General features: G+C 71.5%; 90 protein-coding genes, 1 tRNA gene, 1 pseudogene and 1 riboswitch (1 of these 93 cut by a window edge). Of the genes and pseudogenes, 42 read left to right on the top strand and 50 right to left on the bottom strand.

Annotated elements, in window-relative coordinates; genetic code table 11:
- Positions 1–243: 243 nt before the first annotated feature.
- The 5 genes from thpR to ABZU46_RS03495 all read right to left on the bottom strand — a co-directional run bounded on the left by thpR (position 244) and on the right by ABZU46_RS03495 (position 4,887).
- Entirely contained in the window at positions 244–825 is a 582-nt protein-coding gene (gene thpR / locus ABZU46_RS03515) for an RNA 2',3'-cyclic phosphodiesterase (protein WP_354854806.1), read from the bottom strand.
- A gap of 13 nt (positions 826–838) precedes the next feature.
- Positions 839–1,348 (bottom strand): hypothetical protein, encoded by a 510-nt coding sequence (locus tag ABZU46_RS03510; protein ID WP_354854804.1) that lies wholly within the window; start codon positions 1,346–1,348, stop codon positions 839–841.
- 137 nt (positions 1,349–1,485) lie between these two features.
- Complete coding sequence (locus tag ABZU46_RS03505; RefSeq protein WP_354854802.1) at positions 1,486–2,769, bottom strand: MFS transporter; 1,284 nt, start codon at positions 2,767–2,769, stop codon at positions 1,486–1,488.
- A gap of 73 nt (positions 2,770–2,842) precedes the next feature.
- Positions 2,843–3,292 (bottom strand): MarR family transcriptional regulator, encoded by a 450-nt coding sequence (locus ABZU46_RS03500; protein WP_354854801.1) that lies wholly within the window; start codon positions 3,290–3,292, stop codon positions 2,843–2,845.
- A 116-nt stretch (positions 3,293–3,408) separates the two neighbouring features.
- Positions 3,409–4,887: an NCS2 family permease gene (locus ABZU46_RS03495; RefSeq protein ID WP_354854799.1), complete on the bottom strand. Its 1,479-nt coding sequence runs from the start codon at positions 4,885–4,887 to the stop codon at positions 3,409–3,411.
- An 89-nt stretch (positions 4,888–4,976) separates the two neighbouring features.
- Here ABZU46_RS03495 and ABZU46_RS03490 point away from each other — a divergent pair, with 89 nt between their 5' ends.
- Positions 4,977–5,222 carry a DUF2530 domain-containing protein gene (locus ABZU46_RS03490; RefSeq protein ID WP_354854797.1) on the top strand — a complete coding sequence of 82 codons (246 nt, stop codon included), beginning with the start codon at positions 4,977–4,979 and terminating at the stop codon, positions 5,220–5,222.
- A gap of 28 nt (positions 5,223–5,250) precedes the next feature.
- On the opposite strand, the gene ABZU46_RS03485 is transcribed toward ABZU46_RS03490, so the two are convergent.
- Positions 5,251–6,180 carry a DUF3027 domain-containing protein gene (locus tag ABZU46_RS03485; protein WP_354854796.1) on the bottom strand — a complete coding sequence of 310 codons (930 nt, stop codon included), beginning with the start codon at positions 6,178–6,180 and terminating at the stop codon, positions 5,251–5,253.
- Here ABZU46_RS03485 and ABZU46_RS03480 point away from each other — a divergent pair.
- Positions 6,179–7,792: an MFS transporter gene (locus ABZU46_RS03480; protein WP_354854794.1), complete on the top strand. Its 1,614-nt coding sequence runs from the start codon at positions 6,179–6,181 to the stop codon at positions 7,790–7,792. The two genes, ABZU46_RS03485 and ABZU46_RS03480, sit on opposite strands and share 2 nt — an antisense overlap.
- The gene (locus ABZU46_RS03475; protein ID WP_354854792.1) at positions 7,789–8,442 is read left to right on the top strand and encodes a futalosine hydrolase; all 654 of its coding nucleotides are present in this window, start codon (positions 7,789–7,791) and stop codon (positions 8,440–8,442) included. Before ABZU46_RS03480 ends, ABZU46_RS03475 begins: the two co-directional genes overlap by 4 nt.
- Before the next feature lie 13 nt (positions 8,443–8,455).
- Here the strand turns inward: ABZU46_RS03475 and ABZU46_RS03470 are convergent, their stop codons facing one another.
- Positions 8,456–9,283, bottom strand: a complete 828-nt coding sequence (locus ABZU46_RS03470) for a GNAT family N-acetyltransferase (protein ID WP_354854790.1) — start codon at positions 9,281–9,283, stop codon at positions 8,456–8,458.
- A gap of 469 nt (positions 9,284–9,752) precedes the next feature.
- Between ABZU46_RS03470 and ABZU46_RS03465 the strand changes: the two genes are divergently transcribed.
- Positions 9,753–10,583, top strand: coding sequence for a 1,4-dihydroxy-6-naphthoate synthase (locus ABZU46_RS03465; protein WP_354854789.1), 831 nt, complete (start codon positions 9,753–9,755; stop codon positions 10,581–10,583).
- Here ABZU46_RS03465 and ABZU46_RS03460 read toward each other — a convergent pair.
- Positions 10,544–10,930, bottom strand: a complete 387-nt coding sequence (locus tag ABZU46_RS03460) for a cold shock domain-containing protein (protein WP_088986676.1) — start codon at positions 10,928–10,930, stop codon at positions 10,544–10,546. The two genes, ABZU46_RS03465 and ABZU46_RS03460, sit on opposite strands and share 40 nt — an antisense overlap.
- A 27-nt stretch (positions 10,931–10,957) precedes the next feature.
- Positions 10,958–11,581 (bottom strand): HAD family hydrolase, encoded by a 624-nt coding sequence (locus ABZU46_RS03455; protein WP_354854787.1) that lies wholly within the window; start codon positions 11,579–11,581, stop codon positions 10,958–10,960.
- 84 nt (positions 11,582–11,665) lie between these two features.
- Here ABZU46_RS03455 and ABZU46_RS03450 point away from each other — a divergent pair, with 84 nt between their 5' ends.
- Positions 11,666–14,149: a helicase-associated domain-containing protein gene (locus ABZU46_RS03450; protein ID WP_354854785.1), complete on the top strand. Its 2,484-nt coding sequence runs from the start codon at positions 11,666–11,668 to the stop codon at positions 14,147–14,149.
- Between the two features lie 24 nt (positions 14,150–14,173).
- Here ABZU46_RS03450 and ABZU46_RS03445 read toward each other — a convergent pair whose 3' ends face one another.
- Both ABZU46_RS03445 and ABZU46_RS03440 read right to left on the bottom strand, forming a co-directional pair.
- Positions 14,174–14,410 carry a hypothetical protein gene (locus ABZU46_RS03445; protein ID WP_354854783.1) on the bottom strand — a complete coding sequence of 79 codons (237 nt, stop codon included), beginning with the start codon at positions 14,408–14,410 and terminating at the stop codon, positions 14,174–14,176.
- A gap of 95 nt (positions 14,411–14,505) precedes the next feature.
- Complete coding sequence (locus ABZU46_RS03440; RefSeq protein WP_354854781.1) at positions 14,506–15,366, bottom strand: L,D-transpeptidase family protein; 861 nt, start codon at positions 15,364–15,366, stop codon at positions 14,506–14,508.
- 173 nt (positions 15,367–15,539) lie between these two features.
- Here ABZU46_RS03440 and ABZU46_RS03435 point away from each other — a divergent pair, with 173 nt between their 5' ends.
- A complete protein-coding gene (locus tag ABZU46_RS03435; protein WP_354854779.1) occupies positions 15,540–17,219 on the top strand; it encodes a DNA repair helicase XPB in 1,680 nt (559 codons plus the stop codon).
- 212 nt (positions 17,220–17,431) lie between these two features.
- On the opposite strand, the gene ABZU46_RS03430 is transcribed toward ABZU46_RS03435, so the two are convergent.
- Positions 17,432–18,004: a TetR/AcrR family transcriptional regulator gene (locus tag ABZU46_RS03430; protein WP_354854777.1), complete on the bottom strand. Its 573-nt coding sequence runs from the start codon at positions 18,002–18,004 to the stop codon at positions 17,432–17,434.
- 87 nt (positions 18,005–18,091) lie between these two features.
- On the opposite strand from ABZU46_RS03430, the gene ABZU46_RS03425 reads away from it, so the two are divergent.
- The gene (locus ABZU46_RS03425) at positions 18,092–18,463 is read left to right on the top strand and encodes a DUF4267 domain-containing protein (RefSeq protein ID WP_354854775.1); all 372 of its coding nucleotides are present in this window, start codon (positions 18,092–18,094) and stop codon (positions 18,461–18,463) included.
- An 87-nt stretch (positions 18,464–18,550) separates the two neighbouring features.
- Here ABZU46_RS03425 and ABZU46_RS03420 read toward each other — a convergent pair whose 3' ends face one another.
- From ABZU46_RS03420 to ABZU46_RS03405, 4 genes are all read right to left on the bottom strand, one after another.
- A complete protein-coding gene (locus tag ABZU46_RS03420; RefSeq protein ID WP_354854774.1) occupies positions 18,551–19,243 on the bottom strand; it encodes a hypothetical protein in 693 nt (230 codons plus the stop codon).
- Between the two features lie 194 nt (positions 19,244–19,437).
- On the bottom strand, positions 19,438–23,409 hold the full coding sequence (locus ABZU46_RS03415) for a carbohydrate-binding protein (RefSeq protein ID WP_354854772.1): 3,972 nt from the start codon (positions 23,407–23,409) through the stop codon (positions 19,438–19,440).
- Between the two features lie 136 nt (positions 23,410–23,545).
- Entirely contained in the window at positions 23,546–23,647 is a 102-nt protein-coding gene (locus ABZU46_RS03410; RefSeq protein ID WP_354854813.1) for a toxin-antitoxin system HicB family antitoxin, read from the bottom strand.
- 12 nt (positions 23,648–23,659) lie between these two features.
- On the bottom strand, positions 23,660–23,890 hold the full coding sequence (locus tag ABZU46_RS03405; protein WP_354854771.1) for a hypothetical protein: 231 nt from the start codon (positions 23,888–23,890) through the stop codon (positions 23,660–23,662).
- Positions 23,891–24,295: 405 nt separating this feature from the next.
- On the opposite strand from ABZU46_RS03405, the pseudogene ABZU46_RS03400 reads away from it, so the two are divergent.
- Positions 24,296–24,648 (top strand): annotated as a pseudogene (locus ABZU46_RS03400) (IS5/IS1182 family transposase); the annotation flags it as partial.
- Between the two features lie 304 nt (positions 24,649–24,952).
- The gene (locus ABZU46_RS03395; protein WP_354854769.1) at positions 24,953–25,531 is read left to right on the top strand and encodes a hypothetical protein; all 579 of its coding nucleotides are present in this window, start codon (positions 24,953–24,955) and stop codon (positions 25,529–25,531) included.
- A 750-nt stretch (positions 25,532–26,281) separates the two neighbouring features.
- On the opposite strand, the gene ABZU46_RS03390 is transcribed toward ABZU46_RS03395, so the two are convergent.
- Together ABZU46_RS03390 and ABZU46_RS03385 are read right to left on the bottom strand one after the other, a co-directional pair.
- Complete coding sequence (locus ABZU46_RS03390) at positions 26,282–26,704, bottom strand: hypothetical protein (protein ID WP_354854767.1); 423 nt, start codon at positions 26,702–26,704, stop codon at positions 26,282–26,284.
- A 2,063-nt stretch (positions 26,705–28,767) separates the two neighbouring features.
- Positions 28,768–28,995 carry a winged helix-turn-helix domain-containing protein gene (locus ABZU46_RS03385; protein WP_354854765.1) on the bottom strand — a complete coding sequence of 76 codons (228 nt, stop codon included), beginning with the start codon at positions 28,993–28,995 and terminating at the stop codon, positions 28,768–28,770.
- A 369-nt stretch (positions 28,996–29,364) separates the two neighbouring features.
- Here ABZU46_RS03385 and ABZU46_RS03380 point away from each other — a divergent pair, with 369 nt between their 5' ends.
- Positions 29,365–29,634 (top strand): hypothetical protein, encoded by a 270-nt coding sequence (locus ABZU46_RS03380; protein WP_354854763.1) that lies wholly within the window; start codon positions 29,365–29,367, stop codon positions 29,632–29,634.
- Between the two features lie 72 nt (positions 29,635–29,706).
- Here the strand turns inward: ABZU46_RS03380 and ABZU46_RS03375 are convergent, their stop codons facing one another.
- Positions 29,707–30,621, bottom strand: coding sequence for an RNA polymerase sigma-70 factor (locus ABZU46_RS03375; RefSeq protein ID WP_354854761.1), 915 nt, complete (start codon positions 30,619–30,621; stop codon positions 29,707–29,709).
- A 169-nt stretch (positions 30,622–30,790) separates the two neighbouring features.
- Between ABZU46_RS03375 and ABZU46_RS03370 the strand changes: the two genes are divergently transcribed.
- On the top strand, positions 30,791–31,276 hold the full coding sequence (locus ABZU46_RS03370) for a carboxymuconolactone decarboxylase family protein (RefSeq protein ID WP_354854759.1): 486 nt from the start codon (positions 30,791–30,793) through the stop codon (positions 31,274–31,276).
- Between the two features lie 122 nt (positions 31,277–31,398).
- On the opposite strand, the gene ABZU46_RS03365 is transcribed toward ABZU46_RS03370, so the two are convergent.
- A complete protein-coding gene (locus ABZU46_RS03365) occupies positions 31,399–32,361 on the bottom strand; it encodes a zinc metalloprotease (protein WP_354854757.1) in 963 nt (320 codons plus the stop codon).
- A gap of 342 nt (positions 32,362–32,703) precedes the next feature.
- Here ABZU46_RS03365 and ABZU46_RS03360 point away from each other — a divergent pair, with 342 nt between their 5' ends.
- Positions 32,704–33,366 (top strand): tetratricopeptide repeat protein, encoded by a 663-nt coding sequence (locus tag ABZU46_RS03360; protein WP_354854755.1) that lies wholly within the window; start codon positions 32,704–32,706, stop codon positions 33,364–33,366.
- Positions 33,367–33,371: 5 nt separating this feature from the next.
- Here ABZU46_RS03360 and ABZU46_RS03355 read toward each other — a convergent pair whose 3' ends face one another.
- Positions 33,372–34,124, bottom strand: a complete 753-nt coding sequence (locus ABZU46_RS03355) for a TIGR03089 family protein (protein WP_354854753.1) — start codon at positions 34,122–34,124, stop codon at positions 33,372–33,374.
- Positions 34,125–34,267: 143 nt separating this feature from the next.
- Here ABZU46_RS03355 and ABZU46_RS03350 point away from each other — a divergent pair, with 143 nt between their 5' ends.
- On the top strand, positions 34,268–35,299 hold the full coding sequence (locus tag ABZU46_RS03350; protein ID WP_354854751.1) for a hypothetical protein: 1,032 nt from the start codon (positions 34,268–34,270) through the stop codon (positions 35,297–35,299).
- Positions 35,300–35,410: 111 nt separating this feature from the next.
- Here ABZU46_RS03350 and ABZU46_RS03345 read toward each other — a convergent pair whose 3' ends face one another.
- Positions 35,411–35,779 carry a MerR family transcriptional regulator gene (locus tag ABZU46_RS03345; protein WP_354854749.1) on the bottom strand — a complete coding sequence of 123 codons (369 nt, stop codon included), beginning with the start codon at positions 35,777–35,779 and terminating at the stop codon, positions 35,411–35,413.
- Between the two features lie 58 nt (positions 35,780–35,837).
- Here ABZU46_RS03345 and ABZU46_RS03340 point away from each other — a divergent pair, with 58 nt between their 5' ends.
- Entirely contained in the window at positions 35,838–36,746 is a 909-nt protein-coding gene (locus ABZU46_RS03340; protein WP_354854747.1) for an NAD(P)-binding domain-containing protein, read from the top strand.
- A 77-nt stretch (positions 36,747–36,823) separates the two neighbouring features.
- Positions 36,824–37,564: a hypothetical protein gene (locus ABZU46_RS03335; protein WP_354854745.1), complete on the top strand. Its 741-nt coding sequence runs from the start codon at positions 36,824–36,826 to the stop codon at positions 37,562–37,564.
- Between the two features lie 6 nt (positions 37,565–37,570).
- On the opposite strand, the gene ABZU46_RS03330 is transcribed toward ABZU46_RS03335, so the two are convergent.
- The 3 genes from ABZU46_RS03330 to ligD (ABZU46_RS03320) form a co-directional block, all read right to left on the bottom strand.
- Positions 37,571–38,638 carry a hypothetical protein gene (locus ABZU46_RS03330; protein WP_354854743.1) on the bottom strand — a complete coding sequence of 356 codons (1,068 nt, stop codon included), beginning with the start codon at positions 38,636–38,638 and terminating at the stop codon, positions 37,571–37,573.
- A gap of 209 nt (positions 38,639–38,847) precedes the next feature.
- Positions 38,848–39,765 carry a non-homologous end-joining DNA ligase gene (gene ligD, locus ABZU46_RS03325; protein ID WP_354854741.1) on the bottom strand — a complete coding sequence of 306 codons (918 nt, stop codon included), beginning with the start codon at positions 39,763–39,765 and terminating at the stop codon, positions 38,848–38,850.
- Positions 39,755–40,696 carry a non-homologous end-joining DNA ligase gene (gene ligD, locus ABZU46_RS03320; RefSeq protein ID WP_354854739.1) on the bottom strand — a complete coding sequence of 314 codons (942 nt, stop codon included), beginning with the start codon at positions 40,694–40,696 and terminating at the stop codon, positions 39,755–39,757. The genes ligD (ABZU46_RS03325) and ligD (ABZU46_RS03320) overlap by 11 nt, the downstream gene beginning before the upstream one ends.
- A gap of 85 nt (positions 40,697–40,781) precedes the next feature.
- Between ligD (ABZU46_RS03320) and ABZU46_RS03315 the strand changes: the two genes are divergently transcribed.
- From ABZU46_RS03315 to ABZU46_RS03290, 6 genes are all read left to right on the top strand, one after another.
- Positions 40,782–41,804, top strand: coding sequence for a Ku protein (locus ABZU46_RS03315; protein ID WP_354854738.1), 1,023 nt, complete (start codon positions 40,782–40,784; stop codon positions 41,802–41,804).
- A 75-nt stretch (positions 41,805–41,879) separates the two neighbouring features.
- Positions 41,880–42,518, top strand: coding sequence for a DUF4241 domain-containing protein (locus ABZU46_RS03310; RefSeq protein WP_354854737.1), 639 nt, complete (start codon positions 41,880–41,882; stop codon positions 42,516–42,518).
- Positions 42,519–42,618: 100 nt separating this feature from the next.
- Positions 42,619–43,335: an FKBP-type peptidyl-prolyl cis-trans isomerase gene (locus ABZU46_RS03305; RefSeq protein ID WP_354854735.1), complete on the top strand. Its 717-nt coding sequence runs from the start codon at positions 42,619–42,621 to the stop codon at positions 43,333–43,335.
- 189 nt (positions 43,336–43,524) lie between these two features.
- Entirely contained in the window at positions 43,525–44,349 is an 825-nt protein-coding gene (locus ABZU46_RS03300; RefSeq protein ID WP_354854811.1) for a hypothetical protein, read from the top strand.
- A 32-nt stretch (positions 44,350–44,381) separates the two neighbouring features.
- A complete protein-coding gene (locus tag ABZU46_RS03295) occupies positions 44,382–45,035 on the top strand; it encodes an HAD family phosphatase (protein WP_354854733.1) in 654 nt (217 codons plus the stop codon).
- Between the two features lie 28 nt (positions 45,036–45,063).
- On the top strand, positions 45,064–46,074 hold the full coding sequence (locus ABZU46_RS03290) for an NADPH:quinone reductase (RefSeq protein ID WP_354854731.1): 1,011 nt from the start codon (positions 45,064–45,066) through the stop codon (positions 46,072–46,074).
- A gap of 187 nt (positions 46,075–46,261) precedes the next feature.
- On the opposite strand, the gene ABZU46_RS03285 is transcribed toward ABZU46_RS03290, so the two are convergent.
- Complete coding sequence (locus tag ABZU46_RS03285) at positions 46,262–47,911, bottom strand: fatty acid--CoA ligase (RefSeq protein WP_354854729.1); 1,650 nt, start codon at positions 47,909–47,911, stop codon at positions 46,262–46,264.
- Between the two features lie 56 nt (positions 47,912–47,967).
- On the opposite strand from ABZU46_RS03285, the gene ABZU46_RS03280 reads away from it, so the two are divergent.
- Positions 47,968–48,459 carry an NUDIX domain-containing protein gene (locus ABZU46_RS03280; protein ID WP_354854727.1) on the top strand — a complete coding sequence of 164 codons (492 nt, stop codon included), beginning with the start codon at positions 47,968–47,970 and terminating at the stop codon, positions 48,457–48,459.
- 169 nt (positions 48,460–48,628) lie between these two features.
- Here the strand turns inward: ABZU46_RS03280 and ABZU46_RS03275 are convergent, their stop codons facing one another.
- Positions 48,629–50,305, bottom strand: a complete 1,677-nt coding sequence (locus tag ABZU46_RS03275; RefSeq protein WP_354854725.1) for an MDR family MFS transporter — start codon at positions 50,303–50,305, stop codon at positions 48,629–48,631.
- Positions 50,306–50,482: 177 nt separating this feature from the next.
- Entirely contained in the window at positions 50,483–51,025 is a 543-nt protein-coding gene (locus ABZU46_RS03270; RefSeq protein WP_354854723.1) for a type 1 glutamine amidotransferase domain-containing protein, read from the bottom strand.
- 180 nt (positions 51,026–51,205) lie between these two features.
- On the opposite strand from ABZU46_RS03270, the gene rfaE2 reads away from it, so the two are divergent.
- Both rfaE2 and ABZU46_RS03260 read left to right on the top strand, forming a co-directional pair.
- A complete protein-coding gene (rfaE2, locus tag ABZU46_RS03265) occupies positions 51,206–53,002 on the top strand; it encodes a D-glycero-beta-D-manno-heptose 1-phosphate adenylyltransferase (RefSeq protein WP_354854721.1) in 1,797 nt (598 codons plus the stop codon).
- Positions 52,999–53,877: a glycosyltransferase gene (locus ABZU46_RS03260; RefSeq protein WP_354854720.1), complete on the top strand. Its 879-nt coding sequence runs from the start codon at positions 52,999–53,001 to the stop codon at positions 53,875–53,877. The genes rfaE2 and ABZU46_RS03260 overlap by 4 nt, the downstream gene beginning before the upstream one ends.
- A gap of 6 nt (positions 53,878–53,883) precedes the next feature.
- On the opposite strand, the gene ABZU46_RS03255 is transcribed toward ABZU46_RS03260, so the two are convergent.
- Genes ABZU46_RS03255 through ABZU46_RS03245 form a run of 3 tightly spaced genes read right to left on the bottom strand, consistent with a single transcriptional unit; the run spans position 53,884 to position 56,053 of the window.
- Positions 53,884–54,990 carry a glycosyltransferase family 9 protein gene (locus tag ABZU46_RS03255; protein WP_354854718.1) on the bottom strand — a complete coding sequence of 369 codons (1,107 nt, stop codon included), beginning with the start codon at positions 54,988–54,990 and terminating at the stop codon, positions 53,884–53,886.
- Positions 54,991–54,998: 8 nt separating this feature from the next.
- Positions 54,999–55,550: an Hsp20/alpha crystallin family protein gene (locus tag ABZU46_RS03250; RefSeq protein ID WP_354854716.1), complete on the bottom strand. Its 552-nt coding sequence runs from the start codon at positions 55,548–55,550 to the stop codon at positions 54,999–55,001.
- On the bottom strand, positions 55,547–56,053 hold the full coding sequence (locus ABZU46_RS03245; RefSeq protein WP_354854714.1) for a DUF2231 domain-containing protein: 507 nt from the start codon (positions 56,051–56,053) through the stop codon (positions 55,547–55,549). The genes ABZU46_RS03250 and ABZU46_RS03245 overlap by 4 nt, the downstream gene beginning before the upstream one ends.
- Positions 56,054–56,217: 164 nt before the next feature.
- Here ABZU46_RS03245 and ABZU46_RS03240 point away from each other — a divergent pair, with 164 nt between their 5' ends.
- On the top strand, positions 56,218–56,835 hold the full coding sequence (locus ABZU46_RS03240; protein WP_354854712.1) for a pyridoxamine 5'-phosphate oxidase family protein: 618 nt from the start codon (positions 56,218–56,220) through the stop codon (positions 56,833–56,835).
- Between the two features lie 10 nt (positions 56,836–56,845).
- Here ABZU46_RS03240 and ABZU46_RS03235 read toward each other — a convergent pair whose 3' ends face one another.
- Together ABZU46_RS03235 and ABZU46_RS03230 are read right to left on the bottom strand one after the other, a co-directional pair.
- Positions 56,846–57,004, bottom strand: coding sequence for a hypothetical protein (locus tag ABZU46_RS03235; RefSeq protein WP_354854710.1), 159 nt, complete (start codon positions 57,002–57,004; stop codon positions 56,846–56,848).
- Positions 57,001–57,405, bottom strand: coding sequence for a VOC family protein (locus ABZU46_RS03230; RefSeq protein ID WP_354854708.1), 405 nt, complete (start codon positions 57,403–57,405; stop codon positions 57,001–57,003). Before ABZU46_RS03230 ends, ABZU46_RS03235 begins: the two co-directional genes overlap by 4 nt.
- Positions 57,406–57,552: 147 nt before the next feature.
- Here ABZU46_RS03230 and ABZU46_RS03225 point away from each other — a divergent pair, with 147 nt between their 5' ends.
- The 8 genes from ABZU46_RS03225 to ABZU46_RS03190 all read left to right on the top strand — a co-directional run bounded on the left by ABZU46_RS03225 (position 57,553) and on the right by ABZU46_RS03190 (position 65,721).
- Positions 57,553–57,807, top strand: coding sequence for a hypothetical protein (locus tag ABZU46_RS03225; protein ID WP_354854706.1), 255 nt, complete (start codon positions 57,553–57,555; stop codon positions 57,805–57,807).
- On the top strand, positions 57,804–58,415 hold the full coding sequence (locus ABZU46_RS03220; protein ID WP_354854704.1) for an EsaB/YukD family protein: 612 nt from the start codon (positions 57,804–57,806) through the stop codon (positions 58,413–58,415). Before ABZU46_RS03225 ends, ABZU46_RS03220 begins: the two co-directional genes overlap by 4 nt.
- A gap of 20 nt (positions 58,416–58,435) precedes the next feature.
- Positions 58,436–59,131 (top strand): hypothetical protein, encoded by a 696-nt coding sequence (locus ABZU46_RS03215; protein ID WP_354854703.1) that lies wholly within the window; start codon positions 58,436–58,438, stop codon positions 59,129–59,131.
- Between the two features lie 13 nt (positions 59,132–59,144).
- Positions 59,145–60,083, top strand: a complete 939-nt coding sequence (locus tag ABZU46_RS03210) for a hypothetical protein (protein WP_354854701.1) — start codon at positions 59,145–59,147, stop codon at positions 60,081–60,083.
- A 15-nt stretch (positions 60,084–60,098) separates the two neighbouring features.
- Positions 60,099–61,325 carry a hypothetical protein gene (locus ABZU46_RS03205; protein ID WP_354854699.1) on the top strand — a complete coding sequence of 409 codons (1,227 nt, stop codon included), beginning with the start codon at positions 60,099–60,101 and terminating at the stop codon, positions 61,323–61,325.
- Between the two features lie 902 nt (positions 61,326–62,227).
- Positions 62,228–63,352 (top strand): FAD-dependent oxidoreductase, encoded by a 1,125-nt coding sequence (locus ABZU46_RS03200; RefSeq protein WP_354854697.1) that lies wholly within the window; start codon positions 62,228–62,230, stop codon positions 63,350–63,352.
- A gap of 18 nt (positions 63,353–63,370) precedes the next feature.
- Positions 63,371–64,723 (top strand): amidohydrolase family protein, encoded by a 1,353-nt coding sequence (locus tag ABZU46_RS03195; RefSeq protein ID WP_354854695.1) that lies wholly within the window; start codon positions 63,371–63,373, stop codon positions 64,721–64,723.
- Positions 64,720–65,721 carry a LacI family DNA-binding transcriptional regulator gene (locus ABZU46_RS03190; RefSeq protein WP_354854693.1) on the top strand — a complete coding sequence of 334 codons (1,002 nt, stop codon included), beginning with the start codon at positions 64,720–64,722 and terminating at the stop codon, positions 65,719–65,721. The genes ABZU46_RS03195 and ABZU46_RS03190 overlap by 4 nt, the downstream gene beginning before the upstream one ends.
- 177 nt (positions 65,722–65,898) lie before the next feature.
- On the opposite strand, the gene ABZU46_RS03185 is transcribed toward ABZU46_RS03190, so the two are convergent.
- Positions 65,899–65,972: transfer RNA gene (locus ABZU46_RS03185), tRNA-Thr, on the bottom strand.
- A 143-nt stretch (positions 65,973–66,115) separates the two neighbouring features.
- Here ABZU46_RS03185 and ABZU46_RS03180 point away from each other — a divergent pair.
- Positions 66,116–67,852, top strand: a complete 1,737-nt coding sequence (locus ABZU46_RS03180) for a metallophosphoesterase (RefSeq protein WP_354854691.1) — start codon at positions 66,116–66,118, stop codon at positions 67,850–67,852.
- Positions 67,853–67,991: 139 nt separating this feature from the next.
- On the opposite strand, the gene ricT is transcribed toward ABZU46_RS03180, so the two are convergent.
- From ricT to ABZU46_RS03155, 5 genes are all read right to left on the bottom strand, one after another.
- Positions 67,992–68,828, bottom strand: a complete 837-nt coding sequence (gene ricT, locus ABZU46_RS03175; RefSeq protein ID WP_354854689.1) for a regulatory iron-sulfur-containing complex subunit RicT — start codon at positions 68,826–68,828, stop codon at positions 67,992–67,994.
- A gap of 285 nt (positions 68,829–69,113) precedes the next feature.
- Positions 69,114–69,794 (bottom strand): hypothetical protein, encoded by a 681-nt coding sequence (locus ABZU46_RS03170; protein ID WP_354854688.1) that lies wholly within the window; start codon positions 69,792–69,794, stop codon positions 69,114–69,116.
- Positions 69,794–70,099, bottom strand: a complete 306-nt coding sequence (locus ABZU46_RS03165) for a hypothetical protein (protein WP_354854687.1) — start codon at positions 70,097–70,099, stop codon at positions 69,794–69,796. Before ABZU46_RS03165 ends, ABZU46_RS03170 begins: the two co-directional genes overlap by 1 nt.
- A 1-nt stretch (position 70,100) precedes the next feature.
- Positions 70,101–70,430 (bottom strand): YbaB/EbfC family nucleoid-associated protein, encoded by a 330-nt coding sequence (locus tag ABZU46_RS03160; RefSeq protein ID WP_007454690.1) that lies wholly within the window; start codon positions 70,428–70,430, stop codon positions 70,101–70,103.
- A gap of 122 nt (positions 70,431–70,552) precedes the next feature.
- Positions 70,553–71,746 (bottom strand): DNA polymerase III subunit delta', encoded by a 1,194-nt coding sequence (locus ABZU46_RS03155; RefSeq protein ID WP_354854809.1) that lies wholly within the window; start codon positions 71,744–71,746, stop codon positions 70,553–70,555.
- Between ABZU46_RS03155 and ABZU46_RS03150 the strand changes: the two genes are divergently transcribed.
- A complete protein-coding gene (locus ABZU46_RS03150) occupies positions 71,679–71,879 on the top strand; it encodes a thioredoxin reductase (RefSeq protein ID WP_354854685.1) in 201 nt (66 codons plus the stop codon). The genes ABZU46_RS03155 and ABZU46_RS03150 overlap by 68 nt on opposite strands.
- Positions 71,876–72,637: a pirin family protein gene (locus tag ABZU46_RS03145; RefSeq protein ID WP_354854683.1), complete on the top strand. Its 762-nt coding sequence runs from the start codon at positions 71,876–71,878 to the stop codon at positions 72,635–72,637. The genes ABZU46_RS03150 and ABZU46_RS03145 overlap by 4 nt, the downstream gene beginning before the upstream one ends.
- A 135-nt stretch (positions 72,638–72,772) precedes the next feature.
- On the opposite strand, the gene gndA is transcribed toward ABZU46_RS03145, so the two are convergent.
- The gene (gndA, locus tag ABZU46_RS03140; RefSeq protein ID WP_354854681.1) at positions 72,773–74,215 is read right to left on the bottom strand and encodes an NADP-dependent phosphogluconate dehydrogenase; all 1,443 of its coding nucleotides are present in this window, start codon (positions 74,213–74,215) and stop codon (positions 72,773–72,775) included.
- A gap of 145 nt (positions 74,216–74,360) precedes the next feature.
- On the bottom strand, positions 74,361–74,657 hold the full coding sequence (locus ABZU46_RS03135) for an MTH1187 family thiamine-binding protein (RefSeq protein ID WP_354854679.1): 297 nt from the start codon (positions 74,655–74,657) through the stop codon (positions 74,361–74,363).
- Positions 74,658–74,956: 299 nt separating this feature from the next.
- Here ABZU46_RS03135 and ABZU46_RS03130 point away from each other — a divergent pair, with 299 nt between their 5' ends.
- On the top strand, positions 74,957–75,352 hold the full coding sequence (locus tag ABZU46_RS03130) for a hypothetical protein (RefSeq protein WP_354854677.1): 396 nt from the start codon (positions 74,957–74,959) through the stop codon (positions 75,350–75,352).
- Positions 75,353–75,470: 118 nt separating this feature from the next.
- On the opposite strand, the gene ABZU46_RS03125 is transcribed toward ABZU46_RS03130, so the two are convergent.
- The 3 genes from ABZU46_RS03125 to ABZU46_RS03115 all read right to left on the bottom strand — a co-directional run bounded on the left by ABZU46_RS03125 (position 75,471) and on the right by ABZU46_RS03115 (position 78,413).
- Complete coding sequence (locus ABZU46_RS03125) at positions 75,471–76,271, bottom strand: energy-coupling factor transporter transmembrane component T (protein ID WP_354854676.1); 801 nt, start codon at positions 76,269–76,271, stop codon at positions 75,471–75,473.
- Complete coding sequence (locus ABZU46_RS03120) at positions 76,268–77,698, bottom strand: ABC transporter ATP-binding protein (protein ID WP_354854675.1); 1,431 nt, start codon at positions 77,696–77,698, stop codon at positions 76,268–76,270. The genes ABZU46_RS03125 and ABZU46_RS03120 overlap by 4 nt, the downstream gene beginning before the upstream one ends.
- A 127-nt stretch (positions 77,699–77,825) precedes the next feature.
- Positions 77,826–78,413, bottom strand: a complete 588-nt coding sequence (locus tag ABZU46_RS03115; RefSeq protein WP_354854673.1) for an ECF transporter S component — start codon at positions 78,411–78,413, stop codon at positions 77,826–77,828.
- Between the two features lie 77 nt (positions 78,414–78,490).
- Positions 78,491–78,595, bottom strand: a riboswitch (TPP riboswitch).
- 107 nt (positions 78,596–78,702) lie between these two features.
- Between ABZU46_RS03115 and ABZU46_RS03110 the strand changes: the two genes are divergently transcribed.
- From ABZU46_RS03110 to ABZU46_RS03090, 5 genes are all read left to right on the top strand, one after another.
- Positions 78,703–79,533, top strand: coding sequence for an alpha/beta fold hydrolase (locus ABZU46_RS03110; protein WP_354854672.1), 831 nt, complete (start codon positions 78,703–78,705; stop codon positions 79,531–79,533).
- A gap of 55 nt (positions 79,534–79,588) precedes the next feature.
- Positions 79,589–79,858: an AAC(3) family N-acetyltransferase gene (locus ABZU46_RS03105; RefSeq protein ID WP_354854670.1), complete on the top strand. Its 270-nt coding sequence runs from the start codon at positions 79,589–79,591 to the stop codon at positions 79,856–79,858.
- Complete coding sequence (locus ABZU46_RS03100; protein ID WP_354854668.1) at positions 79,855–80,604, top strand: SIS domain-containing protein; 750 nt, start codon at positions 79,855–79,857, stop codon at positions 80,602–80,604. Before ABZU46_RS03105 ends, ABZU46_RS03100 begins: the two co-directional genes overlap by 4 nt.
- Before the next feature lie 252 nt (positions 80,605–80,856).
- Positions 80,857–81,360 (top strand): DUF6328 family protein, encoded by a 504-nt coding sequence (locus tag ABZU46_RS03095; RefSeq protein ID WP_354854666.1) that lies wholly within the window; start codon positions 80,857–80,859, stop codon positions 81,358–81,360.
- Positions 81,361–81,481: 121 nt separating this feature from the next.
- Complete coding sequence (locus ABZU46_RS03090; protein ID WP_354854665.1) at positions 81,482–83,488, top strand: acyl-CoA dehydrogenase family protein; 2,007 nt, start codon at positions 81,482–81,484, stop codon at positions 83,486–83,488.
- A gap of 173 nt (positions 83,489–83,661) precedes the next feature.
- On the opposite strand, the gene ABZU46_RS03085 is transcribed toward ABZU46_RS03090, so the two are convergent.
- The 6 genes from ABZU46_RS03085 to ABZU46_RS03060 all read right to left on the bottom strand — a co-directional run.
- Positions 83,662–83,829 (bottom strand): hypothetical protein, encoded by a 168-nt coding sequence (locus ABZU46_RS03085; RefSeq protein ID WP_234587259.1) that lies wholly within the window; start codon positions 83,827–83,829, stop codon positions 83,662–83,664.
- Positions 83,830–83,988: 159 nt separating this feature from the next.
- On the bottom strand, positions 83,989–84,597 hold the full coding sequence (locus tag ABZU46_RS03080; RefSeq protein WP_354854662.1) for a hypothetical protein: 609 nt from the start codon (positions 84,595–84,597) through the stop codon (positions 83,989–83,991).
- 204 nt (positions 84,598–84,801) lie between these two features.
- On the bottom strand, positions 84,802–85,200 hold the full coding sequence (locus ABZU46_RS03075; protein WP_203150761.1) for a Fur family transcriptional regulator: 399 nt from the start codon (positions 85,198–85,200) through the stop codon (positions 84,802–84,804).
- Complete coding sequence (locus tag ABZU46_RS03070; RefSeq protein ID WP_354854660.1) at positions 85,197–85,496, bottom strand: metalloregulator ArsR/SmtB family transcription factor; 300 nt, start codon at positions 85,494–85,496, stop codon at positions 85,197–85,199. The genes ABZU46_RS03075 and ABZU46_RS03070 overlap by 4 nt, the downstream gene beginning before the upstream one ends.
- Before the next feature lie 42 nt (positions 85,497–85,538).
- Positions 85,539–86,405 (bottom strand): metal ABC transporter permease, encoded by an 867-nt coding sequence (locus tag ABZU46_RS03065; protein ID WP_354854658.1) that lies wholly within the window; start codon positions 86,403–86,405, stop codon positions 85,539–85,541.
- 2 nt (positions 86,406–86,407) lie between these two features.
- Positions 86,408–86,676, bottom strand: partial view of a metal ABC transporter ATP-binding protein gene (locus tag ABZU46_RS03060; protein ID WP_354854657.1) — the 3' end only. 493 nt of this gene lie beyond the right edge of the window; the window shows 269 of its 762 coding nt (coding positions 494–762); its start codon lies beyond the right edge, outside the window; it ends in the stop codon at positions 86,408–86,410.

The raw sequence follows: 86,676 nt of genomic DNA, 5'->3' as shown, positions 1-86,676 counted from the left end.
AGTCGGGCGCTCCTATGGCCCCGCGTTTTCTTTGTGCGGGTTGGCGGTATACCTCAGAGGTATGAATATGACTCTGAGGTATACCGCTCACCACCGCATCCGCCCCCATGGAGGTGACCGAGGGTCACCGCCGGCAGCCGGCTGCGCCCACCGCCCCAGCGAGGTTAGGCATTACTCGTCTAGCCAGGGCAAGCTCAGGCGCACGACGTTGCCGGCCGATGCCGTTCAAGCCGGCTCGACGAATCAGAGCGGCCAGGCGGCGAGCCGCTCGTAACGCGGTCGTGCCGACCCGAGGTGGCTCCGCATCAGCAGCAACCCCGTCGCCGGCCACTCCGGGCCCGCGTAGTCGTCCAGGGTCACCCTGTCGGCCTCGACGGCAGCCAACTCCACCCGGTCACCGGGCCGGGCGACGGTCAGGTGCGGCCGAAACGGCTTCTCGTCGTACGGCAACCCGGCCACGCGTAGCCGCTCCCGGACGAGCTGGGCCAGCTCGTGCAGCGCCTCGACATCGCCCCGGGCGTCCACCCAGAGCACCGTGCGGCGACCGTCGCCGAACACGCCACCGCCACCCAAAAGCAGCCGGGGCGGGGCGTCCCGGGCATCGCGGAACCGGTCGGCGGCGAGCCCGAGCGCACTCACCACGTCGACCAGCCGGGCGGCCTCGACGTCACCGAGGAACGCCAGGGTGATGTGCAGGTCCGCCGGGTCGGCAAGCCGCACCCGGACACCGGCGGCCGCCGCCGCGCCGACCCGCAGCCGCGCGATCTGCGCGCCGAGATGGCTGACCGCCCCGACGGGCGGATAGACCGCGACGAAGAGCCGCAAACTGTCGGACCGTTCAGCGGTGCCGTTGCCGGTGCCCGGCCCGGGCCGCCGGCAGGGTCAGACCGGCGGCGTGCAGGACGCCCTCCACCCGTACCCGTTCGATCTCCTGGTCGACGCCGGTCAACTCGGTGAGGTGTTCGGTGATCCCGAGGGCGCGGCAGGCCAGCCGGAGCCGGTCGTCGTACGCCTGGACCACCGCGCCGTGCCAGACCATCGACCGGCCGGTGCCGCCGAGCCGCTGACCGCCGAGGCGACGCAGGTCGGCGGCGAGCTGTTCCAATGGGCGACGGTCGGTGCGGTCGAACTCGCTGAGGTCGATGTCGCGGGTCAGCGCGTCGGCTTCGATGGCCCGGTCGAGGCGGGCGATGGTGCGTCGCTCCCGCCGGCGCTCTCGCCACTCGGACCAGGCGCAGACCACCCGGTCGATGATCTCGTCGGCGCAGAAGAGCAGGGCGAACGCCGCCGGGAGGCTGGCCACGGCGAGGAACGCCAGGGCAAGCATCAGCGCGCGTTCGACTCCCACATATCGACGCTAAGCCCCGTCGTGCCACCTCGCCAGCGATTTGGCCGCATCCGCGCTATCCGCCGATCGGGACTTCGCCGTGTTCTCCGAGCGTGCACGAAGGGCCCGTTCCGACCGGAAAGGGCCCTTCGCGTAGCTCAGCAGTCGGTGGAGGTGACGTAGAAGCGGGGCATGGGCAGCACCCGGAAGCGCAGTCGCGCACCAGAGCGGCGCAGTTGCCAGGTGAGCGCGATCAGCGCGGTGGCCAGCGAGATCAGCCCGCCCATCCAGATGCTCGCGCCGGCGCCGAAGTGCTCGGCGACCCAGCCGATCAGCGGTGCGCCGACCGGGTTGGTGCCCAGGAACACCAGCACCCACAGGGCCATCACCCGGCCCCGGAAGGCGGCGTCCACCCCGAGCTGGACGCGCTGGTTGGCGGCCTGGGCGAAGAAGACCATGAAGAAGCCGGTGGGCACGAGCAGCGCCACGACCAGCCAGTACGTCGACGCGAAGCCGACCAGGGTGCCGAAGCTGGCGCAGCCGATCGCGGCGCCGAGCACCAGCCAGACCGACGGGCGGCTGCGCCGGCCGGTGCCGCTGAGCGCCCCGCCCAGCGCGCCGACGGCCAGCGCGGTGCTGAACAGGCCGAAGGAGGCCGCGCCGGTGTGGAAGACCGTCTTGGCCAGCGCGGCGAGGGTGAGCTGGAAGTTGAACAGCGACATGCCGATCACCGACATGACCGCCATCGGCAACAGCAGGTCCGGCCGGCGCCACACGTACCGCAGCCCGTCGACGACCTTCGCGGACGCCCGCTCGTCGCGCGGCAGCAGGGCGTCGCGGTGCAGGTCGGCCGTCCGCATGCGGACCACGTTGACCAGCGGCGCGATGGAGCTGAGGGCGGTGAAGAGGAAGACCGGGCCCACGTCGAAGGCGGCGATGGCCAGACCGGCGACCGCCGGGCCGATGATCCGGGCGGAGTTGAACACGGCGGCGTTCAGCGACAGGGCGTTGGGCAGCAGCGGCGTGCCGACCAGTTCGGAGACGAACGCCTGGCGGACCGGGGTCTCCACGGCGTTGGCCGTGCCGAGCAGCGCGGCGAACGCGAAGACGTGCCAGAGCTGCACCAGATCGGTCAGCACCAGCAGGGACATCCCGAGCGCCAGCACCGTCCAGAAGGCGTTGGCGGCGAAGAGCAGCACCCGCTTGTCGTACCGGTCGGCGAGCCGGCCGGAGAGCAGGGTGAGCAGCAGCACCGGGGTGAACTGGAGCGCGGTGACCACGCCGAGGGCGGTGGCCGAGTTGTCGGAGAGCTCGAGGACGAGCCAGTCCTGGGCGATGAACATCATCCAGACGCCGATCAGCTTGATCAGCTGCCCGGATGCGAAGAGCCGGTAGTTGCGAACCTGTAGGGACTGGAACATCGTGCTCAGCTTGGCCTGCACTCTCGGTGCGCCTCCTCAAGGACGTACGCGTCATCGACAGGTGACGGCACGGCCGGAAGTGGCGCGCGCGGGCTCAGGCGCGAGCGAGCTGCTGGAGAATCTCGGCGGCCCTGTGCAGGGTCTCCCGTTGGTCCTCGTCGAGCGCGGCCAGCCGGTGGGCCAGCCATTCGTCGCGGGCCCGCTCGAACTGGTCGAGCACGGCCTGCCCTCCTTCGGTCGCCGCGAGGATGACCTGGCGACCGTCGGTCGGATGGGGGGTCCGCTGCACGAGGCCGCGGTCCTCCAACTTCGCGACGATCTTGGTCATCGTCGGTGGCTGCACCCGTTCGACATCGGCCAGTTCCCGGGGCGTCATCGCGCCCGCCAGCCGCAGGCTGGTGAGCGCGGAGACCTGGGTGACCGTGAGGTCGCCGACCGGCCGGGCCCGTCGGACCCGCCGGTTGAGTCGGGTGATCGCATCTCGCAACTGGGGAGCCAGCTGCGCCGGTGGCACGCGTTCCGCCGTCACCGTCCGCTCCGTCACGTTAGTTAGCTTAACTAATGAGCCTGGCTAACGACATCCGTTATGACCAGGCTCACGAGGATGTTCGTGCTGTTCCGGGCGGGGAATCACCCTCGACTCCCCGCCCGGACGACGCGTCAGAGGACCAACGACTCGATGGGCCCGCGCAGGAAGTACAGCACGAAGAGCGCGGCCACCCCGTACAGCAGCGGGTGGATCTCCCGGGCCTTACCCTTCGCCAGCTTGACGACCACGAAGGTGATCAGACCGGCGCCGATCCCGTTGGAGATCGAGTAGGTGAACGGCATCAGCACGATGGTGAGGAACGCCGGGATGGCGATCTCGTAGTCGGACCAGTCGATCGTCCGTACCGCGGTCATCATCAGGAAGCCGACCACCACCAGGGCCGTCGACGCCGCCTCGAACGGCACGATCACCACCAGCGGCGCCAGGAACATCGCCAGCAGGAAGAGGACGCCGGTGACCAGGCTGGCCACGCCGGTCCGGGCGCCCTCCCCGACACCGGCGGCACTCTCGATGTACGACGTGTTGCTGGAGGTGCTGGCCGCACCACCGGCCGCCGCCGCGATCGAGTCGACCAGCAGGATCTCCTTGGCCTTCGGCGGGGTGCCCCGCTCGTCGAGCAGGCCACCCTCCTGACCGACCGCCACCATCGTGCCCATGGTGTCGAAGAAGTCCGTGATCAACAGGGTGAAGACGAACATCAGCACGACCACCCAGCCGGCCCGGCCCCACGAGTCGAGCACGTTGAACTTGCCGAGCAGCGACAGGTCCGGCACGTCCACCACCGTCTTGGGCAGCTCCGGCACGTTCAGTGCCCAGCCCTTCGGGTTGGGCTTCCCGTCGACGAACGACGGGCCGATGTTGGCGACCGCCTCGACGATGACCGCCAGCACGGTGGAGGTCAGGATCCCGATCAGGATCGCGCCCTTCACCCGGCGCACCACGAGCACCAACGTGAGCAGCAGGCCCACCACGAAGACCAGCAGCGGCCAGCTCACCAGCTTGCCGCCGATGCCCAGGCCGACCGGCACGGTGGTGTTCGCGACGTCCGGGATCCGCCGGACGAAGCCGGCGTCCACCAGGCCGATGATGGTCAGGAAGAGGCCGATGCCGACGCCGATGGCCGTCTTCATCTGCGTGGGCACCGCGCGGAACACCGCGGTACGCAGGCCGGTGAGCACCAGCACGGCGATGAGCACACCCTCGATCACCACCAGGCCCATCGCGTCGGCCCAGGTCATCTCGGGGGCGATCTCGTACGCCACCAGGGCGTTGACGCCCAGACCGGCGGCGAGCGCCAGCGGGAACCGGCCGACCACACCCATCAGGATGGTCATCAGGCCGGCGACCAGCGCGGTCGCCGCGGCCAGCGCCGGAATCGGGAGGGACTTGCCGTCACCGTCGACGGCACCGCCCAGGATCAACGGATTGAGCACCACGATGTACGCCATCGTGAAGAAGGTCGCCAGGCCACCGCGTACCTCACGGCTCAACGTCGAGCCGCGGGCGGAGATCTCGAAGAACCGGTCGAAGCCGTTACGCGGGTGAGCGGGGTCGGGAGGTGTGCCGTTCTCGGGCGGCGCTACTGCCATCAGGGTCCTCGCAGGTGATCTTCCAGTTGTCGCGCGCATCGTCCCAGATCACCGACGGGCAGGGGAAGCGGATCGCGTACGCTTGCCCGATGCCGAACGACCAGCCACCGCGTCCCGCGCCGCTGGACCCACCGATGGTGCCGTTCGCCGTCGCCGGGCTGATCGCATGGGCGGTCGTCGGGCTGGTATTGCTGGTCTTCTTCCGGGGCTGGCTGACCGAGCACGACCACGAGAACTGGCTCTGGACCTGCCTGGCCGGTTTCCTGTGGGGGTTCCCCGGCCTCGCCGTGATGATGCGTCACGACGCCAACCGACGCCGCCGCCGCGCGAGCTGACGGCACCCGGCCGCGCCGGAGCGAACGCTCAGGGGTGCCCGTACGGCTCCGCCGGCTCGGCTGCCTCCACCGAACCCGGGGCACGGCTGACCGACATGGCCTCCACCGCGCTGTCGTCGTACACCGTCGGAAGATCCTCCACCGCGGTCTCGGCGGCCTCGATCAGCGTCTCGGAGTGGGCGCCGCAACCATGGTCGGCGCTGACCACCCGGCCGTCGTCCGGGGCGTAGAAGTTGCCGCACGCGCCGAAGGCCTGCCGCATCGCACCGGCCAGCGGCAGGTAGAAGCCGCAGGTGCCGCAGCGGGCGGCGGCCGGGGCGGCGACGGAGATGGCCGCCGTGGGGCCGTGGTCGCCGTCGTACCAGCGCTGCGCCGCGTCGGCGCGACCCTCCCGGGAGAGCACCCGGGCCCGACCGAGACCAAGCTCCCAGGCCGTCTCCTCGACCGCCGGGTCGTCGGAGAGCAGATAACCGGGGGCCAGCCGCTCGTCCTCCGGGGAGGTCGGCAGCAGGTCACCCGGGCCGAGGTCACCCGGCTTGAGCCGCTCCTGCCAGGGCAGCCAGCCGGGCGCGAGCAGCGCGTCCGGGCCGGGCAGCAGCACGGTCTCGCAGATGGTCACCGTGCGGCTGCGCGGAACGCGGGTGACGGTGACCGCCCACCGCCAGCCGCGGTAGCCGGCGAGGCGGCATTCGAAGTAGTGGGTGACCAGCCGTTCACCCTCGGCCACGACCTGCAGGTGGTCGCCGACATCGTCGGCGTCCACCTCGGTGATGCCAGCGCGGGCCACCTCGACGGCGGCGGCGCAGACCTGGTCGAGACGGGCGGCACGGGTGGAGGCGGGCCTGGTCACCCGACCATTGTTCCCCATGCTCCCCGCAGAGGTGACAGGGACTCCCGGGGAACCTTTCACCGCAGTGGTGCGGCGTACCTGGATCAGATGGGCGAGGATGGTGCACATGCCGCCGTACTCCCGCTCCGGGCGATCCGTCCTCGGGCGGACCGTCGGCACCGGCATTCGGGCCGTCCGCCTGCTCCTGCGTGGTTCGGTGGGCAGCGGCCGCTGGGTGACCCGCCGGGCCGGTCGGGCCCGGACGCGGGGCGCCGGCGGCGAGGTCGGCATGGTCCGCCTGTTCGATCTGCACGCCGTCTCCTGCGCGGGCGACACACTGATCGCCATCGGCCTGGCCGGGACGATCTTCTTCAACGTGCCGCTCGGCGAGGCCCGCAGCAAGGTCGCGCTCTACCTGCTGGTGACCATGGTGCCGTTCGCGATGCTCGCCCCCGTGGTGGGCCCGCTGCTGGACCACTTCCGGCACGGCCGGCGGTACGCGCTGGCCGCGACCATGCTCGGCCGGGCGTTCCTGGCCTGGCTGATCTCCGACTACATCCACGGCTTCGGGCTCTATCCGGCCGCGTTCGGTGTGCTCGCGCTGTCGCGTGCCTACGGCGTGGCACGGTCCGCGGCGGTGCCCCGGCTGCTGCCGGAAGGGCTGGGCCTCTCCCAGGTGGGCGCACGGGCCAGCGTCTACGGCACGGTGGCGGGGGCGCTCGTGGCCCCGATCGGGTTGGCGGCCTTCTGGTTCGGGCCGCAGTGGCCGCTGCGCGTCGCGTCGGTGATCTTCCTGATCGGCATGGTGATCTCCCTGCGGCTGCCACCGAAGGCGGACTCGGAGCCACCGGAGCGGGTCCCCCGCGCGCTGCGCGCGCTGGGCCGCCGCGAAGACCGGCCGCTGGGCCGGGGCCGACCCGCCGGGCGGCTGGTGATCGCCACCCTGATCGGCGCCGCGACGCTACGCGCGGTGTACGGCTTCCTGCTGCTGTTCCTCGCCTTCGCCATCAAGAAGGGCGACCTGACCACCGGCGTGTTCGGCCGCGACCTGGGCGCGGAGTGGGCGCTGGGGCTGATCGGCGGCGCGCTGGCCGTCGGCAGCTTCCTGGCGACCGCCGTCGGCACCCGGTTGCGCATCCACCGACCGACCGCCATCCAGTCCAGCAGCATGATCATCGTGGCGGGAGTGGCGGTGCTCGCCGTCATCCAGTTCTCGCTGTCGATGGTGGCCCTGCTCTGTCTGGTCACCGCGCTGGTCAGTGGGGTGGCCAAACTCGCCGTGGACGCCTCGATCCAGGAGCGCATCCCGGAGCGGCTGCGGGCCAGTTCCTTCGCGCACTCCGAGACGGTGCTGATGCTCGCCTTCGTCGTCGGTGGTGGGCTCGGGCTGGTCCCGTTCGACGGCCGTACCGGCATCGCGGTCGCCGCCGGCGTGGGCATCCTGGCCGCCGTCCGGGGGGTGGTGGTCGCCGCCCGGCTGCGCGCCGAGAAGCTCGCCGGCCGGCCGCTGGGTGACGACGAACTGACTGAGGACGAGCCGGCCGAGGACGAGCCGGTTGCCCAGCCCGCGGACGTCGCCCCCACCTCGCCGGCTCCAAACCAGGCCAACTCTCCGCAGCACGACGAGCCGGGGCTGGCACCGCCGGGCTACCACATCTACCGTCCCTCCTCAGCGGTCGGCGGCCCGGGCGGCGGAGCGGACGACGAGACCCGCCGGGAATCCCCCGGCTCGCTCTCGTGACCGGCGGCCTGCTGGTGGTGACGGCGGTGCCGGCCGAGGCGGACGCCGTACGGGCCGGGCTGACCGACGCCAGCGTCACCGTCGCCCCGATCGGGGTGGGCCCGGCGGTCGCGGGTGCCGCCACCGCACGGCTGCTGGCCCTGGCCGAGGCGGCCGGTCGCCCGTACCGCGCGGTGGTCAGCGCCGGCGTGGCCGGCGGCTTCACCGGGCGGGCCGCGGTCGGCGACACGGTGCTCGGCACCGCCAGCATCGCCGCCGACCTGGGCGCCGAGTCACCCGACGGCTTCATCGGAGTCGACGAGCTGGGCATGCCGCCCGCGTTGCTCGGCGGCGGCAGCGTGGTGCCCGCGGACCCGGGTCTGCTCGCGGCACTCCGGGCGGCCCTGCCGTCGGCGACGACCGGCCCGGTGCTCACCGTCAGCACGGTCACCGGCACCGCTGCCAGCACCGATGAGCTGCGTCGCAGGCATCCGGAGGCGGTCGCCGAGGCCATGGAGGGGTACGGGGTCGCGGTCGCCGCCGCGCAGGCCGGGGTGCCCTTCGTCGAGCTGCGCACCATCTCCAACCCCATCGGCCCCCGTGACCGGGACGCCTGGCGGCTGCGCGAGGCCCTCACCGCGCTGACCGCGGCAGCTCCGGCGCTGCGCTGACCACGGGCGCTCGTCACACCTCGAGCATCAGCGCCGACGGCCTGCTCGCCTGCAGCTCGAACCCACAGGCGAGAAGGAACTCGACGTTGCCGAACTCGGCGACCGCGTGGGCGGCGCGAATGCCGGCACGTGTCATCTCCTCCGCCAACAGCTCGACAAGCCGCCGCCCGACGCCAAGCGCCCGCAGGCCCGGAGCGACGACCACACCTTCCAGCACCAACTCACGCCGGTCGTCCAGATCCTCGCCGAGGAGCAGATCGACGCTCCGCTCATGAGCCCGCAGCTCACCGACCGGCCCACCGCCGGGCACCTCGGCGAGGAACCGCCAGGACGTGGCCGGCAGCCCGTCGGATACCCGCCGGAAGATCATCTGCGCACGCGCCTCCGACCGCCACCGCCGTCTGTCCCGCCGCGCCCGATCCAGGTCGTAGGTCAACTCCGGAACCTTCACCGGCCACAACTTCTCCGGGAGCGTGTACGAGTGCACCCACCAGGCGCCCGGCCAGTCCTTGAGGGTTCGGACCCGGCGGACGTCGAGGTGGGCGGGGTACCGGCGGTCAGCCTCGTCCCGTGGCTCGTCGGCCGGCATGCCCAGCAGTCCGCCGCCCGCGGAACCGTCGCCGTCCCCGGGTAAGCGGAGCGCGAGCTCGCCGCCCGCGGCCGCGACCAGCCGCGCCACCGTTCGAAAGGCGGGCCCGCCACCCTGGCCGGCCTCGATGCGTGCCAGCGTGCTCTTCGGGACCCCGGACCGCTCGGCCAACTCCCGCTGGCTCAGATCGGCACGTCGACGAAGATCACGCAGCGCCGCGCCCACATCGATCGCATCCCCTCCGGCTGCCACCCGCTCATGGTTTTCTGCTCGGCGAGCGTCGTCAACAGGCCCCCCTCCGCCTGTGGATAACCATGTGGACAACGTCGCCGCCGCTGTGGGTATCCCCTCGGTCGGGCCCTGTCGAGCTGCCCCATGGGTGGGGCGGCTGCATGGGGCGGGACACCGCCACCAGGATCGCCACTCGGTGCCCACTCACGGCCACGCCACCGCCGCCACCGCTCGCCGGGGGCGCTGACCTCGCCCCATATCTGGGGCAGCTCGACAGGGCGCGACGTGACCTCACCCACCCCGGACCGAAGCCCGACCGGCCACCCCGCCTGAGCTGAACGGAAGCACCCCGCCGAGCCCGACGGCGATACCGCCGCAGCCCGCCGGGAGGCCGGGAGGCCGGCGCCGGGCGGGCCGGCCAGCCCGTCGTGGATCACAGTGGGCGGGGTGTGCGCGAGCTGTTGGCCGGGGGCGGGGCTAACGTGAGGGCGTGGCGCTCTCCCTGGCGATCTCGCCCTGCCCCAACGACACGTTCGTCTTCGACGCCCTGGTGCACGGGCGGGTGCCCGGTGCGCCGCCGGTCGAGGTGACGTACGCCGACGTGGACGTCACCAACACGGCGGCCGAGCGGGGTGCGTTCGACCTGGTGAAGGTGAGCTACGCGGCGCTGCCCTGGCTGCTCGACGACTACCACCTGCTGCCCTGCGGGGGCGCGCTCGGCCGCGGGTGCGGGCCGCTGGTTCTCACCAGGGGCGACCGCGCCGACCTGACCGGCGCCACGGTGGCGGTGCCCGGTGATCGGACGACCGCGTACCTGCTGTTCCGGCTCTGGTCGGCCGGGCAGTCGCCGGCCCGGATCGAGGTGGTGCCGTTCCACGAGATCATGCCGGGCGTCGCGGCTGGTCGCTACGACGCTGGGTTGGTCATCCACGAGGCCCGGTTCACCTACCACCGGCACGGGCTGACCGCGCTCGTCGACCTCGGCGAGTGGTGGGAAGCCGACACCGGGCTGCCCATCCCGCTCGGCGCGATCCTGGCCCGGCGCGGCGCGGTGGACCCGGTGGCAGCGGCCGGATGGATTCGCGAATCCGTCCGGCAGGCCTGGGCGGATCCGACGGCCAGCCGGGAGTACGTGCTCGCGCACGCCCAGGAGATGGAACTCGACGTGGTGGACCGGCACATCGGCCTCTACGTCAACGAGTTCACCGCCGACCTGGGCGAGGCCGGCTTCGCTGCGGTGACGGCGCTCCTCGACCGCGCCGCCACCGCCGGCCTGGTGCCTCAGACCTCCAGCTCGCGCGCCACCGCGTGGACCAGCTGAGCGATCTTCTGCGCGGTCTTTTTGTCCGGGTACCGGCCCCGGCGCAGGTCCGGCTGGACCTTCGCCTCCAGCACCTTGATCATGTCCTCGACGAGGCCGTGCAGCTCCTCGGCCGGCCGACGTCGCAGCTCCGCCATCGACGGCGGCGCGTCCAGCAGCTTGACGCCCATGGCCTGCGCGCCCCGGCGGCTGTCCACCACGCTGAAGTCGACCCGCTGACCACCCTTGAGGTCGGTGACGCCCGCCGGCAGAGCACCCTTGGGCAGAAACACGTCGCCGCCCTCATCACTGGTGACGAAGCCGTATCCCTTGGCCGTGTCGTACCACTTCACTCGACCCGTAGGCACCTGAAAACCCCTGCTTCACTTGAGCCGCTACTGCTCCCAGGCTAGCTGGATCATGCCGTCGAGCGCCGCTGGGAATCCGGTGAGATCGTCCAGCACCACGCTCGCCCCCGCCGCACGCAGCTCATCCGGGGAGCACGGCCCGGTCGCGACAGCGATTCCCGGCACCCCTGCCACGCCCGCCGCCACCATGTCCGCCACGTGGTCACCGACGTAGTGGGTCGCGCCGTGCTCCCGCAGCGCGGTCGCCTTCTGCTCGGCGAACAGGTCACCCGCCAGCTCGTCCACCACGAGGCCGAGGTGATCCAGGTGCAACCGGGCCAGTCGGCCAATCTTGGACGTGACGACGAGCACCCTTCCGCCCCGGGCACGGATCGCGTCGATCGCCTCCCGCGCGCCGGGCAGCGGCACCGTCGGTGTGATGGCGTACGCCGGATACAGCTCCCGGTACGCCTGCACGGCCGACTCGACCTGCTCCGGCGGGAACCAGTGCGCGATCTCGGTGCGCAGCGGCGGGCCGAGCCGGGACACGGCCAGGTCGGCGTCCACCGGTACGCCCGTCCTGGCGGTCAGCGCCCGGTAGGCCGCGGCGATGCCGGGGCGGGAGTCAACCAGGGTCATGTCGAGATCGAATCCGACGGTCAGCGCGGGCATGTCGAGAAACGTACCCGGCGACCTTTGACCGCCCGGACGTCCGAGGGGCGCGACTGCCCCACCCCGGGCTAGCGTGGAAAGACGATGACCACCTCACTCGCCGACCACCTGCGGTCGCTGCCCGACGAGGCGCTGGCCGCGCTCCTCCAGCTCCGGCCGGACCTCGTCGTGCCCGTGCCGGCAGACGTCTCCGCCCTGGCCATCCGCGCCCAGTCCCGGGTCTCGGTGGCCCGCGCCCTGGACGGGCTGGACCAGTTCACCCTCCAGATCCTCGACGCCGCCCGGCTCACCCGGCATCCGGACGAGGGCACCACGGCCACCGACGCCGTGCTCGCCATGGCGACCACCGGGCCGCACCCGCCGGCACCGACGGCCGTCCGGGCCGCCCTCGGCCGGCTGAGGGCGCTCTTCCTGCTGTACGGCCCCGAGCACGCCCTGCACGTGGTGCCCGCCGTCGACGAGGTCTCCCCGTACCCCGCTGGGCTCGGCCGACCCGCCGCGGAGCTGGACCCGCGCACGGCCGCGCTCTGCGCGGACCCGGCGAAACTGCGCCGGACGCTGCTCGCCGCGCCCCCGTCGGCCCGGGCGATCCTGGACCGGTTGGCGGCCGGACCACCCGTGGGCAGCGTGCCCCCGGGCGCGTTGCAGGCACCGCCGATCGGCACGCAGGACGCCGTCCTCGCCGACCCGACCAACGGTGGCGCGCCGACCGGCTCGCCGGTGCGTTGGCTGGTCGACAACCGGCTGCTGGTCGCCGTCTCGGCCGGCTCGTCGACGGCAAGCGGAACGGTCGAGCTGCCCCGCGAGGTGGGGCTGCTGCTGCGCCGCGACAGTGGGCCGCTCGGGCCGTTGCGCACCAGCCCGCCGCCGGTGGCCACCGCTCCGCGCGAGCCCAAGGCGGTCGACTCGGCCGGCGCCGGGCAGACCATGGAGGTGGTCCGGCACACCGAAGGACTGTTGGAGCAGCTTGCCGCCGAACCCGCGCCGGTGCTGCGCTCCGGCGGCATCGGCGTCCGGGACCTGCGCCGGCTGGCGCGTACCGCCGGCCTGGACGAGCCGACCACCGCCCTGCTGCTGGAGGTGGCGTACGCGGCGGGGCTCGCCGGTGAGCTGGAGATGCCCGGTTCGACCACGGGCCGGTACGGCGCGGACCAGCAGGTGCTGCCGACCGGCGGGTACGAGGTGTGGCGGGCCGCCTCACTGGCCCAGCGGTGGGAGCACCTGGCCCGCGCCTGGTTGACGATGACCCGGCAGGTCGGCCTGGTCGGTCGGCGGGACGACCGGGACCGGCCGATCACCGCGCTGTCCGCCGAGGCCGAGCGGGCCGGCGCACCGGCCACCCGGCGGGCGGTGCTCGGGGTGCTCGCCGACCTGGAGCCGGCGACCGCGCCCACCCCGAAGGAGGTGCAGGCCCTGCTGGACTGGCGGGCGCCGCGACGCAGCCGGGGTCGGGAGGCCGCCCACCGGGAGGTGCTGGCCGAGGCGGCGCAGCTCGGCGTGACCGGCCTGGGGGCGCTCACCTCGTACGGGCGGTTGCTGCTGGGCGAGCTGACGTCGGCCGACGAGCCGGGCGGCGACCCCCTGGGGTTGCACGCGGACGCGGAGAGCGGCGATCCGTCCAGTGCCGCGCGGGCGTTGGACGCGCTGCTGCCCGCCCCGGTCGACCACTTCCTGGTGCAGGCCGACCTGACCGTGGTGGTGCCCGGGCCGCCCGAGCCGGCGCTGGCCGCCGAGTTGGAAGCGACGACCGAACCCGAGTCGGCCGGCGGGGCGAGTGTGCACCGGGTCACCACGGCGAGCGTACGGAGAGCGCTGGACGCCGGTTACACGGCCGACGACCTGCACGAGCTGTTCCGGCGACGGTCGCGTACCCCGGTGCCGCAGGGACTCAGCTACCTGGTGGACGACGTGGCCCGTAAGCACGGTGGGCTGCGGGTCGGGTCGGCCGGGGCGTACCTGCGCAGTGACGACGAGGCGCTGCTCACCGAGGTGCTGGCCGACCGGCGGCTGGAGTCGTTGACGCTGCGCCGGCTGGCGCCGACGGTGCTGAGCACCCCGTACCAGGTCAGCCGGCTGTTGGGCGCGCTGCGGGACGCCGGGTACGCGCCGGTGCAGGAGGACGGCACGGGCGGCACGATGCTGTCCCGTCCCCGGATCAGGCGTGCTCCGGCGCGGGTCGCGGTGACCACCAGGACGCTCGATCCGCTGGCCGCCCCGAAGCTGCCGATGCCCCGGCTGCTCGGGGTGGTGGAGCACATCCGCCGGGGTGACGCGGCGGCGCGGGCGGCCCGCCGGGCGCCGGCCGTCGTCCGGGGCGGGGCGGCAGGGCTGGGCGGAGGCCCGGTGCCCGCGCACACGCACAGCGAGGCCCTTGCCGTGCTCCAGCAGGCGGTCCGCGACAAGGCGCTGGTCTGGGTCGGGTATGTCGACGCGCACGGGGCGACCGCGTCCCGGCTGGTCAAGCCGGTCTCGATCGGTGCCGGCTACCTGCGAGCCGAGGACGAGCGGACCGAGATGCTGCACACCTTCGCACTGCACCGGATCACGGCGGCGGTGCTGGCGGACTGACGGGGCGACGCCGCCGCTGCTCGGTCAGCGGCGGCTGCGCCGAAAGGTGCCGACCACCGAGACGACAAGCAACAGTGCGAAGCCGGCGCCGGCGGACTCACCGACCGAGTCGACGAAGCCCTGCCGCAGCACCAGCCAGCCGAAGAGGAACCACCCGACGAGGAGCGCCGCGGCGAGGGCGTACGCGACCACGGTCACGCGGGACACCTCGTCGGGTGGCGCCTGTTCATGCTCTGCGATCACGTCACGGTCGACCGTCATGCCCAGCCTCCCCGCCCGGTGCGGCCCTGGACTCCCAAGAGTGTCACTCCCGGGACGGGTGTGACAGGGGATAAACCCCGAGTCGGGCGGGATGGTCAGGTGCCGGGGCGGCGGCCGATCAGCACCACCCGGGTGCCGACCTTGCCCAACTCCCACATCCGGACGGCGTCGGCGTGCAGCAGGTTGACGCAGCCGTGCGAGCCGATCGACTTGTCGTGCAGGTAGGTCGTGGTCTCGTGGAACCCCATGCCCTGGGTGAAGTGCTGCCAGTACGGCAGCCACACCTCGTACGGGTTGGACCACTCCTTCGGATTGCGGTAGTTGACCGTGTAGGTGCCGGACGGGGTCCGGTAGCCGGACATGCCGGTGCGCGTCACCGTCGGCGCCATGATCACCTTGCCGCCCCGGACCGCCCACACGGTCTGCCGGGTCAGGTCCACGCAGAAGGTGGTGCCGGTGCCGGCCTTGCAGCGGGTCGTGTCGGTGGTGGCGAGTCGCTGGGCCACGTCCAAGGTCGTCGGTCCGGCGCGTCCCTCGACGGGGCGAATGCCGTACCTCTTCTGGAACTTCTTGATGGCGGCGCAGTCGGCGGCGGACTGCCGCCCGTCGACCGTGACCGGCCCGAACCCGCCCAGCCGGGCGAGGTAGGTCTCCACGGCTCGCTGGTGCTGGCCCTGCGGGCAGCCGGCGACGGTCGCGGGTGTGGTGCGCGTCGGCGTCGACGCGGTCGGTCTCGACTGTGGCGCGGCCGACGTCGGCGCGGCCGGCGTGGGCCGGCCGCGCTGGCCCGGCCCGGACGTGCCGCTCGCCCCCGTTGCCTGTTCCGCCGCACCGACCGGGGCGGCTCCCCCGCCACCACTCCCGCCGGACTGCGGATCGAACGTGCACGCGCCGGCCCCGACCAGCACGACCACCGCCAGGGCAACCAACCGGGAAGTGCTCCGGACACGCCTCATGGCACCTCCCCTGGACGGTCGTCCCTTTGCTAGACGTTCGTGAGTGCCGTCCTGGTTGCACCCGGTGCGCATCTTTCTTTCCACGTTCTCCGCCGTGCAACACTGGATGGTCGGCCAGCGGCGGGTCTGCGACCCGCTCCGGCTGGACGGCCAACCGAGGAGAGGACGCTGGCGTGAGTGGTGGACCCCTGATCGTGCAGTCGGACAAGACCCTGCTGCTGGAGATCGACCACCCCGACGCGCGGGCCTGCCGGATGGCGATCGCCCCCTTCGCCGAGCTGGAGCGCTCCCCGGAGCACGTGCACACGTACCGGCTGACCCCGCTCGGGCTGTGGAACGCCCGTGCGGCGGGGCACGATGCCGAGGGCGTGGTCGACACGCTGATCAAGTACTCGCGGTACCCGGTGCCGCACGCGCTGCTGGTGGACGTGGCCGAGACGATGGACCGCTACGGCCGGCTCCAGCTCGCGAACGACCCGGCGCACGGGTTGGTGCTGCGCGCGCTCGACCGGCTGGTGCTGATCGAGGTGGCCAAGAGCAAGAAGCTCGCCGGGATGCTCGGCGACAAGATCGACGACGACACGATCCGGGTCCACCCGTCCGAGCGGGGCCGGCTCAAGCAGGCGCTGCTCAAGCTGGGTTGGCCGGCGGAGGACCTGGCCGGTTACGTCGACGGTGAGGCGCACCCGATCGAGCTGGCCGAGGCCGGCAAGGACGGGCGCAAGCCGTGGACCCTGCGGTCGTACCAGCGGGAGGCCGTCGAGGCGTTCTGGGCCGGCGGGTCGGGCGTGGTGGTGCTGCCCTGCGGCGCCGGCAAGACCCTGGTGGGCGCGGCGGCGATGGCCGAGGCGAAGGCGACCACACTGATCCTGGTCACCAACACCGTCGCCGGCCGGCAGTGGAAGCGGGAGTTGATCGCCCGCACGTCGCTGACCGAGGAGGAGATCGGCGAGTACTCCGGCGAGCGCAAGGAGATCCGCCCGGTCACCATCGCCACGTACCAGGTGCTCACCTCGCGGCGCGGCGGCGCGTTCACCCACCTGGACCTGTTCGGCGCCCGCGACTGGGGCCTGGTCGTCTACGACGAGGTGCACCTGCTGCCCGCGCCGATCTTCCGGTTCACCGCGGACCTCCAGGCCCGCCGTCGGCTGGGCCTCACTGCCACTCTGGTACGCGAGGACGGCCGCGAGGGTGACGTGTTCAGCCTGATCGGGCCGAAGCGGTACGACGCGCCGTGGAAGGACATCGAGTCGCAGGGCTGGATCGCCCCGGCCGAGTGCGTCGAGGTCCGCGTGACCCTGACCGACGCGGAGCGGATGTCGTACGCGACGGCGGAGGCCGAGGAGCGCTACCGGATGGCGGCGACCGCCCGCACCAAGCTGCCGGTGGTCAAGGCGCTTGTCGACCGGCACCCGGACGACCAGGTGCTGGTGATCGGCGCGTACATCGACCAGTTGCACCAGATCGGCGAGTACCTCGACGCGCCGATCGTGCAGGGCTCGACCACGAACAAGGAGCGGGAGCGCCTGTTCGACGCGTTCCGCTCCGGTTCGCTGCGGACGTTGGTGATCTCGAAGGTCGGGAACTTCTCGATCGACCTGCCCGAGGCGGCGGTGGCGATCCAGGTGTCGGGGACGTTCGGGTCGCGGCAGGAGGAGGCGCAGCGGCTGGGTCGGGTGTTGCGGCCGAAGGCCGACGGGCGGCAGGCGCACTTCTACACGGTGGTCTCCCGGGACACGATCGACACCGAGTACGCGGCGCACCGGCAGCGGTTCCTCGCCGAGCAGGGGTACGCGTACACGATCGTCGACGCCGACGACGTCCTCGGCCCGTCCCTGCCGTCCTTCGACTGACGCGACGCTCGGCCTTGACGCCTTGACGCCTTGGCGCCTTGATCGACTCCACATCGCCGACGTGGCGGTATCCCAGCAGGTTGATGCCCCCACATCGGCGATACGGAGTCGATCAAAGGGTGACCGGCCACTGCCCGACGGCGCGGTTCGCTCTGCGGGTGTACCACCTCGCGCCGCGCGCGAGACGGCTGCGTCAGCCGTGATGGCGACCCTCAGCGAGAGAAGCGGTCCACCAGGACCGCGAGCCGGCGGTCGTGGTCGGCGCGGCGAAGCCGGCCGCTGCGCATCAGCGTGACCAGCCCGTGCAGGCCGCTCCAGAACGTCTCGGTGACCGCCTCCAGGTCGTCGTTCCCGGCGATCGGACGCACCGCGTCGGCCAGCTCGGCGAAACCCCGGGCCAGGTCGGTCGGGACGTCCTGGCTGGCGAACGGCAGGTCCACGGCGAGGGTGAACATCGCGTCGTAGAGGGCGGGCCGCTGTTCGGCGAAGGTGGTGTACGCCGTGGCGACGTCGGCGACCGCTTGCCGGGGGTTGGCGGCCGAGGCCCGCGCCGACGCCAGGGCGGTGGCCAGCTCGGCGAAGCCCTCGACGGCGACTGCCGCCATGATGGCGTCCTTGCCCTTGAAGTGGCTGTAGAGGACGGGCTGGCTGTATTCGATCTCGGCGGCGAGCCGCCGGGTGGTGACGGCGTCCCAGCCCTCGGCCAGGGCCAGGTCGCGGGCGGCGGCGACGATGGCCCGTTCCCGTTCCGCCCGCTCGCGCTCCCGGCGCGTCTGAGTCGACATGACAAAATCCTAGCACCGCTAGCAAACCTGCCGCCGCTCTGCTAGCGTCGCTCCCATATCTAGCAACGCTAGGAATTGGAGCGGACCATGTTGTCACCCCTCGCCTACGGGCTCGCCGTCGTCCTCAGCCTCTTCGTCGCCTTCATCGGTGCGCGGTTCCTGCTGGTGCCGCAGGCCGCAGCCGCCGGGTACGGCGTACCGGCCCGGCCGGATGGCGACCCCGCCTACCTGACGATCAAGGGCCTACGCGATCTCAGCTACGGCCTGCTCGGCCTCGCCCTGATCGCCTTCACCACGGCCGACGCGGTCGCGTGGTTCATGCTGATCGTCGCGCTCGTCCCGCTGGGCGACACCGTCATCGTGCTCCGCAACGGCGGAACGAAGGCCGTAGCCTTCGGCATCCACCTCGCCACGGCTGCGGTAGTCCTCCTGAACGCCGCCCTCCTCTTCGCCCTCTGACGCCCCACCGCACGTGGTGATCAAGAGGTTTGCGTCATCGACGGGCCGATCGGTGACGCAAACCTCTTGATCACCGCAGTCGGGGGGTCAGGACGTGGGAGGTGGGCAGCGATCGGGGAGTTGGACCTCGCCGGGGCGGAGCTCGAAGGTGTCCATCGTGAACCACTCGTCGAGTTCCGGGTCGAAGAGGTTCTGCAGGCCGAACTGCAACACCTGCCACCACCGGGTCGAGTCGCGCTGGTCGACGTAGATGTCGCCGAGCGCGAGCGGGAACCGGAAGAACTCTCCCGGCACGGTCGAGCCGCCGACGACGCCGACCCGCCAGTGGTCGACGTGCCGGTCCTTCTCCCCCTGCAGGATCTCCGGCCCGACGAAGCGGGCGGTCTTCAGCTTGTCGTTGAAGATCTGCCGGTTGAAGAACCCCGGCACCTTGCTGCACGGGCGCGGCGGCAACAGCGGGATGTTCGGCCACTTGTAGGTGAGCGTGTAGAGGGTGTTCTCGAAGATCAGGTTCGTGAACCAGATCGGGTACTCCGGGCCGCCGGCGATCATCTGACTGTTGCCGTCGCGGCCCTGCCAGCTGAACGGGACGTCGATGCCGAGGTCCCGCACGATGTACCGGCCGGTGCCCCGGAAGTCTGCGGGAAGCAGCGGCGGGCGCGGCTCGCGCGGCTCGGGGGCCACGTCGCCGTCCGCCCGGGCCGCGCGAGGCAGCGGCGCCGCCGCCGGACCCGGCGCGACCACGCCGAGGGCGAACAGGGCGCCGGCAACTGCCGACACCACCATCCGACGTGTACGCCTCGACGCCACCGCTGCCCTCCGTCGGGTGTGAGAGTGCCATCCGCTTTCGGCGCAGCGTATGAGCAGGAGAAATGTGAGAGCCGGCGGAAGACTGCCGCTCCACCGGACGGGTGACGGGACGCGCACCGGCCCGGGACCAGAAACGGTCCCGGGCCGGCGTCACGCCAATCTGACTACTTGATCAGCTTCCAGGGGCCACTCTTGTCACCGGGCTCCTGGCCGCGCGTCCACCATTTCGCCTCGTACACGTGCCCCTTGAACGTCACCCGGTCGCCGGCGTTGTAGACCCTCGTGAGCGTCCAGGCCGCCGGGCTGTTGTCCGGTGGGGTCGGGGCGATCTCCTCCCAGGACCCGTTGCGGTCACCGGGCTTCTGGTTGCGGGTGTACCACTGGGCCCGCCACTTCTTACCGTCGTACATGGCGACGTCACCCGCGTTGAAGATCCGTGACGTGGTCCAGATCGCCGTACCGTCCTCGGTCATGGCGATTTCCTGCCACGCGCCGTTGGCGTCGGCGCCCGGCTTCTGGTTCTTCGTGTACCAGGAGGCCCGGAAGACCCGGCCCTGGTAGGTCACCCGGTCCCCGTCGTTGTAGACGGTCGACGAACTCCACTGGGCCGGCAGGTTCACCGTCAGGACGGCGGTGGCCTGCACCGGAGTGAGGTGGTCGTCGCCCGCGTACGACGCGGTCAGCGTGTGCTGGCCGCCCGCGAGGCCCACCGGAAGGGTGAACGTCGCGGCGCCGTTGGTCAGCGTGGCCGAGCCCCGGACGGTCGTACCCTCGCGCAGCTCCACCGCGCCGGTGACCGGCGTACTGCCGGCCGCGACCTTCACCGTCACCGTCGCCGCGGTGCCCCAGCTGGTCGGGGCGGCGGTGACGGTCATCGTCGGGACCTGCTTGGCGATCGCGAACACGGCCGGTTGGGCCACCGCCTCGCCGCCGTCGGCGCTCTTCGCCGAGACGATCCAGCCGTACGAGGTGCCCGGCAGGAGCCTGTCCCAGGTCGCCGTGGCGACACCGTTCGAGGTCACCTCGTCGGTGCCGATCGTGCCGGACGGCCCGTACGCGGCGAGCGAGTCGGTGCTGAACGACGTCTTGCGGGTGCTGAGATCCACCGGCAGGGTCAGGTTGTCCTCCGAGCCGTTGTAGCGCGGCTTCGGCTGGCTGCCGTCCTGGCGGATGTCGTACTCGGTCGCCCCGAAGTTCTTCAGGAACGGCGAGTACGTGTCGATGTGCATCTCGGCCCGGTCCACGTCGAACTGGAGCAGGCGCAGGAAGCTCGCGCCGAACTGCAGCCGGTCGGTGGCCTTGTGGTCCGGGGTGCCGTCGCCGTTGACGTCGATGGTGCCGTCCGGGGCGACCCGCGTCGGCCACAGCTCGGCGGCGGTGACCGTGTAGAACTGGTAGTCCGCCAGCAGCTCGACGACGTCGTGGCTGACCGTGACGCCGATCTTCGACTTCAGGTTGGTGCCGACGCCGTGCTCGTGACCGGCGAGGACCAGGAAGACGTTCGGGTTGACCTCGACGACCTGCTTGAACAGCGGCGAGCCGTCCGGAGCGGAGAAGTCAGCACCCCGCCCGTCCGGGTTGGCCGACGGCTTCAGGTAGTCGTGGGAGAGCAGGATCCCGTTGCGGTCCTTGTACCGCTTGAAGATCGAGTCAGCCCACTTGGCCTCGGCCGGCGTGACGCAGTACGACAGGCCGACCGCCACGAAGTCCAGGCCACCTGCCGAGAAGAGCAGGTAGTTGTTCTGGTTGTCCTTGCCCGGGGTGACGGATCCGTCGGCGTTGGTCACCTCGTCCCACGCGTGGTATTCGGTGCCCTTCGGCCAGCCCTTCGCCGTCCCGTAGTACCGGTCGGCGCTGAAGGTCCGGCTGAACCGGGAGGTGGGGCCCGTCTCGGCGCCCAACTGGTCGTCGTGGTTGCCCGCGATGACCTGGTTGACGACGCCGTTGTCGTCGAGGATCTTCTGGAAGCCCGAGGCGGTGGCCAGCTCCTTCTCGACCTGCTCGTGCAGACCGGGCCGCTTCAGCGAGCCGTCCGGGTTGGTGGCCAGCGGGTCGTAGTAGTCGTTCTCGATGACGTCGCCGGTGTGCGCGGCGTACGCGATCTTGCGGCTGGCCGCGTTGTCGGCGATCCACTGCATCTGGTCGCGGTACGCCGCCGACCAGATCGCCTGCTCCTCGGCGGTCTCGACGTCGGAGGGCTCGACGTTGCCATCGAAGTCGTCGTACGTGCCGCCGGCCGCACCCTCGGTGATGTACTGGGTGTCGGTGAAGTGCGCCAACGAGAAGTCGTACGAGTTCGGATCCTCGAAGCGGTCCTTGTCGTTCTGCGCCGACGCGTCGTGCGGCGACAGGTCGTCGGCGAACGGGTCCTCCCCGGTGACCAGCACGTGGACGACGCCGCCGTCGCGGTAGCCGGCCTCCACCGACGCGGTCAGGACCGTCTCGTTCCCGGCCTGGCCCCGCGCCGAAGTCAGCACGGTCCACTTGCCGGTGGCCGGGTTCCAGGCCCGCAGTGCCACGATCCGCGCCGGGTCGATGGTGCCCGACCAGCGCAGCGTGGGTTCCTGCCCGGTCGCTCCCAGCGGCAGGTCGTACCGCTGGAAGACCACCCCACGGCCGGACGGGGTGTCGATCGTCGCGCCGTCGAGCGGACGCAGCGAGGCGACGTCCACGCTCCGGTCGTGCTGCACGTCGAGCGTGGTCGGCACGTCGGCCGCCTCGCCCTGGTAGCCGCCGGTCGGCAGGACCACGTCCGCCTTGGTGAACGTGGCGGTCAGCCCGACACCCTCGGCGCCGGGGATCCGGGCGGACAGCTCCGCCGAGAGCGGATCGGTGCCCTTGACGGTCGAGTTGAGCTCGGTCGGGACGTCCGGGATGCTCGCGCTACTGAAGCGCACCTCGCGGGTGGCGGTGTTGCCGAGCGCGTCGGTCGCCGTCAGCGCGATGACGTGCGCACCGGCCGGCAGGCCGTGGCCGATCTGGTCGCCCTGCTTGACGGCCACGCCGTCGAGGGTGATGGCCGGCGTGCCGACCACCCCGGAGGCGTCCTTGATCTTGACGTTGAGCGCGACGGTCGACGTCAGCCGTTGCCCGGCCGCCGGGACGCTGCTCTCGATCTCCGGGGCGGTGTTGTCCGTGGTGAAGCGCCGCGTCGAGGTCTTGTCCCCGACGACCGCCTTGATGGTGTGGACGCCGTCCGCGATCGTCGTCGTGTCCACGTCGGCGCGCTTGCCCAGCGCCGGCAGCGCCGTGCCGTCCTGGGCGGTGACGTCGAACAGGACCACCTTGGTCAGCACCGCGTTGTAGCTGCTGCCGCAGGTGCCGTCGCCGAGGTACGTGGTCACCTGGGAGCCAGCGGGGTAGCTCGCCGAACCGATGGTGACCGTGGTCTGCGCGATCGAGCGGGTCAGCTGGGTCGCCTTCGCGTCGGTCGGCAGCAGCTGGAAGTCCCGCAGCGTGAAGTCGTCGAAGTTGTCGCAGCCGCCGGGTTTGGCGCTGCCGTGGTCGTTGCCCGCCACGAACTCCACGGCGTTGACGCCCGGCACCAGCCACTCGTTCGGGAAGGCGAGGTCGGCGACCTCCTTCTCCCACATGCCAATCTCCAGCGGGATGCCGTTGATCAGGACCTTGTTGTCGTACCCGTTGTCGCTGCCGTTGCCGCCGACGAACACCTTCAGGCGCGCGTCGCCTCCGCTGCCGAGGGTGTCGACGGTACGGGTCGTCGGGGCGCCGTCGATGGCGAAGTGGAACTCAGCGTCCCGGTTGGCACCGCAGGTGCCGTCGCCCAGCGCCAGCGTGGCGGCTGTCGTCTCCGCCTTCGTTACGGTCGTGCCGCTGGTGGTGACGAGGTACGTGGTGCCGGCCGTCACCGTGCCCGCCGTGCTCAGGCTGAGGCTCGTCGCCGCCCGGGTGAGGGTGAAGTCGTCGTGGTTGGCGCAGGTCGCGCCGTTGAGGGTGCCGTTGTAGTCGCCGGTGCGGACCTCGACGACGTTGTCACCGAGGTGCAGGAACCGGGTCGGGAACTCCAGCTTGACGTCCTGGGCGCCGGTGGCGCCGTAGTCGCCGCCGAGGTCGACCCGGTGGCCGTTGACAAGCGCGTAGTTCTGGTAGCGCGCCTCGATTGAGTTGCCGGCCACGACCGCGAGGCCGAGGGTGGCGGTGCCGGTGGCCAGCGTCTCCGCGTTCTCGGCGGGCTTGTCGTCGATGGCCAGCGACTCGACGTGGTCCTTGCCACCGCGGGGATGAACAGTTGGTTGATCAACTGCGCTCTCCTCAGGCGGCGCTGAGCTTCCGTAGGACGTACTGGTTGAGGCTTATGCCGTCCTCGGCGGCGTGGATGGCAAGCTCGCGGTGCAGGCTCTCGCCGACGCGCAGGCTGAACTTGCCTTAGTAGCTGCGGTCGGCGAACGGCTGCGGCACCGCCTCGCCCTGCTCCCCCATGTCCCCGATCACTTCACGCAGTACGTTCTGGAGCCCCTGCAGAGCCTCGATTTGGGAAGGGGCCAGCCAGGAGAGAGACGGGAACTCAGCGCAGGTGGCGACGAACTCGCGGTCCTGGACCGACCACGTGACGCGGTAGGTGTAGTGGGACACCTCAGGACGGGGATCGGTCTGCATCACATGGCCTCCTTCTTGTCGATCGCCTTGAACACTTGCCGTACCTGGTACGCCTTGGCCTTGCCCTTGTCGTTCTGGATGTTGACGCGCGGGTCGCCCGCCCAGGGCATCTTGAACACCGCATGGGAGGTCCCGGCCTGCCGCTCGTGTGATGGATCGCCGGACCGAGCCGGCGATGAAGGCGACTGGGTGCCGCAGATCCTGTCCAATTCCGAAAGAGCCGGAGACCGTCGGACTGTGTGTGCGCCTGCCAGGCTGAGGTCCACAGTAAATCTAGTGGATGGTTGAGCGACCCGCTTATCCGTCCGACCTGTCCGATCGCCCGCTGGGCGCTGATCGCACCACGACTGACCACCTGGGTCAGGCTCGCAGCGACGCTGGGATCGGCGGACGCACCGCAGCACTAGCGACATCTCCATTGGCATCGACCTTCTCAACCGGGCGAAGACAACCCACCCGATCCTGGCCAAGCACCTGGGTCGATACCGGCTTCAAGAACAAGCTCATCGCACACGGCGCCGCCCTCGGCATCGACGTCGAGGTCGTCGCCAAAGACCCGCAGGTCAAAATGATTCACCGTGATCAAACGCCGCCGGGTCGTCGAACGCACCCTCGGTTGGATCATGCAACACCGACGCCTTGCCCGCGACTACGAAGCCGTGCCCGCCAACTCCGCCAGCATGATCCGAATCGCGATAATCGACAGCCTCACGAAGCGCGCCGACGACGAAACCACCCTGACCTGCCGAGAAACCTGGGTACAGCATCACACACAAAACATGAACCAGACGCCTTGTGAGGCGAACGCCCCCGCCGTGCGCGTGCTTCCGCGGTCTGCGCTCGGCCGTCTGTGACGGTTCACCCGGGCCGGGATCGTCTGCCATCGCTAGCGCACCCTTGACAGGAGGTAGACTGATGCACTAAAGGCCGGATTCTTTGGGGTTGATCGACCAACCCTGTCGCGCGCCCCTGTCGCAAAGGCGACAGCCGGGACCGACAACCACGAGTGTTAGTCCACCGTACTAACAAGACAGAGGCGGAGCGCAGAGAGGACGGAGAATCATGATCGATACCGCGACACCGACCTCGCGCTCGTCGGTCAGTGGTCCTCCGGATGGCAGCCCTGCAAAGCGAGTCACCTTTGTGAATCTCGCAACGCTCGCTATGCTGCCCGCCATGCCCAAGGAGACCGAGCGCGACAACCTCAGGGTTGAGCAGGCGGTAGTGCGTGCCCAGCAAGCCGAACTTCGGGCTGATCAGGCCGAGCTAAGGGCAAAAGAAGCCGCATTTGAGCTTGAGAAGCTCCGCAATAGCGATCTTCGCCGGAAAGAGTACGAAAAGTTTCAACTTTGGAGCCACGGGATCCAGGGGGGGACCTGGGCGGTCATCGTGGGTGCGACCTACTTCCCTCTCAGGGCTGTCGAACAAATGCTCACGCACTTCGAGAAGGATGCGCCCGAGCTCACCCATGCACTTCAGATATCCATCTCATTCTCTGTCGTGCTACTCGTGTTCCTGGGCATTACCGGGGCGCAAAGCCGGCTCCGAAAGAGGAAGATCAAGGGCCAACGCGAGCGGCTGAAGGAGTTGGAGCAGGAGTTGAAGGGCTACACTCAAGAACAGGGCGGTATTTCGTCATGAGTGCAGGATCGGCTCCATTCTTCTTCATGCTATTGTTCGTCGCACTGTCCCCCTTTCTCATCATATTTCAGTTGACGCATCTTGCTCATAGCTCGTATAGGAATAAGCTTTGGCTGCTGCGTGACCGACTGAATGATGACCTTCGGAGGGGAAGCATCTCGCGAAGCGCTGCGGCACGTACCATCCAAGAACTACTCGAGGATCAGATCGAGGTCGCAGGGCGTCACACATTGAAGGATACCATTCTGGCTATTTCTATTTATCAGGTAGACGGGGAAACTTCAGTCTTCGAGGAAATACTTCGAAAGGACACCCCCTCAGGCGACAAAGAAAAGCTCTCCATGTATTTAAGAGAGCTTAGGCAAGCTACCATCCAACATCTTACGTGCGGCTCAGTTGCCGGATGGATCGTAATACCGCTATTCAAGGTTGTCAGCCGGATACTTCGAACGCTGGCTTCCCGCAGCTCTAAGGCCTCTGCAGAACGGGCGAGCACGGAGAATCGTGTCCGAGCCAAGCAGCGCCAGACCGACAAGCCTGCGCGAGCGATCGAAGGCTCTAGGAGCGTTGCCGTGGCAGAAGGTGTCGGCGTACATGCCCCTCTGCAAGAGAGAACTCTCGAACGAGCTGAAGAGATGAAGCAGAAGGTTGAACGCGCGGAAGTCGAAATCATGCCAGAGGCGGCACCTAACCGACGAGTGCGACACGCAAACGAAAGGCGGATGGCAGACCTTCTCCGTGCATAAGGCCTTAGCCTCCCAGGGCTTGCTTCATCGCGAGGACGGTGGCATTCTTTTGCCTCGCTATTTCACTGCGGTTTCCGGTCAGGCTATCTCGCATGATAGCCGATAGATAGCGATCTGCTGAATCGGCAACGTCGCTTGGTCCGAGAATGGTTATCTCCGCCATTGCCGCCATGGCCTCGGATCGGGCCTCCTTGAAAGCCGTCGCGCTTTCTTTACCGTCCGTCACTTCATCCGCTACAAGCCTCGTCGCGCAGTCCTCCATCTGATGTGTGGCCTTCAAGAACTGTCCGTAGACAGTCCTTCTATCTGTCTTGAGCGCCCTGCCCTCCTGGAATGTGAACTGCTTATTCGCCAACCAAATAGTTGCGGATATGGTTATCGCACCAACGGCGCCGGTTACTGACGGCGCAACCCACTCCCATGCCATACCTAATTATGTAGGCGAAGCATGGATTGTAAAGGCAAGATGAGCATCGGTTGGATTCGGTACGTGTCAGGAAAAGTTAACAATGGGAGCCCTCGCCTCAGGTCGATAGATCTTATACCGCGACCACGGCGTCGCCGTCCTTGATCGTTTCACGCCAGTACGAAGCACCCAGATCAGCGACGACAGCTTGGACCAACGGCCTCGGCCGCATCGACCTCTATCTCAGCTAGGCGGCACGGCTCCGCTACTGAACTCCCGCGGATCGGATCTGCGTCGATCGCGCGTCTGCCCCCTACTGGTCGGTTCCGGGGCACTGGTCAGCCGTCCGCCCCTCTGCGCGACGTGGTTATCCGCGTCCATCCTGGTCGACCGCTCCTCGTGGGCTCGACTGCTCGGCCTCCAGCCCCGGGTATGTGCCTTCGAATACATCGATGCCTCGACCAGCCTGTATCGAACGAGCTTGTGAAGCTTGTTGGCTACCACCAGCCCAGTCAGGACCAAGGTGACAACGGCGGTCGCGACTCCGACGGCGATGCTGGGCAGGAGCCCGAGGGCCGAGCTGGCATGCAGCCCTGCGGTCAGGCCGAAGACTACAGCTGGGAGGAGGCCGACGATGAGTGTGATCATCAGGATGAGCAGGGCTATTGGGATTGGGTGGAGACGCTCTTCGCATGGCGGCTCATCGTCGACCGGCTCGGATTGCCTGGGGATCAACCGCGAACTTTTGCGGTCAGACGCAGAGGTGGGGCGCGCCGGCCTTCGCTGGGGAGACGTGCTCTTCGGCACCTTCGCTCCATGGGCATTTTCGTAGGATCCTCGGACAGTGAGACATCCCGCTGGGGGCGAGCGCCGCCGGTTACCGCCGGATGGACGCTGCGGGTGTCTCATGCGGCTAACGAAAATCCATCTTTAAAGACACGCCTTGTGTGCTGTCCGTCTCACTGAGAGTGGCCGATCGTGTTAAGTGTCCGGGCAAAGGCGTACTCCGAACGCAACGTTCATCACTGTGGGTAGTCAGGAAGGTCCAAGCACAGTGGATCTATTCACTTGATCGCTATCTATGGCTTGCGCGGACGAAGACTGGCACACCTAGACCCCCGCGCCACCCACGTGCGGAAACGCGGAGGTTGCATCTACGGACGTCAGTCCGATGCCAAGTTCTCGGACGGATGCTACTCAGAAACCGAGCCGCAGTGCGGCAGGAAGGCCGCCACTAAGCAAGCGAGACCTCGTTATAGGTGGCGGGATGTGAGCCATGGCAGTGAATTGGCACACACCTCGGACAGAACGACCCTCTGTTACCGCAGGGGGTCGTTCGCAACCAGTAGCCCCGGTACTGAACGACGGACGAGCCACGTGGCCGATCAAGTTTGCGCGAGGAGCCGGCTCACCATGCCGGGTTGGAACAGGTGTCGAGCCCGTCACCTCGATTTCTCACAGGAACGCTGCGTCTCGCCGTCGACCGCCCGCTTACAAAACTCTGTACACCTCGTCCACACATGTTCCGGGGACGTCTGCAAGCTCTGAGTCTCGTCCATGGCAGGACTTGTCTATGTGCTGCCGTCCGGCGCGGTTGCTGTCAGCGTCGCTGTCGACAGCCAGTCCGCCAGCGACCAAGGCTGACCTCCGCTGGGGGATGCGGACCCGGCCTGTCGTCTGCTACCGGCCGGCGGCAATCCTCGTTTACCCGGCCATCCTGGAGCCGGAGCGCCCCCGCCGGAGGCGCAGTAGCCGCATCCCCGCGACCGCCGCCAGTTCGCCGACGCGGTCCCCGTGCGTTCCCTACACCGCGCGGGCTCGTGGTCGCGTGATCCGGCTGGCAACTGGCCACCACCACACCGGTCAACGGCCTGTCGTTCAGCGGCGACCCTCCGGGCTTTCCGCCCATCGCGCCAGCCACCGGGGCATCCGGCGTGACGCCCGCAGAGCGGCAGCGGCAGCGGCAGGCGCGCGCCCCGGGCAACGGCGCGTGCGACCCGGTCAGGGCCGCCTTGAGACATGTACAGAAATTCTGAACCACCTCGCCGAGGCGCTTCGCCGTTAGGGCAAATGACGGGTTGTGGTCAGCCCTGAGCGGACTCAGCAACGAAGACGCCCCGACCTGGGCGGCCAACCAACACGCCCTGCTCCCGCAGGACCGCCACTGCCCGGTGGATCGTCGAAACTGACACGTCGTAGTGGTCGGACAGCTGTTGAGTGGACGGGATCTTCGACCCGGGCTGGAACTCGCCCACCTCGATCCGCCTCAGCAGATCGTTGATCAACTCGTCCATGGTCGGCGGAATCGGCACGTGGAGGCCCCTTGCAGTCGGTTGGCCCTCCCAGTATCGAGCAACAGGTGAAAGAGCGGCAATAACTGACGCAGGAGAAGTAGGCAAGCTGCGACAGCTAGATTCGACAGGTAAGAGAGCGTTGACAGAGGTGACAGGTATCGGTAGCGTCGCTCTCGGTGATGCGGTGCTGCTGCGGTCGGTTGGCGCCTCTCGTACCGGTCTCGCATCGCCGCTGAGACCCCACCCTCCGCGCTCCCCCGGCGCGGCCCTGCTGCCGTACCGCCGATCGAAAGGCTGCGGTCGCAGGGTGGGGCGGTCTCCGCCGCCCGCAACCGGCGGAGACCGCCCCCTCCACTTCGACCCGACCCGACGAAGGGCGGTCTACCGATGAGCAGCCGCTGGGTGATTCACCTGCCGGTCACCGCGCCCGACCTGCTCCGGGCTCGAATCTTCGCCCGGACCGCCGCCCGGGTGCTGGCCCGGCTCAGCGCACGCGTCGAGCCCGGCGGGGTCACCGTCTCGGCCGAGGACCAACAGGGCGTACGACACTGGGTCTTCTGCGATCGGCCGCTGCCGCACGGACACGGCCGGTGTGCGCTGGCGGTGGACCACGCCTCGGCGTGCGCGCCACGCCCGCCGTGGCCCCGACGGCGCTGAATCGTCTACGTCATCAACTCCTACTCACGCAGGTGGAGACAGCCACGCCGCTGGGGGACCGGGTGACGAGGGTCAGCGGCTCAGGACGGTCTCCCGCTCCATGTGTGACAGCTTCGCGGGATTGCGCACGGCGTAGATCCCGGTGACGAGGCCGTCGTCGATGCGCAGGGCCACGACGGTGTCCAGCTCGCCGTCGAGGTGGACGATGAGCGCCGGGTAGCCGTTGACCTGCGCCGGCCGCAGCGAGGTGACGCCCGGGACCTTGCTCCACCCGCCGGCCAGCAGGCGGGCTACCTTGTCGGCGCCGATGATGGGCCGCGGGACGGCCTGTTTGACGCCGCCGCCGTCGCCGAGGAGGACGACGTCCGGCGCGAGGATGTCGAGCAAGCTCTGGAGGTCGCCGGTTTCGGCGGCCCGTTGGAACGCGTCGAGCGCGCTCCGGGTCTCGGCCGCGGACACGACCTGGCGGGGTCGGCGCGCGGCGACGTGCGCGCGGGCGCGGTGGGTGATCTGGCGGACGGCAGCCGGGCTCTTGTCGACGGCTTCGGCGATCTCGTCGTACCCCAGGTCGAACACCTCGCGCAGCACGAACACGGCGCGTTCGGTCGGCGCGAGGGTTTCCAGCACCAGCAGCATGGCCATCGAGACGCTGTCGGCCAGCGCAATGTCCTCGGCCACGTCGGGGGCGGTGAGCAGCGGCTCGGGCAGCCAGGAGCCGACGTAGGACTCCTTGCGGCGGCCGAGCGTCCGCAGCCGGATGAGTGACTGCCGGGTGGTGATGCGGACCAGGTACGCGCGCTGGTCGTGGACCGTGCCCAGGTCGACGCCCGCCCATCGCAGCCAGGTTTCCTGGAGTACGTCCTCCGCGTCGGCGGCCGAGCCGAGCATTTCGTACGCGACGGTGAAGAGCAGGTTGCGGTGGGCGAGGAACGCCTCGGTGGCCCGGTCCGGGCGGTCGTCGGCGGCGGTCTGCGGCGTGCTCACCATGGGTGACTCCTGTTCGCTCTCGACTGCGTCGCCCATCAGATGCCGGACCCGGCCGTTCTGTGACACCTGCGGCCTGTGGCGGTCGTCACCCCGGCCGCGCCGTCACAGATCGGGGATGGCCGGCATCTCATGGTCGTCCGATCGAACAATGCGAGTGAAGGACGGAACCATGGACGCCCGATTCAACATGTTCGACAACGAGACCGCGATGAAGTTCTTCAAGCGGTTCGCGAACGCCGGCCAGGTGATCCAGCGGTCGTCGCTGCCGCAGTCCACGCAGGAGCTGGTGTCGCTGCGGGCCAGCCAGATCAACGGCTGCGGCTGGTGCATCGACATGCACACCAAGGAGGCCGTGGCGGCCGGTGAGAGCGCGGTCCGGCTGAGCCTGGTGGCCGCCTGGCGTGAGGCCACCGTCTTCACCGAGGCCGAGCAGGCTGCGCTGGCGCTCGCCGAGGAGGGCACCCGGCTCGCCGACGCCCACCAGGGCGTGTCCGACGAGACGTGGGCTCAGGTGCGCAAGCACTACGACGACGACCAGATCGCCGCGCTGGTCGCCCTGGTCGCCCTGATCAACGCGGCCAACCGGCTCGCCGTGATCGTGCACCAGCGGGGCGGTTCGTACGAGCCGGGCATGTTCGCCGGCGCGTTCGAGTGAACGGGAGGCGTGCCCGGTATGGGATCACCCGACCCTGGACCGGGCACGCCGACCGTCAGCGGAGGCGATGTGGGGGCCGACGCAGCGCTGGTCGCGGCCCGCCAGCCCCCGACAATGCTGCGTCAGCCGGCGCCGCCGGCGCGGAACGCCACCCAGGCGTCGCTCATCCGGTCCGCCTGACCCGCGGTGAACATGTCCATGCAGGAGTCCTGCGTGTAGTCCATGAAGTTGTGGATCGGGTCCAGACCCGGCGCGGTGCAGGTGTCCGCCCCCACCGGGCAGTTGAACTGCGGCGCCGCCTCGCGCGGGGTGTCCGCGACGAAGTCGCCGGACGCGGAGCAGCCGTGGGCGAAGGTGTGCTCCAGCATCAGCCAGTGCCCGACCTCGTGCGTCAGGGTGTCACCGAGGGCGTACTTGCCGGCCGTGCCGCCCGGCATCGACTCGTCGAGCATCACCACGCCGTCGATGTAGTCGCGGCCGTTGTTGTAGCCCTTCGGGAAGTACGCCCAGCCGAGCAGGCCGCCGCCGATGTTGGCCGCGTACACGTTGAGGGTCTCCGAGTCGCCGGTGTAGAGCGCCTTCTTCATGTCGCGCTCGTTCTTGCCCGGCTCGACCGTGTACCAGGCGCTGTTCACCGTCCACGTGGTGTCGACGAGCGAGAACCGGAACGGGGTGTCGGAGGCGTCCGCCGCCGTACGGCCCGCGTACGAGTCGTTGAGCACCGTCATCTGTGCCGCGATCAGGGTGTTCCACCTGGTCCTCTCGGCGGCGGTGAGCGGGTGGTCGGAGACCATGTGGAAGACCGTCGGGATGGTGACGCTGCCGTTGGGCAGGCGCGGCGCGTCCTTGATCACGCCGTAGGCGTTGGCCTCGTTCTTCGAGTACAGCTCCGGTTCCTGTGCCGTGGCGCCGTGGGCGACCCGAGCAGCGCCGTGCGCGTCGGTGCCCGGGTCGCACGCCGCGACACCCGGGGAGACGGTCGCGGGGGCGGCCGTGGCCAGCGCCCCGGAGGCCCCGCCGGACGCCAGGAACGTGGCGGCGGTGGCGGTGAGTACCGCCAGTCGGAAGGTCGATCTCCTGTGCATCGGTGCACCTTTCAGTGAGGGAGCGGTGCGCTGTCGATGACGTCGTTGTTCGGGTATGAGAACATGCCGACGGCATCGACAAAAGACCCTCTGAGCAGGGCAGATGCCGATGTAACGGAACAGGATCGGGCAGCGCTGATTGGGGTCGCTCCGCGCGGTTGCGGGCATGCCCGCGCTGCTCACAGGTGCTGTGGCACGCCGGTGGGCGCGGCCGACCAGAGACCCTGCCGGCCGATGGCCGAACTCGTCACGCCACCCATCGCTGACCGTCTACACGGTGCCGGGCTTGACTACTAAGCTGCTCATCCGGCACGCAGTGGCGCTGCAAGGACGGGGGCGGCGATGAACGCCGAAGATCGCATCGAACGGGCCCGGAAACTCTACGAACAGGCCGTGTACAGCGGCGATGCCCACGTACTGGCCGACGCCGAACGGGACCTGGACGCGGTGGAGGCCGACAGCGCGCTGGCCCGTGGGCGGATCCTGCACGCGCGGTTTCTCGACGAACGCGCCAAGAGCGGCACCTCACCCGTCGAGGACCCGGCTGAACTGCCGTTGTTTGAGCGTGCGGCCGAGCTGTACCAGGCGCTGGCCGACACACGCGGCCAGGCCGAGGCGCTGTTCTGGATCGGCTGCCTGCATCAGATCATCCGGCGCGACAACGAGACCGCGGTTCCGCACCTGGAAAGGTCCCGCGAGCTGGCGGCGCAGGTCGGCGACAGACGGACCCAGGCCGAGGCATTGCGACACCTGGGCATCGCGGCGCACATGACCGGTCGGCTGGATGAAGCGCGCGAGCGGCTGGAGGAGTCGTCACGGCTGCGCCGAGAGGTGGGAGCGCTATCGGGCGTGGCCGCCAACATGGTCGGGCTGGCCTACGTCGCCGCCGCCCAGGACCGCCACGCGGACGCACTCGCGACACTCGACGAGGCGAACGCCATCGCACGGGCGCACGGCGCCCACGCCATCGTGCGGCAGATCGAACAGGCAAGAACGCAGATCTAGGCAGTTCAGAGGATCCGAGTCACCTGTTCGGCGGCGACGATCGCATCCCGTCGCGCCGGGTCGAGGTTGGCGCTGATGACCACGGACGCGCCCGCCGACAGCGGCGCGAGCAACCACTTCAACGGCTGCTCGTGCTCGGCGGCGTCGACGAGCAGCCGGTCACCGGCGCGCAGGTCCAGCATTCCGGCGACCTCCCGGGCGAGCGCTCCCCACTGTCCGTAGGTCGTGCCGTCCGCGCTGGCCGGATCCGACGGGTGGATGGCGGTGTGGTCGGGCGTGACGTCCGAGTGGCGAAGCACCTCGGCGGACCAGTCCAACCAGCCCAGCGGCACGTCAGCCAGCCGGCCCGGCCCGGTGCCGACGAGGTAGCGGTGCGGGGCGTCCGGCACGTCCTCCAACCAGTCGTCCTGGCGTTGCGGGGTCACGAAGACCGCGTCGAACGGTCGCTCGCCGCCGGGCTCCAGCACCGGCAGGCCCGCCGTGGCGCGCGGTCGGAACGACACCGCCAGGCCGCAGGCCCAGGCGCCCAACAACACCGCGGCGGTACGCCAGTGCGGCGGCAGTAACACCGCTAGGCGGCTGCCGGGGCCGAGTCCACAGCCGTCCCGCAGCAGGCTCGCGCTGCGCGCGGACCAGGCGCCGACCTGCTGGGCGGTGAGGTCGACGCGCTCCCCGGTCGCCTCGTCGCGGTAGCTGAGCAGGGGGCTCTCGGCGGCGGTGGGCGGGTCCGACAGGTCGGCCGTGGCGTGTGGCTGCATCCGCGTGCTCCCCGGGTGACGACGTCGCCACCACCCTACGCAACGACTTTGGTCGTACCCCTCGTCGGCCGATGGCCGTAGCGGCTGGCCGGGTGGCCCACGGACGCTACGGACGACCCCCGCAGCGCCACCGAGGAGTGCCCATGCCGACCGCGCCCGACCTCGCCGACCGTCCCCCGTTGCGCCGCCGGCTCGTGCCGGTGGTCGCGTTGCTGCTGCTCGCGCCCTGGGCGGCCGAGTGCTCGTGGGGTGGCTTCGCCCTCGACGGCTTCCTCCCGGTGCTGATCTTTCTGGCCCCGATGTACGGCGGGGCGGCGATCCTGATCCGGGAGACCGCCCGGCACCTCGGCGCGGGATGGCCGACCATCGTGCTGCTCGCCGCCGCCTTCGGTGTGCTCCAGGCCGGCCTGGTGGACCAGTCCCTGTTCAACCCCGGCTACCTCGATGACACCCAGTACGCCGACACCCGGGCCGCCGCCGAGGCGTCGCTGGTGCCGGGGCTCGGGTTCAGCCTCCGGCAGGCGTTCGACTACGTGGGCAACCACATCCTGCTGACCATCTGCGCGCCGATCGTGTTCGTCGAGTCGTTCCTCGGTGCGAAACGGCGGCTTCGGCCGTGGCTCGGACGACAGGGGTTGGCTGTGGTCGCGGTGCTCTACCTGCTCGGCAGCCTGCTGATCTTCACCACTCCCGAGGGCCGGAAGAACTTCCTGGCCAGCCCGCTTCAACTGGCCTTCGCCACGGCGGTGGTCCTCACCCTGGTCGCGGCGGCCCTACTGCCGCGCTGGCGTCGCCCCCACCAGCGCCGCGTCCGCCGGGTGCCGCACCCACTCTGGGTCGGCCTGCTGGTCGTCCTCGCCCACCTCTTCACCGATCCGACGCCCGGCTGGGCGGGGGTGCTCGTCGCGCTGGCGCTCGCGGCGGCGGTCGGCGCACTGGTCGCGTACTGGTCGGCGGGCCCACGCTGGGGGCAGCGGCACGTGCTCGCCGCGGGCTCGGCGAGCGTGGTCAGCGCCGCCGCGTTCGCGTACCTGGTGCCGCCGTACTCCCCGGCGAGCCCGGCGGCGGCCCTCGCCGGCGACGTGGCGGTCACCGTCATCACCGTGGCCCTGGTCGTTGGCGCCTGGTGGCGTCTGCGCGGCGCTTCGCCCGCTGTTCACGTCGCCGCAAGCTGATGCTCCCCGGCGGTGCCGGCCCGGCGTCGACGAGGTAGCGGTGCGGGGCACGGCGATACACCAGTACGGCGGCAGAAGCGCCGCCACGCGGCTGTCAGCAGCGGACGATGCTCAGGACCGGTCGCCGGCAGCAGGGCCGGCCTGGATGAGTCGATCCAGGACATCGCGAGCGGCTGCGAGCCGATCCATGGACGTCGTGATGCGGGTGCGCTCCACTGCCAGAGCGTCGAGGAGCTCCGGGCAGGTGGGGGCCAGCACGGTTACGTCGTCGGGGATGCAGGGAAGGATCTCGGCGATCGCCGCGGTGTTCAAGCCGGCGGACAGCAACAGTTGGATGTGCCGGACCGTGCCCACCGCCTGCGGCTCGTAGTGGCGGTAGCCGCTCGCGAGACGGGCCGGTCGCAACAGACCCTGCTCCTCGTAGTAGCGCAGGGCTCGTGGGGTGGTGCCGGCCTGCCGCGCCAATTCACTGATCCGCACACCACGAGCAGATCAGGGCTTGACCTTCACGTCAACGTGAAGGTTTAGCGTCGTCGCTGTGACACACCGCAACCTGGACAGTCAATCCGCCGCCGTCGCCGTCCTGGGGCTCGGCCCGATGGGCCGGGCGCTGGCCGCCGCGTCGCTCGCCGCCGGCCACCCCACCGTGCTCTGGAACCGCTCACCCGGCAAGGCGACCGCGCTGGTGGCCCAAGGGGCGGTGCTCGCTCCGACGGTGGCCGATGCGGCACGCCGGGCCTCGGTCGTCATCGCCTGCGTCATCAACTACCGGGCGGTCCGCGCCGTCATGTCGGGGCTCGAACGCCCGCCGAGAGGGACATTCGTCAACCTCAGCAGCGGGCACGCCGCCGAGGCACGGGACATGGCGGGCTGGGCAGCGCGGCGGGGCGTCAACTACCTCGACGGTGCCATCCTGACGCCCGCGCCGACCATCGGGACACCTGCCGCGACGATCCTCTACAGCGGTCCGCGGGCCCTCTTCGACGACAGCCTTCCCTGGCTGGAGAGCTTCGGTGGCGCCAGCACCTACCTCGGCCCGGACACCGGCACGGCAGCAGCGTACGAGATGGCGTTGCTCGACCTGTTCACCATGTCCGTCGGCGGGCTCGCGCACGCCTTCGCCCTGGCCATCACCGAGGGCATCCCCCCGACCGCGTTCGCCCGGTTCGCCAGAGGAATCGGTGGCCTGTTGCCCGACATGGCCGACCGGTTCGCCGATCAGCTCACGTCCGGAACCTTCGCCGCCGACATATCCACCATCGCGTCGGCGGGCTCCGCGGTCGCCCACGTCCGCGACGCCGCGGCCGCGCGCGGTGTCGACCCCGCGCCGCTAGAGGCTGTGCAATCGATCATCGACCGGGCCATTGCGGCGGGCCACGGAGGCGACAGCTACGCCAGGCTGGTCCAGTCGCTCGTACCAGCCGATCCGGCGCAGCCGGCACGCTGATCACGATCGGCGACGGACCGGGTGGCGCGACCTGGCGATTACACTCGCCCCCACACCACTTTGGAGGGGGCGGCGCAGTGGGTGAACTGCTGTCGGCGGTGGTCCAGATCGTCAACTCGTACGTCAGCAGACTGCTGGACCGGCGGGCGGTTTCCCAGGATGCGAAGGTCGGCGCCCACCTGCTGGACGTGGTCCTCACGTTGCAGGAGTTGTGCCTCAACGGCGACCGCCTCCTGACCCTGGCCGACACCATGATCTCCGGTGCGGAGCCGCGGGCGGACGGCCAGGCGGAGTTCGCTGCGCTGCTGCACCGGCAGTCCGTGCTGATCAACCAGCTCCGGCGCAGCATCGACGACTCCCGCGCGCTGCTCGCCACCGTCGACGTGGACTTCGCGTTCGCGATGGCGCCCTTCCTCGACGGCAAGTCGGGGCTGCTGACCCGCTGGCAGCAACAGGCAGCCCTGAGCCGGTACTCCACCACGACGCTGTTCTTCCTACCCGCCGAGGCGGTCACCCGGGTGGTGGCCGCCAGTCCGGCCGCCTCGACCACCACCGAAATCGACCGGAACCGGACGGAGTTCGTGCTGGTGATGGCGGACGAGGTACGCAGCGCTCGCCGGCGGGAGGTGGCGGACATCCGAGCCGTCGCGGATGACGAGCGCGCCACGCTGCTGCGAGACGCGGGCCGGGCCCGTGCCGACCTGGCCGCCGCCCGGGCGCTGTGCGCGCGGCTGCTCGCGGCGACCCAGGAGGCCATCGGTCCAGCGGCCACCGCCCGGATACGACGGACGCTGACGCCCCGACAGCAGCACCGCTGAGCGCAATCAGTCGCCCGGATCCCGGTCCCAGTCGAAGCCCGCGCGGGCGAACGCGACGCTGCCGTCCCCGGTGGCGTACACCTTGATCGCTTTCAGGCCCAGCGAGCGGGTGAGCGTTTCCAGGTTGACCATGATGCGCTGGAAGAGCCCGGTGTCGGTGGCATCCTCGGTGATGCGGATCTCGTCCAGCATCGCCAACCGCCTGGGGAAGGAGAGCCGCAGTTCGAGCAGGACCCGCAGAACGTCGGACGGCGCGATGCGCAGCGAGACCGCGGCGCCGCCGTCAGCGTAGAGCGAGACTTCGACCCGCGCGTCGGGCAGCTCCGCCGTCAGCACCTCGTAGAACTGCCGCGGCGTCAGCTTCATCCACTGTCGCCAGGCGGCGAGCGCGGCCTCGTCCGCCCGGCCGACCGTCAGCGCCGGTTCCGCCGCCCGCAGGTCGGCCACGGTCAACGCCTCGATCTCGACCGGTCGCTCCCCGGCTCGGACCTCCTCATAAGGCGTCAACGGCACTCCCGCCTCGACCAGGAGCCGGTCGAAGTCCGGGTCGGGCCAGTACGGGGCCGGCGCGAACTCGCCGACGCGGCACCACAGTTCGTGCCACAGCCGTACCGCGCCAAGCGGTCGAAGGCCGAGCCGCATGGCTGCGACGAGGACGCACCGGTGCAGGTGCAGCGTTGCGGCGAGCGCCGCCAGGTTCGCCCCCGGCTCGTCGCAGGCCCGCAGGGCGCCGACGGAGTTCCGGTCCAGTTCGGTGTACGCCACCAGTTCCGGCAGGTCCGTCAGACGCACCGGGATCGGGGAGTCGAGCAGGGAGTCGAGGTCGGCCGGCTCCCAGGCGACGTCGTCGTTCAGCAGGATCATCCGCAGATCCCGGCCGTGCTGGCGGACCACCACCTGGAGGATCGGCTTACCATCCGGCAGCGTCCGGTGGTTGAGCCACACCACCGCCTCGGGGTAGAGCCGCAGGCTCACGTCGATCGCCGGCACGGTGACGAGCAGGGCGGAGCCGTCGTGCTCAACCCGCAGCGCGCGGAGCTCACTCAGCGCGCCGACGAGTTCACTCATCTGCATCGGCGAACTCTAGCGACTGAACGCCGTCGTACGCGATCACCGATTGACGTGCGGTGCGGCGGGCCCGCCATGTCGATGTGCTGTTGAGCGATATACCGCAGAGGTATGAATATGACTCTGGGGTATACCGCTCACTGGCGCATCCGCCCCGACGAAGGTGACCGACCGTCACCGTCGACCCCCGACTGCGCCCACAGCACCAGCCAGGGTCAGCCCTTGACCGGCAGTTCCGGGCCGCCGTCGAGCAGGGCGGCCAGCAGGTCGCCGTACTCCTCGACCCGCTCCAGGACCTCGGCGGCGGTGAACTGGCGGACGGCGGGTCTCCGGCCGCGCGCGCCGGCCTCGACCTCGTCCCAGGTCAACGGCGTCGAGGCCGAGGGGGTCCGCTGGGCGCGCAGCGAGTACGGCGCCACTGTGGTCTTCGCCGCGTTGTTCTGACTCCAGTCGATGAAGACCTTGCCGGGACGCAGGTTCTTCGCCATCTTCGACACGATCAGCTTCGGGTGCGCCTTCTCCAGCTCCTGCGCGATCCGGCGCGCGTAGGCGGAGACGTCGTCGGCGGACTGGGTGCCGGCGATCGGGCAGCAGAGCTGCATGCCCTTCTTGCCGGACGTCTTCGGGTACGAGTCGATGCCGTCGTCGGCGAGCCGGTCGCGCATCAGCACCGCCACCGGGCAGCACTCGGCGAGCCCGGCCGGCGGCCCCGGGTCCAGGTCGACGACCATCATGTCCGGGTCCTGACCCACCTTCCACTGCGGTGTGTGCAGCTCCAACGCGGCGAGGTTGGCCAGCCAGACCAGGGTGGGCAGGTCGTCGGCGACCACGTAGTCGATGGTCTCCCGACCCTTCGTCGACCCGGGCGCGGGCAGCGTCTCCACCCGTACCCAGTCCGGGGTCGCGGCCGGCTTGTTCTTCTCGAAGAAGGACTTGTCGTCCACCCCGTTGGGAAAGCGGATCCGGGTCACCGGCCGGTCGCACAGGTGCGGCAGCAGCACCGGGGAGATCCGGGTGTAGTAGTCGATCACCTCGCCCTTGGTGAAGCCGACCGCCGGATAGAGGACCTTGTCCAGGTTGGACAGCTCCAGCGGGCGACCCTCGACGTCCACCCGCACCTTCTCAGCCGGCATCGTCGACCTCCTCCGGCGGCTTGTCCGGGCGCAACCGCAGCACCCGGGGGAAGCGCAGCCGGCCGTCGGGGGTGCGTTGGCCGTACTTCACCTCCACCACCACCCGGGGTTCTACCCAGATGGCGCCCCGGGCATCCTCGCGCGGCACGCCCGGCGCGAACGGTGACACGCCGGAGCGCAGCGGCTCCAGCTCGGCGAGGAGCTGCCGTTCGATGGCCGCCCCGATCCCGCCACCGACCCGGCCCCGGTAGATCAACCGGCCGTCCGGGCCGGGCACCCCGACCAGCAGCCCGCCGATGCGGCGCGCGCCCGGCCGCCAGCCGCCCACGACGAAGTCCCCGGTCACCTCCAGCTTGACCTTCACCCAGTCCGGGGAGCGCACCCCGGGCCGGTAGACGGCGCCGACCCGCTTGGCCATCACGCCCTCCAGGCCGTGTTCCCCGGCCGCCTCGTAGGTCGCCGGGCCGTCGGCGAACACCGGCGGCACCGCCCACCGAGCGGCGCCGAGCGCGAGCGCGTCCAGGGCCTCCCGCCGCCGCTCGTACGGCCAGCCGGTCAGGTCGTCGCCGTTGCGGCGCAACAGGTCGAAGATCATGTACGTGACCGGCATGACCGCCGCCAGCCGGGCCGCCTTGTTGCGATCCCGGACGTGCATCCGCTCGGCCAGCGCCGTGAACGACGGCTGCCCGCCCTGGCCGAGCAGCACCACCTCGCCGTCGAGCAGCACGTCGTCGACCTGCTCGGGGAGGGTGGCCAGCTCGGGGTACGCGGCGGTGATCTCCACGCCGGAGCGGGCGTACAGGTGCTGGACGCCGCCGGAGATGTCGGCGAGCGCGCGGACCCCGTCCCACTTGAACTCGTACGCCCAGCCGTCACCCGCCGGGAGCGGCCCGGTCATCGCGAGCATCGGCTTGAGCGGCGCGCCGGGCACGACCCGACTGTAGTAGCAGGGCGAACACCTCGCGCGGAGTTCCAACGGATGCGAGCATGGTCGATACCGGGGAAGGGAGCGCAGGATGCGTGCCATCTGGAAGGGAGCCGTGTCGTTCGGGCTCGTCTCGATCGGGGTGAAGCTCTACTCGGCGACCGAGGAGAAGGACATCCGGTTCCACCAGGTGCACCGCGAGGACGGCGGCCGGATCCGCTACAAGCGCACCTGCTCGGTCTGCGGCGAGGAGGTCACCTACGACGACATCGCCAAGGGCTACGACATCGGCGGCGGCGAGATGGTGATCCTCACCGACGAGGACTTCGCCGACCTGCCGCTGACCAGCTCGCGGGCGATCGACGTGCTGGAGTTCGTGCCCGCCGAGCAGGTCGACCCGATCCTCTACAACAAGGCGTACTTCCTGGAGCCGGAGGGCACGGCGACCAAGCCGTACGTGCTGCTGCGCGACGCCCTGATCGACTCGGAGCGGGTGGCCATCGTCAAGGTGGCGCTGCGCCAACGTGAACAGCTCGCCACGCTGCGGGTCCGCGAGGGCGTGCTGCTGCTCAACACGATGCTCTGGCCGGACGAGATCCGTACGCCGGACTTCGGTTTCCTCGACGAGGACCTGAAGGTACGCCCACCGGAGCTGGCCATGGCCAGCTCGCTGATCGACTCGATGACCGGCGAGTTCGAGCCGGACGTCTTCACCGACGACTACCGGGCCGCGTTGCAGGAGGTCATCGACGCCAAGGTGGAGGGTCGGGAGGTCGTCCAGCCGGAGGAGGCCGAGGAGGCGCCGGCCGCGGCGGTGGACCTGATGGCCGCGCTGAAGGCATCGGTGGACCGGGCCCGGGCGGCACGCGGCGAACAGCCCGCGCGCGGTGGGGGCGGCGGCGAGCCGACGCCCATCTCGTCGGCCCGCTCGGCCCAGAAGGCGGCCGAGAAGAAGGCCGCCAAGGCGCCCGCGAAGAAGACCACGGCGAAGAAGACGGCGGAGAAGAAGACCGCCGCGAAGAAGGCCGAGCCGGCGAAGAAGACGGCTGCGAAGAAGGCCGAGCCGGCAAAGAAGACGGCCGCGCGCAAGACCGCACCCCGCAAGAGCGCCTGACCGTACGGCGGCGACGAAGGGTGTCCGCCGGACCCGGTACGCTCCGCCGGCCGTTGGCCACCGGAGGAGCCCCCCATGCCGTACACCCCTGACCTGGACCGGTTGTTGACGCCAGGTGCCCGCTTCACCGACGAGTACGGCGCGTACCTGATCGAGGCCCATCGGGTGGATGACGTCGTGCTGCCCACCGGCCGGGTGGTCGGGTGCGACCCGCTGGTCTGCCCGGAGGCCGAGCCGTACACGGTGACTGTCGCGCCGGGGCGGTACCCCGCCCGCGCCTGGGTGGCCGTGGTGCTCCGGGAGGGCGCCGAGGTGGACCGGCGGGTGGCCGCGCTGCAACTGGTGGTCTCCGACGAGCCGGCGATCCGCTGGGAGCCGGCCGTCGCGGGCGACCAGGACGTCGCCGCGCTCGGCCCGGACGACTACTTCGGGTACGGGGTGGACGCGGGCGCCGGCACGCTCGCCGACCCGACGGCGCTCGCCGTCCTCGACGGCTGGGACCACGACCAGGTGGAGGAGGTGTTCATCCCCGACGAGCTGCCCGTGTCGCCGGTCCGGGGCCTGATCACCGCAGTCCTCGACGAGACCACCGGCGCCAACGTCGTCACCGTGGCCACGGGTTGGGGGGACGGCTGCTACGGCACCTGGATCGGGCGCGCGGCCGACGGGTCCGTGACGTCGTTCGTGACCGACTTCATGGTGATCCCGAAATAACGTCCCGCGAGGGCGTCGCTGGGCGATCCGAGGCATCCGGGGCGGGCACGGCGGGCCGCCGGGCGGGTACCGTGTGCGTCGGCTTTCCCCCCGGCACCGCGTGCCGGCCACACCTTCGCAGCAGGGAGTCGACGACGTGAGCGAGCGCACGCAGGAGAACCGGTCGGAGGGCCAGAGCCCGGCGACGAAGGCGGGTCGGCGGCTGGCCGCCCAGTTGGCGGCGCAGAAGGCCGCCGAGGCGAAGCGCCGCCGCCAGGCGTGGGCGGGTGGCCTCGCCGGCGTCGCCGTGATGGCGCTGCTGATCGGCGGTTTCGTGTGGATCGACCGGAACCGGAGCGACGACAAGCCCGCCAACCAGGCAGGTGCGACCCCGTCCGCCTCCGCACCGGCCGCGGACGCCCCCACCGCGCCCCCGGCTCCGCAGCTGCCCGCGGGCGCCGACCCGGCGCTGGGCACCAAGCCGACGGTGGCGGCGGGCAAGGGTGAGCTGAAGAAGCTCACCGTCACCCCGGTGATCAAGGGCACCGGCCCGGCGGTGAAGAAGGGCCAGACCATCACCACCAACTACGTGGGCGTCTTCTTCAAGGACGGCAAGGAGTTCGACTCGTCCTGGAACGCCGGCCAGCCGGCCAGCTTCCCCATCGGCGTGGGCCAGGTCATCCCCGGCTGGGACCAGGGTCTGGTGGGCGTGACCGTGGGCAGCCGGGTGCAGCTCGACATCCCGGGCGAGCTGGCGTACGGCAACGACGAGGCCAACGCCAACGGGCGTCCGACCGGTCCGCTGCGCTTCGTGGTGGACGTGCTCGCCGCCCAGTGACCCGTCCGGATCGCCCCGGTTGTCGCCGCGGCGCGATGGACTTGTTCACATGGGGCTTCCTGCCCGTCACCCTCCGGCAGTAGGTTCGGCGTCACCCCGGGCGGCCCGCCGTCCGGGGTGACCATGCGGACCCGGGACGCGGAGGTGCACGTGACGGCGCTGGACGAGCCCGGGCGGACCGCCCGGCTGATGTGGACGCACTTCGAGCCGGTGCACGCGGTCACCTACTTCCACCCTCGGGCACGGGCCGCGCACGAGGCGGTCGGGCTGCGCGGCTACTGGCGGGGCTACTTCGCCTGCCGGACCGCGCCGCTGGGCGCCGCCGAGGCCGCCCCGGTCATCGCCGCGTTCTTCAACTTCGCACCACCCATGGTGAGCCGGGCCCTGCCGGCGGTCTGGCGGCTGGCCACCCCGCAGGAGGCCCTGCGCGCCCGGCTGACCGGCGCCGTGCAGGCCCTCGCGGAGCTGACCTACGAGCTGCCCGAGGCGCACCTGGCCGAGGCCGCCGACCTGCTGGAACGGGCCGCCTCGGCGGCGCAGACCGCCGGTCGGGTGCTCGGCGCGGCCAACGCGGCGCTGCCGATCGGGGAATATCCCCTCGCCCGCCTCTGGCAGGCCGCCACCACGCTGCGGGAGCTGCGGGGCGACGGGCACAACGCCGCCCTGGTGGCCGCCGGCCTGGACCCGGTGGAGACGCTGGCCTGGCGGGTCGCGGTGGACATGTCGGCGGAGAACCTGCTCGGCCGGGGCTGGTCCGAGGAGCAGTGGCGGGCCGCCCGCGAGCGGCTGGCCCAGCGCGGCTGGCTGACCGGGGACGGCACGGCCACCGACGTCGGTCACGCCGGGTTCCAGGCGATCGAGGACGCCACCGACCGCGCCGCCGCACATCCGTGGGAGGCTCTCGGCCCAGACGACACCGACCGGCTGCGTGAGCTGCTGGAGCCGATGGCCCGGTCGTGTCACACGGTGATCCCGCCGAACAGCCCGATCGGGCTGCCCGCGCTGCCCGGCTGACCGGCGGTCCGCCTCTCGGGCAGGATGGGCCCGTGGTGGATGCGGTGGTTTTCGACCTGGACGGCGTGATCGTGGATTCCGAACCGGTCTGGGAGGAGGTCCGGCGGGCGTACGTGGCGGCACACGGTGGGTCCTGGCAGCCGGACACCCAGCGCCGGCTGATGGGCATGAGCACCGGTGAGTGGGCCCGCTACCTCAGCGGTGAGCTGGGCGTGCGCCGCAGCGCCGAGCAGGTCGCCGACGAGGTGGTGCGGGAGATGGCCCGGCGCTACACCGAGCACGTACCGCTGATCGACAGTGCCGACGAGGTCGTACGCCGGCTGGCCGCGCGGTGGCCGCTGGGGTTGGCCAGCTCGTCGCCGACCCGGCTGATCGCGGCGGCGCTGGACGCCACCGGCCTGACCGGCGCGTTCGGCGCGACCCTCTCCACCGAGGAGACCGAGCGGGGCAAGCCGGCGCCGGACGTGTACCTGACCGTCGCGCGGCGCCTCGGCGTCGACCCGACCCGTTGCGCGGCCGTGGAGGACTCGTCCAACGGCGTGCGGTCGGCCGCGGCGGCGGGGATGAAGGTGGTCGCGGTGCCCCACGGGTCGTACCCCCTCGACCCGGACGCCGCCGGGCTCGCGGTCGTGACGTTAGGGTCGATCGGTGAGTTGACGCCGGAGCTGGTGGAGGGGCTGGGTTGACGCGGGCCGAGCGGGGTAGGAGCCACGAATGAAAGCCATCGTGTACGAGCGCAACGGCGACCCTTCCGTGCTGGAGCTGGTCGACCGGCCGGTGCCGGAGCCGGGGGCCGGCGAGGTGCTGGTCCGGCTGGCGGTGTCCGGGGTGAACCCGACGGACTGGAAGTCGCGGCGTGCCTTCCCGCCGGACGGGTGGCAGATCCCCGGGCAGGACGGCGCGGGCGTGGTGGAGGCGGTCGGCGAGGGGGTCGACCGTGAGCTGATCGGCGAGCGGGTCTGGATCTGGGAGGCGGCCTGGCAGCGGCCGTGGGGCACCGCTGCGGAGTACACGCTGGTGCCGGTGCGGCAGGCGGTTCCCCTGGGCGACGCCTCGTTCGAGTTGGGAGCCAGCCTGGGCATCCCGTTCCTCACCGCGCACCGCTGTCTGACGGCCGGCGAGTTCATGCCCGACGCGCTGCGCGCCGGTGCGCTGGCCGATCACACCGTGCTGGTGCAGGGCGGGGCGGGCGCGGTCGGCAACGCGGCGATCCAGCTCGCCCGCTGGGCCGACGCGACGGTGATCGCCACGGTGAGCAGCGCGGAGAAGGCACAGCTCGCGGCGGCGGCCGGCGCCTCCTATGTGATCAACTATCGAGAGCAGGACGTGGTCGAGGAGGTCCGCAGGATCACCCCCGACGGGGTGCACACGATCGTGGAGGTCTCCCCCGGCCGGAACGCCGCGGTCGACGCCCAGGTGCTGCGGCACGGCGGCGCGGTCTGCATGTACGCCGACGACGGCGGGGGCGAGGTGACCATCCCGATCCGGCCGATGATGGCGCCGAACGCCCGCTGGCAGTTCGTGCTGGTCTACACGGAGCCGAAGGCGGCCAAGGCGCAGGGTGTGATCGACGTGGCGGCGGCGGCCAGCCAGGGCGGCCTCCGGGTCGGCGCGGACGCCGGTCTGCCGCTGCACCACTATCCGCTTGCCGACACGGCGGCCGCGCACCAGGCGGTCGAGGACTCGGCGGTGGGCAAGGTGCTGATCACCACCAGTGACGCCTGAACGGGTCGCTGGACACCCGATTTCCCCGTCATCAGGACAGACGCGAACAAGTTTCGCAACAATGACGGTGCGGGATCACCCCGTGTGGAGCGGGCGGCCCCGGCGCGGTGCGAACGCCGGGGCCGCCCCTGGGGAGGAATGTCAGGAGTACTCCTCTGCCCAACAGGCGACAGTGCCCGGTAAAACGTTACGGTGCTGTCAGCTCCCGGACAGTCAGCTCACCGTCGGCGTACCGCGAACGGACGACCTTCTTGTCGAACTTGCCGACGCTGGTCTTCGGCACCGTGTCGATGAACGCCCACCGCTCGGGCAACTGCCACCGGGCGACCGAGCCGGCCAGGAAGTCCCGCAACTCCTCGGCGGTCACCGACGCACCCTCGCGGACCACCACGGTCGCCAGGGGCCGCTCGTCCCACCGCTCGTCCGGCACGCCCACCACGCACGCCTCCAGCACGGCCGGGTGCGCCATCAGCGCGTTCTCCAGCTCCACCGACGAGATCCACTCGCCGCCGGACTTGATCACGTCCTTCGCCCGGTCGGTAAGCGTGATGTACCCGTCCGAGGAGAGCATGCCCACGTCGCCGGTACGCAGCCAGCCGTCGCGGAACTTCTCCTCATCCGGGGCGTCGTCACCGACGTACCGCGCGGTCACCCACGGCCCGCGGACCTCCAACTCGCCCACGGCCATGCCGTCGGCGGCCAGCGGCTCGCCCAGCGGCCCGACGATGCGCGCCTGCACCCCGGCCGGCACGCGACCCTGCGTGTAGCGGTAGCGCCAGGCCTGCTCGCCGGTCGCCCCGGCGGGCGGGCGGGAGACCGATCCCAGCGGCGACATCTCGGTCATCCCCCAGGCGTGGATGACGTCGATCCCGTGCCGCTCGTCGAACGCGTGCATCAACGCCGGCGGGCAGGCCGAGCCACCGACGATCACCTCGGTGAGCGAGGACGTGTCCACCTCGTGGCTGTCCAGGTAGGCCAGCAGGTCGGTCCAGATGGTCGGCACCGCGCCGGCCAGGGTGGGCCGCTCGGCGGCGATCATCTCGGCGATCGGCGCGGCCTGGAGAAACCGGTCCGGCATGATCAACGACGCGCCGGAGAGGAACGCCGCGTAGGGCAGGCCCCAGGACATGGCGTGGAACATCGGCACGATGGCCAGTTCCCGGTCGGTCGGCCCGAGACCGAAGCCCTCCGGCATGCAGACCTGCAACGAGTGCAGGTAGATGGACCGGTGCGAGTAGGCCACGCCCTTCGGGTTGCCGGTGGTGCCCGAGGTGTAGCAGAGCGCTGCGGCGTCGCGCTCGTCGACCTCGGGCCAGTCGTACACCTCGGGCCGGTCGGCCAGCAGCGCGTCCCAGTGGTGCACGGTGATCCGGTCTCCGGCGGCCGCCACCAGCGGGGCCGGGTCGCCACCGCCGACCACCACCACGTGCCGCACCGTGTTCAGCTCGCCGATCACCCTGGCCAGCAGCGGGATGAGCGTGCTGTCGACCAGCACCACCCGGTCCTGCGCGTGGTTGGCGATGTAGGTGAGCTGGTCGGGAAAGAGCCGGAGGTTGAGGGTGTGCAGCACCGCGCCCATGCTCGGCACCGCGAAGTAGGCCACCAGGTGCTCGTTGTTGTTCCACATGAAGGTGGCGACCCGCTCGTCGCCGGTGACGCCGCACTCGTCGCGCAGCGCGTGGGCCAACCGGGCGGCGGTGCGGCCCACCTCGGCGTACGTCATCCGGCGGGGTTCGGCGCCCGTCCAGGTGACCACCTCGGCCGTGCCGTGCACCCCTGCGCCGTGGTCGAGGATCCGGGAGACCTGCAGGGGGGCGTCCATCATCGTGCTACGCATGGGTAACAAGCTAGTGTCGGCGGTCACACGTTGGGAACCCCCGTAAATTGTCGCAGGTGAGCATCTCCTGGGCCGACTCATACGTAGGGCAGTTGCGCGCGCTCGCCGGCGACCGGACGCTGATGTTCGTCGGCGCCCGTGCCGTGGTCAGCGACAACGCGGGGCGCATCCTGCTCATCCGACGCTCGGACAACGGTCAGTGGGCCATGCCCGCCGGGGCGATGGAGCTGGGCGAGTCGATCGCCGACTGCGCGGTCCGCGAGGTCCGCGAGGAGACCGGACTGCGGGCGCTGCGGGTCTGCGCGTTCGCCCTTTACACCGGCCCGGACCGGACCAGCACCAACATGTACGGGCACACGTACCAGGTCTTCACCACCGCGTTCAAGGTCGAGGAGTGGGACGGGCAGCTGACCCGGGTCACCGACGAGACCACCGACGCCGGCTTCTTCCCCCGCGACAGGTTCCCCACACCGCTCTCCGGATCGGTGTTGGAAACCCTGGCCGACCTGGACGTCTTCGAGCAGACCAACCGGCTGATCCTCAAGTAGGGCGGTGCTGTGCGCTCGTGCAGCTCCTTGACGGCACGGTGGGCCGTCGCTTCGGTGATGTTCCAGAAATAGCTCTCTGATCTGGCTGGAGTCGGAGCGCGACGGGGCACCGCTCATTCGGGAGTGTGCCCGTCGTCGCGGAGCCGTCCCGGCGATCGGCCGAGGACGGTCAGATCATCGTCTGGGACTTGGCCTCCATGTCGGCGGCCGCCTCGTCCTTGGATTCGCGGGTCAGCGGCTTGCCGCCCGGCGCCGGAGCCTCACCGCCGAGCGGGTCGGCCCCGCCCTTGGCGCCCTGCGGACCGGCACCCCGCAGCTCGTTGTTCGGCAGCGCCAGGGTCACCAGCACCGCCACGATGGCGACGAGCCCGGTGGTCAGGAAGACCAGGTGCAGCGACTCCACGAACGACGCCTGGATGGCGGCCCGGACGGCGCCGGGCAGGGCCATGATGGTCGCCGGGTCGTTGATCGAGATGTTCGTGCCGCCACTCGCCGCGACCGCGGCCCGCTGCTCCGGTGGAAGCTGGGCGATCGCACCGGGCAACCGGTCGGCGAGCTGCGAGTTGAGCCGCGACGAGAGCACCGTGCCGAGGATCGCCACCCCGAACGAACCACCCAGCGACCGGAAGAACGTCGCCGACGAGGTACCGGCGCCCAGGTCGCGGACGGAGACCGCGTTCTGCACCGCAAGGACGAGCGACTGCATGCACAGACCGAGGCCGACGCCGATCACCACCATGAAGCCGAACGCCACCCAGAGCGACGTACCCACCTGCAACCGGGTGAACAGCAGCATGCCGACCAGCAGGGTGACCGCCCCGGCCACCGGGAACCACTTGTACCGGCCGATCCGGCTCATCGCCCGGCCGGTGAGGATCGAGGTCACGATGATGCCGGCCATCATCGGCAGCATCAGCAGACCGCTGCGGGTCGGCGAGGCGCCCTTGACGATCTGGAGGTACAGCGGAATGAAGATGATCGACCCGAACATCACCAGACCGAGCACGAAGCCGGCGGAGTTGGCCAGCGCGAACGTGGCGCTGCGGAACAGCCGCAGCGGCAGGATCGGCTCGGCGACCCGCGCCTCCTGGAGCACGAAGAGCACGGCCAGCACCGCACCGGCGACGAAGAGGCCGATGATCAGCCCGGAACCCCACGGGTACTCGTTTCCGCCCCAGCTCAGCGCGAGCAGGAGGCAGCTCACCGCGGCCACCAGCAGGCCGGCGCCGAGCCAGTCGATCGCGTGGTCCCGGCGCTCGAAGGGGATCAGCCGCATCACGTGGTAGCAGACCACGATGGCCAGGATCGCCAGCGGCACGTTGATGTAGAAGATCCACCGCCAGTCGGTCTCGGCAAAGTACCCACCGACCAGCGGGCCGGCCACCGACGCGATGCCGAACACCGCCCCGAACAGACCCTGGTAGCGGCCTCTCTCCCGAGGTGAGACCACGTCCGAGATGATCGTGAACGCCAGCGTCAGCAGACCACCGGCACCGAGCCCCTGGAGGCCCCGCGTGACGATCAGCTGGGTCATGTTCTGCGACAAGCCGGCCAGCAGCGACCCGAGCAGGAACGTGCCGATCGAGAAGAGGAAGACCGGGCGACGCCCGTACAGGTCGGCCATCTTGCCGTACAGCGGGGTCGACGCGGTCGAGGCGAGCAGGTACGCCGTGACCACCCACGAGTAGTGGTTGATTCCACCCAGCTCACCGACGATGGTCGGCAGGGCCGTGCCGACGATGGTCTGGTCGAGGGCGGCCAGCAGCATGCCCGTCATCAGGCCCAGCATCAGCAGCCGGATCTGCTGGCGATTCAGTACCGGCGCGGCAGAGGCTTCGGTGGTCATCAAGCCCTCTTTCCCGACCACCGGAGAACATGCCCGATACCCGAGAAAAACCCCACCGGTCCCATACCCCCACCCCGCCGCCACCCCGCCGCCACCCCGGTCGATCATGAAGTTGTTGCCACGACACGCCGGGTGAGCCGGCAGTAACTTCATGATCAACAGGGTGGGGGTGGGGGGTCAGGGGGTGGTGAAGGTTTGGGTGATCTTTGCGCAGAAGGCGGGGAGGTCGTCGGGGTTGCGGCTGCTCGTCAGGTTGCCGTCCGTCACGCACTCCTCGTCGACCCAGGTGGCGCCGGCGTTGGTCAGATCCGTGCGCAGGCTGGGCCAGGAGGTGATCCGCCGGCCACGGACCACGTCCGCCTCGATCAGCGTCCACGGGCCGTGACAGATCACCCCGACCGGCTTGCCGGCGTCGAAGAACGCCTTCACGAACCGCACCGCGTCCGGGTCGGACCGCAGGAAGTCCGGGTTCGCCACCCCGCCCGGCAGCACCAGCGCGTCGTACCCGGCGGCGTCCGCCTTGTCCACGGTGACGTCCACGTCGTACGTCTTGGACTGGTCCAGGTGGTTGAAGGACTGAATGGAACCGGCCTTGAGCGAGACCAGCTCGGCAGTCGCGCCGGCGTTCTCGACCGCCTCGCGCGGCTGGACGTACTCGACCTCCTCGACGCCGTCGGCGGCCAGGAAGGCGATCCTCTTGCCCTGCAGTGTCGCTGCCATCTCGGTACATCTCCTCTCCGGGGTACCGCAATTCCCTTCCCGGCCTCCAACGCCCGAAACACCCCACGTCGGTACGACGGGCACCCCGTCGACGAGGGTGGGACGAAAGGACGCGGACCCGCGGCGCAGCCGGTCCCGGCGCGGGGTTTGTCCGGAGGGCCGCTGGGGACCCGGGGAGGCATGGCAGGAGCAGCAGCGGAACAGCGCCGGCTCGCCACCGTCGTGGAGAGCTGGCTCGGGCGCCCGGTCCTGATCGTCGGCGACGCCATGCTGGACGAGTGGCGGTTCGCCGACTCCGACCGGCTCTGCCGGGAGGCGCCCGCCCCGGTCCTCACCCTGCGCCGACGGATCTCCGCCGCCGGTGGGGCCGCGAACACCGCGGTCAACGTCGCCACCCTCGGCGGTCGGGCCGTGCTGGTGGCGCCGGTCGGCGCCGACGTCGCCGGCGACGAACTGCACGACTGTCTGGACCGGGCCGGCGTCTGGGACCGTACGGTCAACCAGCCCGGTCGGCCCACCCCCGTGAAGCGGCGGATGCTCGCCGGCAACCAGATCCTGCTCCGCGAGGACTCCGGCGACGCGGACGACGCTCTCGACCCGGACGGGGTGGACCGGCTGCTCACGGCGCTGGACTGCGCCACCGAGGAGCTGCGCGCCGCTGCCGGCGGAGAGGCGCCGACCCTGGTGGTCTGCGACTACGGTCTGGGTGCGCTGTCCGCGCCGGTCCGCGCGTGGCTGGTCGAACAGCGCGAGCGGTACGCCACGGTCGCGCTGGACGCCCACGACCTCGCCGACTGGCGAGGGCTCGCGCCGACGGTGGTCACCCCCAGCTTCGCCGAGGCGACCCGGCTGCTGGCCCGTGCCGGTGGCCCGAACCGTTCGACCGCCGGCACCGACCTGCACCTGGAACACCCCGACAACGATCCGGCCGACGGGCCGTCCGAGCTGAGCGTCGGCGCCGCTCCGGGCGAGGCCCGCGCGGACGACCGGCCCGGCCCGGTCGGCGAGCCCACCCCGAGCGAGGGTCGGGTGGCCCTCACCGGCGACGGCCTCAGCGTCACCGGCACCGGCGTCACAGTGAACACCGAGGCCGGAGCGGGCGTCGACCGGGCCGTACTGGCCGAGTCGCGCCTCGCCGAGCTGCGCGCGCACACCGGCGCGGACGTGGTCGCGGTGACCCTGGACACCGACGGCGCGGTGGTCGGCGGCGCGGACGGGGAACGGCGGCGCAGCCACAGCACCCCGGTCCCCGCGAGCCACGCGGTGGGCGCGGGAGACGCGTACCTGGCGGCGATGACGCTGGCCCTGGCCGCCGACGCGCCGCTGCCCACCGCCGCGCAACTCGCCCAGCTCGCGGCCACCATCACCGTGTCCGACACCGGCACCTGTGTGTGCCTGCGCAACGACCTGCTGGCCGCCCTCGACATGCCACCGGAGACCGTCGGGCACCCGGCGGTGGTCGGCACCGACGAACTGGACGCGATCGTCGCCGAGCATCGCGAGGCGGGCCGGTCCGTGGTGTTCACCAACGGCTGCTTCGACGTGCTGCACCCCGGGCACGTGCGCTACCTGGAACAGGCCCGTGCCCTGGGCGACCTGCTCATCGTGGCGGTCAACTCGGACGGCAGCGTACGCCGGCTCAAGGGGCCGGACCGACCGGTCAACCCGGTCGAGGACCGAGGCGCCCTGCTGGCCGCGCTGTCCTGCGTGGACCACGTGGTGGTGTTCGAGGAGGACTCGCCCGCCGCGCTGATCGAGGCGGTCCGGCCCGACGTGTACGTCAAGGGCGGCGACTATCCGCCGGAGCTGGTGCCGGAGGCGCCGCTGGTACGCCGACTCGGCGGTCAGGTGCGCACGCTGGGGTACGTGCCGGACCGGTCCACCTCGGCGATCATCGACCGGATCCGGTCACACAGCCAGGACCCGTCGTCGCACGCCACCGACCCGTCGCTGAGCCCCCGCACCCAGGCGTCGTGAACCGACCCCTCGCCCTCGGCACCCCGGCGGAGTTCCGTGCCGACCGGCTGGTCGACGTGTTGGTCCCGACCCGTAACCGGCCCGCCGAACTGGCCGTCACCCTGGCCGGGCTCGCCGCCCAGGGCGGGGTTCCCGGCTTCGGCGTGGTGGTCAGCGACCAGTCCGACGGCGATCCGGCGTACGCCCACCCCGCCGCGGCCACCATGGTCCGGGCGCTACGCCACGCGGGCCACCCGGTGCTGTTGACCCGCCGGCTGCCGCGCCGCGGGCTGGCCGAGCACCGTGCCTATCTGCTCGCCGCGTCCTCCGCGCGGTACGTGCTCAACCTCGACGACGACGTCTGGCTGGAACCCGGGGCGCTGCACCGGCTGGTCACCGCGATCGAGGAGCTGGGCTGCGGGTTCGTCGGCAGCGGCGTGCACGGCCTGTCGTACACCGAGGACGTACGACCGGACACGCACCGGCACTACGAGGAGTGGGCCGGCCGGCCCGTCCCGGAGCGGATCCGGCCGGGCACCCCCGAGTGGGACCGGGCCCGCATCCACTCGGCGGCCAACCTGCTGCACGTCACCGCCGAGCTGGCACTGCCGCCGGGCGCGTGGCGGGCGTACAAGGTGTCCTGGATCGGCGGGTGCGTGCTCTACGACCGGGCCAAGCTCGTCGACTCCGGGGGCTTCGACTTCTGGCGGCGGGTGCACGAGAGACACCAGGGCGAGGACGTGGCCGCCCAGCTCGCGGTGCTGGCCCGCCACGGCGGGGCGGGCATCCTGCCCAGCGGCGCCTACCACCTGGAGACCCCCACCACGGTCACCGAGCGGGACGTGGAGGCGTGGGAGGTCGTCCTCGCCGACGAGGACACCCCCCAGCCGGCCTGAGCGCCGCTACGGGCTGAGCAGTTCGCGGGCCGATTCCAGCACCTCGGCCACCGGCACGTCGATGACGAACGAGTCGCGGTGCGGGCACTCGCCGTCGCCCGGCCGGTGCGGGTAGATGCCCGGCGTGCAGTCCACGCCGCAGACCGGGCAGTGCACCGTCCAGGAGCTGATCGGCCGGTGCCGGCCACGCAACGGCGTCGCCGTGTTGATCAGGTTGCCGACCCAGAAGATGCCCACCGTCGACGTGCCCACCGCCGCGGCCAGGTGCAGCGGGCCGGTGTCGTTGGAGACGACCAGCGCGCAACCGGCGTAGCAGCCGGCCAGCCCGCCGAGACTGAGCGTGCCCACCTGCGGCCGGACCGGCACCCCCGCCGCCGCGACCACCTGGTCCACCACCTCCTGCTCGGAGGGCGTACCGGTCACCAGCACCTCGTACCCGTCGCCGTGCAGCGCACGGGCCACCTCGGCGAACCGCTCGGCCGGCCAGCGGCGCCGGGTGTCGGAAGCGCCCGGATGCAGCGCCACCCGAAGGCGGGCCGGTGGACCGAGCACCTGCTCGGCCTCGGCCCGGTCCGCGTCGGTGACCGCGAGCGTCGGCACGATGGTGGTCGCCGGAGCGCCCACCAGGGCCACCGCCTCCAGATAGCGGATCACCTCGTGCTGGTAGTACACGTAGCGGACCCACCGGTCCAGCGGCGGCGCGTCCTCGGCGCGCAACCCGACCGTCACCCGGGCACCGAGGCGGCTGATCAACGGGTTGGAGTTCGCGCCACCGCCGTGGGCCTGCACCGCCAGGTCGAAACCCTCGCCGCTGGCCGCCGCCACGAAGTCGTCGATCGTGGACGCCGGCTCACCGGCCTCCGGCTCCCGAATGCCGGGGCCCGGCGGCACCACCAGCACCCGGTCCACCGGGCCGGGCCGGTCGCGCCAGAGCTTCGCGTGCCACGGCGCCCCGAGCAGCACGATCTCCGCCGAGGGGTACGCGGCGCGCAACGCGTCCAACGCCGGCAGAACGAAGATGAAGTCGCCGAGGGCGTTGGCGCGCAGCACCGCGATCCGGCGCACGTCTTCGACTCGCCCCGCCGTCGGGCCGAGCAGGGACGGGGTGACCACGTGGCGCGCTACTCCCGGTCGATCTCGCCGACGCTGTCCGGGTGGTGCAGCTCCCGGTCCGCGGCGGGATCGGCCGCTATCGGCGTACCACCGGAGAGGCCGCCCGAGCGCGGCCCGGCGCGGCCGACGGTGATGGTGCGCGCCGTGGGTCGCGCCGCCCGGGGCAGCCGGACGCGCAGCAGCCCGTGGTCCATCACCGCGTCGATGCCCTCCGGGTCGACCCGGGACGGCAGGTCGATGCGGTACTCGAAACCGCGCGTCTCGAAGCCCCCGGGAATGCCCTGATCGGCGTTGACCTCCGCCTCGGAGCGGGCCCGCACGCACAGCTCGCGGTCGTCCAGCTCGACGGCCACCTCCTCGGGCGCGACGCCCGGCAGCCGGACGACGACCTGCCAGCCGTCCGCGGTCTCGGTCAGCTCGACGTCGGACGACCCGGCCCGGCCGCCGACCAGCCGGCTCAGCTCGGCGCGCAGCGACTGCAACTCGCCCATCGGGTCCCAGCCCTGTTGCCGGCCGCGCCACCCCCGGCCGAAACCGCCGGTCTGCTGCTGCTCGCTCATCGCACGTCTCCGATCCGCCGGGTGGCCGTGGTGGGCCGCAGTGAGCTGGGCGCATCCAGACCGGCGTCGCGGTCGACGCCCACACCGAGCCGGTCGACCAGTTCGCCACCGAGCCAGGCGCTGATGCCGAGGATCGCCACCGCGACGACCTCGATGGCGATCAGCGCGCCACCGGCGGCCCGCGAGTCGGCGTTGAGCCGGACCACCCACACGGCGGCGAAGAGCAGGATCACCGCGACGTTGGCGCCCGCGTGCAGCAGACCCACCCGCTTCGCGCGGGTGCCGGTCGGGATCGCCAGCAGGTCGAACGAGCCGGCCGCCGCGGCGAGCAGGCCGCCGATCAGGCCGACGGTGATGTTCCAGTACGCGACCTCGCCGAGGAAGTCCGGCCCGCCGACCGTGTCGATGATGTCGAAGAGCACCGCGGTGACCAACAGCGCGACCGGGAACATGACAAGCATCGGATGGACTGGATGACCCAGCACCTTGAGTCGGCTCTCCATCTCCCGGCCTCCACTGGTCGGCTTTCCTGCGGACGGTATGAGCGGCGGGCGTGTCGGGTGAGGCCCTACCCCGGGCGACCGGGGGCAAACCTCGCGCTGGCCACGCGGGCCTAGGCTGGCGACGGTGGCGCCGCCACCCGGGTCAACGGCTGGGGGAGGATCGCGTGACGGTGGAGATCACTTCGCACGAGGAACTACGCGAGCTGCTCGGCACACCGGGCGTACGCGCCGCCAACAAGGACCGCGCCCGCCTGCACGAGCGCGACCGGCAGTGGCTCGCCGCCGCCCCGTTCTGCCTGATGGCGACGGCCGGCGCGGACGGCAGCTGCGACGTCTCGCCCAAGGGCGACCCGGCCGGGTTCACGCTGGTGCTGGACGACACGACCATCGCGCTGCCGGAGCGGCCGGGCAACAAGCGGGCCGACGGCTACCGCAACATCCTGGACAACCCGCACGTCGGGCTGCTCTTCCTGATCCCGGGTCGCACCGACACGCTGCGCATCAACGGGCGGGCCCGCCTGGTACGCGACGCGCCCTGGTTCGACGACATGGTCGTCAAGGGGCACCGGCCGGTGCTCGCCGTGGTGGTGGAGATCGAGCAAATCTTCTACCACTGCGCGAAGGCGTTCCTGCGGTCCGCGCTGTGGCAGCCGGAGACCTGGCAGCCCGACGTGCTGCCGTCCCGCGCCCGCCTGATCAAGGAGGTCGAGACGCCCTCCGAGAGCCTGGAGGACCTGGAGAGGCACTACGGCCCGGAGTACGCCACGAAGATCTACGTCTGACGCAGGCCGGTCAGCTCGACCAGCCGGACGGATTGCCGAACGACTCGCGGGAGATGCCGGAGCCGGTCTCCGGCCACGAACCGAACCGGTCGCGGTCACCTCGTGGATGTCCTCCCGGGTCGCGCTCGACGAGGGCTCGCCGCAGCGCCAGAGCCTCCGCGCCGGTCACCCCGGGGTGACCGACACCATCCACAGGTGACCGTCCGGGTCGGCGAAGACGCCCGCGTACCCCCAGGGTCGCGTGGTCGGCTCGGCGACCACCTCGCCGCCCGCGGCGCCCGCCCGCTCGACGATCGCGCCCGCGTCGGCCTCGGTGGCGGCGCCCAGGGCGAGCAGGCACTCGCTCTGCCCCCTCGGGGCGACCTCGCGCGGGCCGATCACCCACCCGAAGCCGCCGGTCGGGACGAGCATCAGGCGCAGCCCGTCGTTGACCACGAACTGCAACGGCTCCGGGATTCCGTCGTCGGCCAGCTCGCCCACCGCTTCGAGGCCGAGACCGTCGCGGTAGAAGTGGTACGAGGTCGTGCGGTCGGCGATGGGCAGACTGATGGTCAGGGGCGCAAATGTCATGGGCTGACGCTCCGGGATCTCTGAGGTATGGCCACCATAGAACGCGGCTGCGACAGTCACCATCAGCGCGCGGTCGCGGCGTGCCGACCCGGCACCCGCGAGATCACGTCCCCCGATCGGATTAGCGGCCGTGGATAGAATCGAGCCGTGGCTCGGGAATTCGACACGCAGCTCATCGAGTCGGTCGCGGTTCGTCGCGCCCGCATGCGTGAGCTGCTGCTGTGGGGCAGGCAGCGCCGGGTCCGCGCCACGGGTGACGGGTTCCGGTGGTTGCGTACCGGTCTCGTGCTGGCGGCGGTGGCCTGCGCCGTGTGTGTCGGCTGGTCCTTCCTCCAGAACGTCGTCGCCGAGCAGCAGAGGGCACGCAACCCGGCACCGATCCAACCCACGGGTCCGCGATGACCCAACCGCGGACCCTCGCCTCCGCCGGTCACCTCAGTCGGGTGACCCTGGCCGGGCCACACCGACGCATCGACCTCGTGCTGCCCGCCGACGAGCCGCTCGGCCTGCTGCTGCCCGAGGTCGTCGCACTGGTGGGCCACCCGCCGACTGACGATTCGCGGGGCTACCAGATCAGCACCCTCGACGGCACGGTGCTCGACCCGGCCGGCAGCCTTCGGCAGGCCGCCGTGCCCGACGGCGCGCTGTTGCGGGTCGACCCGATCTCCGAGGCACCGCCGGCGGCGATCGTCCACGATGTCTCCGACGAGGTCGGCGACGACCTCATCCGGCGGCGCGGCCGGTGGGGTGACGTCCCCCGTACGTGGACCGCCACCACCGCCTGCCTGGTGGCCGCCGCGGTGGCGGCACTGCTCGCCGGCCCGCACCTCGGGCCTGCCGCGGTCAGCGTCGTCGGCGGCGCGGTCGCCCTCGCCGGCCTCCTCGTCGGGATGGCGGGCAGACGCAGGATCGGGGTGGCGGTGCTCTTGAGCGGCGCCGCGATGGTGATGACCGCCGTGCCCGGCTGGACGGACACCCGCACCCCCGGTGGGCACTGTGGACCGTGGTGATCGGCTGCACCGTCCTCGCGGTGGGTGCCGTAACGGGTAACGGGCGCGCTGGCGTCCTCGGTGGCGGCACGATGCTGGCCCTGGTCGCGGGCTGGAGCGTGCCGCTGCTGCTCGGCATGCCCGCCGAGCGGGTCGCGGCGGTGCTGGCGATCGCGTCGGTGGGCGTGCTCGGGCTGTTGCCGCGGATCGCGATGATCACATCGGGCCTCACCCGTCTCGACGACCGCCGCAGCAACGACGAGCCGGTGAGCCGGGTATCGGTACAGGCCGCGGTTGACTCCGCGCATCGCGGGCTGGCGGTCGCGGCGATCGCGGCGGCGACCTCGGCGACGCTCGCCGGGCTCATCCTCGCGTCGACGCCGGGCCCGTGGCGACTGGTGCTGGCAGCCCTGGTGGCCGGCGCCCTGCTGCTGCGGATGCGCGCCTTCCCACTGGCGGCCGAGGTGGTGACGCTGGTGGCCGGCGCGCTGACCATCGCGGGCGGCCTGCTGCTGTGCTGGGTACGGGAGCGGCCCGGCACGTGGTGGGGCACGGCGGTGGCGGCACTCGGCGTCTGCGCGGTGGCCCTGGCGATCCTGGCGTACCGGCCGCCGCCGCACGTCCTGGCGCGAGGCCGGCAGGTCGCCGATCGCGTCGAGGCCCTGACGGTGATGGCGCTGGTGCCCGTCGCCGTCGGGGTGTTCGGGCTCAACTCGCGACTTCTCGACACCTTCTGACTGAGGCGGTGGCATGAGCGCTCCACCGGTGCCGCGCACCGCGCCGCCGGCCGACCCGCCGGCGTCGGAGCCGGGCGACCTGTCGATCGCGCGCAGGCCCCCCTCCGGCGACTCCGCGCTACGGCGTACGTGGCGCAGCGCCAGCCGGATGTTCGCCAGCGGCCGGCAGACCCGGGAACTCGCCGACCTCGCCGCCGAGGTGCAGGCACCCGTGCACACCGGCCGGCGGATCGCGGTGGCCTCCGTGCAGGGTGGCGCGGGGAAATCCACGCTTGCCGCGCTGCTGGCGTCGGTGTTCGCCGCGCGTCGCGCCGATCCGGTGCTCGCCGCGGACGCGGACCCGTACGAGGGCTCGCTGACCTGGCGGCTCGGCGCCCCGAGCGACCCGTCACTGCAACGACTGGCACCCGGACTGCTCGCGGGCCGGGGCGGCGACCTGCGCGACCTCGAACCACTCCTCCCACGCACCGGGACAGGTCTCTGGGTACTGCCGAGCGGCACCACCAACCCGAACCTGTGCACCGCTGTCACGCGCGCACTGTCGCGTCTCTTCGCCGTCACCGTCACCGACTGCCCACCCGGCCTGGAGGCCCGTACCCCGGCGGGGGTGATGGCCGACGCGCACGCGGTGGTGCTCGTCGCGGCGGCGACACCCGACGGGGTTCGGGGCACCTACCAGACGCTGCGCCGGATCGTCGACGACGGCTACGGGTCATGGCTGGAGCGCGTGATCGTCGTGTTGAGCGCGAGCAACCCGCACGGCCGCGCGACGCTGATCCACGGCGCCGCCCGTGAGCTGATCGAGCAGACCGGCGTACCGGTGGTGGTGCTGCCCTACGACCGTCACCTGGCCGCCGGTGCGCTCATCACCCCGTCGCGGATCGGCGAGGCGACGCTCGTGGAGGCGACCCGCGCCGCCGCGCTGGCGCTGAGTCGCGCTCGGCGGATGTGACCGGAGGCCCCCCGCATGTCGACGCGCATGGTGCACCGCCCCGCCCGGATGGCTCGCCCGATGGCCGCGATGGATCCACTCGTGCTGGACCCGCCACCGCAACTGCCCGACGGCAAGTCCGCGATGGGGCTCCAGGCGTTGCTGCCCATGGCCGGCGCCGGGGTGGCGATGAGCATGATGATGTTCCTGCGCGGCTCCGGCTTCGCGGCTCTGGGCGCGGTGGTCATGGTGGCGGCGCTGGGCGCCGCCGGGGCGATGTACCTCACCCAGCTGGGCAAGGCCGGCCGGCAGCGCCGGGCACAGCGCGAGCGCTACCAGGACTACCTGGAGGAACTGCGCGACCAGTTGCGCGAGACCGAGCAGCGTCTGCGGGAGGAGGCGAACCTCCTCGACCCGCCGGTGAATCGGCTGCTCGACGTGATCCGCAGCCCGGCGCGACTGTGGGAGCGCCGACGCGCCGACGTCGACTTTCTGCACGTACGGCTGGGCATGGGTTCGCTGCCCGTCCGCACGATCGAGCTACGCGAGCAGAGCACCCCCACCAATCCGCTCGATCCGTTCATGCGTCACGAGGCGCGCTCACTGATCCGCCGATTCGCGCTGGTACCGGGGCTGCCGCTGCGGGCGAACCTGGACTGCGCCGGGGATGTCAGCGTGATAACGCCGAACTACGCGGACGCCGTCGCCCTCGCCCGGGCGATCCTCGTGCAGGTCGCCACGTTCCACGCCCCCGACGACGTGACGCTCGCGATCATCACCACCCCCGAGCGCGCCCGGACCTGGCGTTGGGCACGGTGGCTGCCACATCTGCTCGACCGGACCTCGATCGGCCCGTCCGGCCCGACCCCGCTGCTGGTCACCACCGTACAGACGCTCGTCGACCTGCTCAGCGAGGATCTGGAGGAGCGGACCACCAGCGCGCTCAAGTCGTTCCGGCACGGTGTCGGGCGTACGGAGGCGAAGGCCCGGCCACGGCTGCTGGTCATCGACGACGCACACGGTGAGCTCGCCCGTGTGCTGGCCAGCCCCGACCAGACGGTCGGTCTGGCCAGCCTCGGCGTCACCGTGGTGCACCTGCTCGCCGACCGGCTGCACGAACCCGGCGACGTCTCCCGCCGGATCACCGTCGACGGCGACTCGGTCACCCTGGAGGATCTGACCGCGTCCCCGGCGGTGACCGTACGCGGCACCCTCGACGAGACCAGCTCGAACCAGGCGACATTCTCAACCCAGTACCGGTAGACGAAGTGCTCGAAACCCGGTGCCGTCCACTGGACGTCCGCCAAGAAACTCGCCGGGTCCATCTTCAGCGGTTCGTCACCGTCCGCGGGTTCGTAGCTCGAAGCGCTACACACCACAGGACTGGAGCCGTCGGAGCCCAGGTACAGATACCAGTAGCCGCAACCCTGCTGATCGTTCATGAACCGCATCATGAATGCGTGGTCCTCGATGGGGCTGGCCACCAACCGGGGCGAGATCTCCCACTCGCAGGCCAAGCACGACGGCACGGAGCTCTGCAGGCGGCTGCTCGCCATGAACACCACGAACGCTGCCGGCAGAGCAAGGCCGTGCCGTGCGAGACGTCGGTTGAACGCGTCAAGACCATCCACGCGTACGGGGTTTGGTGCCATGTAGTACGACCCCGTTCCCGCCGCTTTCGGAGTCAGCCAGTCGAACGTCCCGGTGAACAGCCGCTCGGGCAGCGGCGGTAGCTTGCCGTACGTCACGTCGTCGTAGACCTCACCAAGCCCGTACGGCCCCGGCGCTGTCGCTTCCCATGCGCGCGAGAAACTCACCCCTCACCTCCATCGCGCTCGCGACGTCGTGACTCAGTTGGCGAGTGTGCCAGCAGCGGCGGGCCAGAGGGGCGGAGCCCCGAATACCGAGCCGCCGGACGGAATCGAACCGTCCACCTACGCTTACCGAACATCACGTTCCGAAGCTTGTCATCGATTGCCGAAATCCATCGTTGACCTGCACAGACGCCATCAACAACTGGTCCACGTTTGTCACTCACAGTGGACCTTTAGCAGGGGTTTTCGGGGGGTAAGCGGGGGCACCGTTGGCCATTGCCCGTTGACTTGATCAGACGACCCGTGCTCCGATGTAACTAGTTACATCGATGGGGAGGCACGAGCATGGGCATGGTCGGGCAAGTGGTGGTCATCGGTGCCGGTGTGTACGGCGCGGCGGTGACCGCAGCGCTGACGCGGCGCGGCGCCCGCGTCACCGTCGTGGACGCTGGCGCACCGGGCGGCGGCACCTCCGGCGCGACGTTCTCGTGGACCAACTCCTGCGGCAAACAGCCCCGCTCGTACCACGACCTCAGCGTCGCGGCCATGCACGCGCACCGGGAACTGGCGGCCGGGGTGCCGGGCAGCGACTGGTACCACGAGGACGGCAACCTGGAATGGGCCGCCGACGCCGATGGGTACGGGCGACTACACGCGAAGGTCGCCGGGCTCCTCGAATACGGGTACGAGGCGCGTTGGCTCAGCCGGGCGGAGGCGGTACGCCTCGAACGGGACATCGCCGCCGCCGAACTGCCGGCGGACGGGATCGCGTTCTTCCCGCGCGAGGGCTGGATCGAGCCGAGGCGCCTGATCGGCCACCTGCTGTCGTACGCGGTGTCCCAGGGCGCCGAGCTGGTACGCGACGACGCCCTCACCGGCCTGGAGGTGGGCGGGGGCAGCGTGCGTACCGCCCGACTCGCCTCCGGTCGGCAGTTCCGGACGGACGCCGTGGTGAACTGCGCCGGGCCGTGGGCGGCCCGGGTCGCCGCGCTGGCCGGGCTGGACCTGCCGATGCGCAACACGCGCGGCGTGCTCGTGCACACCTCACCGGTCGCCGTCGCGGTGTCCCGGGTCGTCCACGCTCCGCACGTCCACCTGCGCCCGGACGGCGGCGGACGGCTGCTGTTGCACAGCCACGGGATCGACGGCGCGGCGTACGTCGCCGACACCGGGGAGATCGACGTCGAGCGGTCGGCGATCGATCGGGTGCTCGACGCGGGCCGCAGGCTCTATCCGGGGATCGCCGCCGCGACTGTGGAGAACGTCCGGGTGGGTGAACGGCCTATTCCCGGCGACGGTCTGCCGGTGCTGGGTCGCGTAGCGGAGCTGCCCAACTTCCACTTCGCCGTCTCGCACAGCGGCGTGACGCTGAGCGTGCACGCCGCTGGCCTGGTCGCGGCCGGGGTTCTCGGCGAGGACCGGAGCGAGGAACTGGCCGCCTTCCGGTTCGAGCGTTTCGCACCGACGAGCCGGTGACCGGACAGGGGGAGGACAGTGGCCACGACAGTCCTGCGTGACGGTGTCTTGGTGGACGGCCGGGGTACGGAGCCGCAGCCCGGGCTCGACGTCGTGATCGAGGGAGACACGGTCCACGAGATCGTGCCGTCGCGGCCAATCGAGGCGTACGGGACGGTGGACGAGATCGTCGACGTTTCCGGGATGCTGGTGATCCCGGGGCTGATCAACAACCATACCCACGGCACCGCGTACGGGCCGCTGTTCGCCAGCGGCCACGAGGCCCTGCCACACCCGCAGGTACTGGCCAACCTCGACCGGCACCTACGGGAGGGGACGACCACCGTGCTCTGCGCGGACGGCTTCGTCACCGCCGAGGCGCTCGCCGCCACCGACGCGGCGCACCCGGTCAACGTGAAGCTCGCCTCGTGCAACGTCCCGTCCTGCCTGGCCGCGGCGACCATCGCCGACGGCGGTGGCCTCACTGGAGCGCACCGCGCCTTCACCGCACGGCACGCGCTGGACGCCGGTGCCGTCGCGCTCGGCGAGATCGGCGCGGGACACACCCTCGGCGGGGGTGGGGCGAGTTACCTGTACATCCCGGCCGAGGTGCAGAGACGTACCGGCGTACGGATCACCCCTCGGGCGGCGGACAACCTGAAGATCGCGGTGCTGGGGCGGCACATCTCGACGTCGGCGTTCGACCGGGACGCGGTCGAGGAGGCGTTGGCGGGTGCGGGGCTGACTGGCAGGCTGTCGGTCGAGGAGGTCCGCGAGATCGTCTCCGGGATCGTGCTGCCAGCCTTCGACATCGCCCTGCACGGGCTGGCCGAGGCGGCCGAGCAGGCACGGGCAGGGGTACCGGTGGTGGTGCACAACGCGGCGGCGTCGATGACCCAGGTCGCCGCGATCGCGACAACCGACGTGCGGCTGATCGCGGCACACTCCAACCATTCGAGCTTCGACCTGCGCGAGGCCGTCGAGCACGCCGAGCGGCTGAAGGAGGCGGGCGCCGTCGTGGACGTCTCCACCCTGGACACGTTCGGGGCCCGGCGACTCACGACCGGGCCGGAGCTGCTCTACGCGATTTTCTCGGCGGGGCTCGTCGACACGATCTCGACCGACTACGCGGGCGGCCACCACGACCCGATCCTGCTGGCGATCGACCGGGCCACAAAGGCGGGTGTGGTGCGTCTCCCGGCGGCGGTCGCGATGGCGAGCGCCAACGTCGCCGACGCCATCCCCGGGTTGGCACCCCGCCGGGGCCGGGTCGTACCCGGTGCGATAGCCGACCTGGTGGTGACGGACCCGGAGCGGCTCGACCGGGTGGCGACCGTCATGATCGGGGGCAGGATCGTCGTCCGGGACGGGAGAACAGGGGGACCACGGTGAGACGGGCCACCATCGGCGACGTCGCCGCGCAGGCCGGTGTGTCGACGGCCACCGTCTCCCGGGTCGTCAACGGTGGCGCCGTCGCCGAGCCGACAGCCACCAGGGTGTGGGCGGCGATCGCCCGTCTCGGGTACAGCCCGAACGCGCTCACCAGGGGCGTCTTCGCCGGACGCGCCAACACGATCGGGGTGGTCATCCGTGACCTGCGCAGCCCCTTCTACCTCGACCTGATCCGTGGCATCGACGAGGTGGCCGACGCCCAGGGCAGCCTCGTTCTGTTCGCGAACACGTTCCGCCAGGTGCACCGCGAGCTCGCCCACGTGCACACGATGGACGAGCAGCGGGTACGCGGGCTGATCGTGACGACCGGCGAGAGCGCCGACGGTCGTACCCGCCGGATGGCCGACACCGGCGTGCCGGTCGTGGTCGTCGCGCGTACCGTCCCGGACCCGCCGGCCGGCATGCACTCGGTCAGCCTGGACAACGTCGAGGCCGGTCGGCTGATGGGCGTACACCTGGCCGGGTGCGGGCGCTCCTCCGTCGGTGTCGTCACCTCCGGTAACCGGCCCTCGCAGGTCGAACGCACGGCGGGGCTGCGGCTGGCGCTCGCCGAGGCCGACCTGTCCCTGCCCGACGAGGCGGTCGTCGTCGCGGATTCCGAGGAGGAGGTGGGCGATGCCGTCGGCGCACTCCTCGCGCGTGCCCGTACCCGGGACGAGCCGCTGGACGCCGTCGTCTGCACCACCGGCCGCCTGACCGTCGCGGTGCACTCCGCGCTGACCGCCCACGGGCTCACCGTTCCGGACGACATCGCGTTCCTGACGATGGACGAGTTCCCCTGGTCCGCCGCGCTCGGGATCACCGTGGTCGCCCAGCCGTCGCACGAGATGGGACGGCGGGCGGCCGAGCTCGTCGTCGAGCGGCCGGCCGAGTCGGTGCAGGTCGTCTTCGAACCGACGCTCGTCGCCCGCCACTCGTGCGGCGAGGGGCACCGTTGATCACACACGTCTCTCGCGGAGGTCGACAGTGGCACGACAACGGGTCGGGCAGCAGCGTCCGGGGCAGGCGGTCGCGGCGCGGGATGCGGACTATCTGCGGACCGGCACGTCCGTCGGCGGTGTGGTGGACCTTGTAAAACGGCGAAGCCCAGGCCAATGGCCTGGGCTTCTGTACCGAGCCGCCTGACGGAATCGAACCGTCGACCTACGCATTACGAGTGCGTCGCTCTAGCCGACTGAGCTAAGGCGGCAACGATCAGCAAGTGTACGGCACCCCCCGGCCCCGGACCGAACGGGATACCCCCGCGCCTCCGTCAACACCAACCGGACAACCATTGCCATCTGGCTAATTACCGGACAGCGCCTCGCCGGGACCGGTACTACGCTGCGGCGGGTGAGTGACGAACGCGACGATCACCAGACCCCGGCGGGCGAGCAACCCGACGGGGAGCGGGCCCCTCGCCGGCCGCGCTCCACCGATCCACTGGAGTTGGGTTTCACCCCCCGCAAGCCGGTGCCATGGCTGGCCCCGTTCCTGTTGATCAGCACCGGTATCCGCACGCTGCTGGCGATCCTCTTCGGCGCCTACCTGGACAAGCGCGAGTTGCAGAACGCCTTCGGCGACGGCATCTTCCGCCAGGCGGGGCCGGACGGCGGGCTGTGGCTCGACTACGCGGCCGACCTCGGTGACGGCTTCCACGCCACCTACTCCGTCGCGTACCTGCTGGCGCAGCCGGAGCTGACCGTGGACGGGCACCGGCTGCCCCGTGCGCAGACCCTGGTGATGGGCGGGGACCAGGTGTACCCGTCGGCGGCCTACGCGGAGTACGAGAACCGGTGCAAGGGGCCGTACCAGGCCGCGCTGCCGGCGGCCCCGCCCGACCGTCCCACGCTGTTCGCGGTGCCGGGCAACCACGACTGGTACGACGGCCTGACCGCCTTCCTGCGGCTGTTCGTTCGCTCCCGGGACCGCAACTTCGCCGGCTGGCGCACCGGGCAGTCGCGGTCGTACTTCGCCGTGGAGTTGCCGGCCGCCTGGTGGCTGCTGGGCGTCGACGACCAGTCCGGCTCATACCTGGACGACCCACAGTTGGCCTACTTCGACGAGGTGGCCCGGCGACTCACCCCGGAGTCGAAGGTGATCATTGCGGCACCGTCGCCGACCTGGGTCAAGGCCGCCGACGACCCCATGGCGTACGACTCGATCGACTACTTCGTCCGGACCATCATCGACCCGACCGGGGCGCAGGTGCGGCTGCTGCTCTCCGGCGACCTGCACCACTACGCCCGCTACGCCGGCCCGGACCGGCAGTTGATCACCTGTGGCGGCGGCGGTGCGTACCTGTACCCGACGCACAAGCTGCCGGAGCGCATCGAGGTGCCGCCTCGGGACACGCTGGCTCGACGGGCCAGCCGCACACAGCCGTACGATCTGGTGGCCCGCTATCCGGACGCGGCCCGCTCCCGGCGCTACGGCTGGGGCATCTTTGCCCGGCTGCCGTTCCGCAACCCCGGCTTCACCACGCTGCTCGGCACCCTGCACACCCTGCTGATGCTGGCCATGGCGGGCGCGGCGGCGAACTGGGCCGACAGCACCGACCAGCGACTGTTCAGCGTCCCGCTGGTGCTGATGGTGCTCGTGACGGTGGTGGCGGCGGTCCTGTTCGCCAAGCCGCCCAGTGCCAGCGGCAAGCGGCATGTCCGGCACTGGATTCTCGGCGTCAGCCACGGCGTGGCCCAGGTGGCGTTGGCCGCGGGCGGCACCTGGGTCTGGTTGGCGCTGCCGTTCTACGACTGGCCGTGGCCGCTGCCTGCGGTCGCCGCGGCGGTGCTGTACGGCCCGGTCATCGGCCTGGTGGCCAGTCAGCTGGTGGCGGCGTACCTGCTGGTCGCCGGTGCGTTCGGGGTGAACGTCAACGAGCTGTTCGCCGGGCAGGGTATCGAGGACTCCAAGTCGTTCCTGCGGTTGCGCATCGACCCGGACGGCACGCTGACCGTCTATCCGATCGGAATCGACCGGGTCTCCCGCGACTGGCAGGTCAACCCCGACGACTCCCCCTCCGCAAGCTGGCTGACCCCGAAAACTCCGCTAACTCCCCACCTGACCGAACCCCCCATGGTCCTGCACTGACCCTGACCGCACCCACCAGGTGATCAAGAGGTTCGCGTCATTCGGGGCCCGAATTTTGACGCAAACCTCTTGATCAACAGGGTTAGCCGGGGGGCCAGGGGGTGTAGTCCGGTTCCCCTGGGGTGGAGGAGGTCCTGCTCTACGGAGTGGGGCCTTCTTCGTATGACCGGCGCGATCCGCAGACGTCAGACAGCGAGCACCGCTTGGTCTCGCCGCTGGAGAGCTGGCGAACAGTCACCGTCTCGCTCGGGACGTGCCGCGAGACGACCCTGGCCTCGCCTTCCGGGGTGGTAACCCGCTGGCCGCTCGTCGGGTATGTGCCGCTTCTGTCATACAGCGGGTGCTCGTACTTCAGGCAGCACATCAACCGGCCACACGCCCCCGAGATGCGCAGCGGGTTCAGCGGCAGATCCTGGTCCTTGGCCATCCGGATGGTCACCGGCTCGAAGTCGGTGAGGAACGTCGCGCAGCACAGGTCCCGACCACACGAGCCGATGCCGCCCTGGACGCGGGCCGAATCCCGTGCCGAGAGCTGCCGCAACTCGACCCGGCAGTGCAGGGTGGCGCCCAGGTCGCGGACCAGGGAACGGAAGTCCACCCGGTGCGGTGCGGTGAAGTAGACGGTGCTGCGCTCGCCGCCGCCGTCACCCGAGCCGAGCACGTGGTCGACGGCCACCACCTTCATCGGGAGGCCGTGCGCACGGATCAGCCGCTTCGCCGCCACCTTCGCCTCGGCCTTACGACGGCGCAGCGCCTCGTCCCGGAGCAGGTCGTCGTCGCCGGCCAGCCCGACCAGCCGGGGGAAGCCGTCGGTCTCCTCGGTCACCCACTGGGCGGCCCAGACGCACTCGGCCACCTCGGGCCCGTCGTCGGTCGGCACCAGCACCCGGTCGCCCACCTGCGGGCGCAACTCGCCCGGGTCGAGGTAGTAGAGGCGCCCGTACCGGTTGAAGCTGACCGCGCAGAGCATGCCCATCCCCCCACCTTACGACGCATCACCGCAAAGGGCGCACCGGCCGATCCCTGCACCGGCATCCATGACCGTCGACTTGACCTATTGCCGGGCCACCCGTCGTGCCGTTGACCCTCGCCCGGACGGTTGATTCCGGCCGCGGGTGGGGGACAAACGTCTCCGGGCGGCGTTGAGTGGAGGCAGACCTGCGGGGGGTGCAGGGGGAAGACCACGGCGTCGCCGTGGGCGCCGACTCTGCTCGGGCGCCCGCGAGCGACGCCGTGGCCTGTCGGGGGACGCGGCTATCGGCTACCAGCCGACCCGGGTGGGCTGGTCGTAGCGGGGACGGGCGTCCATCGACGACCGCCAGGTGGACTCGGCCAGGCTCGGCGCCCATTGGCGCAGCAGTGTCTCGGCGCCGTCGTACGCGACGCACAGCACCGCCAGCACCCGCGCGGCGATCTCGGCCGCGTCGGCGACACCCGGCCCGACCGGCGTCAGGCGGGCCGGCGGGCCGGTGGCGGTGGCGGTGACCACGGCCACCGCCTCGGCCGAGCGCAGCACGTCGGCCATCGTTCGGGCCAGGGCGAGGCGGCTGCCCTCCACCCAGTCGGCGAGCGCGTCCGCGTACCCGGCGGTGGATTCCAGTCGCCCGACCAGGCTCTCCGGGCCCTCGTCGACATGGCGCAGCAGCGCGGCGCGCTCCTGCCCGTACGCCGAGGCGGCCGGACCGGACCAGAGCACCGGGTCGGTGAGCGCCGCGCCGACGTCGTCGTACCCCCGGACCAGCCGGCGCACCGCGTGCCCGGCGCTGGCCAGCGGCGCCGGGTGCAGGTCGAGGAAGCCCCGGACGGCGTCACCCGGCAGCACCTGCATCCGGCGCAGCAGAGGCCAGACCCGGTGGCCCTCGGGAACGCCGGCCGCGAGCAACGCGTCCACCCGGTGGAGCAGGTCGAGGCCGGGCTCGGCGAGCCGGTCCAGTGGGTCCATCACGGCTCCCCGATGATCCGGCGGCGGGCGGCGCGGTCGACCTCGGCGTACCGGTCGGCGGCCTCGCGGACCGCCGAGGCGGCGGCGGCGAGCCGAGCGGCGGCGGCCCGTGCCTCGCGGGCCCGGTCGTCGGTGGCGGCGGTCCACTGTCGGTGCAGCGCGCGACCGATCTCGCCGGGGCGGCCCGGGGCGTCCGTGCCGAACGCGGCCTGGGCCGGGTCGCTGGCGGTGACCGTGTGGGACAGGGTGGTCAGCGTGGCGCTCGCCTCGTCGAGCCGGGCGGAGAGCGCGCGCAGGGTGTCCATGTCAGGCCCCCGCGAGCGGTCGGTAGGCGGCGAACGTCTCGTTGTGCAGCTTCTCCCGGGCCCACTCGGCGGCGTCGGCGGCCGCGGTGACGGCGGCCTGCACCGAGCCCGCCACGTCTCGTGGGCTGCGGGTGTGCAGCGGCCCGAGGAACCGGACGTCGGTGATCCGCCCACCGGCGGTGACCACCACCTCGACCAACCCGTCCGGCGACCGGACGGTGACCTCGACGGTCGACACGGCCTGGTCGAACTCGGCCTGCAGCGATTCGATGCGGCGGTAGCGCCGCACCGCCTCCTCGATCCAGGCCTCGTCGATCTCCCCCCGCGGCATCGGCGACTCCTCCCGGATGGCCCCTCACTGAGCGTGCCGTCACCGTCACCACGGCACACCGGACCGTACCGCACAGCAATCGCGCGTGTCGATGGCTGTGGACAACCGGCTGGAGCTGCGGGTCAGCCCTTCCAGAGGGCGAGCATCATCGCCTCGACCGCGATCCGTGGCTTGACGTTCGCCTCGATCGCCGCCCGGCAGGCGAGGACGGCCTCCAGCCGGCGCAGCGACCCCTCGGCGTCCCACTTCTGGGCCCCCGCGCCGGCCAGCGCGGCGGTGTCGGTGTGCACGGGATCGACCGGGGCCCGCAGCGCCATGGTGAGCGCGTCCCGGTAGAAGCCGGCCAGGTCGACGAGCGCGCGGTCCAGCGCGTCCCGCTGGGCCCGGGTGGCCCGCGACTTCTGCCGCTTCTCCAGCTCCTTGAGCTGCCCGGCGGCGCCGCGCATCGCGCCGGCCGCGCCCCGGCCGGTGCCGCCCGCGCCGAGCGCGGTCTCCAGCGCGGCCCGTTCGGTCGCGTCCGCCTCGGACACCGACGCCTCAGCCTCCGCCTCGGCCGCCTCGATCAGCGCGGACGCCGCGTCGAACGCCGCGCCGACGCCGGTCAGCCGGCGCGGCACGGCGAGGACCGCCTCACGCCGCTTGCGGGCCTCCGGATCGCGGGCCAGCCGGCGAGCCCGACCCACGTGCCCCTGCGCGGCCGCCGCCGCCCACTGCGCCACGTCGGGCGCGATGCCGTCCCGACGGACCAGCACCTCGGCCACCGCCGCGGCCGGCGGCTGCCGCAGGGGTACGACACGACAGCGCGACCGGATGGTCACCGAGATGTCGTCCGGGTGGGTGGACGGGGCGCAGAGCAGGAAGACCGTACGCGGTGGCGGCTCCTCGATGGCCTTGAGCAGCGCGTTGCCGGCCGCCTCGGTGAGCCGGTCGGCATCCTCGATGACCACCACCTGCCAGCGCCCGCCGGACGGGGTGCTGGCCGCGCGCAGCACCAGCGCGCGCATCTCGCCGACGCCGATCGAGAGCCCCTCCGGCACCACCATCCGGACGTCGGCGTTGGTGCCGCCCATCGTGGTGTGGCAGCCGGGGCACTCGCCGCAGCCGGTGCCGTACGTGCACTGGAGGGCGGCGGCGAAGGCCCGGGTCGGGGTTCGGGGAGGTGGGGGCAGGTAGGGTCCGGAGGTGGCGGGACTCGGCGGGAATCGGCGGCTGGGGGTGGATATGCGGGATCTCCGGTACAAAATGATCATGGCGTTGAACGCGGCGGATCTGGGCGACCCGATCTGCGAACAGGTCGCCGAGATCTGCGCCGAGATCGCCGAGCAGCACTGCGCGGAGTTCGGTCACACGCCGCAGCTGCGCACCGGTGAGATCGCCGAGCTGGTCACCGGTGAACCGGCCCTGACCTGGGCGCCGTCGACCCCCGACGCCGGGCAGCGTGCCTGGTGACCGCACCCGCGCCGTCGGTCGACCTGCGTCGGGCCGAGGACCGGTTCGCCACCCGGATCTCCTGGTTGGACTCCAAGCACTCCTTCTCGTTCTCCCGGCACTACGACCCGGCCAACACCCACCACGGGTTGCTGCTGGTGAACAACGACGACGTGGTCCGGCCCGGCGCCGGCTTCGAGACCCACCCGCACGAGGACATGGAGATCGTCACCTGGGTGCTGCGCGGCTCACTCGTGCACCAGGACTCCACCGGCCACTCCGGGGTGATCTACCCCGGCCTGGCGCAGCGGATGAGCGCCGGCACCGGCATCCTGCACTCGGAGAAGAACGACGCCTGGCGGCTCAACAACCAGGAGCCGCACAGCGACCCCGTGCACTTCGTGCAGATGTGGGTGCTCCCCGACGAACAGGGCGTCGACCCCGGCTACGAGCAGCTGGAGATCGAGGACGAGTTGCTGCGCGGCGGCCTGGTGCCGATCGCGTCCGGGATGGACCGCTACGACGGCGCGTCCGCGATCCGGATCCGCAACCGGTACGCGACCCTGCACGCCGCCCGACTCGGCCCCGGCGACGAGGTCACCCTCCCGGACGCGCCCTTCGTGCACCTGTACGTGCCGAACGGCACGGTGACCCTGGAGGACAGCGGCCCGCTCGGCACCGGCGACGCCGCCCGGCTCATCATGACCGGCGGCCGGCGGGTGACCGCCGACGAGCCGGCCGAGATCCTCGTCTGGGAGATGCACGCCACGGTCGCCTGACGGGTGCCCACGCGTACCTGCCGTCGGGTCCCATGATCATGCTCGAACATGGATGTGGTGGCCTCCCGTTGTCGGAAGGCCACTACATCATGGATCGAGCACGATCGTGCGGGGCGGGGCGCGGCGGGGTTCCGGCTACGCCGGGGACTCGGTCTTCTCGCCGGCCCAGGTGGTGTGGAACGAGCCCTCGCGGTCGACGCGCTGGTAGGTGTGCGCGCCGAAGTTGTCCCGCAGGCCCTGGATCAGCGCGGCGGGCAGCCGCTCGGCGCGCAGCCCGTCGAAGTACGCCAGCGACGACGAGAACGCCGGCGTCGGCACCCCCGCCCGGGCCGCGTCGGCCACGACCCGCCGCCAGCTCGGCACGCCGGCCGCGACCGCCTCGGCGAAGTACGGCGCCACGAGCAGCGTCGGCAGGTCGGGCTGCTCGTCGTACGCCTCGCGGATGCGGTTCAGGAAGCGGGCGCGGATGATGCAGCCGCCCCGCCAGATGGTCGCCGTGCCGCCGAGGTCGATGTCCCAGTCGTATTCCTGGCTGCCGGCCCGGATGTGGTCGAAGCCCTGCGCGTACGCGACGATCTTGGAAGCGAGCAGCGCCCGGCGCACGTCCTCCACGAACGCGTCCCGGTCGGCGACCTCCCACTTCTCACCGGCGTCCGGGAACGCCCGCCGGGCCGCCTCGCGCTGGTCGACGTGCCCGGACAGCGAGCGGGCGAACGTCGCCTCGGCGATCCCGGTGATCGGGATGCCCAGGTCGAGGGCGCTCTGCACCGTCCACCGGCCGGTGCCCTTCTGCTCGGCCCGGTCCTGCACGACGTCGACGAACGCGCGGCCGGTCGCCGCGTCGGTGTGCGCGAGCACGTCGGCGGTGATCTCGATGAGGAAGGACTCCAGCTCGCCGTTGTTCCAGTCGCGGAAGATCTCCGCGATCTCCGCCGGCTTCGCGCCCAGGCCGGACCGGAGCAGGTCGTACGCCTCGGCGATGAGCTGCATGTCGGCGTACTCGATGCCGTTGTGCACCATCTTGACGAAGTGCCCGGCGCCGTCCGGCCCGACGTGCATGCAGCACGGCACGCCGTCCACGTGGGCGGCGATCTTCTCGAACATCGGCCCGAGCTTGGCGTACGACTCGGCGGAACCGCCCGGCATGATGCTCGGCCCGAGCAGCGCGCCCTCCTCACCACCGGAGACGCCGGTGCCGCTGAAGTGCAGCCCCTGCGCGCGCAGCGACTCCTCCCGGCGACGGGTGTCGGCGAAGTGGGCGTTGCCGCAGTCGACGATGATGTCGCCCTCCTCCAGCAGCGGCACCAGCTCGTCGATCACGGCGTCGGTGGGCGCACCGGCCTTGACCATCACGATCACCGCGCGGGGCCGTTCCAGCGACGCCACGAAGTCGGCCATCGACTCACCGGGCACGAAGGTGCCCTCGTCACCGTGCTCGGCGACGAGGCTGCGGGTGCGCTCCGGCGACCGGTTGTGCACCGCCACGGTAAAGCCGTTGCGGGCCAGGTTGCGGGCCAGGTTCCGGCCCATCACCGCCAGCCCGGTCACGCCGATCTGCGCCGTCGCCTGCTCAGCCATTCGTGCCGCCACCTCTCGCCGTCGAACTATCCTGCTGCGACCGTATCGCGGCGCGCGGCATCGTGGGCGAGTCGTCCCACGGCGGGTCACCGCCTGGTCGCGGCCCGTTCGCCCGGCGCGTCCACACCCCGACCGGCAGCCACGCTCACCCCTGGGCCAGTCGGTCCTCCACACGCGCCACCTTCGCGGTGAGCGCGTCGGTGACCCCGGGCCGGACGTCGGCCTTCAGGACGACGCTCACCCGGGGCGCCTGCGCGGCCACCACGTCGACCGCCCGCTTCACCACCGCCATCACCTCGTCCCACTCGCCCTCGACGGTGGTGAACATGGCATCGGTCCGGTTGGGCAACCCGGACTCGCGGACCACCCGTACCGCCTCGGCAACCAGGTCACCCACGGAGTCGCCGGCACCGAGCGGGGTGATCGAGAACGCGATCAGCATGCGCCGATCGTGCCAGGAAATCGGGTGCGCGTCTCATCGGGCGGTGGTTAGGGTTCGGGCATGCGTAACTGACGCCCCACTTCCCGAGCCGGCCCGCCGCCCCGCGATCGCGGTCCGTGCGCTCCCGGGCGTCGCGCGTCTCCGTCCACCGTTCGGCGGTGTTGACCCGGCCCGATCCCCGGTGAGCAGTCCCTTCCCGCTCGACCGTCGCGTTGCCACGGTCACCAGCCGATCCGACCGACCGCCGAAGCGCGGGACCGCCGGGACCGCCGGGACGGTCGGCACCGAAGGAGGCCCGGATGCCCGCCAGGCGCAATCCGAAGAAGACCCGTACGCCCGCGCCGACGCCGCTGGGCACCGACCCGGCGGCCGGCCACGGCCCGCTCCCACCCACCCGCCCCGACCTCCCGGTCGAACCGATCGAGCCGGCGCTGCCAGCCGTGCTGACCGAGCCGGCGGCGCTGGGGGAGCGCGCGTTGCCGGCGGCGCTGAGGGAGCCCGCGCTGGCTGAGCCGGCGCTGGCCGTCGACGTGCCGGCGGCGGTCGACGCGCCGACGGTGGACGATCTGCCGAAGACCGCCGGGCGACCGACGGCACCGACGGCCGGGCCACCGCAGGCCGGGGGTAACCGCTCGGGCGGTGGCCGTAGCCAACGGGCCGGCCAGCCCCGCCGGTACGCCTTCCGCCGGAGCTGACCGACCCGACCCGTCGGGGCGGTGGCACCAAGGTCGGTGATGTGGTGGCCTGCGCAGCGCAGGGGGCCACCGCATCACCGAGGTGGTGCGGATCGTCTCGACTGGCTGAGCGGCCCGCTCAGCCGGTCAGCGGGCGGAAGGTGCCGAGGAGCACGCTTGTGGTCAGGGCTGCTCCGGCCAGCGCGGCCGCCCCGGCGATCAGCAGCGCGTCGGCGAGGCCGAAGCGCTGGCGTCGGGCGACGGTACGGGGTGTGTCGCCGTCGAAGCCGCGCGCGTCCATGGCGACGGCCAGCCGGGTGCCCCGGCGGATCGCCCCGACCAGCAGCGCGAACGCCGTGGACGTGAACAGCCGCAGCTTCGCCACCGGGTTGCGTCCCGCGTCGACGCCGCGTGCCCGCCGGGCCATGCTGATCATCTGCCACTCCTGACCGAGCAGCGGCACCAGCCGGAACGCGGCCAGCGACCCGACGGCGAACCGCGCCGGCGCCTTCGCGTTCTGGATCAGGGCGTCCGCCAGGTCGGTCGGGTCGGTGGTGGCGAAGACGATCACGCCGGGCAGGGCCACCGCGAAGACCCGCAGCACCAGGCCGAGAGCGGTGCGCAGCACGCCGGTGCTCACCAGCACCGGCCCGGCGTCCAGCAGGATCCGGCCGGACTGGTCGGCGGCGAAGAGCACCAGGGTGACCAGGATGCCGGCGGCGCTGAGCAGCAGGGGCAGGGCCCGCCGGGCCAGCACCCGGTAGCGGACGCCGAACAGCGGCAGGACGGCGAGTTCGACCGCGATGGCGATCGCCGGCGCCACCGGGTCGAGCGTCGCCAGCAGGGTGAACGAGAAGACAAGCGCGGCGGCCACCTTCGCCACCGGGTTGCGCCGGGCCAGCGGGGCGCCGGGCGCGGCGATCGGCTCGATGCTGATCACCGGGCGCCGTCCGGTGCCCGCTGGAGGGTGACCGTGCGGTCGGCGAGCGCGGCGACGAAGTCGAGGTCGTGGGTGACCGTGACCACGCCGTGCCCGGCGTCCCGCAGGTCGGCGAAGAGGTCGACCAGCTCCCGCCAGGTCCGCCGGTCCTGCCCGAAGGTCGGTTCGTCGCAGATCAGCAGGCGGGGCGCCGTGGCCAGGGCCGTCGCCACGCTCAGTCGCCGCGCTTCCCCACCGGAGAGGGTGTACGGGTTGGCGGCCGCGAGTCGGGTCAGCCGCAGCCGGTCCAGCAGCCCCGCGGCGGTCTCCCGGACGGCAGCCTCGGGTTGACCCGTCCGGCGTGGCCCGAGCGCCAGCTCGTCGAAGACGGTGCCGGTGACGAACTGGTGCTCCGGGTCCTGGAAGACCGACCCGATCCGTCGGGCCAGCGCGGGCGCTCGCCAGCGGTGCGGGGGAGCGCGGTGGTCGGCGCCGGCCAACTCGGCCGAGGCGGTGACGCGGCCGGCGCCCGGTTTGAGCAGGCCGCCGAGCAGCAGCGCCAGCGTGGACTTGCCGGCGCCGTTGGGTCCGCGTACGGCGAGTGCCTCTCCGGCGCGTACCGCCAGGTCGGTGGGGCCCAGCCGGGGCGGCAGGCCGAGCCGGTCGGCGGTGAGCAGCAGGTCGCCAGGGGCGGCGGTGGCCGTGCGGGGTGCGATGGGGTGACCGGGCACCCAGACGCCCTCGGCGGCGAGGGCAGCGCCGTGCGCGGCGAAGACCGCCTCGGGCGTCCCGTCCGCGCGGACCCCGCCGCCAGGCTCCAGGACGACCACCCGGTCGACCAGTGGCAGCGCCTCGGCGACCCGGTGTTCGACCAGGATCACTGTGGTGTCGGCGTCCAGCGCGCCCGCCACCGCCCCTCGGACCAGGGCGGCCCCGTCCGGGTCGAGGTTGGCGGTCGGCTCGTCGAGCAGCAGCAGGCCGGGCCGCAGGGCAAGCGCGCCGGCCAGGGCCAGGCGTTGCTGCTCGCCGCCGGACAGCGCGGCAGTGCTGCGGTCGCGGGGGTACGGGAAGCCGACCCGCCGCAGCGCTTCGTCGACCCGGGGCCAGATCTCGTCCGTCGGCACGCCCCGGTTCTCCAGCCCGAACGCGACATCGTCGCCGCTGCGCGCCATCACCAGCTGGGTCTGCGGGTCCTGGAAGACGATGCCGACCCGTTCCCGCGCCTTGCGGGGGTCGAGCCCGTCGATCTCGACGGTGCCCTCCTGCTCACCGGAATCCTCGGGCAGCAGCCCGGCCAGCGCGGTGAGCAGGGTGCTCTTACCGGCCCCGGAGGGCCCGAGCAGCAGCACCCGTTCTCCGGCCTCGACCCGCAGATCCACGCCGCGCACAGCCCAGGCCCGCCGCCCGGCATGCCGCCACCCGAACCCCCGCAGCAGTACCCCGCCCACCCAACACCCCCTCCCGGCCGTCTCCCGGCCGTCCTCCCGCCGTCTCCCCGCCGGTGATCAAGAGGTTTGCGTCAGAATTCCGGCTTCCGTTGACGCAAACCTCTTGATCACGGGGACAGTTGCGCCCTCAGATGAGGGCGCGGTTTCGGCCTACCGGGAAGCGGTCCAGCGCGCCGGTGTTGGCCAGGGCGCGGGTGAGCAGCCAGCCGCCCACGCCAGCGATGATCGTGGCGCTGACGATGGTGAGCAGGGCGTAGGGGATGCGGTAGTCGTCCAGCGCGTAGTCGACGTTCCAGACGAAGAAGTCGAACAGCGCCGCGCTGAGACCGGTCAGCGCGCCGGCCAGCACGGCGGTCGGCAGCCGGTACGACCGGTACCGGAAGGCGGCGAACGCCAGCTCGGCTCCGATGCCCTGCACGATGCCCTGAGGGATCACCGTGCCGGCCCACTGGCTGCCCAGCAGTGCGGAGACGACCGCGGCCACCGTCTCGCAGTAGAGCGCGGCGCCGGGCTTGCGGATGACCAGGCCGCCGACCACGGCCGGCAGCAGCCAGACGCCGTAGATCAGCGTCTGCGCGGGCGGGAAGAAGGCGAACGCGCCCTCGGTGGCGCTCCAGACCAGGCCCCAGGCCCAGAAGATGACGCCGAAGGCGACCGCGATCACCGAGGCGACCACGATGTCGATGGTGCGCCAACGGCTGGTGGTGTTGTCCATGCTGTGCTCCCAGTTCAGTGGAACGAACCAGGAGAAGACGCACGCCGCGCGCCCGGTGGCACCGGACTCACGGCGCGGCTGGAGGTCGACCGAACTCCCTGCGCTGGCATTACCCAGATCAGGTTCGAGGGTCTGCGGGCGTGCCCGCACTCTCAGCGCTGTGCGCTCCCCTGTCGGATGTGAAGTTGTCTCGGTGACGCTAGCACCGACCAGGGGTAACGGCCCAGCAGGGCATTCGGCCGCCCGCGCATCAGGGCCGGCGCTCGGCCGGCTGGGTAGGCTGCCGATCATGCAGGTCGACGCGCGAGGTCTCACGTTCGAGGTAGGCACCGGCGGCCCGGCCGACGGCGTTCCCGTCCTCCTGCTGCACGGCTTCCCGCAGCACAGCGGCGAGTGGGACGACGTCGTGCCGGCACTGCACGCCGCCGGGCTGCGCACGTACGCGCTGGACCAGCGGGGCTACTCGCCGGGTGCCCGGCCGGAGGCGGTGGTCGCGTACCGGATTCCGGAACTGGTCGCCGACGTGGTGGCGGTGCTCGACGCGCTCGATGTGGACGCCGTCCACCTGGTCGGCCACGACTGGGGCGCGATCGTGGCCTGGGCGGTGGCCGCCGCGCACCCCGAGCGGGTCCGTACGTTGACCGCGGTGTCCGTGCCGCACCCGGCGGCCATGGCGCACGCCCTCGCCACCGACGGCCAGCAGAAGGCGCGCTCGTCGTACATCGCGCTGTTCCGCAAGCCGGGCAAGGCCGAGAAGGTGCTGCTGGCGTGGCACGCGACGGCGCTGCGCAAGATGCTCGGCGGGGTGGGTGACGCCTCCCGGGTGGACCGCTACGCCGACCCGATGCGGGAGCCGGGTGCGCTCACCGCCGCCCTGAACTGGTACCGGGCCATGTCCCGCGCCGACCTGGCCGGCGTCGGCCCGGTCGCGGTACCCACCACCTACGTCTGGAGCGACCGGGACGTCGCCATCGGGCGGACCGCCGCCGAGGCGTGCGCCGCCAACGTCATCGGTGACTACCGCTTCGTACCGCTGCCCGGGGTGAGCCACTGGATTCCGGACGCCGCACCCGCCGCGCTGGCCGAGGCGGTCCTGGCCCGGATCGCCGGGACGGCCTGAGCCGTGCCGTGCCGAGACACGCCGGGCCAACGAACGCCGGGCAGACGGGCGCCGGGTGGGCCGGCGCCGGGCGGAGGAGCGCCGTGACGGCACCTGCCGGCGGGCCGGACACCCGTCGCTCGCTCGCCGCGCAGCTGCGCCTGCTGGGTGTACGCCCCGGCTCGACGCGGGCGACTTCGGCGCGTTGGGTCGGGACCTGGAGGCCACCGGGGCGGTGCGCTGCGGCCCGGTGGGCGCGGGGACGGGGAGGTTGGTACGCCAGCGGGCGGCGGTCGACTTCGCGGTGCAGTGGATGGCCCGCAACCGGACGACGGAGGACGCATGAGTGTGAGCGCCGAGGACTACCTGGCCGTGGTGACCGAGACGATCGGCCGGGTGGCCGCCAGCCAGCGGGATGCGGTCGGGCGGGCCGCCGATCTGATCGCCGAAGCGGTACGCGCCGACGGGGTGGTGCACGCCTTCGGCACCGGGCACTCGGAGGCCCTCGCCATGGAGATCGCCGGTCGGGCGGGTGGTCTGGTGCCCACCAACCGGATCGCGCTGCGTGACCTGGTGCTGCTCGGCGGCGAACCGGCCGATCGTCTCGGGCCGCTGCTGGAGCGGGACCCGGCGGTGGCGCACCGGCTCTGGGAGCTGGCCCCCGTACAGGCTGCCGACGTCTTCGTGCTCGCGTCGAACTCCGGGGTCAACGGCGCGATGGTCGAGTTCGCCACGCTGGTCAAGGAGCATGGTCACCCGCTGGTGGCGATCACCTCGGCGCAGCACTCCGGCCGGATGACGTCCCGCCACCCGTCCGGGCGCAAGCTGGCCGACCTCGCCGACGTGGTGCTCGACAACGGCGCACCGTACGGCGACGCGACCCTGCCGCTGCCCGGCGGTGGCGCGGTCGGCGCGGTCTCCTCGATCACGGCGGCGCTGCTGGCGCAGCAGATCACCGTGGAGGTCGTCGCCCGGTTGCTGGCAGCGGGGGAGCGGCCCCCGGTCTACCTGTCGGCGAACATCCCGGACGGCGACGCGCACAACACGGCCCTGGAGGCCAGATACGCCGGCCGGATCCGCCGCGGCTCCTGACCCCCGGCGGCGCGGGCGATGGCGCGACCCGGGCGGTCGGCATGGCGCGGGCGGGCGACGGCACGGCGGGTGGCGCGGGCGGCTCGGCTTGGGGCGGGCGGGCGACGGCGTGGCGACCGGGCGATGACCGGCGGGCGACGGGGAGATGGCCGGAACGTGTCGTGAGCCTGTTTCGCGCTCGGCCGTGTGGGGCATTGGCGTTGCTGCCGGCGGCTGGGACCGCCGGCAGTACCGTCTGACCGGAGGTAGCGCGTGTCCAAGGAGACCGAGAAGCAGCGTTGGCAGCGCAACTTCGCCGACCTGTTGCAGGAGCTGCGGGTCGCCCAGACCGGCGTGCAGATCCTCTTCGCCTTCCTGCTCACCCTGCCGTTCAGCAACGGGTTCACCCGGACCAGCGAGTTCCAGCGGGACGTCTACATCGTCGCGCTGCTCGCCGCGGCCGCCGCCACCGCGATGATCATCTCGCCGGTGGCGTTCCACCGGGCGCTGTTCCGTCAGGGGCGCAAGCCGGAGCTGGTGCGGTTCGCGCACCGGATGGCCACCGGCGGCCTCGCCTTCATGCTGATCGCGATGGTCAGCGCGGTCCTGCTGATCACCGACTTCGTGCTGGACCGGCCGATCGCGTTCCTGCTCAGCGCGCTGGCCGGGCTCTGGTTCCTCCTGTTCTGGGTGATCCTGCCGTTCGCCCGCCGCAACTGGGGGGACGACGACATCGATGACGACGATGACGACCCGGACACGCTCAGCGGCCGCTGACCCCGCCGGAGCAGCGAGCAGACGATCCGCACGCAGCGCTACCCCTGGGTAACAACCGGGGGTAGCGTGACGGTAGTCGCGCACGTCGACGCAGCCGCAACCGAGGTTCGAGGGGGCAGCCGTGACCACGACGCAGAATGGCCGACCGGCACCGGACGGCCCCGACTCCGAAGCCGGCAGCGCCACACCGGGCAGCACCGGGCCGTTGCCGGCGGAGGCGGGGCAGGTCTCCGAGAAGGAGGCCCGGCAGGTCGCCGAGGCCGCCCGGGAGTCCACCTGGGATCGGCCCAGCTTCGGCAAGGAGCTGTTCCTCGGGCGGTTCCGGCTCGACCTGATCGATCCCTGGCCGCGCTCCGACCCGGACGACGTGGCCCGCGCCGAGGAGTTCCTTGGTCGGTTCCGCGCCTTCCTCACCTCCGAGGTGGACGGCGCGGCCATCGAACGGGACGCCTCCATTCCGGACGCCGTGTTCCACGGGCTGGCCGACCTCGGCGCGTTCGGCATGAAGATCGACCGCAAGTACGGCGGCCTCGGGCTGAGCAACCTGCACTACTGCCGGGCGCTGATGCTGGCCGGCTCGGTCAGCCCGGCGATCGGCGCGCTGCTCTCGGCCCACCAGTCGATCGGGGTGCCGCAGCCGCTGAAGATGTTCGGCACCGCCGAGCAGAAGCAGCGCTTCCTGCCCCGGCTCGCCGCGGGCGAGGTCTCCGCGTTCCTGCTCACCGAGCCGGACGTGGGCTCCGACCCGGCCCGGCTCGCCACCACCGCCGAGCCGACCGAGGACGGCACCGGCTACCGACTCAACGGGGTCAAGCTCTGGGCCACCAACGGCATCGTCGCGACCCTGCTGGTGGTGATGGCCCGGGTGCCCGCCGCCGAGGGTCGGCGCGGCGGGATCACCGCGTTCGTGGTGGACGGCGACAGCGCGGGCATCACCGTGGAGCGGCGCAACGAGTTCGTCGGCCTCCGTGGTCTGGAGAACAGCCTGACCCGGTTCCACGACGTGTTCGTGCCGGCGGAGAACGTCATCGGCGGTGAGGGCAAGGGGCTCAAGATCGCCCTGACCACGCTGAACACCGGTCGGCTCTCGCTGCCGGCCATGTGCGTGGGCGCCGGCAAGTGGTCGTTGAACGTGGCCCGGGGGTGGGCCGCCGACCGCGTCCAGTGGGGCCGGCCGGTGGGCGAGCACGAGGCGGTCGCCCAGAAGCTCTCCTTCATCGCCGCCACCACGTACGGCATGGAGACCATGCTCGACCTGTGCTGCCTGCTCGCCGACGACGACCGCAACGACATCCGGATCGAGGCGGCGCTGGTCAAGCTGTACGCCAGCGAGATGGCCTGGAAGATCGCCGACGAGCTGATCCAGATCCGGGGCGGGCGTGGCTACGAGACGGCCGACTCGCTGGCCGCCCGCGGCGAACGCCCGGCCAACGTCGAGCAGGTGCTCCGCGACCTGCGGATCAACCGGATCTTCGAGGGCTCGACCGAGATCATGCATCTGCTGATCGCCCGGGAGGCGGTCGACGCCCACCTCTCGGTGGCCGGCGACATCATCGACCCGGAGGCGGGGCTCGGCCGCAAGGCCCGCGCCGGCGCCCGTGCGGGAGCGTTCTACGCGAGGTGGCTGCCCACCCTCGCGGTCGGCAAGGGCCAGAGCCCATCGGCGTACGCCGAGTTCGGGCCCCTGGCCGCGCACCTGCGCCAGGTGGAACGGTCGTCGCGCAAGCTGGCCCGGTCGACGTTTTACGCGATGTCCCGCTGGCAGGGAAAAATGGAGCGCAAGCAGGCGTTCCTCGGGCGCGTGGTGGACATCGGCGCGGAGTTGTTCGCGATGTCCGCCGTCTGCGTCCGGGCGTCCGCCGAGCGCGACACGCGACCGGAGAACGTCGAGCTGGCCGACCTGTTCTGCCGGCAGGCCCGGGTCCGGGTGGACGCGCTGTTCACGGCACTCTGGGACAACACCGACTCCGTCGACACGGCCGCCGCCAAGCGGATCCTCGCCGGCCGCTACGCGGGGCTGGAGGAGGGGGTCGTCACCCCGTCCGACGAGTTGCCCTGGGTGGCCCGCTGGTCGCCCGGCCCGTCCACCGCCGAGGACGTCCGCCGCCGCATCCCGCCGAAGCCGTAACCTCCGAACCCGCGGCCTGACCCCCTGCGGCCCGCCCGCCGGGCCGCCCCTCGCCGCTGTTCGCGCCGGCCGGACTGGTCGCGTTGGCCGCGCTTGCCGTGCCGGCCGCGCTTGCCGTGCTGCGTTTGCGCGTGCCGTGCCGCCGCGGCGTGGCCTGGCTGCCCGGCGCGCTGTCAGCGGGCGACCGCCCAGGCCAGCACCCCCGCCAGGATCAGACCGTTGAGCCCGGCCAGGGCGAGGTACGCCGCGGGTGGGATCTTCCTGCCCCGGCGGACGAGGGAGACCAGGACGGCGGCGTAGCCGAGCAGCAGTACGGCGATGACGATCAGGAAGTAGAACACCCGAAGACCTTAACGGCCGGCGTGCCGCACGCAGGTTGTGGCACGCGACGGCAGCTGGTGGTCGATCCACACCAGGTCGCCGAGGTGGGGGCATCCGGCGGCCCGGACACACCCACATCGGCGATCTGGTGTGGATCAAGCCAGGGGTGTACCGCAGGTTCAGCGGCCTCTGCTGCGCAGGCCGAGTTGGCGTAGCTCCAGGGCGGCCAGGGCCTCGACGGTGTCGTCGTCGCCACGTCGCCACGCCTCGGCGACGTCCGGCGCGATCCGGGTCAGCCGGCCCAGCGGCTGGGTGGCCAGCGCGCGTAGCGCGAGCAGATCCCGCCCGGCCGGCCCGACGGCCAGCTTCGCGGCCGATCCGGCCCGGCGCATCCAGCGCAGCCGCAGCGGCAGCCAACCGAAGAGCACCAGGCCGAGCGGGAAGATCAGCACCGCGACGGTGAGGGCGAGGGCGAGCTGGTCGACCAGGTGCTGCTGGTCGCGGCCGGCGTCGGCGAGACCCCGGGCGGCGTCGGCGGCCCGCTGGAAGGGCGCGGTCAGCTCGTCACCGACCAGCGGCACCCGCCGGACCTTGCCGCCGGCGTCGGCGAGGTTGTCGGCGAGGCCACTGCCGGCGCCCTCCAGCTTCTGCCCGGGTACGGCGAGCTTCTGCACCAGGTCGTGCAGCCAGAGCGCGGCGCGGATCGCGACGTACACCCAGGCGACGACGAGCAGGTCGGTGAGCAACTGGCGGACGGCGGTCGGAAACCGATCGGCGTAGATCTTCACGCCGGACAGCGTGCCACGAACGGTCCCCGCCCGGCACCCGTCGATCGGTGGCCGGGGTGACCCCGGCCCGGGGGCGCCGCAGGCTCCGCTCCCCGCCACCGACGCCCGGCCGGGGGATCGGCGATCAGGCGAGCCGCAGGCCCCCGAACGCGACGGTGTCGCCCACCGGCTGGACCGGGCGGAACCGAAGGTCGGCCACGCTGGTCAGCGGACGCAGGCCGGGCAGGTGCCGAAGATCTCCAGGGTGTGGCTGACGTCGGCGTAGCCGTGCTGCGCGGCGACCCGGTCGGCCCAGCTCTCCACCGCGGGGCCGGCCACCTCGACCGTACGCCCGCAGGCCCGGCAGACCAGGTGGTGGTGGTGCCCCTCGCTGCACCGGCGGTAGAGGTGCTCGCCGCCCGGCGGGCGCATCACGTCGATCTCGCCCGCGTCGGCCAGCCCCTGCAGGGTGCGGTAGACAGTCGTGAGGCCGACCCGCTCACCGCGCTGCCGGAGCATCGCGTGCAGGTCCTGGGCGCTGTGGAAGCCCTCCATCTCGCCCAGCAGCGCGCTCACCGCCGAGCGCTGCCGGGTGTTGCGCACCGCGGCGCCGCTCTCGCTCATGATCCCTCCCCGGCGTGGCTGACCGCGTCCGCCACGATGTGCGCGACGTGCTCGTCGACCAGGCTGTAGGCGATCTCCCGGCCCCGGCGGGAGCCCCGCACCACGCCCGCTCCGCGCAGCACCCGCAGGTGCTGGGACACCAGCGGCTGTGCCGCGCCCAGCTTCTCTACCAGCTCGTGCACGCACCGCTCGCCGCTGGCCAGCTCGCTGACGATGGCCAGCCGGATGGGCGCCGACAGGGCCCGGAGCAACTCGCTGGCTCCGTCGAAACCCTCGTAGCCTGTTGCGCTGGTCATCTTGCAACGGTAACCAATACCACCGACATCCGCCGATCGGGCTCAGTGCAGGACGACCTCGTGCGGTTCCGGCGCCGGTACGGGGGCCGGCGCGGTGCGGCGGCGTACCGCCCGCCAGAGCGCGCCAGCCACGGCCACCACCAGGAACGAGGCGATCGCCAGCAGCACCACCGAGGCGCCGGGCGGGGTGTCGGCGGTGGCCGCCACCCAGACGCCGGAGCCGGCAGCGAAGAACCCGAGCGCCATCGCGGCGGCCATCGTGCTGCGGAAGCCCCGGGTGACCTGCTGGGCGGTGGCCACCGGAACCACCATCAGCGCGCTGATCAGCAGCACTCCGACGGCCCGCATCGCGATGGTCACCGTGACCGCTGTGGTGACCGCGATCAGCAGGTTGAGGGTGCGCACCGGCAGGCCGGACACGCGGGCGTACTCCTCGTCGTGGCTGATCGCGAAGAGCGCCGGCCGCAGCACGATCATGGTGAGCAGGATCGCCGCGCCGAGCACGCCGACGGTGATCAGGTCGGTGGTCGAGGTGGAGAGCAGGGACCCGAACAGGTAGGCGTTGAGGTTGGCGCTGGTCGCGTCCGAGAGGCCGACCAGCAGGACGCCGCCGGCGATGCCGCCGTAGAAGAGCAGCGCCAGGGCCAGGTCGCCGGAGGTCCGCCCGCGCGCGCGGACCACCTCGATGGCGATCGCGCCGACCGTGGCGACGATCACCGCCACCAGCACCGGCGAGCGGTTGAGGAGCAGGCCGGCGCCGACGCCGGTCAACGCCACGTGGCCGATGCCGTCGCCGATCAGCGTCAGTCGGCGCTGCACCAGGTAGATGCCGAGCGCCGGCGCGGCCAGGCCGATCACCAGCGCGCCGATCAGGGCGCGTTGCATGTAGGGGTACTGGAAGAGTTCCATGGTCAGTTGCTCCACAGCCCGGCGGGCTCGTCGGGACCGTGCGGGTGCACGTGGTCGTGGTCGGGCTCCGCGTGGTGGCCGGCCGGGTCCGGAACCGGGCCGTCGTGACAGACGCCGCCCTGGTGGACGACGACCGCCCGGCTGATCACCGGTCGCAGCGGGCCCAGCTCGTGTGCCACCAGCAGCACCGTCCCGCCGTCGGCGACGAAGTCGCGCAGCGCGCCCGCGAACGCCTCCTGGCTGGCCGCGTCCACCCCGGCGGTGGGCTCGT

It is taken from the genome of Micromonospora sp. NPDC005197 (assembly GCF_040608295.1).
Taxonomy (GTDB): domain Bacteria; phylum Actinomycetota; class Actinomycetes; order Mycobacteriales; family Micromonosporaceae; genus Micromonospora.
This window is presented reverse-complemented; position numbering and strand designations above follow the sequence as displayed.

Excerpts from the sequence above, each read along its gene's own strand:
- ABZU46_RS03495 (WP_354854799.1), bottom strand. The coding sequence starts at position 4,887 with ATGGCAGTAGCGCCGCCCGAGAACGGCACACCTCCCGACCCCGCTCAC.
- ABZU46_RS03490 (WP_354854797.1), top strand. The coding sequence starts at position 4,977 with ATGCCGAACGACCAGCCACCGCGTCCCGCGCCGCTGGACCCACCGATG.
- ABZU46_RS03480 (WP_354854794.1), top strand. The coding sequence starts at position 6,179 with ATGCCGCCGTACTCCCGCTCCGGGCGATCCGTCCTCGGGCGGACCGTC.
- ABZU46_RS03485 (WP_354854796.1), bottom strand. The coding sequence starts at position 6,180 with ATGTGCACCATCCTCGCCCATCTGATCCAGGTACGCCGCACCACTGCG.
- ABZU46_RS03455 (WP_354854787.1), bottom strand. The coding sequence starts at position 11,581 with ATGCCCGCGCTGACCGTCGGATTCGATCTCGACATGACCCTGGTTGAC.
- ABZU46_RS03450 (WP_354854785.1), top strand. The coding sequence starts at position 11,666 with ATGACCACCTCACTCGCCGACCACCTGCGGTCGCTGCCCGACGAGGCG.
- ABZU46_RS03445 (WP_354854783.1), bottom strand. The coding sequence starts at position 14,410 with ATGACGGTCGACCGTGACGTGATCGCAGAGCATGAACAGGCGCCACCC.
- ABZU46_RS03440 (WP_354854781.1), bottom strand. The coding sequence starts at position 15,366 with ATGAGGCGTGTCCGGAGCACTTCCCGGTTGGTTGCCCTGGCGGTGGTC.
- ABZU46_RS03430 (WP_354854777.1), bottom strand. The coding sequence starts at position 18,004 with ATGTCGACTCAGACGCGCCGGGAGCGCGAGCGGGCGGAACGGGAACGG.
- ABZU46_RS03425 (WP_354854775.1), top strand. The coding sequence starts at position 18,092 with ATGTTGTCACCCCTCGCCTACGGGCTCGCCGTCGTCCTCAGCCTCTTC.
- ABZU46_RS03405 (WP_354854771.1), bottom strand. The coding sequence starts at position 23,890 with ATGCAGACCGATCCCCGTCCTGAGGTGTCCCACTACACCTACCGCGTC.
- ABZU46_RS03395 (WP_354854769.1), top strand. The coding sequence starts at position 24,953 with ATGATCGATACCGCGACACCGACCTCGCGCTCGTCGGTCAGTGGTCCT.
- ABZU46_RS03390 (WP_354854767.1), bottom strand. The coding sequence starts at position 26,704 with ATGGCATGGGAGTGGGTTGCGCCGTCAGTAACCGGCGCCGTTGGTGCG.
- ABZU46_RS03380 (WP_354854763.1), top strand. The coding sequence starts at position 29,365 with ATGAGCAGCCGCTGGGTGATTCACCTGCCGGTCACCGCGCCCGACCTG.
- ABZU46_RS03375 (WP_354854761.1), bottom strand. The coding sequence starts at position 30,621 with ATGGTGAGCACGCCGCAGACCGCCGCCGACGACCGCCCGGACCGGGCC.
- ABZU46_RS03370 (WP_354854759.1), top strand. The coding sequence starts at position 30,791 with ATGGACGCCCGATTCAACATGTTCGACAACGAGACCGCGATGAAGTTC.
- ABZU46_RS03365 (WP_354854757.1), bottom strand. The coding sequence starts at position 32,361 with ATGCACAGGAGATCGACCTTCCGACTGGCGGTACTCACCGCCACCGCC.
- ABZU46_RS03360 (WP_354854755.1), top strand. The coding sequence starts at position 32,704 with ATGAACGCCGAAGATCGCATCGAACGGGCCCGGAAACTCTACGAACAG.
- ABZU46_RS03355 (WP_354854753.1), bottom strand. The coding sequence starts at position 34,124 with ATGCAGCCACACGCCACGGCCGACCTGTCGGACCCGCCCACCGCCGCC.
- ABZU46_RS03350 (WP_354854751.1), top strand. The coding sequence starts at position 34,268 with ATGCCGACCGCGCCCGACCTCGCCGACCGTCCCCCGTTGCGCCGCCGG.
- ABZU46_RS03330 (WP_354854743.1), bottom strand. The coding sequence starts at position 38,638 with ATGCAGATGAGTGAACTCGTCGGCGCGCTGAGTGAGCTCCGCGCGCTG.
- ligD (WP_354854741.1), bottom strand. The coding sequence starts at position 39,765 with ATGCCGGCTGAGAAGGTGCGGGTGGACGTCGAGGGTCGCCCGCTGGAG.
- ABZU46_RS03315 (WP_354854738.1), top strand. The coding sequence starts at position 40,782 with ATGCGTGCCATCTGGAAGGGAGCCGTGTCGTTCGGGCTCGTCTCGATC.
- ABZU46_RS03310 (WP_354854737.1), top strand. The coding sequence starts at position 41,880 with ATGCCGTACACCCCTGACCTGGACCGGTTGTTGACGCCAGGTGCCCGC.
- ABZU46_RS03300 (WP_354854811.1), top strand. The coding sequence starts at position 43,525 with ATGTGGACGCACTTCGAGCCGGTGCACGCGGTCACCTACTTCCACCCT.
- ABZU46_RS03290 (WP_354854731.1), top strand. The coding sequence starts at position 45,064 with ATGAAAGCCATCGTGTACGAGCGCAACGGCGACCCTTCCGTGCTGGAG.
- ABZU46_RS03285 (WP_354854729.1), bottom strand. The coding sequence starts at position 47,911 with ATGCGTAGCACGATGATGGACGCCCCCCTGCAGGTCTCCCGGATCCTC.
- ABZU46_RS03275 (WP_354854725.1), bottom strand. The coding sequence starts at position 50,305 with ATGACCACCGAAGCCTCTGCCGCGCCGGTACTGAATCGCCAGCAGATC.
- ABZU46_RS03270 (WP_354854723.1), bottom strand. The coding sequence starts at position 51,025 with ATGGCAGCGACACTGCAGGGCAAGAGGATCGCCTTCCTGGCCGCCGAC.
- rfaE2 (WP_354854721.1), top strand. The coding sequence starts at position 51,206 with ATGGCAGGAGCAGCAGCGGAACAGCGCCGGCTCGCCACCGTCGTGGAG.
- ABZU46_RS03250 (WP_354854716.1), bottom strand. The coding sequence starts at position 55,550 with ATGAGCGAGCAGCAGCAGACCGGCGGTTTCGGCCGGGGGTGGCGCGGC.
- ABZU46_RS03245 (WP_354854714.1), bottom strand. The coding sequence starts at position 56,053 with ATGGAGAGCCGACTCAAGGTGCTGGGTCATCCAGTCCATCCGATGCTT.
- ABZU46_RS03230 (WP_354854708.1), bottom strand. The coding sequence starts at position 57,405 with ATGACATTTGCGCCCCTGACCATCAGTCTGCCCATCGCCGACCGCACG.
- ABZU46_RS03220 (WP_354854704.1), top strand. The coding sequence starts at position 57,804 with ATGACCCAACCGCGGACCCTCGCCTCCGCCGGTCACCTCAGTCGGGTG.
- ABZU46_RS03210 (WP_354854701.1), top strand. The coding sequence starts at position 59,145 with ATGAGCGCTCCACCGGTGCCGCGCACCGCGCCGCCGGCCGACCCGCCG.
- ABZU46_RS03205 (WP_354854699.1), top strand. The coding sequence starts at position 60,099 with ATGTCGACGCGCATGGTGCACCGCCCCGCCCGGATGGCTCGCCCGATG.
- ABZU46_RS03200 (WP_354854697.1), top strand. The coding sequence starts at position 62,228 with ATGGTCGGGCAAGTGGTGGTCATCGGTGCCGGTGTGTACGGCGCGGCG.
- ricT (WP_354854689.1), bottom strand. The coding sequence starts at position 68,828 with ATGGGCATGCTCTGCGCGGTCAGCTTCAACCGGTACGGGCGCCTCTAC.
- ABZU46_RS03170 (WP_354854688.1), bottom strand. The coding sequence starts at position 69,794 with ATGGACCCACTGGACCGGCTCGCCGAGCCCGGCCTCGACCTGCTCCAC.
- ABZU46_RS03165 (WP_354854687.1), bottom strand. The coding sequence starts at position 70,099 with ATGGACACCCTGCGCGCGCTCTCCGCCCGGCTCGACGAGGCGAGCGCC.
- ABZU46_RS03160 (WP_007454690.1), bottom strand. The coding sequence starts at position 70,430 with ATGCCGCGGGGGGAGATCGACGAGGCCTGGATCGAGGAGGCGGTGCGG.
- ABZU46_RS03150 (WP_354854685.1), top strand. The coding sequence starts at position 71,679 with ATGGCGTTGAACGCGGCGGATCTGGGCGACCCGATCTGCGAACAGGTC.
- gndA (WP_354854681.1), bottom strand. The coding sequence starts at position 74,215 with ATGGCTGAGCAGGCGACGGCGCAGATCGGCGTGACCGGGCTGGCGGTG.
- ABZU46_RS03135 (WP_354854679.1), bottom strand. The coding sequence starts at position 74,657 with ATGCTGATCGCGTTCTCGATCACCCCGCTCGGTGCCGGCGACTCCGTG.
- ABZU46_RS03130 (WP_354854677.1), top strand. The coding sequence starts at position 74,957 with ATGCCCGCCAGGCGCAATCCGAAGAAGACCCGTACGCCCGCGCCGACG.
- ABZU46_RS03115 (WP_354854673.1), bottom strand. The coding sequence starts at position 78,413 with ATGGACAACACCACCAGCCGTTGGCGCACCATCGACATCGTGGTCGCC.
- ABZU46_RS03110 (WP_354854672.1), top strand. The coding sequence starts at position 78,703 with ATGCAGGTCGACGCGCGAGGTCTCACGTTCGAGGTAGGCACCGGCGGC.
- ABZU46_RS03100 (WP_354854668.1), top strand. The coding sequence starts at position 79,855 with ATGAGTGTGAGCGCCGAGGACTACCTGGCCGTGGTGACCGAGACGATC.
- ABZU46_RS03075 (WP_203150761.1), bottom strand. The coding sequence starts at position 85,200 with ATGAGCGAGAGCGGCGCCGCGGTGCGCAACACCCGGCAGCGCTCGGCG.
- ABZU46_RS03070 (WP_354854660.1), bottom strand. The coding sequence starts at position 85,496 with ATGACCAGCGCAACAGGCTACGAGGGTTTCGACGGAGCCAGCGAGTTG.
- ABZU46_RS03065 (WP_354854658.1), bottom strand. The coding sequence starts at position 86,405 with ATGGAACTCTTCCAGTACCCCTACATGCAACGCGCCCTGATCGGCGCG.